General features: G+C 44.2%; 113 protein-coding genes and 4 tRNA genes (1 of these 117 running past the window's edge). 81 read left to right on the top strand and 36 right to left on the bottom strand.

The features are described 5' to 3' along the window. From ABHV44_RS10150 to ABHV44_RS10185, 8 genes are all read left to right on the top strand, one after another. A partial coding sequence (locus ABHV44_RS10150) for a T9SS type A sorting domain-containing protein (RefSeq protein WP_459074576.1) occupies positions 1-255 on the top strand: 255 nt, incomplete at its 5' end. 228 nt (positions 256-483) lie between these two features. Further along, positions 484-1,083, top strand: a complete 600-nt coding sequence (locus tag ABHV44_RS10155; RefSeq protein ID WP_459074577.1) for an SET domain-containing protein — start codon at positions 484-486, stop codon at positions 1,081-1,083. A 37-nt stretch (positions 1,084-1,120) separates the two neighbouring features. Beyond that, positions 1,121-1,930 carry a hypothetical protein gene (locus tag ABHV44_RS10160; RefSeq protein WP_459074578.1) on the top strand — a complete coding sequence of 270 codons (810 nt, stop codon included), beginning with the start codon at positions 1,121-1,123 and terminating at the stop codon, positions 1,928-1,930. 245 nt (positions 1,931-2,175) lie between these two features. Then, positions 2,176-2,448 carry an HU family DNA-binding protein gene (locus ABHV44_RS10165; protein WP_459074579.1) on the top strand — a complete coding sequence of 91 codons (273 nt, stop codon included), beginning with the start codon at positions 2,176-2,178 and terminating at the stop codon, positions 2,446-2,448. A gap of 74 nt (positions 2,449-2,522) precedes the next feature. After that, the gene (locus ABHV44_RS10170; protein WP_459074580.1) at positions 2,523-3,191 is read left to right on the top strand and encodes a TrmH family RNA methyltransferase; all 669 of its coding nucleotides are present in this window, start codon (positions 2,523-2,525) and stop codon (positions 3,189-3,191) included. Further along, positions 3,178-4,557, top strand: a complete 1,380-nt coding sequence (locus tag ABHV44_RS10175) for an MATE family efflux transporter (RefSeq protein ID WP_459074581.1) — start codon at positions 3,178-3,180, stop codon at positions 4,555-4,557. Before ABHV44_RS10170 ends, ABHV44_RS10175 begins: the two co-directional genes overlap by 14 nt. A gap of 173 nt (positions 4,558-4,730) precedes the next feature. Beyond that, on the top strand, positions 4,731-5,681 hold the full coding sequence (gene fmt, locus ABHV44_RS10180; RefSeq protein WP_459074582.1) for a methionyl-tRNA formyltransferase: 951 nt from the start codon (positions 4,731-4,733) through the stop codon (positions 5,679-5,681). Between the two features lie 624 nt (positions 5,682-6,305). Next, the gene (locus ABHV44_RS10185; protein ID WP_459074583.1) at positions 6,306-6,833 is read left to right on the top strand and encodes a helix-turn-helix domain-containing protein; all 528 of its coding nucleotides are present in this window, start codon (positions 6,306-6,308) and stop codon (positions 6,831-6,833) included. 12 nt (positions 6,834-6,845) lie between these two features. Here the strand turns inward: ABHV44_RS10185 and scpA are convergent, their stop codons facing one another. From scpA to ABHV44_RS10205, 4 genes are all read right to left on the bottom strand, one after another. After that, entirely contained in the window at positions 6,846-8,999 is a 2,154-nt protein-coding gene (scpA, locus tag ABHV44_RS10190; protein ID WP_459074584.1) for a methylmalonyl-CoA mutase, read from the bottom strand. Positions 9,000-9,009: 10 nt separating this feature from the next. After that, positions 9,010-10,449, bottom strand: coding sequence for a methylmalonyl-CoA mutase subunit beta (locus ABHV44_RS10195; RefSeq protein ID WP_459074585.1), 1,440 nt, complete (start codon positions 10,447-10,449; stop codon positions 9,010-9,012). Between the two features lie 194 nt (positions 10,450-10,643). Continuing rightward, on the bottom strand, positions 10,644-12,017 hold the full coding sequence (locus ABHV44_RS10200) for an NAD-dependent succinate-semialdehyde dehydrogenase (RefSeq protein WP_459074586.1): 1,374 nt from the start codon (positions 12,015-12,017) through the stop codon (positions 10,644-10,646). Positions 12,018-12,072: 55 nt separating this feature from the next. Further along, on the bottom strand, positions 12,073-12,849 hold the full coding sequence (locus ABHV44_RS10205) for a TIGR04283 family arsenosugar biosynthesis glycosyltransferase (RefSeq protein ID WP_459074587.1): 777 nt from the start codon (positions 12,847-12,849) through the stop codon (positions 12,073-12,075). A gap of 79 nt (positions 12,850-12,928) precedes the next feature. On the opposite strand from ABHV44_RS10205, the gene ABHV44_RS10210 reads away from it, so the two are divergent. Next, a complete protein-coding gene (locus tag ABHV44_RS10210) occupies positions 12,929-13,696 on the top strand; it encodes a DUF547 domain-containing protein (RefSeq protein WP_459074588.1) in 768 nt (255 codons plus the stop codon). A gap of 75 nt (positions 13,697-13,771) precedes the next feature. On the opposite strand, the gene ABHV44_RS10215 is transcribed toward ABHV44_RS10210, so the two are convergent. Continuing rightward, the gene (locus ABHV44_RS10215) at positions 13,772-14,833 is read right to left on the bottom strand and encodes a BamA/TamA family outer membrane protein (protein ID WP_459074589.1); all 1,062 of its coding nucleotides are present in this window, start codon (positions 14,831-14,833) and stop codon (positions 13,772-13,774) included. 80 nt (positions 14,834-14,913) lie between these two features. Between ABHV44_RS10215 and ABHV44_RS10220 the strand changes: the two genes are divergently transcribed. After that, positions 14,914-15,501 carry a pseudouridine synthase gene (locus ABHV44_RS10220; protein WP_459074590.1) on the top strand — a complete coding sequence of 196 codons (588 nt, stop codon included), beginning with the start codon at positions 14,914-14,916 and terminating at the stop codon, positions 15,499-15,501. Between the two features lie 15 nt (positions 15,502-15,516). Here the strand turns inward: ABHV44_RS10220 and ABHV44_RS10225 are convergent, their stop codons facing one another. Then, complete coding sequence (locus ABHV44_RS10225; RefSeq protein WP_459074591.1) at positions 15,517-15,870, bottom strand: DUF2442 domain-containing protein; 354 nt, start codon at positions 15,868-15,870, stop codon at positions 15,517-15,519. Beyond that, positions 15,854-16,090, bottom strand: a complete 237-nt coding sequence (locus ABHV44_RS10230) for a DUF4160 domain-containing protein (protein ID WP_459074592.1) — start codon at positions 16,088-16,090, stop codon at positions 15,854-15,856. The genes ABHV44_RS10225 and ABHV44_RS10230 overlap by 17 nt, the downstream gene beginning before the upstream one ends. A gap of 115 nt (positions 16,091-16,205) precedes the next feature. Here ABHV44_RS10230 and thpR point away from each other — a divergent pair, with 115 nt between their 5' ends. From thpR to ABHV44_RS10260, 6 genes are all read left to right on the top strand, one after another. Beyond that, a complete protein-coding gene (gene thpR, locus ABHV44_RS10235; protein WP_459074593.1) occupies positions 16,206-16,727 on the top strand; it encodes an RNA 2',3'-cyclic phosphodiesterase in 522 nt (173 codons plus the stop codon). 67 nt (positions 16,728-16,794) lie between these two features. Then, positions 16,795-17,517: a lysophospholipid acyltransferase family protein gene (locus tag ABHV44_RS10240; RefSeq protein ID WP_459074594.1), complete on the top strand. Its 723-nt coding sequence runs from the start codon at positions 16,795-16,797 to the stop codon at positions 17,515-17,517. Positions 17,518-17,587: 70 nt separating this feature from the next. Continuing rightward, complete coding sequence (locus ABHV44_RS10245) at positions 17,588-19,000, top strand: CCA tRNA nucleotidyltransferase (RefSeq protein WP_459074595.1); 1,413 nt, start codon at positions 17,588-17,590, stop codon at positions 18,998-19,000. Between the two features lie 28 nt (positions 19,001-19,028). Further along, on the top strand, positions 19,029-19,535 hold the full coding sequence (locus ABHV44_RS10250; RefSeq protein WP_459074596.1) for a PH domain-containing protein: 507 nt from the start codon (positions 19,029-19,031) through the stop codon (positions 19,533-19,535). Then, the gene (locus ABHV44_RS10255; RefSeq protein ID WP_459074597.1) at positions 19,528-21,042 is read left to right on the top strand and encodes a PH domain-containing protein; all 1,515 of its coding nucleotides are present in this window, start codon (positions 19,528-19,530) and stop codon (positions 21,040-21,042) included. The genes ABHV44_RS10250 and ABHV44_RS10255 overlap by 8 nt, the downstream gene beginning before the upstream one ends. A 207-nt stretch (positions 21,043-21,249) precedes the next feature. Next, positions 21,250-21,696 carry a response regulator gene (locus ABHV44_RS10260; RefSeq protein ID WP_459074598.1) on the top strand — a complete coding sequence of 149 codons (447 nt, stop codon included), beginning with the start codon at positions 21,250-21,252 and terminating at the stop codon, positions 21,694-21,696. Positions 21,697-21,704: 8 nt separating this feature from the next. Here ABHV44_RS10260 and ABHV44_RS10265 read toward each other — a convergent pair whose 3' ends face one another. Continuing rightward, positions 21,705-22,628, bottom strand: coding sequence for a TraB/GumN family protein (locus ABHV44_RS10265; protein WP_459074599.1), 924 nt, complete (start codon positions 22,626-22,628; stop codon positions 21,705-21,707). A gap of 6 nt (positions 22,629-22,634) precedes the next feature. Continuing rightward, positions 22,635-23,072 (bottom strand): peptidylprolyl isomerase, encoded by a 438-nt coding sequence (locus tag ABHV44_RS10270; RefSeq protein ID WP_459074600.1) that lies wholly within the window; start codon positions 23,070-23,072, stop codon positions 22,635-22,637. A 163-nt stretch (positions 23,073-23,235) separates the two neighbouring features. On the opposite strand from ABHV44_RS10270, the gene ABHV44_RS10275 reads away from it, so the two are divergent. The 7 genes from ABHV44_RS10275 to ABHV44_RS10305 all read left to right on the top strand — a co-directional run bounded on the left by ABHV44_RS10275 (position 23,236) and on the right by ABHV44_RS10305 (position 32,719). Beyond that, positions 23,236-25,113 carry an LTA synthase family protein gene (locus ABHV44_RS10275; RefSeq protein WP_459074601.1) on the top strand — a complete coding sequence of 626 codons (1,878 nt, stop codon included), beginning with the start codon at positions 23,236-23,238 and terminating at the stop codon, positions 25,111-25,113. After that, entirely contained in the window at positions 25,110-25,985 is an 876-nt protein-coding gene (locus tag ABHV44_RS10280; RefSeq protein ID WP_459074602.1) for a diacylglycerol/lipid kinase family protein, read from the top strand. Before ABHV44_RS10275 ends, ABHV44_RS10280 begins: the two co-directional genes overlap by 4 nt. 103 nt (positions 25,986-26,088) lie before the next feature. Beyond that, entirely contained in the window at positions 26,089-27,228 is a 1,140-nt protein-coding gene (locus tag ABHV44_RS10285) for a DUF4856 domain-containing protein (RefSeq protein ID WP_459074603.1), read from the top strand. A gap of 15 nt (positions 27,229-27,243) precedes the next feature. Beyond that, complete coding sequence (locus tag ABHV44_RS10290; RefSeq protein WP_459074604.1) at positions 27,244-28,332, top strand: imelysin family protein; 1,089 nt, start codon at positions 27,244-27,246, stop codon at positions 28,330-28,332. A 22-nt stretch (positions 28,333-28,354) separates the two neighbouring features. Continuing rightward, positions 28,355-29,692 (top strand): HTTM domain-containing protein, encoded by a 1,338-nt coding sequence (locus tag ABHV44_RS10295; protein ID WP_459074605.1) that lies wholly within the window; start codon positions 28,355-28,357, stop codon positions 29,690-29,692. After that, complete coding sequence (locus ABHV44_RS10300) at positions 29,685-32,114, top strand: TonB-dependent receptor domain-containing protein (protein WP_459074606.1); 2,430 nt, start codon at positions 29,685-29,687, stop codon at positions 32,112-32,114. The genes ABHV44_RS10295 and ABHV44_RS10300 overlap by 8 nt, the downstream gene beginning before the upstream one ends. A gap of 98 nt (positions 32,115-32,212) precedes the next feature. Beyond that, positions 32,213-32,719 carry a hypothetical protein gene (locus tag ABHV44_RS10305; protein ID WP_459074607.1) on the top strand — a complete coding sequence of 169 codons (507 nt, stop codon included), beginning with the start codon at positions 32,213-32,215 and terminating at the stop codon, positions 32,717-32,719. Between the two features lie 73 nt (positions 32,720-32,792). Here the strand turns inward: ABHV44_RS10305 and ABHV44_RS10310 are convergent, their stop codons facing one another. The 4 genes from ABHV44_RS10310 to ABHV44_RS10325 all read right to left on the bottom strand — a co-directional run bounded on the left by ABHV44_RS10310 (position 32,793) and on the right by ABHV44_RS10325 (position 35,416). Then, positions 32,793-33,146 (bottom strand): FlgD immunoglobulin-like domain containing protein, encoded by a 354-nt coding sequence (locus ABHV44_RS10310; RefSeq protein WP_459074608.1) that lies wholly within the window; start codon positions 33,144-33,146, stop codon positions 32,793-32,795. A 10-nt stretch (positions 33,147-33,156) separates the two neighbouring features. Then, entirely contained in the window at positions 33,157-33,429 is a 273-nt protein-coding gene (locus ABHV44_RS10315) for a DUF493 family protein (RefSeq protein ID WP_459074609.1), read from the bottom strand. Between the two features lie 66 nt (positions 33,430-33,495). After that, positions 33,496-33,834, bottom strand: a complete 339-nt coding sequence (locus tag ABHV44_RS10320) for an ArsR/SmtB family transcription factor (RefSeq protein ID WP_459074610.1) — start codon at positions 33,832-33,834, stop codon at positions 33,496-33,498. 115 nt (positions 33,835-33,949) lie between these two features. Then, the gene (locus ABHV44_RS10325; protein WP_459074611.1) at positions 33,950-35,416 is read right to left on the bottom strand and encodes an SDR family oxidoreductase; all 1,467 of its coding nucleotides are present in this window, start codon (positions 35,414-35,416) and stop codon (positions 33,950-33,952) included. 91 nt (positions 35,417-35,507) lie between these two features. Between ABHV44_RS10325 and ABHV44_RS10330 the strand changes: the two genes are divergently transcribed. Genes ABHV44_RS10330 through ABHV44_RS10340 form a run of 3 tightly spaced genes read left to right on the top strand, consistent with a single transcriptional unit; the run spans position 35,508 to position 38,215 of the window. After that, positions 35,508-36,599, top strand: coding sequence for a hypothetical protein (locus tag ABHV44_RS10330; protein WP_459074612.1), 1,092 nt, complete (start codon positions 35,508-35,510; stop codon positions 36,597-36,599). A 26-nt stretch (positions 36,600-36,625) separates the two neighbouring features. Continuing rightward, entirely contained in the window at positions 36,626-37,213 is a 588-nt protein-coding gene (locus ABHV44_RS10335) for an RNA polymerase sigma factor (RefSeq protein ID WP_459074613.1), read from the top strand. A 15-nt stretch (positions 37,214-37,228) separates the two neighbouring features. Continuing rightward, complete coding sequence (locus ABHV44_RS10340) at positions 37,229-38,215, top strand: hypothetical protein (RefSeq protein WP_459074614.1); 987 nt, start codon at positions 37,229-37,231, stop codon at positions 38,213-38,215. 11 nt (positions 38,216-38,226) lie between these two features. Here ABHV44_RS10340 and apaG read toward each other — a convergent pair whose 3' ends face one another. Together apaG and ABHV44_RS10350 are read right to left on the bottom strand one after the other, a co-directional pair. Then, positions 38,227-38,616, bottom strand: coding sequence for a Co2+/Mg2+ efflux protein ApaG (gene apaG / locus ABHV44_RS10345; protein WP_459074615.1), 390 nt, complete (start codon positions 38,614-38,616; stop codon positions 38,227-38,229). 82 nt (positions 38,617-38,698) lie between these two features. After that, the gene (locus ABHV44_RS10350; RefSeq protein ID WP_459074616.1) at positions 38,699-40,072 is read right to left on the bottom strand and encodes a type IX secretion system plug protein; all 1,374 of its coding nucleotides are present in this window, start codon (positions 40,070-40,072) and stop codon (positions 38,699-38,701) included. A gap of 89 nt (positions 40,073-40,161) precedes the next feature. On the opposite strand from ABHV44_RS10350, the gene ABHV44_RS10355 reads away from it, so the two are divergent. Genes ABHV44_RS10355 through nqrF form a run of 6 tightly spaced genes read left to right on the top strand, consistent with a single transcriptional unit; the run spans position 40,162 to position 46,239 of the window. After that, entirely contained in the window at positions 40,162-41,517 is a 1,356-nt protein-coding gene (locus tag ABHV44_RS10355) for a Na(+)-translocating NADH-quinone reductase subunit A (RefSeq protein WP_459074617.1), read from the top strand. Positions 41,518-41,527: 10 nt separating this feature from the next. Continuing rightward, positions 41,528-42,772 (top strand): NADH:ubiquinone reductase (Na(+)-transporting) subunit B, encoded by a 1,245-nt coding sequence (locus tag ABHV44_RS10360; protein WP_459074618.1) that lies wholly within the window; start codon positions 41,528-41,530, stop codon positions 42,770-42,772. A 15-nt stretch (positions 42,773-42,787) separates the two neighbouring features. Next, the gene (gene nqrC, locus ABHV44_RS10365; RefSeq protein WP_459074619.1) at positions 42,788-43,531 is read left to right on the top strand and encodes an NADH:ubiquinone reductase (Na(+)-transporting) subunit C; all 744 of its coding nucleotides are present in this window, start codon (positions 42,788-42,790) and stop codon (positions 43,529-43,531) included. 9 nt (positions 43,532-43,540) lie between these two features. After that, positions 43,541-44,251 carry an NADH:ubiquinone reductase (Na(+)-transporting) subunit D gene (locus ABHV44_RS10370; RefSeq protein ID WP_459074620.1) on the top strand — a complete coding sequence of 237 codons (711 nt, stop codon included), beginning with the start codon at positions 43,541-43,543 and terminating at the stop codon, positions 44,249-44,251. A gap of 33 nt (positions 44,252-44,284) precedes the next feature. Then, complete coding sequence (nqrE, locus tag ABHV44_RS10375; protein WP_459074621.1) at positions 44,285-44,899, top strand: NADH:ubiquinone reductase (Na(+)-transporting) subunit E; 615 nt, start codon at positions 44,285-44,287, stop codon at positions 44,897-44,899. A 44-nt stretch (positions 44,900-44,943) separates the two neighbouring features. Next, positions 44,944-46,239, top strand: coding sequence for an NADH:ubiquinone reductase (Na(+)-transporting) subunit F (gene nqrF / locus ABHV44_RS10380; protein WP_459074622.1), 1,296 nt, complete (start codon positions 44,944-44,946; stop codon positions 46,237-46,239). A 181-nt stretch (positions 46,240-46,420) separates the two neighbouring features. On the opposite strand, the gene ABHV44_RS10385 is transcribed toward nqrF, so the two are convergent. From ABHV44_RS10385 to ABHV44_RS10395, 3 genes are all read right to left on the bottom strand, one after another. Next, the gene (locus tag ABHV44_RS10385; RefSeq protein WP_459074623.1) at positions 46,421-48,292 is read right to left on the bottom strand and encodes an AAA domain-containing protein; all 1,872 of its coding nucleotides are present in this window, start codon (positions 48,290-48,292) and stop codon (positions 46,421-46,423) included. 95 nt (positions 48,293-48,387) lie between these two features. Continuing rightward, positions 48,388-50,880: a T9SS type B sorting domain-containing protein gene (locus ABHV44_RS10390; protein WP_459074624.1), complete on the bottom strand. Its 2,493-nt coding sequence runs from the start codon at positions 50,878-50,880 to the stop codon at positions 48,388-48,390. 63 nt (positions 50,881-50,943) lie between these two features. After that, the gene (locus tag ABHV44_RS10395; RefSeq protein ID WP_459074625.1) at positions 50,944-51,369 is read right to left on the bottom strand and encodes a hypothetical protein; all 426 of its coding nucleotides are present in this window, start codon (positions 51,367-51,369) and stop codon (positions 50,944-50,946) included. 123 nt (positions 51,370-51,492) lie between these two features. Here ABHV44_RS10395 and ABHV44_RS10400 point away from each other — a divergent pair, with 123 nt between their 5' ends. From ABHV44_RS10400 to ABHV44_RS10420, 5 genes are all read left to right on the top strand, one after another. Beyond that, a complete protein-coding gene (locus tag ABHV44_RS10400) occupies positions 51,493-52,656 on the top strand; it encodes a hypothetical protein (RefSeq protein ID WP_459074626.1) in 1,164 nt (387 codons plus the stop codon). 103 nt (positions 52,657-52,759) lie between these two features. After that, positions 52,760-52,832, top strand: a tRNA-Lys gene (locus tag ABHV44_RS10405). A gap of 132 nt (positions 52,833-52,964) precedes the next feature. Next, positions 52,965-53,047, top strand: a tRNA-Leu gene (locus ABHV44_RS10410). 172 nt (positions 53,048-53,219) lie between these two features. Next, positions 53,220-53,301: transfer RNA gene (locus ABHV44_RS10415), tRNA-Leu, on the top strand. Between the two features lie 176 nt (positions 53,302-53,477). Further along, positions 53,478-54,605, top strand: a complete 1,128-nt coding sequence (locus ABHV44_RS10420; RefSeq protein ID WP_459074627.1) for a M14 family metallopeptidase — start codon at positions 53,478-53,480, stop codon at positions 54,603-54,605. 335 nt (positions 54,606-54,940) lie between these two features. On the opposite strand, the gene ABHV44_RS10425 is transcribed toward ABHV44_RS10420, so the two are convergent. Next, positions 54,941-55,014 (bottom strand) — tRNA-Met (locus tag ABHV44_RS10425). A gap of 196 nt (positions 55,015-55,210) precedes the next feature. Between ABHV44_RS10425 and ABHV44_RS10430 the strand changes: the two genes are divergently transcribed. Continuing rightward, positions 55,211-55,600 (top strand): START-like domain-containing protein, encoded by a 390-nt coding sequence (locus ABHV44_RS10430; RefSeq protein ID WP_459074628.1) that lies wholly within the window; start codon positions 55,211-55,213, stop codon positions 55,598-55,600. On the opposite strand, the gene ABHV44_RS10435 is transcribed toward ABHV44_RS10430, so the two are convergent. The 5 genes from ABHV44_RS10435 to ABHV44_RS10455 all read right to left on the bottom strand — a co-directional run bounded on the left by ABHV44_RS10435 (position 55,601) and on the right by ABHV44_RS10455 (position 61,144). Further along, a complete protein-coding gene (locus tag ABHV44_RS10435; RefSeq protein ID WP_459074629.1) occupies positions 55,601-56,305 on the bottom strand; it encodes a tRNA1(Val) (adenine(37)-N6)-methyltransferase in 705 nt (234 codons plus the stop codon). Then, positions 56,302-56,922 (bottom strand): hypothetical protein, encoded by a 621-nt coding sequence (locus tag ABHV44_RS10440; protein WP_459074630.1) that lies wholly within the window; start codon positions 56,920-56,922, stop codon positions 56,302-56,304. The genes ABHV44_RS10435 and ABHV44_RS10440 overlap by 4 nt, the downstream gene beginning before the upstream one ends. Beyond that, complete coding sequence (locus tag ABHV44_RS10445) at positions 56,919-57,515, bottom strand: acyltransferase (protein WP_459074631.1); 597 nt, start codon at positions 57,513-57,515, stop codon at positions 56,919-56,921. The genes ABHV44_RS10440 and ABHV44_RS10445 overlap by 4 nt, the downstream gene beginning before the upstream one ends. A 30-nt stretch (positions 57,516-57,545) precedes the next feature. Next, a complete protein-coding gene (pcaF, locus tag ABHV44_RS10450; RefSeq protein ID WP_459074632.1) occupies positions 57,546-58,757 on the bottom strand; it encodes a 3-oxoadipyl-CoA thiolase in 1,212 nt (403 codons plus the stop codon). Positions 58,758-58,849: 92 nt separating this feature from the next. Continuing rightward, the gene (locus ABHV44_RS10455; RefSeq protein ID WP_459074633.1) at positions 58,850-61,144 is read right to left on the bottom strand and encodes a TonB-dependent receptor; all 2,295 of its coding nucleotides are present in this window, start codon (positions 61,142-61,144) and stop codon (positions 58,850-58,852) included. A 73-nt stretch (positions 61,145-61,217) separates the two neighbouring features. Between ABHV44_RS10455 and ABHV44_RS10460 the strand changes: the two genes are divergently transcribed. Beyond that, positions 61,218-61,886: a metal-dependent transcriptional regulator gene (locus ABHV44_RS10460; protein WP_459074634.1), complete on the top strand. Its 669-nt coding sequence runs from the start codon at positions 61,218-61,220 to the stop codon at positions 61,884-61,886. Between the two features lie 397 nt (positions 61,887-62,283). Here ABHV44_RS10460 and ABHV44_RS10465 read toward each other — a convergent pair whose 3' ends face one another. The 3 genes from ABHV44_RS10465 to ABHV44_RS10475 form a co-directional block, all read right to left on the bottom strand. Further along, positions 62,284-62,496, bottom strand: a complete 213-nt coding sequence (locus tag ABHV44_RS10465; RefSeq protein WP_459074635.1) for a hypothetical protein — start codon at positions 62,494-62,496, stop codon at positions 62,284-62,286. A 113-nt stretch (positions 62,497-62,609) separates the two neighbouring features. Next, positions 62,610-63,017, bottom strand: a complete 408-nt coding sequence (locus tag ABHV44_RS10470; protein WP_459074636.1) for a secondary thiamine-phosphate synthase enzyme YjbQ — start codon at positions 63,015-63,017, stop codon at positions 62,610-62,612. Further along, a complete protein-coding gene (locus ABHV44_RS10475; RefSeq protein ID WP_459074637.1) occupies positions 63,010-63,645 on the bottom strand; it encodes a T9SS type A sorting domain-containing protein in 636 nt (211 codons plus the stop codon). The genes ABHV44_RS10470 and ABHV44_RS10475 overlap by 8 nt, the downstream gene beginning before the upstream one ends. 128 nt (positions 63,646-63,773) lie before the next feature. Between ABHV44_RS10475 and surE the strand changes: the two genes are divergently transcribed. The 5 genes from surE to ABHV44_RS10500 all read left to right on the top strand — a co-directional run bounded on the left by surE (position 63,774) and on the right by ABHV44_RS10500 (position 68,890). Continuing rightward, positions 63,774-64,547 (top strand): 5'/3'-nucleotidase SurE, encoded by a 774-nt coding sequence (surE, locus tag ABHV44_RS10480; RefSeq protein WP_459074638.1) that lies wholly within the window; start codon positions 63,774-63,776, stop codon positions 64,545-64,547. A gap of 12 nt (positions 64,548-64,559) precedes the next feature. Next, a complete protein-coding gene (locus ABHV44_RS10485; RefSeq protein WP_459074639.1) occupies positions 64,560-64,859 on the top strand; it encodes a hypothetical protein in 300 nt (99 codons plus the stop codon). 1 nt (position 64,860) lies between these two features. After that, complete coding sequence (gene lpxB / locus ABHV44_RS10490) at positions 64,861-65,985, top strand: lipid-A-disaccharide synthase (protein ID WP_459074640.1); 1,125 nt, start codon at positions 64,861-64,863, stop codon at positions 65,983-65,985. A gap of 38 nt (positions 65,986-66,023) precedes the next feature. Then, positions 66,024-67,205 (top strand): SpoIID/LytB domain-containing protein, encoded by a 1,182-nt coding sequence (locus ABHV44_RS10495; protein ID WP_459074641.1) that lies wholly within the window; start codon positions 66,024-66,026, stop codon positions 67,203-67,205. Positions 67,206-67,282: 77 nt separating this feature from the next. Next, entirely contained in the window at positions 67,283-68,890 is a 1,608-nt protein-coding gene (locus ABHV44_RS10500) for a PDZ domain-containing protein (RefSeq protein WP_459074642.1), read from the top strand. Positions 68,891-68,965: 75 nt separating this feature from the next. Here the strand turns inward: ABHV44_RS10500 and ABHV44_RS10505 are convergent, their stop codons facing one another. Further along, on the bottom strand, positions 68,966-70,579 hold the full coding sequence (locus ABHV44_RS10505) for a DUF4139 domain-containing protein (protein ID WP_459074643.1): 1,614 nt from the start codon (positions 70,577-70,579) through the stop codon (positions 68,966-68,968). Positions 70,580-70,787: 208 nt separating this feature from the next. Beyond that, complete coding sequence (locus ABHV44_RS10510) at positions 70,788-71,798, bottom strand: DUF4249 family protein (protein WP_459074644.1); 1,011 nt, start codon at positions 71,796-71,798, stop codon at positions 70,788-70,790. 158 nt (positions 71,799-71,956) lie between these two features. Here ABHV44_RS10510 and ABHV44_RS10515 point away from each other — a divergent pair, with 158 nt between their 5' ends. The 29 genes from ABHV44_RS10515 (at position 71,957) to ABHV44_RS10655 (ending at position 101,951) form a co-directional block, all read left to right on the top strand. Then, positions 71,957-73,066, top strand: coding sequence for a Glu/Leu/Phe/Val dehydrogenase dimerization domain-containing protein (locus ABHV44_RS10515; protein WP_459074645.1), 1,110 nt, complete (start codon positions 71,957-71,959; stop codon positions 73,064-73,066). Positions 73,067-73,110: 44 nt separating this feature from the next. After that, the gene (gene nusB, locus ABHV44_RS10520) at positions 73,111-74,049 is read left to right on the top strand and encodes a transcription antitermination factor NusB (protein ID WP_459074646.1); all 939 of its coding nucleotides are present in this window, start codon (positions 73,111-73,113) and stop codon (positions 74,047-74,049) included. Beyond that, complete coding sequence (locus tag ABHV44_RS10525; RefSeq protein ID WP_459074647.1) at positions 74,046-74,531, top strand: DUF1573 domain-containing protein; 486 nt, start codon at positions 74,046-74,048, stop codon at positions 74,529-74,531. Before nusB ends, ABHV44_RS10525 begins: the two co-directional genes overlap by 4 nt. 15 nt (positions 74,532-74,546) lie before the next feature. Then, complete coding sequence (gene yajC, locus ABHV44_RS10530; protein ID WP_459074648.1) at positions 74,547-74,882, top strand: preprotein translocase subunit YajC; 336 nt, start codon at positions 74,547-74,549, stop codon at positions 74,880-74,882. Between the two features lie 127 nt (positions 74,883-75,009). Next, positions 75,010-75,897: a CdaR family protein gene (locus ABHV44_RS10535; protein ID WP_459074649.1), complete on the top strand. Its 888-nt coding sequence runs from the start codon at positions 75,010-75,012 to the stop codon at positions 75,895-75,897. A 58-nt stretch (positions 75,898-75,955) separates the two neighbouring features. Next, the gene (locus tag ABHV44_RS10540; RefSeq protein ID WP_459074650.1) at positions 75,956-76,771 is read left to right on the top strand and encodes a hypothetical protein; all 816 of its coding nucleotides are present in this window, start codon (positions 75,956-75,958) and stop codon (positions 76,769-76,771) included. 92 nt (positions 76,772-76,863) lie between these two features. After that, the gene (locus tag ABHV44_RS10545; protein ID WP_459074651.1) at positions 76,864-77,901 is read left to right on the top strand and encodes a patatin-like phospholipase family protein; all 1,038 of its coding nucleotides are present in this window, start codon (positions 76,864-76,866) and stop codon (positions 77,899-77,901) included. 58 nt (positions 77,902-77,959) lie between these two features. Then, positions 77,960-79,438: a Na+/H+ antiporter NhaC gene (gene nhaC, locus ABHV44_RS10550; RefSeq protein ID WP_459074652.1), complete on the top strand. Its 1,479-nt coding sequence runs from the start codon at positions 77,960-77,962 to the stop codon at positions 79,436-79,438. Between the two features lie 111 nt (positions 79,439-79,549). Then, positions 79,550-82,426, top strand: a complete 2,877-nt coding sequence (gene uvrA, locus ABHV44_RS10555) for an excinuclease ABC subunit UvrA (protein WP_459074653.1) — start codon at positions 79,550-79,552, stop codon at positions 82,424-82,426. A gap of 111 nt (positions 82,427-82,537) precedes the next feature. Beyond that, positions 82,538-84,889 carry a PAS domain S-box protein gene (locus tag ABHV44_RS10560; RefSeq protein ID WP_459074654.1) on the top strand — a complete coding sequence of 784 codons (2,352 nt, stop codon included), beginning with the start codon at positions 82,538-82,540 and terminating at the stop codon, positions 84,887-84,889. Between the two features lie 79 nt (positions 84,890-84,968). Continuing rightward, on the top strand, positions 84,969-85,412 hold the full coding sequence (locus ABHV44_RS10565; protein WP_459074655.1) for a GNAT family N-acetyltransferase: 444 nt from the start codon (positions 84,969-84,971) through the stop codon (positions 85,410-85,412). Between the two features lie 94 nt (positions 85,413-85,506). Further along, on the top strand, positions 85,507-86,307 hold the full coding sequence (locus tag ABHV44_RS10570; RefSeq protein WP_459074656.1) for a TIGR00266 family protein: 801 nt from the start codon (positions 85,507-85,509) through the stop codon (positions 86,305-86,307). A gap of 98 nt (positions 86,308-86,405) precedes the next feature. Beyond that, positions 86,406-87,497, top strand: a complete 1,092-nt coding sequence (locus ABHV44_RS10575; RefSeq protein ID WP_459074657.1) for a hypothetical protein — start codon at positions 86,406-86,408, stop codon at positions 87,495-87,497. 34 nt (positions 87,498-87,531) lie between these two features. Next, positions 87,532-89,541, top strand: a complete 2,010-nt coding sequence (locus tag ABHV44_RS10580; RefSeq protein WP_459074658.1) for an FG-GAP-like repeat-containing protein — start codon at positions 87,532-87,534, stop codon at positions 89,539-89,541. Between the two features lie 122 nt (positions 89,542-89,663). Further along, the gene (locus ABHV44_RS10585) at positions 89,664-90,233 is read left to right on the top strand and encodes a LemA family protein (RefSeq protein WP_459074659.1); all 570 of its coding nucleotides are present in this window, start codon (positions 89,664-89,666) and stop codon (positions 90,231-90,233) included. A gap of 38 nt (positions 90,234-90,271) precedes the next feature. Continuing rightward, complete coding sequence (locus ABHV44_RS10590) at positions 90,272-91,294, top strand: patatin-like phospholipase family protein (protein ID WP_459074660.1); 1,023 nt, start codon at positions 90,272-90,274, stop codon at positions 91,292-91,294. Then, complete coding sequence (locus ABHV44_RS10595) at positions 91,287-91,820, top strand: hypothetical protein (protein ID WP_459074661.1); 534 nt, start codon at positions 91,287-91,289, stop codon at positions 91,818-91,820. Before ABHV44_RS10590 ends, ABHV44_RS10595 begins: the two co-directional genes overlap by 8 nt. 198 nt (positions 91,821-92,018) lie before the next feature. Continuing rightward, on the top strand, positions 92,019-92,966 hold the full coding sequence (locus ABHV44_RS10600) for an FAD-binding domain-containing protein (RefSeq protein WP_459074662.1): 948 nt from the start codon (positions 92,019-92,021) through the stop codon (positions 92,964-92,966). Positions 92,967-92,970: 4 nt separating this feature from the next. Then, on the top strand, positions 92,971-93,600 hold the full coding sequence (locus ABHV44_RS10605) for a flavin reductase family protein (protein WP_459074663.1): 630 nt from the start codon (positions 92,971-92,973) through the stop codon (positions 93,598-93,600). Between the two features lie 32 nt (positions 93,601-93,632). Next, positions 93,633-93,767, top strand: a complete 135-nt coding sequence (locus tag ABHV44_RS10610) for a DUF2256 domain-containing protein (protein WP_459074664.1) — start codon at positions 93,633-93,635, stop codon at positions 93,765-93,767. Next, positions 93,764-94,588: an alpha/beta fold hydrolase gene (locus ABHV44_RS10615; RefSeq protein WP_459074665.1), complete on the top strand. Its 825-nt coding sequence runs from the start codon at positions 93,764-93,766 to the stop codon at positions 94,586-94,588. Before ABHV44_RS10610 ends, ABHV44_RS10615 begins: the two co-directional genes overlap by 4 nt. 64 nt (positions 94,589-94,652) lie before the next feature. Next, positions 94,653-95,534: a bile acid:sodium symporter family protein gene (locus ABHV44_RS10620; RefSeq protein WP_459074666.1), complete on the top strand. Its 882-nt coding sequence runs from the start codon at positions 94,653-94,655 to the stop codon at positions 95,532-95,534. A 53-nt stretch (positions 95,535-95,587) separates the two neighbouring features. Then, positions 95,588-96,112 (top strand): macro domain-containing protein, encoded by a 525-nt coding sequence (locus tag ABHV44_RS10625; RefSeq protein WP_459074667.1) that lies wholly within the window; start codon positions 95,588-95,590, stop codon positions 96,110-96,112. Positions 96,113-96,125: 13 nt separating this feature from the next. Further along, complete coding sequence (locus tag ABHV44_RS10630; protein WP_459074739.1) at positions 96,126-97,541, top strand: nicotinate phosphoribosyltransferase; 1,416 nt, start codon at positions 96,126-96,128, stop codon at positions 97,539-97,541. Continuing rightward, positions 97,538-98,128 carry a bifunctional nicotinamidase/pyrazinamidase gene (gene pncA, locus ABHV44_RS10635; protein WP_459074668.1) on the top strand — a complete coding sequence of 197 codons (591 nt, stop codon included), beginning with the start codon at positions 97,538-97,540 and terminating at the stop codon, positions 98,126-98,128. Before ABHV44_RS10630 ends, pncA begins: the two co-directional genes overlap by 4 nt. 121 nt (positions 98,129-98,249) lie before the next feature. Beyond that, positions 98,250-99,503, top strand: a complete 1,254-nt coding sequence (locus tag ABHV44_RS10640) for a cystathionine gamma-synthase family protein (protein ID WP_459074669.1) — start codon at positions 98,250-98,252, stop codon at positions 99,501-99,503. Positions 99,504-99,585: 82 nt separating this feature from the next. Then, positions 99,586-100,491 carry a 23S rRNA pseudouridine(2604) synthase RluF gene (gene rluF, locus ABHV44_RS10645; RefSeq protein ID WP_459074670.1) on the top strand — a complete coding sequence of 302 codons (906 nt, stop codon included), beginning with the start codon at positions 99,586-99,588 and terminating at the stop codon, positions 100,489-100,491. A 267-nt stretch (positions 100,492-100,758) separates the two neighbouring features. Next, entirely contained in the window at positions 100,759-101,325 is a 567-nt protein-coding gene (locus ABHV44_RS10650) for a hypothetical protein (protein WP_459074671.1), read from the top strand. Between the two features lie 65 nt (positions 101,326-101,390). Beyond that, on the top strand, positions 101,391-101,951 hold the full coding sequence (locus ABHV44_RS10655; protein WP_459074672.1) for a hypothetical protein: 561 nt from the start codon (positions 101,391-101,393) through the stop codon (positions 101,949-101,951). Between the two features lie 6 nt (positions 101,952-101,957). On the opposite strand, the gene ABHV44_RS10660 is transcribed toward ABHV44_RS10655, so the two are convergent. After that, on the bottom strand, positions 101,958-104,024 hold the full coding sequence (locus tag ABHV44_RS10660; protein WP_459074673.1) for a response regulator: 2,067 nt from the start codon (positions 104,022-104,024) through the stop codon (positions 101,958-101,960). Between the two features lie 239 nt (positions 104,025-104,263). Here ABHV44_RS10660 and ABHV44_RS10665 point away from each other — a divergent pair, with 239 nt between their 5' ends. The 3 genes from ABHV44_RS10665 to ABHV44_RS10675 are packed head-to-tail and all read left to right on the top strand — an operon-like array spanning position 104,264 to position 105,953. Next, complete coding sequence (locus tag ABHV44_RS10665; protein WP_459074674.1) at positions 104,264-104,476, top strand: YgaP family membrane protein; 213 nt, start codon at positions 104,264-104,266, stop codon at positions 104,474-104,476. Next, on the top strand, positions 104,477-104,869 hold the full coding sequence (locus ABHV44_RS10670) for a DUF302 domain-containing protein (RefSeq protein ID WP_459074675.1): 393 nt from the start codon (positions 104,477-104,479) through the stop codon (positions 104,867-104,869). A 13-nt stretch (positions 104,870-104,882) separates the two neighbouring features. Then, a complete protein-coding gene (locus ABHV44_RS10675) occupies positions 104,883-105,953 on the top strand; it encodes a DUF6544 family protein (protein ID WP_459074676.1) in 1,071 nt (356 codons plus the stop codon). Positions 105,954-105,962: 9 nt separating this feature from the next. Here ABHV44_RS10675 and cutA read toward each other — a convergent pair whose 3' ends face one another. From cutA to ABHV44_RS10705, 6 genes are all read right to left on the bottom strand, one after another. Next, positions 105,963-106,277 carry a divalent cation tolerance protein CutA gene (cutA, locus tag ABHV44_RS10680; protein WP_459074677.1) on the bottom strand — a complete coding sequence of 105 codons (315 nt, stop codon included), beginning with the start codon at positions 106,275-106,277 and terminating at the stop codon, positions 105,963-105,965. 11 nt (positions 106,278-106,288) lie between these two features. Continuing rightward, on the bottom strand, positions 106,289-107,695 hold the full coding sequence (locus ABHV44_RS10685; protein ID WP_459074678.1) for a TolC family protein: 1,407 nt from the start codon (positions 107,693-107,695) through the stop codon (positions 106,289-106,291). A 5-nt stretch (positions 107,696-107,700) separates the two neighbouring features. Beyond that, positions 107,701-109,068 carry an HlyD family secretion protein gene (locus ABHV44_RS10690; protein ID WP_459074679.1) on the bottom strand — a complete coding sequence of 456 codons (1,368 nt, stop codon included), beginning with the start codon at positions 109,066-109,068 and terminating at the stop codon, positions 107,701-107,703. Positions 109,069-109,082: 14 nt separating this feature from the next. Then, on the bottom strand, positions 109,083-110,783 hold the full coding sequence (locus ABHV44_RS10695) for a peptidase domain-containing ABC transporter (protein ID WP_459074680.1): 1,701 nt from the start codon (positions 110,781-110,783) through the stop codon (positions 109,083-109,085). A 100-nt stretch (positions 110,784-110,883) separates the two neighbouring features. Beyond that, positions 110,884-111,213, bottom strand: coding sequence for a hypothetical protein (locus ABHV44_RS10700; protein WP_459074681.1), 330 nt, complete (start codon positions 111,211-111,213; stop codon positions 110,884-110,886). Next, positions 111,210-111,893 carry a TetR/AcrR family transcriptional regulator gene (locus tag ABHV44_RS10705; protein WP_459074682.1) on the bottom strand — a complete coding sequence of 228 codons (684 nt, stop codon included), beginning with the start codon at positions 111,891-111,893 and terminating at the stop codon, positions 111,210-111,212. The genes ABHV44_RS10700 and ABHV44_RS10705 overlap by 4 nt, the downstream gene beginning before the upstream one ends. Before the next feature lie 159 nt (positions 111,894-112,052). Between ABHV44_RS10705 and ABHV44_RS10710 the strand changes: the two genes are divergently transcribed. The 5 genes from ABHV44_RS10710 to ABHV44_RS10730 all read left to right on the top strand — a co-directional run. Next, positions 112,053-112,589, top strand: a complete 537-nt coding sequence (locus ABHV44_RS10710; protein WP_459074683.1) for a Crp/Fnr family transcriptional regulator — start codon at positions 112,053-112,055, stop codon at positions 112,587-112,589. Between the two features lie 62 nt (positions 112,590-112,651). Further along, on the top strand, positions 112,652-113,191 hold the full coding sequence (locus ABHV44_RS10715; RefSeq protein ID WP_459074684.1) for a DinB family protein: 540 nt from the start codon (positions 112,652-112,654) through the stop codon (positions 113,189-113,191). Between the two features lie 89 nt (positions 113,192-113,280). Further along, complete coding sequence (locus ABHV44_RS10720; protein ID WP_459074685.1) at positions 113,281-113,790, top strand: hypothetical protein; 510 nt, start codon at positions 113,281-113,283, stop codon at positions 113,788-113,790. 40 nt (positions 113,791-113,830) lie between these two features. After that, positions 113,831-114,355 (top strand): hypothetical protein, encoded by a 525-nt coding sequence (locus ABHV44_RS10725; protein ID WP_459074686.1) that lies wholly within the window; start codon positions 113,831-113,833, stop codon positions 114,353-114,355. Positions 114,356-114,506: 151 nt separating this feature from the next. Further along, on the top strand, positions 114,507-115,343 hold the 5' portion of the coding sequence (locus ABHV44_RS10730; protein WP_459074687.1) for a lipoate--protein ligase. Its footprint extends 153 nt past the window's final position; only the first 837 of its 990 coding nucleotides appear in the window; it begins with the start codon at positions 114,507-114,509; its stop codon lies beyond the right edge, outside the window.

The raw sequence follows: 115,343 nt of genomic DNA on the forward strand, positions 1-115,343 counted from the left end.
CGAAACAAAGATTCTCAAATCTCTGTTTACCCCAACCCCGCCACTGATGAAATCACTATCGACTACCCAAAAAATCTGGCTGCTGAAACCATCGACCTCATTCGAATTCTCGATGGCAATGGTCGGGCTGTTTTGGAAATTAAAAACCATCCAAAAGATCAGCCTGTTTCGGTGGAAGGTATTTCAAGAGGTTCTTACATTTTGAAGGTGAATTCTGGTGGGATTGAGTTTTCTTCGAAACTCCTCATTCAGTAATCGGTTTCATCAGATTCTGGTGAGCTTCAGAGAGGACGCCTTTCAATCCTTTGAAGAACATACAAGTGATTTTCGATGCCTTTTTAGTAGCACAAGACTTAGAGTTGACGGGAGACTCATTCAATCAATTGAAAAACAGAAAAATAAAATTTTACGAAAAATTGCAAAACTGCTTTTTCGATTCGAATTCTATCTAACTTCGATAGGAAATACAAACTGAACACTTAAATGATTCATCCAGACACTGAACTGAAATTCATCAACGACACCATCGGTTATGGTGTTGTGGCTAAGAAGTTTATCCCTAAAGGCACCATCACCTGGGTGCTCGATTCTTTGGATAGAGAATTCGAACCCGCTGAGGCAGAAAAGATGCCAGAAGTGTACCGCGAAATTCTCGACACTTATTGCTTCAGAAACAACGAGGGCAAACTGATTCTCTGTTGGGACAATGGCAGATTCGTAAACCACAGCTTCAACTCCAACTGCCTTTCTACGGCCTACGATTTTGAAGTGGCCATTCGCGACATCCAGCCAGGAGAGCAACTGACTGACGACTACGGTTACCTTAACGTCTCGGAGCCATTTCGCGCAGCACCCGAAGGTACCCGCAGAAAAGTGGTTTACCCAGACGACCTCCCACGCCACTACAAAGCCTGGGACAAAAAACTCCTGCCTGCATTTTTAAAAATCAAAAAAGTAGACCAGCCACTGGAAAAACTGTTGACGGCAGATCAAAAGAGTGAAATTGATAAGGTGGTGTCCGGTAAAGCCGAAATGAAGTCGATTCTTCACAACTACTACAACGAGGAAAACAAACAAAATTGAACTTTAAAGGTATCTGGCTAATGCATAATTTAGCCGCATGATTTTTATCAAACGGCTTTTTATCACTGTCTTTTCAGTCTGGCTGATTGTCGTCCCGATAGTCAGCCTGATTGAATTTATTGGTTCCCAGGGCGATGTCTACTGGTTCGCACCTATGATTGGCCCGCTGGGCATTCTCACCTACTTCGCTTTTGTGAAATGGCGCAAGCCTTTCGACAGCAAAACCGCTTCACTGGTGATCACCGTGATGCTCGGTGTTTGTCTTTTGATCACTGTCGGCCAGCGTTTTTTCGACTCCGAAGAAATTGTGACTCCCATCTACCTGGCGCTCGGTTCTCTGCTCGGCTGGTTGCTCTACGACAGGTGGTTTACAAGTCTACCCCTTATTAATATTGTCGAAGAACATTTCGACCCATCTGGGTTGAAATCGGCTTCCGATGAAAACGGGTCTTCTGAGCAAGCAAAATTTCACGTCTACATTTTTCACATGGGGCAAAGTGACCCTTACTCAGAAGCGCAGGCCAGGTACTATAAAAAGTTTGAAGAAGATTTTAAAAAGACCAACGCCCAGATCGCTTTTGTTTCGGAAGAAAAATCGCTCACCAAAATCACAAAAGATTCGGAAGTATTTACCACTCTGGTTGATTCCGATTTGAAACTGGCAGAGAAACTCAAGATTGTTCAGGATCCTGTGACTCCTCGTGGCTTTTTGAAATGGGCAAAAAAAGTAGCCATTCCTACCTTATTAATAGAGCAAAATGGAAAAGTTATCTTTTCAAGAGCCGACAAAGACTACCGAAACCGCCCCGATGCGGAGTTTATCCTTCGGATTCTGGAAGCAAATTGATGGAAATTGGGGTTAATCCTGCTTTCAAACAACCTCAATTCGGCCTCGAAATTCCCAATAAATGTCAAAGAAACCCGCGTGGATATTGGCTTTCAGGGCGATAATCGGCCGCAATTATCAACAATTCCCCACATTTATCAACAAAACCGCAGCATTTTTCCCTGTATCTCTTGTCTGGCTTGCTTTTAAGCATATATTTGTTTGAAGTCAATTAATAAATTGTTTAACCAAAAAATTTTTGCAAAATGAATAAAGCAGAACTCATCGAAGGAATCGCTTCAGGTGCAGACCTTTCAAAAGCGGACGCTAAAAAAGCACTAGATGCATTCATCGACACAACTACCAAGTCTTTGAAAAAAGGTGACCGTGTTTCTCTAGTAGGATTCGGATCTTTCTCAGTATCTGAGAGATCAGCACGTAAAGGTCGCAACCCACAGACAGGAAAAGAAATTCAAATTCCAGCGAAGAAGGTTGTTAAGTTCAAGGCAGGAGCTGAGCTTTCTGACAAAGTGAAGTAATCCCTTTGATCAACAAAATTAAGTCTCTCTCGGCCTTTGCCGGGTGAGACTTTTTTTATGTCCACTACTCTGCTATGCACGCTCAACTCTATCAATATCTCAGCACCTTTTTGACCGAAGGCAAAAAACAGCATTTCGAAAATGCACTTCAATGGCGTACCCGCCACATTTCGCTGGTGCTTGATGATATCTACAACCCACAAAACATCAGTGCCATTTTGCGATCGGCCGATTGCTTTGGAGTTCAGGACGTGCACATTATTGAAAATGATCATAATTTTTCTGTGAGCAAACGTGTGGTAAAAGGAGCTAACAAATGGCTTTCTGTTTATCAATATCGCGATTACCACGACAACACGGCTCCCTGCCTCGATGGGTTAAAAGCCCGTGGCTATAAAATTGCCGCAACTTCGCTCCACACCGAAGCTATTTTCCCAAAAGATTTACCACTCAATGAACCAATAGCCGTAGTTTTGGGAGCAGAAAAAGACGGAGTTTCCCAATCGACACTCGACAAAGCAGACTATCACTTAAAAATCCCCATGTACGGATTTACAGAAAGTTATAATGTAAGCGTGGCAAGCGCACTCATCCTGCAAACGCTTCGGGAGCGACTCAACCAATCGAAGGAAATTGATTGGAAGTTGGGTGCTGAAGAAGCTGATGAACTGCGCATCGAATGGGCAAAGAAATGTCTCCGAAACCCTCAGGAAATTATCAGAAACTACCATGGAAATAGTTAGTGACAAAGAGGGTTATATTAAAACCGGCTACCTGGATTTGCTGAAAGTGGCTCTTCCAATTTCACTGGGGTCTTTCGTGCAGTTTATTGTCGTTTTTGTCGATAACCTTTTCCTCAGCAAAGTCGGAATCAACGAGCTAAACGGTGCCGGTCTCTCCGGAATGATTTACGTAACCATGCTGATGCTGGGAGTTGGACTGGCCTCTGGCGGACAAATCATTATGGCCCGCAGAAATGGCGAAAAGCACTTCAAGGAAGTTGGACAGGTTCTGGTCAACTCACTTTTTCTGGGGTTGCTGCTAGCCGGGGTTCTGTTTGTACTTTTAAAATACGTAAGTCCCTTTTTTCTTGACGATTGGCTCAGATCGCCAGTCATAGACGACAACGTGAATCGCTTTCTGGGCATCCGCTCCTGGGGCATGTTCGTGTCAATTATCGCGCTCGTGCTGATGTCGTTCTACATGGCAATAGCCAAGACGATCGTTTTGGTTTACGCCACGGTAGCCACCGCCCTGATCAACGTTGCACTCGATTACGTTTTGATCTTCGGTCACTTCGGCTTCCCTGAACTCGGACTCGAAGGAGCTGCCTACGCCACTGTTATCGCTGAAGTGATTGGTCTCTCTATCATAGTGGCGTACATGATTTTCAAGCGCACAGATCAAAAGTTCGATCTGAAAGGAGCGCTGAAGATTTTCAACCTGAGCAGAAGCTGGAAGATCCTGTATCTCAGTTTCCCGATCATGGTTCAGCAAGTACTGGCACTAGCCACATGGTCTGTCTTCTTTTTCTTTGTAGAAAAACTCGGAGACACTGAGTTGATGGTTTCGAACATCATTCGGAACCTTTACATGCTGGCCTTTGTGTCGGTGATGGGGCTCGCCCAAACCACCAAAACTTATGTCAGCACACTGATTGCTGAAGAAAGGCAATTCATGCTGAGGCCAGTGATTAAGCGACTGATCACATTAAATATTTGCGGAATTATTGTTCTCAGTCATGGACTCTGGCTGTACCCAGAATACCTCGCCAGCCTTTTTACGACCAATGTAGAATCTGTAGAAAAAGTGGCACTGATCATCGAGCAAGCAAAAAATACCATGTTCGTTATCGTTCCTGCGATGTTCATTTTTGCCTTCTCCAGCATTTTCCTCAATAGCGTAGAAGGAAGTGGCAGAACCTGGATCGCGATGTTCATCGAGCTGGTTTCGATAATGTTTTACCTCGGTATGACTTTCTACATGACCATGATTAGTCCTCAAGAAATTCACGTAGTTTGGATGAACGACTACGGATACTTCGGGATCATCGGTCTTTTGTCGTTTCTCTTTCTGCAGTTTAGCAACTGGAAATATCACAAGGTGTAAAGTGTTTGAGGTGATTATCTTTGCACTTCTTTTGAGATAATGATATTCTACAAATGTCTTTCACACTGTGTCTCGACTCCGCTCCTTCTTAGCATGTCTTCGAAGCACGCAGTCGGCAAGCGGCCGCCACACAAAGTTCTAAGACTATTTGTACATCTAAAATATGATCGACAATGAGTTCTCTTCGAATCGTCTTCATGGGCACACCTGATTTTGCGGTGCCATCCCTGGAAATTCTTAACAAGCACTTTGATGTTGTTGGAGTAATTACCGCTCCGGACAAACCAGCAGGGCGTGGCAAAAAGTTACGCAAGTCAGCAGTAAAGGAGTTTGCAGAAACGAATGACCTGAGAGTTCTCCAGCCTACCAATCTAAAGGATCTCGGCTTTGTAGAAGAGCTCAGGGCCATTAAAGCCGACCTTCAGGTAGTGGTAGCATTTAGGATGTTGCCAGAAGTCGTTTGGAACATGCCACCAAAAGGGACAATCAACTTACACGGATCACTCCTACCACAGTACCGTGGAGCCGCGCCTATCAACTGGGCCATCATCAACGGAGAGAAGAAAACGGGGGTGACCACCTTTTTCTTACAGCACCAGATCGACACTGGAGATTTGATCGATCAGACAGAAATTGAAATCTCGCCAAACATGACAGCTGGAGAGCTTCACGACAAAATGATGGAGGTTGGAGCGCAAACTTTGCTGGAAACGGTGAAGAAAATCGATGAAGGAAAAGCAAAAGGCACACCTCAGCACCAGGTGAAGGAGCAAGACCTTAAGTCTGCCCCCAAAATTTTCAAGGAAGATTGTAAAATCGACTGGTCGAAAGAAGCTGAGAAAGTGCACAACCACATCAGAGGTTTGAGTCCGTATCCTGCGGCCTGGACTGTCCTTCAAAGAGATGAGAAGAAAGTCAACTTCAAGATCTTAAAGTCCAAGCTAAGTAACGTTCAGAATTTATCTCCCGGAGAGATAAAGGTTGATGCCGATAACCGGCTTTTAGTAGGAACTGCCAATTCAGATGTTGAGATTCTCGAATTGCAGATGGAAGGGAAAAAGCGCATGGACGTAGAAGCCTTCCTCCGCGGATTCCAATTCGAAAGTGGAGACCGATTTGAGTAAAGCGGCTACTCAGGGCTTAGTTTTACGCCAAGACGCGAAAGATGCGAAGTCACACAGCTACGGTGAATTACCACAATAGACACAGTAGAAAGCCCTGGCACTTTTTCTATGTGCCTTTGTTGTGGTTGATTGGCTTGCAACAGTCCTTATTAGGAAGCAAAGGCACATAGACTTAGATTCTATTGATCGACTAGCTATGTGACTACTGTGGTTTCTGTTCCGTCATTCGTGAAAAGGTGCACAGCGACAAAAACATAGGAGGCATTAATAAATTCATTAAGTGAATTAAGATTTACTTAATGCCACTTTATTCCTTAATGAGCCAAACCTGTGCTGAACTGTTCAGTATGTTTCAGCTTCCACAGTTGTAAAGCCCCTAATCCTTTAATTTACGAGCTTTTGCAGGTGGTAATAATTTTAGCATATGCACCTTTAACCACCTTTATTCAAATGCTTTACATGTTTTAATTAAAGTTTTAGTTTTTATCTGTTTTGACCAATTCAACATCATTACCGGCCACAACAACAGGCTTGGTTAACATTTGTAACATTCACTTATAAAACTTGCTTTACAAATGTAAATTCACTTAATTTGGTGTTGTTCACAAATGTAACATTAGCAAAATGGGATCACTAGCAGATAGAATTCAGGAAGTTATGTCGGAGTTTAACCTCACCAGCAAAGAATTTGCAGAAAAGATAGGTGTGCAACGCTCCTCTATTTCGCACATCGTAAGCGGCAGAAACAAGCCCAGTCTCGACTTCATCATGAAGTTAACCACTACCTTCCCGGAGCTCAACAGTAAGTGGCTATTGCACGGTAAGGAAGAGATGATTAAAAGCAAAAAAGAAGTGGTTACAGATGTAAACAAAGGAGGTGGAACATCAATCGAAAAGGGTATTACATCTGTAACAGATCAGGAAGAACGTGGAGTTTACGAACGTAAACCCACTCCACCACCAACTGACCTTCCATTTCGCGCAACACAACCTACTTCGAGAACTCAATCCGAACCGATTGACGAACCAGAGGAAAAAGAAAAACCGGATCCTCGACAACCTGAAGTTGTAAAGTCCGGCTCTAAAAAATTATCGAAAGTGATCCTCGTCTATTCCGATGGCTCTTTTGAAGAGCTAAACCCGAGTGAATAGTCGAAATCTAACCTACTCAAAGCTCTCAATCAACAGATTCAAAATCTCACTGGCTGCTTTGGCAATTTTGGTACCCGGACCAAACACACCAACTACGCCTGCATCGTACAGGTAATCGTAGTCCTGCTGTGGGATCACACCACCGGCAATGACCAGGATGTCTTCTCTGCCTAATTTTTTCAATTCGGCCATGACTTCCGGAACCAACGTTTTGTGACCAGCTGCCAGAGACGACACACCGAGAATGTGCACATCATTTTCTACAGCTTGTTTAGCAGCTTCTTCTGGAGTTTGGAAAAGCGGACCGATATCTACATCAAAGCCGATATCTGCAAAGCTTGTTGCTATCACTTTTGCTCCACGGTCGTGACCGTCCTGCCCCATTTTGGCTACCATGATTCGCGGCCTTCTTCCTTCCAGCTCTGCGAACCTATCAGCCAACTGACGGGCGTTTTCAAAATCTTTATCATTCATAGCTTCAGCTGAATAAACTCCAGAAATGGAGCGGATTGTCGCCTGATATCGGCCAAATGATTTTTCCATGGCATCGGAGATTTCCCCGAGGCTAGCTCTGGCTCGTGCGCATTTTACCGCCTCTTCCAGCAAATTACCATCGCCTGTTTCCGCAACTTTAGTGAGGTTTTCAAGAGCTGTATTCACTTCCTCATCATTGCGTTCGTCTCTCAATTTCTTCAGTCGTTCAACTTGCCCCTGACGAACAGCTTTGTTGTCGACATCGAGGATATCGATCTCGCGATCGCTTTCTACCTGATATTTGTTAACCCCAACAATAGTGTCTTTCCCGCTATCGATCCGAGCCTGCTTGCGAGCTGCAGCCTCTTCTATGCGCATTTTAGGAAGCCCCGTTTCAATTGCCTTGGCCATTCCTCCTAGCTCTTCCACTTCTTCGATAAGTGCCCAGGCCTTATCGGCAATTTCTTTCGTGAGTTTTTCTACGTAGTAAGAGCCACCCCAGGGATCTATCGCTTTTGTGATATCTGTCTCCTCCTGCAGGTAGAGTTGCGTATTCCTGGCAATTCTTGCGGAGAAGTCAGTCGGCAATGCAATCGCCTCATCGAGGGCATTGGTGTGAAGAGACTGTGTTCCGCCAAGTGCTGCAGCCAACGCTTCAACTGTTGTACGCGCCACATTGTTGAACGGATCTTGCTCCGTGAGACTCCACCCGCTCGTCTGGCTGTGGGTTCTGAGTGCAAGTGATTTTGGGTTTTGCGGATCAAACTGTTTTACCAGTTTTGACCAAAGCATTCGCGCAGCGCGCATTTTGGCGATTTCCATGAAATGATTCATTCCAATCCCCCAGAAAAAGCTGATCCTTGGAGCGAAGTCATCAATCTTCAGTCCCGCTTCCAATCCGGCACGGATGTATTCCAGTCCGTCTGCCAGCGTGTATGCCAGCTCGATGTCAGCCGTAGCACCTGCTTCTTGCATGTGGTAGCCACTCACGGAAATTGAGTTGAATCTCGGCATCTCTTTGCTGGTGTATTCAAAAATATCTGAGATGATTCTCATTGATGGCAAAGGCGGATAGATGTAGGTATTTCTCACCATGAACTCCTTCAGGATATCGTTTTGAATGGTTCCTGAAAGCTTGTCGTGTGACACGCCCTGCTCTTCTGCTGCCACGATGTAGAAAGCCATCACCGGAATCACAGCTCCGTTCATAGTCATCGAAACCGACATTTTATCGAGCGGAATCTGATCGAACAGCACTTTCATGTCGAGCACAGAGTCAATCGCCACTCCAGCTTTCCCGACATCGCCAACCACCCTCGGGTGATCAGAATCGTAACCTCGGTGTGTGGCCAGATCAAACGCTACCGACAACCCTTTTTGTCCGGCAGCCAGGTTTCTCCGGTAAAATGCATTCGACTCTTCAGCCGTACTAAACCCAGCATACTGACGAATGGTCCACGGACGGGAAGTATACATGGTTGAATAAGGACCGCGAAGGTAAGGTACCACTCCAGCACCAAAGCCCGGATGATGATCATCAGCAATGTCATCCCGACCGTAAACATGTCTCAGAGCAATCTGCTCTGGAGTATTCCACCCACCCTTTGACTGACGCTCTTCGCGCCACGCTGAAATATTTTTAGAAGGATTGGCTTTCGCTATCTCAATATTCGAAAAATCTACTCTCTTCATGATTCAGTTTTTAGACTTTCTCACTTTGGGTTGAAACTTCAAGTCCGGGAAAAATTCTTTTCACCGGTTCAAAGTCGCCTACAGTGTCTTTTTCATCGATGGTTTTCGGGGTTCTGACCTCATCTTCCTGATTGAAGTATTTGTTTACTCCAATGAGTGTTTCTTTCTCTAGCTCAACTCTTTTTAGAAAAGAATCCCTGCTTGATTTTAAGAGGTTTTGAATCATGCCGCTTTGTAAAGCTTCAAGATAACCCCCTGCTTTTTCTATCTCCTGAAAAAGCTTCCAGGCTTTAACTTTTAATTGACCTGTCATCTCCTCGATGTAATAGGATCCACCAGCCGGATCGACCACCTGATTGAGAAAGGACTCTTCCGCCAACATGGTCTGTAAGTTTCTGGCAATGCGCATTGAAAAACCATTTTCTTCATCAAAAAGATGATCGAAGGGCAGAATCGAAACGGCATTGACTCCACCGAGAATGGCTGACATGCCTTCGGTTGTCGAGCGAACCATGTTGTTGTAAGCATCAGGCACTGTGAAATTTCTCTGAGATGTGCGAGCTGACACAAATGAGTAAGTGGAGCATTCATGTTTTGGCTCGTGAGCTTTTACCACTGTTGCCCAAAGTGGCCTGAATGCTCTGAATTTGGCCATCTCCGTAAAGTAACTCGAATCTATAGCCATAGTAAATTGCAACTGAGCTGCAGCTGAATCGATTTCTTGACCTGCTGCTTTCATCAATTCCAAATACTCATTCCCTTTTGCAAGTGCGAGACCGAGCTCTTCTGCCGCGGTTGCGCCTGCTTCCTGAAACAGTGTGGAGTCTACGTTTACCGTGTGAAATAGAGTAAACTTCTCCCTTGCAAAGGCACTGAGATCTAAAAGAGTGGACTTCCAATTCTTGTCTTTCTCTCCGCCCTGCTCCGAGATTTCTCCGAGCGGATCGTAGTTCAGTCCTCCGCTCAGGGCGTGTGACTTAACAGATTGATTGTCGCACAGAGACGAGATTTCTTTAACTATCTCAATTGGACTGGTCCCACCTTCTAAATAAATAGGTGCTACATCGAGCACGACATCTTTTAAAAGGGCGGCAACATCCTCAGCTTTTTGAACAGGAGCGCGAAACCAAAGTGCAGTTGCACCGCCCATCAAAGCCTGATGAGCTTTTTCATTGGCTTTCTTCGGGTTGTTGTCAAATATTTCCTGGCAGATTTGCCAGTGGCGATTGTTTGTATCACCTCCTCTTTCGTAAGGAAACTCACCCGGAACTCCCTGGGAAAGGTCTACTTCTTCAGCCGAAAAGTACGGCTCCAGAGAAAAGCCGTTTTCATTTTCCCAAATGATGCTCTCGTAAGCTTTACCTTTCAGATCCTTGAGCACTTTTTCTTTCCACTGTTCTTTAGACAAAGCGGAAAACTCATTAAAACTCAGATCGTTCTTCTTATCCATAGAAATCACTTTCTGTTACTGTGTTCGCAAATGTCGGGATTTTAACCTCAATTGCGAACTATCGTTAGCTAGCGTCACCTCCATCAGTATAAACTTTGGAATTTATGAACCCTGAAAAGAGCGTTGGCCAAGTTTGGGATTTGCAAGCCTGAAACAATTTCAAGGGCAAGTTTTGAGGTTCGGGATTTTCCCGTTTATGCGATGTAAGTCGTTTTCTTATTCACAAAAGCCAGAATCCCTTCGCGGGCCAACTCTCTGCCGTATCCCGATTTTTTGGTTCCTCCGAAAGGGAGTCTCGGATCGGATTTCACAAAGCTGTTGAAGAATACAGCTCCGTCTTCAATTCTCCTGGACTGCTTCAAGTTACCATCAACATTTGAAGTATAGATTGAAGCACCTAAACCGAATTTTGAATTGTTTACCAGGTCAATGGCCTCGTCAAAATCCTTGAACTTCAAACAAGCGGCCACCGGGCCAAAAGTCTCTTCGTCAAAAGCCGGCATGCCAGCTTTAACGTTTTCTAAAATTGTGGGTGAATAAAAGGCTCCATCACGTTTACCTCCCATCCGAAGTGCCGCTCCTTTGTCGATAGATTTTTGAACCTGCTCTTCCAGATCTTCAGCAAAACCTTTGTTAGCCAGAGGCCCAATGAAATTACCTTCATCCATTGGGTCACCTGACTTGAGATCCTTTACCTGAGTTTCAAACTTCTGCATGAATTCTTCATAAATCGAATCCGCAATCATCAGGCGTTTTGCGGCAATGCAACTCTGACCAGTATTTTGAAATCTCCCGAAAACAGCATCCTCCACGGCCTTGTCGATATCGGCATCTTCGAGAACTACAAAAGCATTGCTTCCACCGAGCTCCAGCAAACTGGTCTTGATGTGTTTGCCAGCTGTTGAGGCTACAGCAGATCCAGCACCTTCACTTCCGGTTAGTGTGACCGCCTTCACCCGATTGTCAGCCACGATTTTATCCATCCGGTCGGATGAAACTTTCAGCGTCCTGAAAACAGCTTTAGGGATTCCGCATTCGTGGAAAATCTTTTCAATGAGAAGTGCTGTGCCTGTTACATTGGAGGCGTGCTTCAACAGCCCTGTGTTTCCGGCCATTAGAGTAGGAACAGCAAACCTGAACACCTGCCACATTGGGTAATTCCAAGGCATCACAGCCAGTACGGTTCCCTGCGGCTCGTAGCTCACATAGCTCTTTTTCGCATCAGTATCTATAACTTTATCTTCCAGAAAAGCTTCAGCTTTTTCCGCATAAAACTCACTCACCCAGGCACATTTTTCAACTTCTGAGATGGCTTGCTTAATGGGTTTTCCCATCTCTTCCGTCATCAATTCTGCATATTGCTGTTTGTTGCTTTTGAGGTTTTCAGCAACTTTTATGAAGCAGCGAGACCGCTCCTCGAACGAGTTATTTCTCCATTCCCTGAAGCCCGACTCAGACGTATCTAAAATCTCCTCGATTTCCTGGTCGGAGTGTTGTGTGTAGATCCTGAGCTTCTCTTGATTAAATGGATTTGTCGTTTCAATTGGTTTCAATTCGGTCGATATCATGATTTAGATTTCGTTTTGATTGTCTAAGAACACAACAACTAAAAACATAGAAGTTTCATTTCTCCTTTTGGTCAAACTTGTTATTGTCCTTGGGATGGCGCAACATTTTGAAGTAAACACGCTTGATGGATGAGGCGCTGCAATTGAGTCGAAACATGGTGAAAGCCACAATATTCGCCACATTCACACGGAAGTAACTGTTGTATTCGTACTTGCGGGCGCTCACTTTCACATCCTTTGGAATGATCGAAAACTTGAACCGTTTGTTGGCCCGAATGAGAAAGTCGTACTCTTCCATTATTTCATAGCTTTCATCGTAGCCATTTAATTCCTCGAAAACTTCTCGCTTCACAAAAAGGGTTTGATCGCCCCCGCGAAAACTCAAGGCATTGAACCGGGTCATAAAGGAATTAAATCGAAGTGCCGGTCGCCTGGAGTTGAACAAAAATCGGTAGCAACCCAGATCAGATCCTTTTTTCAGCTCTTCCTCGATGTCGTCCAGGTAAGTTTTTGGCGGCAGCGAATCGGCATGAACGAAGTACAGCACATTTCCGCCTGCAACCTTCCAACCTGCATTCATTTGAACAGCCCTTGACTGCTCGAGATTTTCGACAACTTCGGCTCCAGCGTCCCGTGCAAGCTCTGCCGTTCCATCTACGCTGCCCCCGTCACATACAATCACCTTTTCCAATCGGCTGTCCGCATTGGTCGTCAAGAATTCCACGAGAGTGCCAATGAAATCAGCCTCGTTGAGTGTGGGAATAATTACGCTTACCTTGATTTTCGACTGCATTGCTGCGAATCTATAAACAACACTGATTGAAGTAATCACCACAACAATCTTTTTTCATTCTTGAAATCATTTTGTGATACATTGGAGTCATATTTGAAAACAAGAGAAATAAAAATCAATGAAGATTCTTTCGCTCGCATTCAACCTACTTTTGATTCTCGGCTTTGCACAGGGGTGCTCCAATGAAAAGAATATTTCATCGGGTGAGCCCATTAGTCACGAGCAGTGGGACAAGCTGGTTAAGAAGCATGTGACAGAAGAAGGATATGTAAACTACGAAGGCTTCATAGAAGACAGCGTTGCGCTCAATAGATACCTCAATCAATTGAGTAATCACCACCCAAACGACAGTTGGAGCAAGAATGAGCGATTGGCCTATTGGCTCAACGCCTACAATGCTTTTACTGTTAAATTGATTTTGGACAATTGGCCGGTTGAAAGCATCAAGGACATTGCCGGTGGCATACCTTTCGTGAATACGGCATGGGATGTTAAATTCATTGAAATTGAGGGCGAGAAGTACGATCTAAACAACATCGAGCACGGAATCATCAGGAAGGAGTTTGACGAGCCCCGCATCCATTTCGCTGTTAACTGCGCATCGGTAAGTTGCCCTAAATTGAGGAATGAAGCCTACACTTCTGAGGAGCTTGACAGCCAGCTGGATGACCAGGCCAGAGACTTTATCAATGGTCCGAAAAATGAAATCAAAGAAAACGAGGTCAGGCTCAGTAGGCTTTTCAAATGGTACGGTGGGGATTTCACTAAAAAGATGGGGCTGAAAGAATTTGTCAATCAGTATGCGGAGCAAAAAATTGGCAATGAAGTTGAAGTGGAGTTTAAAGAGTACGATTGGCGACTCAACATAAAAGAGAATTACAGATAATTCAGCGAGTGAAATTGAATATCGGTTAAGTTAAGTGAAATGCCGGTTCATCGAAAGGTGGCCGGCTTTTTTCGTTTAAAAAGCTTCTCCAAAAGTCAGGTAAAAAGCGCTTTCGCTATTTGAGCCGAATCCAGCGTCCAGTCTCACATTTATCTTCTTTTCCGGATCGAGCAGGAAACGAATTCCTCCGCCATAGGTGTAGCGTGAGTTCTCGATTTTAAAGGCACCGAACTCGTGCGCCACATTGCCAACAGAAAAGAAACCGACTGCTCCGAACCTCCAGTAAACATCAGCTCTCAGTTCAGTTTGAAAAATTGCGTTGTTGTTATCGCGAAAACGACCTTCGTAAAAGCCTCGCATTCTCTTGGTCCCTCCCAGCAGAGCCAACATATTGAAAGGTACCTCTCCATCTACTCTTTCGGCATAAAACTGATTGGCCCACACAAACCGATCTCCAATTGGAATGAAACAACGTAAATCTGCGGACATTTTGACAAACTGAAACTCCGACCCCAACCACGACTCAAATGGCTGAACAGCGATTTCTGCAAGTGCACCTTTTGAGGAAAAGTAGACGTTATCGCGAGAATCGTAGCTCACAACCATTCCTAGACCAGAGGTTACACCACCATCCACACCAGTCACGTTCCTCTGCTCCAGCCTGCCCTCGGGATCCGTATTTCTCATATCGAAATTCTCGAACCAGTAGCGAAACCCGGCAAAGAGGTTTGGAGTGAGTTTCCTTAAAAACACAGCCCTCAGTCGAGGGTAATTCACAAAGTAGAGTTCTTCAAAATCCGTGGGCACGCTATTGCCAATGCCATAATAAAAGTAAGAGTAGCGATAGTACCCCACCTCGCCTGTCAGACTGTACTTTCGCTCATTCCAGTAGAGCTGAAACGGCAGGTAAGTCAGCAATTGATCTTCTTGTGTGTAGGCAAAACCAGCTTGCAACTGACTCGGGGGCGAGATCGTGTCCTGATGGTCGAATCGGAAGTTGTAGATTCCGGCAGCTCCAAAGCCCCAGCGCGTTTCGGGTGTGTAAAAAACCACCGGCAGCCCCAATAGCGAATTCGAAGTAGAGTCTTCCTGCGCTTGTGAAACACCCACATCTATGACAAAAAAAAGCGGGAGCAAAAAGGCTATTTTGATTTTCGTGGACATGTCAGACAAACAAACGTAATTTTTCGGTCAAAAGGATTAAACTTGTCGAATCTATGGAGTACAAGTACTACAAGATTTACAAACCTTTCGGCATGCTGTCGCAATTTTCGAAAGATGGCGACAAGCCCGTGCTAGGCGAAGTACACAACTTTCCAAAAGATGTTTATCCCATCGGCCGACTCGATACCGATAGTGAGGGATTGCTTTTGCTAACAAACAACCGCTCGATCACACACCGCCTGCTAGATCCAAAGTTTGGACATGCAAGGACCTATCTGGCTCAGGTGGAGGGTGAAATCACAGACGAAGCTATCAAAAAGCTGAAAGGTCAACTAGAGTTAAAACACAAAGGAAAAACATTCACAACTAAACCTGCCAAAGCGAGAAAGCTGGAGAAAGCACCACCCCTGCCCGATCGAGATCCACCCATCCGCTATCGCAAAAGTGTACCCGACTCATGGATAGAACTCACACTTACCGAAGGAAAAAATCGCCAGGTTCGCAAAATGACTGCTGCGGTGGGTTATCCAACATTGAGATTGGTGAGGTGGTCAATTGAAGGGATAACCGTTGAAGGGATGGATGTTGGTGAGGTGAGGGAGCTCAGTGAGGGAGAAAGGCTTTCAATCCTGCGTAAATAGCTCGGCCTATGATGATTATCCCAGAACCTTTTCAGAATCATCTTTGCCCGTCAAATAATCGAGTGTGTTTTTACGAATAATACTCTCTACCATTCCCTTTAGTGATAAATGCTCATCAAGAGCTGGCCATTCTACACCAACCCCACCGGCAATCAAATTAAAATTGTCCAGATTTTTCTGATTAGCATTTTTCAAGCGTGGAAATTGAGAGCGGAGAATTTTTATTACGTTGCCGTTATTCAATACAATGAGCAAGAATCCATGGTCAAAGTGATTTTCAACACTTTCAATTCTTATTTTTTTCTCGAAAATCGTTCTCTCAATAATGTCACTAGAACGTTTGTCCTCTATATTACCCGAAATACTCATTCCACTTTTGTTTTATCAGTTGTGAATTCTCTCTGACAATTTCACCAATCCTTTTTCTCTCTTTTGGTGTAAATCCATAAGAATACTCTTCTCTTACACCAGGTTTCAACCACCATTTAGCAGCAGCTCCGCCCTTTGCAATATGAACGTGAATTGGCTCATTGTTTTCGTTGCTATAAAAGAAAACTCTATACCCGTTTACTTCTAAAATGGTAGGCATTAATAACAAATATAATCCATTTTAAGTTCCTGGAATTCTCTTAGAGTCCTTGACTTTCCCCGAAAAATTGTAATTTCCTCGATTCGCACTTTACAGAATATTTGAAATTGTCACAATGAGATTATTTACAGGAATCACAGTGCCGGACGAAGTAATTAAATCGGCCAAAAAATTCGAAGACATCAATAAAAACGTTCAGGGTGTGCGTTGGACGCGAGAGGAAAATCTGCACATCACTACCTGTTTTTACGGACAGGTGGAGCGCCATCATCTGGGCGATTTTAGCGATCAAATGGAAAAGATTGCCGAAGACCAAAGAGCCTTTACACTTAAAGCTGAAAAGGTGGTAACTTTCCCTGATGAGCGCCCATATATGGCGTGGATAAAGTTTAAGGATAGCAAACCATTTACAGATTTGTGCGATGCTCTCGCAGACATTTCTGGCCAACCTGAAGAGCGCGTGCAAATTCCGCATGTCACACTGGCCCGGTTCGACTCACATCTAACTGCTCGCCACTTCAAACTCGACCTCGATGTGGAAGACACTCAGATTCCGGTTCGTGAGTTTCATCTATTTGAATCTATTCTTCTCCCTAAAGGCCCTGAATACAGGAAAATCAGAACGTTTGAGATCTAAAGGACGAGAAGCCTAAACGTTGCCAAAAAGTTAATTTCACTAGTTTCGCCACCAAATTTTCAGCGTTATGTGGAAAGTGATCAACTTTTTTCAAATCTTGTTTCTCTTTCTCTGGATTTGCTTTTGCGCCATTCTTGGTGTTATTCTGCTAATTCCATTCTTCTGGAAACCATCCATCGGATTTAAATTTGTTTCCGATATGTGGAGCGCTGTGATAATGGCAGTGGTTGGGATTCGGCTGAAGGTTTTTGGAAAAGAAAATGTCCCAAAAACAGGCGGTAAAATATTTGTTGCTAATCACGAGTCTCATTTCGACATCCCGGTACTTTTTGCATCTATTCCTGAACCTGTTTACTTCATAGCCAAAAAGGAATTGAAAAAGGTTCCTTTCATGGGCTGGTACATGGCACTCTTGGGAATGATTTTTATCGATAGGTCCAACAGGGAGAAGGCGATGAAGAGTATGAAAAAGGCCGGTAAATTGATTAAGGACGGTCGCAGTGTGATTTCTTTTCCAGAAGGCACCAGAAGTAAAGATGGAGTGATAAAAATGTTTAAACGCGGTTCTTTTATCATCGCCAAGGAATCAAACGTGCCAATTGTTCCGATTGCTGTTTCGGGCACCTGGGAGGTACTCGCTCCAGGGAAATCTAAGATTCGACCTGGAAAAGTCAAAGTCAAAATTGGTCATCCAATTTTACCACAAGACCATCCGGAGATGTCACCTGAGCAACTGGCTGCGCATGTGAGACAGACCGTTATTAAATTAGAAGAGAGTATTCAGAAATAGGTCTCAAATCGTCTTTACCTTGCCGTTCGCCAACAGGCTAGATTATTTACTTTTGCACAAAATTTTTGCTGTGAATCTCGAGAAAGAACTGCGTTACCGCATTTTCCATACTGTTAAGAAACAAACCGCCAACACCGGAATAAAAGCTTTTGCGATTGGTGGCTTTGTGCGCGACATTCTGCTCAATCGCCCCAGCAAAGATATCGACATTGTTTCCGAAGGTAGCGGCATTGAGCTGGCAAAGGCCTGTGCTGATGAGATGGGCATAAAAAAAGTGACCGTTTATAAAAACTTCGGAACTGCAATGTTCAGGTTCAAGGATCAGGAAATTGAATTTGTTGGCGCCAGAAAAGAGTCTTATCGCAGCGACTCCCGGAAACCGATAGTTGAAGACGGCACTCTAGAAGACGATCAAAAACGCAGAGATTTCACCATTAACGCTTTGGCCATTAGCCTCAATCCGAACGACTTTGGGGAGTTGGTTGATCCTTTTGGTGGCGTTGGCGACCTGAAGAAAAAAATCATTCGCACCCCACTCGACCCGGATATCACTTTTAGCGATGACCCATTGCGGATGATGCGCGCCATCCGTTTTTCTACTCAGCTAAAGTTCGAAGTTGATGAAGAGTCACTCGAAGCGATAAAGAGAAATGCCGATCGCATTAAAATTGTTTCGATGGAGCGGATTTCAACGGAACTCAATAAAATCATTCTGGCCGAAAAGCCCAGCATTGGCTTCAAGCTACTCTACGACACGGGCTTACTCAAACAGTTCTTTCCAGAGATGGTAGCGCTTCAGGGGGTTGAGCGAAGAAACGGGATAGGCCACAAGGACAACTTTTATCACACGTTGCAGGTTCTTGACAATGTAGCAGAACAATCTGACAACCTCTGGTTGCGATGGGCAGCTATTTTGCACGATATCGCAAAGCCAGCAACAAAGCGTTTTTCCAACGATTCGGGTTGGACCTTTCACGGCCACGAGGATAAAGGAGCTCGAATGGTACCGGGAATTTTCAGGAGACTGAAGCTCCCGTTAGATTCGAAGATGCGCTATGTGAAAAAACTCGTTTTGCTCCACCTCCGCCCCATTCCTCTCACTCGTGAAGAAATTAGTGATTCTGCTATCCGAAGGCTTTTGTTCGAAGCTGGTGACGACATAGATGATCTCATGACCTTGTGCAAGGCAGACATTACTTCGAAGAATGAAGAAAAAGTGAGACGCTACCTCAAAAATTATGAGAAGGTAAAAGAGAAAATAGTAGAGGTTGAAGAAAAGGATCATATCCGCAATTTTCAGCCACCAATAAGTGGCCAGGAAATCATGGAAACCTTCGATATACCTCCATCGGCTGAAGTTGGGATTATAAAAAACAGCATCAAAGACGCTATCATTGAAGGTGAGATACACAACGACTACCAAGAAGCACACAAATTCATGATGGAAAAAGGTAAATCGCTTGGGCTTTCTCCGGTAAAATGAATATTATCGCTTTCATTTTGAAAAGCTTATGGAATTCGAAAATTTAGCGCAAAGCACAGCTCAACTCCCAGACGTTCAGGAAGTGGAATTTCACGCCCACCCCAAGCGTTATAAAAAGCTGCGAATTATTTCGATTTCGCTCTTCTTTTTTCTGCTACTAATTGGTATCGGAGTGCTGTTTTTCTTTCAGGGATTCTTGTTCACTCTTCCCTTTTTCTCAGGATGGATTTTGATTTACGCTTTTTCACTTTTTGCAGAGCACAAGAGTTTTAAGATCCGGGGGTACGCACTTCGCCAGCGAGATATTTCTTATCGCAAAGGTTGGATTTGGTACAACCTCACTACTGTTCCTTTTAACAGGATTCAGCACTGCGAGATCTCACAAGGTCCACTCGGCCGAATTTTTAACCTGAGCCAATTAAAAGTTTACACGGCTGGAGGCTCGTCCTCAGATCTTTTCATCGGAGGACTTGACCCTGAAGAAGCAAAGAAATTGCGGGAGTTCATCATCAACAAAGCCGGGCTCGATGAGTGAAGCTAGATTTTCAGAGCCAACCAGACAGCATTTTCTTGGCGTGGTCATCTATTTTTTGCGAGCGGCCCGCAGAGGGTTGAGTATCCTGATCAGTTTTGTGGTAATCTCCACTTTCAACACCAAGTTCATCATTCCGCTCATCATCTTATTCATAGTCGGTGGAATTTTGATGATTGTCTTCTCAATTCTTCAGTATCAGAAATTCACTTTTAAGGTTGATGAAAAATACCTGATTATTCACAAGGGAGTTCTGGTGAAGGATAAAACCAAAATTCCTCTGGAACGAATACAGTCGGTTCATATTGAGGAGCCACTACTCCAGCGGCTTTTGGGACTGGCTTCAGTGCAGGTCGATACTGCTGGTTCGCAAGGGAAAGAACTCGAGGTGCCCGCCCTGGAAACCGAGGACGCTGTGGCGCTTCAAAAAGTGCTTCGAGCTAAGAAAGAAGAAAAGTCTGAGGAGCTAGATAATCAGGACGAGGCTCGATTTGAAGCAGTAGATGAAAGCGGCTCAAAGCCGGTTGAGGAATCGCGAACACTGATTCATCTGAACATCCCGAGCTTGTTGAAAGTCGGGGTGACTGACAATCACCTCAAAAATGGATTTGTGGCGCTCGCCATCGTTTTTGGTTATGCCATGCAGCTCGAAGAATATTTTCAGGGCTATGTGAGCGGACTCATCGAAGAAAATTTTGACGAGATCAGACGTATGGCCTATGGCCTTTTGGTGGTGAGCATTATAGCATTTTTGATTGTCTCCATTCTGATTTCACTGGTCAAGGCCATTGTCAAGCATTACGATTTCACGGCCAGGCTAGAGTCGGATCAGTTTTATGTAAAGACCGGTTTGTTGAAACGAGAGGAGTACCGCATACCTTTGAATAAGATTCAGTTTATGGAGTGGCGAACAAATCCACTTCGCAAGCTAGCCAGGATGGAAACGGCCCACATTTATCAGAGTCAGTCGCAGGAAGCTCAGAGAAAACAATCCGTGCAGATTCCAGGCTGCTATCAGCGTCAGACCGATGAAATCATGAAGGAAGTTTTTGAGCTTGAAGAAGGGCGAAACAAAACGACCATAACCCCTCACCGCAGAGTCTACGGTCTTGTCCTAGGTACATTCATTTCTCTGCCATTTGTAATAGGAGCAATTGTGACGTACTTCATAACCGATATGGCCTTTTTCCTCGAACTCACTGGACTGATAGCCTTCATTGTGTTCTTCGTTTGGAAATACGTAAACAGCGTGGAGCTCACGGTAGATGGTGAATTGATCACCATTAAGAAGGGCTGGGTTTTCCCAAAACGCATTGTCATCCCTGCTTACAAGGTTCAGTCTGTGAGCGTAAGTCAAAATATTTTTCAAAAGAACAGAAACCTCTCCCACTTCATTATCTACACGGCTGCAGGTGATCGGAAGTTTCCATTTACATCTTTCCACAAATCAGCCCAACTTCACAATTGGCTTCTCTACAAGGCGGAGAGCTCTACAAGAAGTTGGATGTGATCTTCCTTTCCCAATCTGAGCTGACTCGTCTAACAGTCGAAAATACTTTCTAAATTTTGTTCAAGAGCTTGTGCGCTATTTCACTGCTCTTTACGACTCCTAAGTATTTATTCTGATTGCTTCATCTGAAACTCTTTGGCCAGTCACAAACATTTGTCAATTAGCGATGTTCTCACTTCTAGAGCCGCGACAGATTGTGATGAATTTATGAGCAACAAATCAGAGGTACTTATTTTTCTTGCTGATGACGATCAAGACGATTGTCTTTTGGTGGAAGATGCGCTAGAGGAATTAGACATTCCCTATCGACTGGTTTGTGTCGATAATGGAGTGAAATTAATTCAGGAACTTTCTGACGAGAACTCATCCGATCCGGATCTCGTTTTGCTCGATCTGGACATGCCAATGAAGCACGGTCTGGTTTGTCTCGATGAAATCAGAAATGACCTGGGTAAAAAGTCGCTCCCGATAGTAATCTACTCTACTCACTCTCAGCCTAAGACTGTGAAGGACGCCTATTTGAAAAAAGCTCAGTATTATCTGAGAAAGCCGAATTCCTTTTCATCTCTTGTAAACGCATTGAGAATAGTTCTGGAAACGGACTGGGCTGAAGTCACACAGCCGGACGAAGATCAATTTCTTATTTCTGCCTAGAAATTTCTTTAAAAGCCGATTGGTTCAACGGTGTACCCATCTTCCCGCAACTCCAGAATAAGTCCCGTCTCACCTATCAGGTGTAAAAGGCCAACAGCGCAAAATACAGCCTCACCCCTGTTCAGATACTTGAGAAGTCTTTGGTGCATATTTTTATTGCGCTCAATGATCAATGGCTCTTCGATCAGCTCGAAGTCCTTGTTGTCTTCATTCACAAATTCAAGAATTCTCTTGATATTTTGATTGGCATAGGCCTGATACATTTCGCTTGCATCGTCATCTCTCTCATCGTAGTTGTCGATGTAATACTTCAGCGACTCAGCTTGCTTTTGTAATGGAATTTGATCGATAGCTCCGAGTTGTTCATCAATAGTTTCCAGGCCGATCAACTCCAGTCCCAGGCTGTCGGCTATGTTGCTCAAGAGATTATCCAAAACTGGCTTTTCCCCGGCATTTGCCATTTCCACAGCCATGGCACTATCTCCCATCATTTGCAGTTGTTGGAGCGTAGCTAGCGTGTAAAATGGTTTCATCCTGGGAACCATCATCGCCCCAATGCCCAGGTTTTGGGCGAAAAAATCGTTCATCTTCTCGAACTCTTCCTCTGTGAAAAAATCTCTCAGAGATGTGTCCGGTGGCATCATCATGGCGTTGAGCATCTTGCTCTGATCCATATTTTGAACGTCTGCAAAAGAAAGCTCCGACAGGAAAACGTCAACCGAACCAATTACACGTTCGAGGCTATCGCTTACCAAAGAATGGATGAGACTATCTGAAACGTGCATCGTTCCAAATAAATAAGATGGTTGTTGGAGCTTTTTACCTTCTACCTTCCACAGCAAACTATTGCCCGACTGAGAAAAACTCAGACTGGCAGTAAAAAAGAGGACTCCGAAAAAAAGAGCTTTAAGAGCTGTGGAAAATAATTTCATAAAAAATTACTGTTCAGTGATTTCAATCTTTTCAATCACATCACCAGGATTGATCTGGTCGATTACATCGAGGCCTTCTACAACTTTACCAAAGCAAGTGTGGTTGCCATCGAGGTGAGCCGTGTTTTCCCGGTTGTGACAGATGAAAAACTGCGAGCCACCCGTGTTAGGTCCAGCGTGTGCCATGCTTAAAACACCTTTTTCGTGGTGCTGCTTATCGTTGTCGAGTTCGCAATCAATTGTGTATCCAGGACCTCCAGTGCCATCACCTTTTGGGCAACCGCCCTGAATTACAAAATCTGGAATTACGCGGTGAAATGTGAGGCCATCGTAGAACCCATCTTTTGAGAGCTTAACGAAATTCTCTACGGTTTTTGGTGTCGCTTTCTCGTATAGCTCCACGTTCATAATTCCTTTTTCCGTTTTAATTGTGGCTTTCTTCATTTCTTTAATTTTATTCTGTTCGCGCTTCTTTAATTCGAATATTTCGAAAAACTCTGGATTTTCATTTGGGTCTACAAAATTACAGATTTGTTCCTTTTTAGACAGCTTTGATCCACCAAGTGTTCAACATTGATAAAAAACCAATTTAACCTACTTTTGCGCGGTGATTCAAACTCTGTCGCATATTCGAGTTTTACTTCTTCGATTGGGAATTGTGATCCTCGCATTTACCCTGTGCAGATTGGTTTTCTGGGTTTTTAATGCATCTCATTTTCACGATGTCGATTTTTGGGTGTTCATCGGTGGACTTCACTTTGACGTTACTACTGTGTTTCTCCTCAACGGTCCTATCATTGTATTTCATCTCATTCCTTTCCCTTTTCGCACAAGGAATGGCTACCGCCTATTTTTAAAAACTCTATTCTTTGCGACCAACATTCCGCTACTGATCCTCAACCTGATAGATGTCGAGTATTTTAAGTTTACTTTCAAGAGAAGCACTGCCGACCTGCTCCACCTCATGACGCTCGGTGATGACATGGGTAACTTGCTCCCACAGTTTTTACTTGACTACTGGTACCTGCCGCTGATACTGGTATTACTAATCTGGGGGATGAACTTCCTCTATAAAAAGACTCAAAGAAAAATTGAAAGAGTCGCTCACGGCTGGCGTTATTATACGATTCACTCATTACTGTTTTTTCTCGGAATTGGACTTTGGGTTCTGGCCGGGCGTGGTGGCATCCAGCTAAAGCCGTTGAGTATCATCAGCGCTAGCGAATACGCAAAAACCGACAACATTCCGCTGGTTCTTAACACGCCATTTACCATCGCCAAGACTCTCGGAAAGTCGAAGCTAGAGGACGTTGAGTATTTCACCGAAGCTCAGGCTCGTCTGTTTTTCGATCCAGTAAAGTCCGTTGGAGCCGACAGCACCGGGGCCAAACCGAACGTGGTGGTTCTCATTTTGGAGAGCTTCTCGGAAGAATACATCGGAGCTATAAACGGCAATCGCAAAAGCTACACCCCGTTTCTGGATTCGCTTTTAAAAGAATCAATTCTGTTTGAGTCGGGCTACGCCAACGGTCGAAAGTCGATTGAAGCAATGCCTGCCATCACCTCTTCTCTACCCTCTCTAATGACCTCACCGTACATTCAATCAGGATACGGTGGAAATACGGTTACAGCTCTTCCGAAACTTCTTGAAGAACAGGGCTATTCTACTTCTTTCTTTCACGGTGGGAATAATGGCACAATGGGATTTGATGCTTTTTCTGATGCTGCGGGGTTCGACAGGTACGTAGGTCGAAATGAGTATCCCTACTCAGGACACTACGATGGCAACTGGGGAATTTTTGACGAACAGTTTCTCGATTTTTTTGCCAATGAATTGGACCAGGAGCCGCAGCCGTTTATGAGTGCGGTTTTTACTTTGAGTAGTCACCACCCTTTTACAATTCCCGACAAATACGAAGAAAAGTTTTCAAATGGCGACAGGCCGATCCACAACAGCATTCGCTACACAGACTTTGCACTGGAACAATTTTTTAGAAAAGCGCAAAAAATGGATTGGTTTCAAAACACCTGGTTTGTAGTCACTGCCGATCACACCACTATCACTGAAGATCCATACTATCATACTCGAATTGGTGGCTATCGCGTACCCATTGCTTTTTATCACCCCAATATCGAAGGTGAAGTTCTCCCTGGAGTTGCTCAGCACACCGATATTTTGCCTTCGATTCTGCACCTCACAGGCTACGAAAAGGAATTCTTGTCCTTCGGCTACAATCTTTTTGAAGATGACAAGCGATATGCCTTCGGGTTTCTCAACAACACATACCACATCGTCAACGAGCGGTTTTTGCTTGAGTTTGATGGTGAAAAAACCATCGCTATCTACGACATCACCTTAGACCCAATGCTGAAAAACAATCTCGTGGAAAATGATGTGGAGCTCCTCGAAATGGAAGCCACCCTGAAGTCGGTCATTCAGCAATTTAACAGCCGAATGAACAGCAACAAACTTACAGTTCAATGAAGCGACTGAAGACGGTTTTGATTGTCAACCCATTTTCGGGCACAACGGACTGTGAAAAGACAGTGCAACTAGTTGAGAAAACGCTCGATTCATCGAAGTTTGAACTGGCGATTGAGCGAACGGTAAAAGCTGGTCATGCTGCTGAAATTGCTGAACAGTCATCAAAGAAAGGAATGGATTTGGTGATTGTAGCAGGAGGAGACGGTACAGTAAATGAAGTGGGAACCGCCTTGCTTAACTCTGCTACTGCATTGGCGATCTTGCCTTGTGGTTCTGGCAATGGGGTTGCCCGTTCGCTGGGAATTCCTGTGAATTTAAGAAAGGCAATCACCCACCTTAACGAGAAAGCTAAGCTTCAAAAAATTGACACGGCCACTTTCAACGACCGTGTCTTTATCGGACTTTGCGGAATCGGCTTTGACGCCCTCGTTAGTCACGAGTTTCACAACTTTAAAAGTCGCGGACTAAAAGGCTATTTTAAAGCCTTCACAAACAAAATTCTCCAATTCAAACCAAGAGAATTCACCATAGAAACCAGGGATCAAAAATTTGTAGTAAATGGTTTTTTGGCTGTTGTGGCAAACAGCAATCAATTTGGCAACAACGCTAAAATCTCACCTGAATCAAAAATGGATGATGGGTTGCTCAATTTGACCCTTATTAAAAGCATGCCCAAGGTTTTGGTGCCAGCAGAAATTGTTAAGCTTTTTAGCGGAGTAATTCACAAAAGCCCTCATGCCTTCACTCTCACCTCCGACTGGTTTCGGATTTCATCCACTTTCGACAAGGCCCACATCGATGGGGAGCCAATTAATTGCTCCGCAGCCGTTGAAGTTGCTGTTCACCCGCGGTCACTCACGGTCATGGCCTAAGTTTTTAATATACCACATTCATGGTATTGCCGACTGTCCATTCGGCACCTACTTTTGCCCCGAAATTTAATTCTATTAAGAACTGATCTAAATAAATTTAAAGATGATCAACAAGTGGACAGTAGGGATTTTGAGCGCAGCTTTGATGCTGACCGCCTGCAGCAAGGATGATGAAAACACTCCTGAAGAAAATGTAGATACAGGGGTAAATTGTGAGGCCAACGAGTACTGCTTTACCGATGGAGAGGGTAATTTGACAGTTTCTTACAGTGGCCAAATTGCTCGTCTCAATCAAATGGAAGAGTTGACAAGCTACATGAAGGAAGCTAACACTCCGGGCATTTCGGTAGATGCAGCCACAATGAAAGAAATGTTTTCAAACAACAACGGAAACGGAAGCACGCATTTTTCAAGTGAAGCCGCGGTAGCTGGAAAACAACTAAAAAACAAGTGCTTTTTGGGAACAGTGAACCTCTATGAAGCTTACATGGATTCACTAGCTATGATTTCAGTGAATTCTTCAGAAGGGAGCAACGGAACTGCCGGTGTAGTTACCAGTACTGCAAACCCAGACAAGAAATACTTGCTCAACGCAAATGGTTTTGAATACACTCAGTTGATCGAAAAAGGATTGATGGGCGATGTGTTCTACTACCAGGCAATTGAAACTTACATTGTCGGTGTTGAAGACGGAGCTTACGACAACAGTTCTACTCTGGAAGGTGAGTTTTACACAGAAATGGAGCACAAGTTTGACGAGGCATTCGGTTACTTTGGTGCACCACAAGATTTTCTCGAAAACCCAGGGAACGCTCGTTTCCACGCTAAGTACTGCAACTCAAGAAACGATGCGCTCGAAACCAACGAAGCTATTTTCAATGCTTTCATTGGAGCTCGCACCAATATTTCTGCAGATGACCTTGGAGCAGCTCAAATTGAGATGGACGAAATCAGATTGCAGTGGCACCGAGTGGTTGCAGGAACGGCCATCAGCTACCTAAAAGGAGCTACGCAAAACATGATGGATCCAGCCATCAAATGCCACCAACTTTCTGAGGCTTATGCTTTCATCGGAAACTTGTTGCACAATGCGCCATACAACCTCTCGCCAGATCAGGTGCAAATTGCAAGAGACTACATGGGAGACAATTTCTACGAGACAACGATTGAGGACATTGAGAACACTATCGGATATCTAGTGAACAACACAGAAATCACGCTTGCAGAATTGGCAGACATCTAAAAAACCAATCGCTCTATGATGAAGACGACCAAGTTTATCGCAGCACTTTTTGCTATTTCCCTTTTGTTTATTGGTTGCGACCGTGAGGACGATGACACTGAGCAAATGGTGGAAACCAGCGAAACGATGCGTCACATGGGCGAAGCGATTATCGCTCCTGCCTATGCCGAGTGGAATTTGAGCAGTTCGGGTTTGCACAACGCTGCGCTGAGTTTCACCGATACTCCGGAACAGCAAACTTTGTCTGATTTGAGAGTCGCATTAAAAGAGAATTGGATCGACTGGCAGTATTGCTCTCCTTTTGAATTTGGCCCTGCTTATACTTTGGAGCTGCGAGCTAACACCAACACATTTCCAGCTGATGTGGAAGACATTCAGTTGCGAATTGAAGCAGATGACAATCCTCAAAGCGCAGATGAGCGTGGCTATCCGTCAATCGATTTTTTAATCAATGGAGTTGCTGAAAGCGATCAGGAGATCATTGATCTATTTACGAGCGATGGACTGGCAGGGAAGCGAAAAAGCTATCTGCTGAAACTCACCCAAAAGATTCGTGACAATGCGATTTCGGTGAGCAGCGAGTGGAACAACGGCTACATCGATGACTTTGCTCAGAACACCGGCACTCAAGCCGGTAGCGCGCTCAGTCTTTTGGTGAACGAACTGAACAAGGATTACGAGATGATAAAGCGCGAGCGGATTGCACTTCCGCTGGGGCTTTTGACTCTCGGAATGCCACTACCCGATCGCTGCGAAGCCTACTACGGAGGGTACTCAGCAGAGCTCGCTCACGAACACATGCTTGCGATAGTCGAGACTTACAAGGGAGGTGATGGCCGCGGACTGGATGATTTGCTCAACGATGCTGAAGCGTTTCACCAACCGAGCAATCAACTTCTGGATGAGGCCATTCAGGAGCAAATGAACAGTGGACTCGCTCAACTGGAAGGTTTGCCCGATCCGCTTTCGGCAACCATTGAGCAAGAACCAGCCACGGTTGAGGAGTGCTACGATGAGCTGCAAGCGCTGGTGGTTTTACTCAAAACAGACATGCCTTCAGCACTAGGAGTCTCGATCACCTTCACAGACAACGATGGCGATTAAAGCATCTTTGATAAAGTAGAATTTGAACGCACTGAAAAAATATCTAAACAATAAGGGGAGTATCGCTCCCCTTGTGTCGTTTAGGATGATATTCGGTGTCATCATGGCTTTTGGTGCTGTTCGCTTTGCCTACTACGGTTGGATTAAGAAGCTCTACATCGACCCCTCACACCACTTTAGCTACTACGGTTTCGACTGGATTGAGCCTCTACCGGGAATTGGAATGTATCTCGTTTTCGGGGTTATTTTCTTGTCGGCTCTTGGGGTCGCTCTCGGAGCTTTTTATCGTGTGTCGAGTGTTTTGTTCTTTCTTTCATTCACTTACGTAGAACTGATCGACAAAACAACCTATCTGAATCACTACTACTTTGTGAGCATCGTGGCATTTTTGCTCTGCCTCGTTCCTGCTCATCGCTTCCTCTCGGTGGATGTTTGGAGAAAGCCAGAGCTGCGACAAGTAAAAACGCGAAGCTGGCACATCGCAATTTTCAAACTGCAACTCGGAATGGTCTACTTTTTTGCAGGTATCGCAAAAATCAATGCAGACTGGCTGTTCAGAGCGATGCCACTAAAAATTTGGCTTCCGGGCAAATCTTCTCTTCCGATTTTTGGTAAGCTCTTGACTTATGAGTGGACGGCCTATTTTTTCAGCTGGTTTGGCATGCTCTACGACATTCTGATTCCGTTTTTTCTTCTTTGGAAAAAGTCGAGGCTACTTGCATACGCTGCTGTTATCGCATTTCACGTAATGACCTGGAGCTTGTTTCAGATCGGGATTTTCCCCTGGGTGATGATCGGTTCTACACTCATCTTTTTCTCTGCAAATTGGCACGAGAAGATCCACAAAAAACTTTTTGGCGCCAGCTACGAGGAAACTAAATCTGCTGAAGCCTTTTCAGAACTACAGTCCACTCCTCGCATGGTGACCGCGATTTTGGCTGTACATTTTGCTCTGCAAATTTTGCTGCCGTTTCGCTACGCGCTTTATCCTGGTGACCTGTTTTGGAACGAACAAGGCTACCGCTTCTCATGGCGCGTGATGCTCATGGAAAAAGCAGGGTACGTTACATTCCATGTTTCGGACCCAGAAACTGGAAAATCTGGCATTGTCGACAACAGCGAGTACCTTACTCCGCTTCAGGAAAAACAGATGTCGATGCAGCCAGACATGATTTTGGAAATGGCGCATTGGATTGCCGAAGACTATCGACAGCAAGGATTTGAAAACATTGAGGTAAAGGCTGAAAGTTACGCTACACTCAACGGCTCGGGAAGCCGACCATTTATCGACCCGGACGTGAACCTAGTTGAAAAGAAGCAGGGATTTGCTCACAAAAACTGGATTTTGTCATATGAGTAGAATCCTGTTTGCCATAGCGCTTTTGCTTTTTGTTTCGGTGAATGCCATCGGCCAAACTACCGTTTCGGGAACTGTGAAAGATCAAAACTCTCATGAGCCAATTATTGGAGCTGCAGTTTTGGCCTCTACTAGCAACGGGGCTTTTACCGATGAAGAAGGCACCTTTGAGATTGAGCTATCTCAGGGAGATTACACACTTACGATTCGTGCGTTGGGTTTTGAGAGAAAAGAATTAAAAATTTCGGTTACGGAAAAAGACCTTGAACTTGAAGTAAGTCTGAAACCTCTTGTACTCAACGAAGCTGTAGTTGTTGGAGACAACAAGAGCGGATTTGGTTTGACTAAGCTCAGCCCGGTGGAGGGTATGGCGATTTACGCAGGAAAAAAATCGGAGGTGATTGAACTGGAAGAAATCACAGCCAACGTTGCGACCAATAACAGCCGGCAGGTTTATGCCAAAGTTGCCGGTCTCAACATTTGGGAAAGTGACGGTGCCGGACTTCAGCTCGGGATAGGCGGTAGAGGCCTTAATCCAAACAGAACTTCCAATTTTAACACGCGTCAAAACGGCTACGACATAAGTGCTGATGCGCTTGGCTACCCGGAAGCTTACTACACGCCACCGGTGCAGGCATTAGATAGGATTGAGATTGTCCGCGGTGCTGCATCTCTCCAATACGGACCACAGTTTGGCGGAATGATCAACTTCAAAATGAAACGCGGCCCCGAAGACAAAAAAATCAGTGTCAACAGCCAGCAAACTCTCGGTTCGTTTGGTCTTTTCTCTTCATTCAACAGTGTTGGTGGTCAGGTTGGAAAATTGAACTACTACACCTACTACCACCACAAGAGTGGAGATGGTTGGCGCGAAAACTCACAATTTGAATCAAACAATCTCTTTGGAGGATTTCAGTATCAGGTGAATGAAAAGCTGAGCTTGAAACTCGACCTTACAAAACTCAATTACATTGCTCAGCAACCGGGAGGCCTCACCGACACCGAGTTTGATCGCGACCCCAGACAATCGAAACGCGAGCGAAACTGGTTCAAGGTAGACTGGAACCTCGCAGCTTTTTCTCTCGACTACAAGCTTTCGCCTTCGACCTCTATCAATTGGAGAAACTTTGGACTTATGGCGAGTCGTGATGCACTCGGTTTCCTTGGGTTGATCTCTCGCACCGATCCTCTGGAAGAGCGCGATTTGATTTCGGGAAAGTTTAAAAACTGGGGATCAGAACTTCGTGTAAAACACCGCTACGATTTTAGAGGTCTTCCCTCCACTCTTTTGGCTGGAGCCCGACTCTACAACGGAACAACCACAAACCGACAGGGACTTGCCAACGATGGCTACGGCCCCGATTTCTATTACATTTCTGAAGATTTTTTGGAAGGATCGGACTACACTTTCGAAAATCAAAACGTAGCCTTGTTTGCCGAAAACGTTTTCAACGTGACCAAGAGGTTGAGCATCACTCCAGGCTTAAGATTCGAGTACCTGAACACAGGATCTGATGGCTACTACACATTGACCGAAAGAGATGGTGCTGGCAATGTGCTTCCAGGTTATCCGAGACAAATTTTTGAGGAAAACAGCAAGGAACGAAGTTTTGCGCTTGCGGGAATTGGTGTGGCTTACGACCTCAAGCCAACTGTAGAGCTTTACGGCAACGTTTCGCAAAATTATCGGGCAATCAACTTCAGCGACATTCATATCCAGAATCCCAAACAGCGCGTGGATAAAAACATCAGCGATGAACGTGGAATGAACGCAGACCTTGGTATTCGTGCAAACGTGAAAGGAAAGTTCTACATCGATGCATCGCTTTTCTACCTGCAGTATCGTGACAGGATTGGTCTTTTGCTCACTTCCGAAGACGATCCGATTCTGGGCAGGCAGTCGATTCGATTAAGAACCAATATTTCCGATGCGCGCAATATTGGCGCAGAAATCTTCGCAGAAACAGACTTTATCAATTTGTTTTCCAAAACAGAAAGAGCTTTGCGTTGGACTGGTTTTGTGAACCTGGCATTGATTGATGCGCGATACATAAATTCGGATGACAGCTCTGTGAGAGGTAAAAAGGTAGAGTTTGTTCCGCAGGTGAATCTGAAAGCCGGAAGCGGCATTCATTACAAGTCTTTTGATCTGGTTTACCAGTTTAGCTACATCGCTTCACAGTTTACTGATGCCACAAATGCTAGCTTCAAAGCAGACCCTAACGCGATTGTAGGTGAAATCCCAGCATATTGGGTTTCGGACCTGAGCCTGAAGTACAACTACAAGTTCTTTACGCTCGGTGCTGGAGTCAATAATCTGTTCGATCAAATGTACTTCACCCGCAGAGCTACTGGCTACCCCGGCCCGGGAATCATCCCTTCAGACGGACGAAGTTTCTACATAACTCTTGGCCTAAAACTTTAACATTTGTATCTTTCTGTGAGGTTTCCCCCAACATCAATGGCATAAATTCGTTGATGTGGAATAGAAATTGATTCATACTTAATCAAAAATTCAGACTCATGAAAAAATCAGCAATAGCCATAGTTCTACTTTTCTTCGGATTATCAGCTTTCAGCCAAATCATGGTTGAGGATTACGAAAGGAAAGCAAAGGCAAATGTCAACAACCTCGATGAAATAAAACCTGTGAACGCTACTAGCGAATGCGGGGAAGTGAAAGTCGAAATTGAGGACAAGCAATTCTCGGGTGGCTGCATTGGCACACTCGTTAGAACTTACAAGTTTACCGATGACTGCGGCAACGAAGCCAAAGCCGAAAAATACATCAACTTATTAGACACGGAAGCTCCCGTTTTTGACGATGTGCCTTCCAATCTTGCCGTTTCATCAGCAGAGGAAATCCCTACTGCTCCTGAGCTTACTGCAACCGACAACAGCGGAAAGCCAGTAAAAATCACGATGGAAGAAATCGAACAAAAGAAAAAAATAATCAGGAAGTGGACAGCTACCGATCCATGTGGAAACAGCACCACTGAGCAGCAGGAGATCACCTGGAAAGGTGTTTAGTTCGAAGGTTTAAAAACACAAAAGCCGCTTTGTCTTTTCGACAAGCGGCTTTTTTTGTGATTGAATTTCGTAATTACGAAAAGTACCGGGTAGCTTGCTGATTTCTGGTTTTTAGCAGGCAGTAAAATTGACCACCTTCGTTTTCAGGCTTTGTCCACGAAAACTCGTGTTCGCCAGCTTCAACTTGTCCTTCATTCACAGTATCCAGCAACTTATCCGTTTTGTCGTAAACAGATAAAGTCACTTGTTCGGCTTCTGGAACCTCAATTTTGATGTTGACCTTTTCAGCACCGGAATCGATTGAGATGAAATTGGTGTATTTCAGTTTAGCCTTATTCGCTCCCATTTTCTTCAGCAATCGCTTATAAAGGATTACCGCCAGCAAAACGACTAACGACACGAGCAAAAAATTTCTTAGCGTATCCATTCTTTAATTGTTAGAGCGAAATAATTCCCTCGATTTTGCTTGCCTCTTCGTAGCGCTCAAAAATGATATCTACCTCCATAATCATTTCTCTAACCGTAATGCTGGTGTAGTTTCCTTTTCTAGATTTTTTCATTTTAAACTCAGCCGATTCGTCAAATATGCGCTTTAGGCGAGTGATGCGACCACTGTCGGATGGGAGTACGAACTTGAACATGTACATCGATGGCCACGAGTGCATTTCATTGAGTTGTGCTCTTATTTTTTTGAGTCTTTCGGGATCCATAGTCTGAAAATTTTCGCCTGCAAAAATAGCCAATACCGGCCACCTTCTGAAAACGATTGCGAAGGATTATTGTTTTGAGCCAGATGACGGCTTTTGCTCTAAGAGAGACGAAAACTCCACCCACGAGCTCACGGCTTTTGTGAGTTGATCTTCAACCAGCCAAAACTCGGCATTTGAACCAAAGATTTTTCCACGAATGAGACCGGCTTTTTTGAGGTCTCTGAGATGTTGGATGACAGTTGACGGAGCCATGGGCATCTCCTTGATTTGCTCACTGCCCATGGTCGATTTTTCTGAAGCCAGTTTTCTCAAAATCATGATCCTCACAGGATGGGCGATAGATCTGGCAAGCTTTGAGAGCTCAACGTCTAAAGGATCGAAGTTTTGTTTGGCTGATTCCGGCATGCAGTTGCAAAAACTTAATTGCAACGGCAATCAACCAAAAGAGGTTAAATGAAAAGTTAATTGAACGTTATTCAAAGTGAAGGCTTTCGTCAACGGAGTGTTTCGATGGGAAAGCTCAGGGATTTTTATGCCGAACGATTTTGTTGATCATGCCATTGAAAACAAAGATGTGAAAAGGGAAAACCAACCACCAGTAGACTCTGCCCAAAACTCCACTCGGCCTGAAAGTGGCAGTTTGCTTTAGATAGGACTTGCCATTTTTCTGAAACATGTTGAACTCGAGCCAGGCCTCTCCCGGGAGTTTCATTTCTGCAAGGAGCAAGAGCCTCCCTTCCTCTCTGTCTGCTACCAGCACTCTCCAAAAGTCGAGAGCATCACCAGAAACCAACTCACTCTGACTTCTTCGACCACGCCTCAGGCCGACTCCTCCGGCTAGTTTGTCAAGAAATCCCCGAATGCCCCACAACCATGACGCGTAGTACCAACCTCGATTTCCACCAATTGAGAAAATATTCTCCTTTACTCGCTCTTCGCTCCCTGGCTTCAGCTTGAGCTTTTTGATATCACGGAAAACTCCATGTTTCGGAATTTCCACAAATTCACTCAAGTTGGAAAGCCTCGTGCTGGTCACTAATGAATCTTTCCAGCTAGAGAGAATCATATTCTGTTCAATTTTGTTGAAGGCTAGCTTCACGGCTTCTTTGTAAGGAATCAATCGAATACCGAGCATTTCCTTGAGCTTGTAGTCTCTGGCAACAACACTCACTTTCATGCTATTCACCAGATTTACGGCCAGCGGATACGAAGTTGCTGTGACAAAATAGAGCCAGTAGCTCGATAGTCTTGGGGTCATCACCGGCAGTGTGACAATTACTCTCTTCAAATTTCTCACTTCGGCAAATTGAAGAAGCATTTGTTTGTAAGTAAGAACTTCAGGGCCGGCAATGTCGAAAGCCTCGTTGAGGCAGTCTTCTCTGCCCATCACCCCGACTAAAAAGTCGCAGACATTTCGAATTGCAATTGGATGCGACTTCGTGTTGAGCCATCGCGGTGTAATCATGAAAGGTAATTTCTCGATCAGATCCCTCATGATTTCGAAAGAGGCACTACCGGAGCCTACGATGATTCCAGCTCTTAGCACCGTGCAAGGAAGATCTGAGTTGAAAAGAATCTCCTCCACATTTTTTCGCGACTGCAAATGCTTGCTCAGATGCTCATCATTCACTATCCCCGTGAGATAGATTACTTGTTTTAAATCGACTTTCTCAGCCATTTTGACAAAATTTCGAGCAGCCTGGCTTTCGAGTTCATCAAAGTCGTTGGATCCCGCTGTCATCGAATGAATGAGATAATAGGCTATGTCAACGTCTTTTGGAAGTGGTTCAGATTCTTCAGGCTTAAGGAAATCGACAATGACAAGCTCAATGTTACCTTCGAAAGAAGGCTTAAAGTCAAATCGATCTTTCGAACGGACACAACAATAGACAAAGTAGCCGCGGTCTACAAGTAGCGGCAAGAGTCGCATCCCGATGTAACCATTGGCACCTGTGAGTAATATGTTGGGCTTGTCATTCTTCAACAAAGACAACAACAGTCACCGTCTGGCAAAGTTTTGTCCGATATTTGAACCAAACGGGAAGTCCGGTGTACTGCTGGTCAGAAATTTCGATCTCATGAAAAAAAACTTGTTTCAGTTGGCTTTGACTTTTGTTCTTTTATGGCTTTCTGTCAGTGGCTGGTCGCAGTCGCAAAGTCAAAAGTCGTTGATCGCGCCCGCGGATGTTCTTCAAAGTGAAAACCTGGATAGCCGTCAGTTTGAGTCATTGGCCGATCAGTGGGAAAACCAGGCAAGAGCCAACGCTTCGAATGCCAACGCCTGGCTAAACTGGTTTGATGCTGAACGTTTTTCGCACTACCAAAACAAGATGAAGGTCCGCACTGAAAGCCAAAAACAAGAGCTTCAGTCGATTATTTCTGAAATGTCTCAAAACGTTCCGAACAGTGCTCAACTCGACTATGCCCGGTTTTTACTGGATCCTTTTTCAGAACCGAGCTTCCAACACCTTGAAAATGCCTATCAAAAAAGCTCTTCGGAGGAGGTGGAACTCGATTACATCGCCTATCTAAAGCTGAAAAACAAAAGTGAAAGACTCAGGAATAAACTCCAGCAGTTGGCGACCAAAGAACTTTTTAGTGCAGTGGAGATGGAATACAATCGCAACGTGCTGGTTTCGGTGCCAAAAGACGGTGTGCTGCTGACTCACGGAAACTCCGACACATTTCCGCTTTTGATTTGGCAGGAACTGGAAGGCTTCCGCACCGATGTGGTCGTCATAAATATCGAATGGCTTAACAATTCAGAGCTGCGTAAAGAGCTTTTTGAAAGATTGGGACTCGCGTTGCCAAACCTTCCAAATGGTAACGAATATCATTACGCCAATAATATTTTAATGAACGAAGGAACGCATCCTGTTTCTATTGCGCTAACCTTCCCTCCTGCATTTTTACAACAGCATCAAAACCGGTTGAACTGTGCGGGACTCGTTTTTGTGAACCAAAAAGAATTCTCTCCCAGAGACCTGATGAAGAATTGGTTTGACTTTCAGCTCGAACATTTCACCAGTACCAAGGGGCTGAATGCGAACTATCAGTTTCCACTTTACCTCTTAGACCAGTATTTGGCGGAGAATGGCCCGGAGCGTAAACGGAAAGACCTGGCGCCTTACAAGGCTCTATTTCCTGAACTTTTCAAAAACGGCCAATGAGTTTGTTCAGCAAGAAATATCAAAGCATGACAGACGAAGAGCTGATGGAACTCGTGGCCGAAAAGGAAAAGCGAGCTTTCTCAGAACTCTATGATCGCTACTCTGCTCCGCTACTCAATTATTTTTTCCGGATGCTTTGGAAGGATCGCGAAAAGGCCGAAGATTTTATGCAAGATCTTTTTATGAAGTTGATCCACAAACCGCACCTCTATCAGCCAGGACGAAACTTTAAAACCTGGCTATACAGCATTGCTAACAACATGTGCAAAAATGAATACCGCAAACAGGAAGTTCGAAAGAACACCGTAAACATGGACACGCCAAACGCTATGGGAGAAGATGGATCTGAAGCCATTCGGAGCATGGACCGGCAGGACTTCGACAAGGAACTCGAACTGGCTCTGGACGAACTGGACGAAAAGAAAAGGACAGTTTTCGAAATGCGATTTCGCGAAGATCTGTCGATAAAAGAAATCAGCGAAGCACTGGAATGCAGCGAAGGCACTGTGAAGTCGCGGATTTTTTACACCATCAAGTATCTCAACGGTAAGCTCAAACACTTTGAGAAAGCGATCAATGCCGTTTTACTAATCATTTGCTGGATGCTTTATTAAAAACCTGAAAAGAAGATGAAACGAAAATTTAAATACGACCCTGAAGACCTCGAGTCACTTTTGCTCAACAAGAAGTTCGAGGAACTCTACCCGGAAGAAAGAGAGTTTGTACTCAAGCATATGGATTCGGCCAAAGAGTATGCCTCCATGCGAAAAACTCTTTTGTCGATTGTGGAGCAACCCGGTAACGATTCACCTCTGAAGCCAAAAAGCTCCACAAAACGCAAACTGATGCGTGAATTTGAAGAGGAGAAAACGGCTACCTGGAAAATTTGGCTGAACGGAATTTTTCTGCCGTTCAACAGAAAGCCGGTTCTCTCCTACTCGCTTGTTGCTGTTGTTCTGATTGCTGGTGGTTTGTTCTTTTTTAACCAACAGAATGCAGACAAAGTGTTGCTTGCCGACAACAAGGAACAATCGAAAGAAGAGAAACAAGAAGCCGGTGAAGCTCGGGATATAGAGAAAGACCTGGAGTCAAATGACAACTCTAGGGATGATTCAGAGAAGGAACTGCCTTCTACCGAGAAGGAAGAAGAACTGGAAGAACTACCACCACTGAGTGAACCAGAGCCGACAGCTACCGAAACAGCACAGAATCGAGAAATTGAGGTGAACGAGGATGTGGAAAAAGATGCAGTGAAGGACTTGCAACTTGCTGACGCAACGGAAAAAAACACGGAGAACATCCGGCCACAAGCGGATTCAGAAATTTCGAAAGAAGAAGAAATAACTCCCGCAAGATCTGAGAACGAAGAATCAACTGATGAGCTGGCGGAAATTGAGCAGCCTCAGGAAGAAGAAGAAGTAAAAGCCGAGAGAAGTGTGACCGCAACTCAAATCAACACGGACTCTTTCACAATGGACGACCAAATGGGAAATATTGCTGAGACAACCACCATTGAGAGTTACAGCAGGCAAAGGATAAAAGCCAATGTACAGGAGGAATCCACATCAATGGCAAAAGGGGCATTCCTACTTGGCAAGCTACAAACTTCGATGTAGTAAAACCAGAACTAATTTTTAGCGAAAGGTGCTTCCAGCAAGAATTCTGGGATGGTGACTTTAAAAAAGTTGTTTTCCCGCACATTCAACATTCGGTAACAACCTTTCATCCTGCCTCTATCTGTGGTGAGGTCGCTGGCTGAAGAGTAGCTATAGACTTCGCCACTTCTGATTATCGGCTGTTTTCCGATTACACCTTCCCCTTTCACGGTTCGGTGTTCCCAGTTCGAATCAAAAATATTCCACTCCCTGTCCATCAGCTTGATCGAAAAGTCGTTTTGGTTCTCGATAGTGATGAAGTAGAGAAAAATGTAACGGCCATCAAGTGGCACTGAAAACTCATTTTCGAAATGTGCCTTAACCGTAATTTTTACGCCCGCTGTTACCAGTTCTGAAGTCATTGTATGTCATAGCATTTCTTACAATTATAGAGAATAACCGCAAGAAAAGAAGACAAAACTCAAAAAAGTTGATCGTGAAGGTCTAATTTTCAAAGGCATCGATGAAAGCTGCGCCCACTACCCGATCGTAGTCAAGAGCCATTTCTTTATTGTAAAGAAAAATGGTGTATTCGTTTTGCGCCTGATAGTGTGAGCCTTCTGCAGGCCTCAGATCACCGTAGTTCTCGCCTTCTGAAAGCATGATGTACTGGTAGTTGTAGTAGCCTTGTTTGAGTAAAAGCGTTGCCTTGTATGCTTTCTCCTGATGATCGTATTTCATTCGGAATTCTTTCCGGTAATTAAAATTTGACAAACCACCGAAAATGTAGAAATCGGTTTTAGGCACGTTCGTTTCGTAGGGCAAAGTAAAGTGTACGTTTACGTAGTGAGCTTCTGCACGATCGCTGGTTCCCATGTCATTTTTCACCAGGAACCTCCCGTTGATATCCGCCTTGGAGCGGTAAGGAGACCAACGCCTCACAGGATCCGGCAGCAAATAAGCGTGGTATTCTCCGTCAATTATTCTGATGCTGTCTACCTGAATAGTAGAGTACCTTAAGTTCTTCAGATCAAATTCTCGAAACTCGTTTCCACCGTCAAAAGTGGTTTCCACATCATAGTCATAAACCAGCTCTTGTTGTTTCACAAATTTGGGCTGAAGATTCATCACGGCATTGTCCCAGCGGTTGTTTTGCAAAACGCAGGCGCTCAACTCTGTATAAGGATTGTTAATAGGATAATCCTTGTGGTAAACGGTAAAGTCGACCTCCTGTTGATACTTTCTTTCGGAAACAACTGTTGGCTGCTTCACATTTGCTCCAATGTCCACCAGGCGTTCGTAAACGACAAACCGCTTTGTCAACACTGGCTTCTCTCGTTGTCCCTGTGGATAAACTACAAGCAAATAATTTCCAGACACATTCACTCCCATTTCCTGGTTTGGAAAAACGAGTTTATAATTGGTGTACTCTTCATATGTATTAAAGGAATACTCAAAATCTTCTATAGGTGCTTCTCGAAATCCTCTCAAATAGCGAGAAGGAAGCATGTCTGTTTCATACCAATTGGCATCGCAGTGAATGACTGTGTAGTAGTAATTTTTAAAATCCGCATCCATGTCGTCAAAAGAAAGCTCCACACCACCGGGAGTGCCAAGTTCAAAATATGGAGACGAAAGTGGATTTCCTTTTCCGTAAAGTTGATCCGTTCGAATATTGTCTACATATACCCAATCCTGAAACCGGATAGACTGGCTTTCCGAGACATAATCAGTATCGTCATTTGAACTCGAATTTGCTTGAGTTGAAGGCTCTAATGAGCCGCAGGAAAACAATGTGAAAAACAGTGCAAAAAACAGTAGACTAGGTAGTTTGAAACACTCGGATTTAAAGGGCTTGAGATTGTTGTTTAAAGTCATTCTAAATTGTGGATAAAGATTATCTTTGTCCCGCCATATGGTTAACAAATATTTATTTTTGCACTCCAAAAGTAACGCATTATCACAAGATGTCTACAACAGTAAGGATTAAAAAAGGTGCGGATATCAAGCTGGTTGGAGAAGCTGAAAAATCGCTCGAAAAAGCAGCACAATCTGATGTCTTCGCCATCAAGCCCCCAGACTTTCACGGACTTACTCCAAAATTGGACGTAAAGGAGGGCGATGAAGTTCAAGCCGGCAGTCCATTATTTCACGATAAGAAACGAGACAACATCATCTTTTGCTCACCAGTGAGTGGTGAAGTTGCAGAAGTGGTGCGCGGTGCAAAGCGCAGAATCATGGAGATTCGAGTGATTCCGGACAAGGAGCTGAAGTTCAAGGAATTTGGGGCAATCGACCCTAAGTCTGTAGATCGTGAAAAGCTGATTAACTCGATGTTGGAAGCTGGTCTTTGGCCTATGCTTCGTCAGCGTCCGTTCTCTGTAGTTGCCGATCCTGAAGATAAGCCAAGAGCTATTTTCATTTCCGGTTTCGATAGCAGTCCGCTTGCGCCAGACCCAGACTTCGTTATCCAGGACAATCAGGAGCTTTTTCAGCTCGGTTTGGATGCCATTGTAAAGTTGGCTGATGGTGCCCCAGTTCACCTAAACATCAAAAAGGGAACTTCTGCACTAAAAGACATGAAAGGTGTCACTGTGAACAGTGTTTCCGGTCCTCATCCAGCAGGCAATGTGGGTGTTCAAATCCACCACATTATGCCAATCAACAAAGGCGATGTGATGTGGTATCTCGATCCACAGGATGTGATCAACATCGGACGTTTCATGAAAACCGGAAAAACAGACCTTCGCAAGGTTGTAGCACTCACAGGTTCGGAGGTGAAAAATCCGAAGTATTACGAAATGCGGATGGGAAGTAATCTCAAAAACATTTTGAATGGCGCCCTCACCGAAGGCAACAATCGCATTATCAGTGGAAATGTCCTGAGCGGTACAAAAATCGCTGAAGATGGATTCCTAGGATTTTACAGCAATCAAATCACTGTAATTCCAGAAGGTGATGAACCACAATTTTTCCTCACGGAAGGGTGGCTGGCCCCGGGATTCAACAAATTCTCTCTTTCTCGTGCATTCCCATCCTGGCTCATGCCCGGAAAAAAATACAAGCTCGACACAAACAAAAATGGTGAAGAGCGTGCATATGTAATGACGGGTGAATACGAAAAAGTATTCCCGTTCGATATCTACCCGGTTCAGTTGATTAAGTCAATCATTGTGAATGACATTGAGTCGATGGAGAATCTCGGTATTTACGAAGTAGCACCGGAGGATTTCGCGCTCTGCGAATATTCTTGTACATCAAAAATTCAGGTGCAGAAGCTCGTGAGAGAAGGTCTCGATACTATTATGGAGGAATTTAAATAGATCAGAAGTAATGAAAGGACTTCACAAATTTCTTGAGAAAAACGTAAAGCCTCAATTTGAGGAAGGTGGAAAACTTGAAAAGTTTTATCCTGCCTACGATGCCCTGGAAACATTCGCTTTTGTTCCAGGACACACCACATCGTCTGATGGCGTTCACGTGAGAGACGGAATTGATCTCAAGCGTACAATGTTTACCGTTGTAATTGCACTCATCCCATGTTTGCTATTTGGAATCTGGAACACAGGTCACCAATATGCAATCAACCTCTCTGACGCTGGAATGGCGGCCTGGATAGGTGAAGGTAACTCCCCTACATTTTGGGACAAGTTCCTCTTCGGACTTCCATTGGTTCTACCGATTGTGATTGTTGCCTATGCTGTAGGTCTTGGTGTTGAGTTTCTCTTCGCCATTATCAATAAGCACCAGGTAAACGAAGGTTTCCTTGTTTCGGGGATGCTTATTCCTCTAATCATGCCAGTTGATATTCCTCTCTGGATGGTAGCAGTGGGAACAATCTTCGCTGTAGTTATCGGTAAAGAAGTATTTGGTGGAACGGGAATGAATATTTTGAACGTTGCCCTTACAGCTCGTGCATTTCTATTCTTTGCCTACCCTACCAAAATGTCGGGTAACGATGTTTGGATTCACACTGGTTACAGCTCTTCAAAAGCGAGTACAGAAGCAGGGACGATGGTTGACGGATTCACCGGAGCTACTCCCCTTGCCAACGCCTTCGAAGGTGCCATGGACTTGATTCCCTCTTTCCAGGCTTCTTTCATGGGCTGGATCCCAGGATCGATTGGGTCTACATCAGTTTTGATGATTTTGATTGGAGCAGCCATCCTACTTATCACAGGAATTGGAAGCTGGAGAATCATGCTTAGCGCTACCATTGGCGGTGCAATTATGGGGATGATCTTCAACTGGATTGGACCGGCTTATTTCCCAGACAACCTTTACCTTCAGATCCCGTGGTACCATCAGTTGGTTCTCGGAGGATTTGCTTTCGGTGTGGTGTTTATGGCCACCGATCCGGTGACTGCCTCACAGACCAAAGCAGGTAAAATCTGGTATGGATTATTCATTGGTATTTTGGCTATTTTGATCAGAACGGTGAACCCGGCCTACCCTGAAGGCATCATGCTGGCAATCCTGTTTATGAACGTAATGGCTCCAATGATCGATCACTACGTGGTTCAGGGAAATATCAAGAAGAGACAAAAACGTGCGAAGCTCGCTACTGCAGCTGCATAAAAATAAAAGAACGTTATGGCTATAAATAAGAACAGTACAGGATTTACGATACTCTTTGCCGTACTAATGGTGATAATTGTCGGAGGAATTCTATCGTTCACTGCAATGAAGCTGAAGCCAATGCAGGAGAAAAACGATCGAGTTAAAAAGATGGCCGACATCCTAAATGCACTTAAGCTCGATGCCGACAGATCCAATGCGGAAGAACTCTTTGAAGAGTACATCTCCAACACAATGGTATTGAACCACAAGGGTGAGCCAGTAGAAGGAGAACTCGAAGCCTTCGACATCAATGTTAGACAGCAATTCAGAGACAAGGCCCTGAGCGATGAAGAGAAATTCTACCCGCTCTACATGGCCGAATTGGATGGTAAGAAATATTATGTTGTACCGATGGTTGGAAAAGGACTTTGGGGACCGATTTGGGGATTTGTTTCTCTCGAATCTAACCTCAATGAAATTTACGGAGCCAGTTTCGACCACGAGGGAGAAACTCCAGGACTTGGTGCTGAAATCAACACAGATGCTTTCGAGTCACAGTTTGACGGAAAGGAGATCCTGAACGAAGAAGGAGAAATGGTTTCAGTTCTTGTTCGTAAAGGAGGAGCTCTCGAAGGAAACGACCACCAGGTAGATGGAATTACTGGAGGTACAATCACCAGTAACGGTGTTACTGAAATGCTGGACCGAACTTTCGGCCTATACAACCAGTACTTTAAAAATTTGAGATCAAACGGTCAGATGACCTCAATTGAATAAGAGAAGACTATGAGTACAGAAGCAAAAGAAGTAAAAGAGGAGGTTAAAAAACCAAAAGAACCTCTCTTCTCTAAGAAAAACAGAAAATTACTCACCGATCCGTTGGACGATTCTAACCCGATTACTGTTCAGGTACTCGGAATTTGTTCAGCTCTTGCGATTACCGTGCAGGTTCAGCAAGCGGTGATCATGTCACTCTCGGTGATTTTTGTGATGATTGGCGGTAACCTGATTGTTTCATGGTGTCGCAACATCATTCCAAGTAGAATTCGAATTATTGTACAGCTCATCGTAGTTGCCAGTTTGGTGATTATCGTTGATGAAGTCCTCAGTGCATTCCTGCCCGACATCTCCGAGAAGCTCTCGGTTTTCATCGGGTTGATTATTACGAACTGCATCATTATGGGACGACTAGAGGCTTTTGCCCTCGGTAACAAGGCCTGGCCTTCATTCCTCGATGCGATTGGAAACGCGATGGGTTATGCCTGGATTCTTCTTGCAGTAGCTGTTGTTCGTGAGATCTTCGGATCTGGAGCAATCAGCTTTCCAGGAGTTGGGCAATACACTTTCATTCCAGACTCATGGATGATTTCTGAAGGTGGGTTCTACATGAACAACAACATGATGATCCTCCCTCCTATGGCTCTTGTGACGGTAGGAATAATCATCTGGATTCAAAGAAGCAGAAACAAAAAATTGATTGAAGAAGAAAACGAATAAGCCATACGGCCTATTTAATAAAGACAATACAACATGGAACAGTTGAGTATTTTCGTTAAAGGGATTTTTGTGGAGAACATGATCTTCGCATATTTCCTCGGGATGTGTTCTTACCTGGCAGTATCTAAAACTGTAAAAACAGGTGTCGGATTGGGATTTGCTGTGGTTTTCGTTCTCGGAATCACAGTTCCAATCAACTACCTTCTTGAAAACTACGTTCTCAAGGAAGGAGCACTGACCTGGGTAGACCCTTCATTCGCCTCAGTTGATCTGAGCTTTTTGAGCTTTATCATGTTCATTGCTGTTATCGCGTCAATGGTGCAGCTGGTGGAGATGATTGTAGAAAAATTCGCACCTGCACTCTACGGTGCACTGGGAATCTTCCTCCCGCTTATCGCGGTAAACTGCTCTATTCTTGGTGGAGCACTTTTCATGCAGGAAAGACAGTACACTACTATTGGTGACGCTACAGTTTTCGGACTGGGTTCTGGAGTTGGTTGGCTTTTGGCAATTGTTGCCATTGCAGCAATTCGTGAAAAGATTCGCTATTCGAACGTTCCAGCTCCTTTGAGAGGACTAGGCATAACCTTCATTATCACAGGATTAATGGGGATCGCTTTCATGAGTTTCATGGGCTTTGAACTATAGTTGATAAGAGGCATTTTAAATAGAGAAAAGAATTTCAAAAAGATATGACTACTACAATTCTGGCTACAATCGCGGTTTTTATGGTAGTAACGCTACTCCTGGTTGCCGTTCTACTATTTGCCAAAGCCAAGCTCACTCCTAGCGGTGATGTGAAGTTGGTTATCAATGATGAAAAAACACTTGAGGTACCGGCTGGTAACACAGTTCTTTCTACTCTGGGTAACGAGCAGATATTTCTGCCTTCTGCCTGCGGTGGTGGTGGTACTTGCGCGATGTGTAAGTGTCAGGTGCTAGAAGGCGGAGGCGAAATCCTCCCGACCGAGGCTCCTTACTTTTCACGTAAAGAGATTGCCGACAATTGGAGATTAGGTTGTCAGGTGAAGATCAAAGATGACATGAAAATCCGCATTCCAGAGGAGATCTTTGGAATTAAGAAATGGGAATGCGAAGTGGTTTCTAACTACAACGTGGCTTCATTCATTAAAGAGTTTGTAGTGAAATTGCCGGAAGGCGAAAATCTCGACTTCGAAGCGGGTGGATACATTCAGATTGACGTTCCTCCTATTGAAGTAGACTTCAAAGACTTTGATATTACCTCTCACCCTGATCTAAAAAGAGATCCAATGGACTTTAAATCTGAGTGGGACAAGTTCGGATTGTGGGATTTGAAAATGAAGAACGATGAAGAAATCTTCAGAGCTTATTCCATGGCGAACCACCCAGCAGAGGGTAACATCATCATGCTGAATATTCGTATTGCGACTCCTCCGTGGGATCGCAACAAGGACAAGTGGATGGACGTGAACCCCGGAATTTGTTCTTCTTACGTATTCAGTCGCAAACCTGGTGACAAGGTGACTATTTCAGGACCTTATGGTGAGTTCTTCATCAAAGAAACTGACGCTGAGATGGTTTACATTGGTGGTGGTGCAGGAATGGCACCTATGCGTTCTCACCTCTTCCACCTCTTTCACACCTTGAAAACCGACAGAAAGGTTTCTTTCTGGTACGGTGGTCGTTCGAAGCGAGAGCTTTTCTACCTCGATCACTTCAGAGAAATTGAAAAGGAGTTTCCAAACTTCTCATTCCACGTGGTGCTCAGTGAGCCGCTGCCGGAAGATAATTGGAATGAGAAGAAAGATCTGGATGACGATGGAGATGGGTTTACCGGCTTCGTTCACCAGGCAGTGATCGACCACTACCTCAAGAAGCACGAAGCTCCAGAAGATATTGAGTTTTACTTCTGCGGACCTCCGCTGATGAACCAGGCCGTGCTTAAAATGTGCGATGAATGGGGAGTTCCGCCAGAGAATGTTTCCTTTGACGACTTCGGAGGATAGAACTTTCTCTGTAGCTTGCTATCAGCGTTCTGCTTGTTTTTGAAGCCAGTCATTTACTTTAGTAAACTCCTCGCTTCAAAAGCCTCGCAAGCCTTGATAACAAACTTCAGAGTTCAGTTCTCGCAGAATATCAGAATATATTTAAGCCGCATCGGAATTTTCCTTTGCGGCTTTTTTTGATTCAATACATAAACTCCCAGGCGCTGGTGTAAGCATCGTTCTTTTCACAGAACTCGATGAAATCTGCGTAGAATTTGTCCTGGCCTAGCGTGGCACTATCACCGATCAGCACAAGTTTCTTTTTCGCTCTGGTCATTGCTACGTTCATCCTTCGATAGTCTCTTAGAAAACCGATCTCACCATTGTGGTTGTTCCGAACCAGTGAAATGATAACCGTGTCCCTCTCCTGCCCTTGAAAGCTGTCGATTGTATTGATGGTTGTGTCTTCAGACTCAGATAACCGTTCCCTCAACAGCTTAACTTGCCCGCGATAAGGAGAAATAATGGCAAGGTTGAAGTCCTCACTAGTCTCGTATTTAAGTTGCTCAAGATATTTTTCCAGAATTTCGGCCTCTCCGAGATTGAACTTGCTTGCTCCTTCGCTACCGGATTTCTCCTCGAAACCACATCCGGCCGTATCGATAAATGTCAAAGGCTTCTCTGATCCATTCAAGACTCTATTTTTCACAGATTCGTGAGCGCTTAATTCATTGTTGTAGAATTTCTCATTGGAAAAAGCCATGATCTGATCATTCATTCGGTATTGAATTTTCAACAACTGAACTCGTTCCTGTCGGTTTACAGCCTTCTCGAGAAGCGTCTCGTTAAGACCATCTCTTCCAGCTTCGTGGTTCTTCACCGTTGGAGGCAGTTGGAGAGGATCACCAGCCAGCACAACCTTCTTGCTTTTTAAAATCGGTACCCAGGTAGCAGGTTCTAGCCCCTGCCCTGCTTCATCGATCACAACCACATCAAACTTCCTATCTCGAATCGACCAGTGCGTTGCTCCGATCAAGGTTGTAGTGATAACATTGGCTTCGTTCAGTGTCTTTTCCACCAGGTAATCTTCGATGTCTGCCGCTTGTTTAAGCAGGTCTTTGGCTTCCTTGTAAAGCGCATTTCGTTGATCTCGTTCTGACTTTCCAAAGTTTCGCTTGTACTTACCAGCCATTCTGCGAAATTCAATCGCCTTTTTCTTGAACTCTCTCACAGATTTGTACTCCTTGTCATCTCGAATGATCATCTCCAGGGTTCTATCTGCAACATCATCATCAATCCTTGAAAGGTTGCCAACGCGCACAACGGACAATTCATTTCCATCAGATAAAAGCCTGGTAAGGTGGTCAACGGAGGCATTGCTCGGAGCACAAACCAAGACGGATAAATCGCGTCTTGCCAGTTCTCTAACAAGAGCGTTCAGAGTTGTAGATTTTCCGGTTCCAGGCGGTCCATGGATTACTGCAATATCTTCTGCTTCGAGAGCTGTTTTCACGGCTTCGTTTTGCGACTGGTTGAGCGATTCTTGAAAAACATAGCTTACATTTTGCCATTTGGCTGGAGACTCTCCCAGAATAATGTCGCGCAAATCAGCTTCCCTTCCACGTTCCGCGCTAATCAAAATGCCGAGAGCACGCTCCATTTCTTCGTAGGTCTTAGTGTCGAAAAGAGCATTGAGACCAATTTTTTCTTCGCGAATCCAGCTGGGAAGATCGTCTTTGTAAAATGTGACCTTTATTCGCTGTTCGTCTACAAAATTGATTACTCCCTGCGCTTCATTATCTTCTTCGTCAGTGCTAAAAATAGAAACAGGACTACCTGTTTGAAAATGATGAGGCTGCCTGTCATTCACATTTCTTTCGACAACTATGAAGGGATAGCTGCCCAGTCCAAAACCAGTATTTACAACCTTCACGGGATACCAACTCAGCCCACTTTCCTTTCGCTCCTGAATTGGCGACTCTTTCACAATTTTGATGTATTGCTCTAGATCAGTTTGCTTTTCTTTTCGCAGGAGCTCTCCAACTCGCATCAACTCATCGACAGACTTTTTCATACACTCACTTGAATTTTAGAATTGATGATAATACCAAAAAAAACACCGCTCTCTATCAGAAAGCGGTGTTTTCTATTCGATCTAAATATTATCTCTTATCGCACAAGTGTAATGTAACCGGCAATATCTTCATCGAGCGTAGTTTGCAAGATGTAATAGTAGGTACCTTCGGGAAGATCACTAGGTGACCAGTCGTTTTGGTAACTCGTAGAAGAATAAACTTCTCTTCCCCATCTATTTTTCACAATCAAGGTAGATCCATTCGGATAATCCAACAAACCTTCAAAAACCAGTGCATCGTTGATGTTATCACCGTTTGGCGAGAAAATGTTTGGCACATTAATGCTACAGCCATTGATTTCGATAAGCGCAGTTACCGGTTGGATTGCTGAGCACTGATCAGCTATCAGGATTTGGAAAACTCCAGCATTATTAGTTGGGAAGTTTGGTTGTGTAGGGTCTTCGAACTCCAACAAGTCTGAAGTAAGGAAGAAATTCCCTGAACCTCCTGAAATATTCAATTGTCCACCCGAACCAACGCATAGCACTTCATTATCAACAGAAAGTGGCTCTGGCAGGTTGACCGGAACTTCAATTTCCTGAGTGATCGTTTCACACTGATCACTAACTGCGATCTCGTAAACCGTAGAAGTTTGAGGGTTTACATTGGCAACAGAGTCCACACTAAAGACAGTAGTGAGATTCAGGTCGGTCCACTCGTATGTGTAACCTGGGAATCCGCCTTCAGCCACAACACTGAGTTGTATTGGATCTCCAGGGCAGTCACTTTCACCTATCACTTCTACATCCATCACAAGAGGGTCTTCATCATTGACCTCCACAGTAATCGTATCCTGCGTTATGCACTCAGGAATACCGTTTGGGTGAGTCAAAAAGATGAAATCAGTGGTAGCGTCAAAACCTGTAGCTACCGTAGTTTGAGCATTTACAGGGTTCACCAAGTCAGTTGGTGACCACTCAAAAAAGTATCCGTCAAATGCATCGTTCTCATTGAGAAGGTCAGCAGTGAGAGTAACTTCATCCCCGCAAAGGGCAGTTTCGCCATTTAACTCAACTTCTGGACGATCTTCAATTTGAACAGTTACAGTGTCAGAATAAGTACAACCAAAGTTGTCAACTCCATTAAACATGTAGTTGTAAGTTCCCGGTTGATCGTGGTTGACGGTAACATCGTTGCAATTTCCAGTTCCTGGTACTGGCTCCCCATCAAGTGTCCAAAATGTAGAATCACAATCCTCTCCAAAAGTTGGAGTGAATGTGATCAATTCTGCGAACATCGAAGGGTCGAAGTTCATGGTCCAGTCGAAAATGAAACCGTTATCGGCCGCCCAAGAGTCACAAATTTCGATTTCCCAGGTACCGTTGAGTGGGCAACCTTCAAGCAAGCTCCAATCCTGGGTTGACGAATATGTACCCGAAGGCAGTGTAGTCACCCCTGTCGATTCATCAGCCCAACTTCCATTAGTCGCATCAGGTGCCCAGTAATAATCGTAGCCCACACCGGGAGTGTCGCTTCCATCATCAATTGGCTCACCGAGAAAAGTCCCTCCACCACCTTGCTGGTGCAATGCCATTGATTGGCCATTTGGACAGATCAATGTAATGGTGAGGTCTCCCATGAATGAGTGCTCAAAGTTGATGAAGATATTTTCAATGTCATTAGGTGAACTAATAGTTCCACCGGCAATAAGACTATTAAAAGTGATATCATTTTGAAAGCATTGCGTTTGATCATCAGGAATGAACAGTGCTCCTCCAAAGTCGATATCCGGAGTACCGTCCCAGGTCACTCCAGTAACTACTCCGTTCAGGTCTATCTCTTGAGCAGTACACCCCAAAACACCTGGAGTTGTTCCCTCGAATGAAGGAGGCGTACTCACCAAAATAATTCTCTCTGTGAGATTGTTATTCGAACATTCGTTGTCATCCGTGATGAACAAGTTCACTTTGTAATCTCCCGGAGAATCATAAGAGTGGTCCTGAACGATACCTCCTGTTGAAGTCTCAGTTCCATCTCCCCAGTTCCAGGTGTATGATTCTAACTGTTGCCCTTCAGCATATTCTGAATTCGAGCCATCAAAAGTAATAGGTTCATCAACGCAAACTCTAATCGTATCTGTAGGATCCTCGCTGGTCTCTACAATTGCAAAAGGTCGTTCACATGGTGGGCCACAACTGATTTCAGCAACAAAATTCCCCACGTCAGAGGCGTCTGAAGTGAAGTGAACTGTAAGACAACCCGATGTCGAAGTAATGTTGTCGGCTTGCGCATCAGTGTCAGAAAAACTTCCAAGCAATGGAGCCGAAGTATCATCTCCATCATAAATAGAGAGTACGTCTCCTTCGCCTAAATCAAAAAGGTTGAAGTATAGGTTGATGATGGTGTCTGGCGCTACTGGACAAATAGTCATCGTGAAATCCTCGTTATTACTGTAGTCCGAGGCACTCAATCCAGAGTCCACTAAAAATCCACCACACTGTTCGATGGTTCCGTTTGTGATACCAGTTTCTTGTCCGTAACCACTCAGACAAAGCAGCATCGCAAACGCAAATAAAATTCGTTTCATTCTTATTTTTCTTCTATTCCTAATTCCTATTCGTGCAATTAACCTAAAGTAAGAGAGTCGACCTTATTGCTTATTCGTCATGTATCGTTCGAAAAGCACATCAAAACGTAGATTTGAGTAAATCATGACTACCTTTCCTGTGTCTCCTAACTTAAAGTATTGAATTTCTTTGTCTTTCAACTCAATATCGTAAAGAAGAGGATTGAAGGTTTCTGGATCAAAGTTGTCAGATGTTAGCACTGGCACGTTTTCAAACTTAGGTTCGATTGTAGAGATGTCGTCAAAAGATTGCCAGTTTTTGGCATCCGCGTTGTAAACGAAAACTTCATCAGCATAAAAGTTCCAGTACTCGAGTTGATTGGGATCGTTTTCTTTGAGTTCCGTTATTTTTTCAGCTGAAAAAGCAGCCTGAACTTTTTCTGATGCCGTTTGAGACATTGCTACTGAACTGATTAGCAAAAAGCTCGCAATAATGATAAAATTCTTCATGAGTGATCTTTTAATTTGAACTTCGATTTCTTGATGTATTGACACAACTCCGGTTCTGATAGTTGTATTGGATGCAAAGGTAATGGTCTAAAAATTTATTTTCGCATCAAATTGGAGTAAGGCATGGACATTATACAAGTCGCAAATCGAAAATCAGAAAAAGAATTTTTTGAACTACCCTGGTTCATTTATGCCAATGATCCTAATTGGATCCCTCATTTGGTGCAAGATGAGAAGAAGGTTTTCGATCCCAGTAAAAACAAAATGTTTAGACATGGGACTGCCAACCGTTGGATTCTCAAAAGTGAAGAAGGTAAAGTAGTAGGTCGCATTGCCGCTTTCGTGAACAAGAAATACTCGAAATCGATGAAGCAGCCTACTGGCGGTATTGGTTTTTTTGAATGTATTGATGATCAGGAAGCCGCTAATCATCTCTTCGACACCGCCAAAAGTTGGTTAGAAGGTCAGGGAATGGAAGCAGTGGATGGTCCGATCAACTTCGGGGAGAAAAACATGTTCTGGGGACTGCTTATCGAAAATTTCACCTCTCCCAATAGCTATGGGATGAATTACCATCCACCCTATTATAAAAGGCTCTTTGAAAATTACGGTTTTAAAGTTTACTACAACCAATTAGTTTACAAGCGCGATCTGCTTATCCCTGCGCAGGAAATATTTGTGAGAAAGTACAAAGCTTTAATGGCCGATCCGGAGTTTAGCGTAGGCGATATTAGAGGTAAAGACCTTGAAACTGTAGCTGAGGATTTTAGAACAGTCTATAATAATGCCTGGGCCGGAGCTCATGGATTCAAAGAGATGAGCGCATTACAGGCCAAAAAAGTCATGCAGAGCTTAAAGCCGATAATCGATAAAAAGATCATCGTATTTGCCTACCACAATCAAAAGCCCATCGCATTCTATGTCAACATACCTGAGTTGAATGAAATCTTTAAACACGTAAACGGCAATCTTAACTTGTGGGGAAAACTCATTTTTCTTTATCACAAATTGAAGAAAACACCGACCACCATGGTCGGAATTGTTTTCGGTGTAGATCGCGATTACCATGGGAAAGGTGTTGAAGGCGCCTTAATAGCCTGGGCCGGAGATAATCTTGTACCCAACTCCAACTACACTGAAACCATTTTAACCTGGATCGGAGATTTTAATCCAAAAATGATGCACGTAGCCGAAAATCTCGGTGCTGAAGTTTTTCGAAAACTTGCAACGTATCGCTACCTCTTCGACCGAGAAAAACCATTTGAGAGAATCCCGTTGAACAAATAATGGCAAGGCTTTTAGAGGTTTATAAATTCATTGATTTTTATTTCCCTTTTCCTTTGGATAATTCTAAAAGACTCCATTATATTTGCACCCGCAAAAACGAAACGATTCCGTAGCTCAGTTGGTAGAGCATCTCCCTTTTAAGGAGAGGGTCCTGGGTTCGAGCCCCAGCGGGATCACAGCTAAAGAGGCAGTTGAGATGAACAGTTTTGGCTGCCTCTTTTTTACTTTAAAGTTCTTTTTTTTATTGATTGACTTTGACAAAAAATGAGCATCTGCCAATTGATGTTCATTACTCAATTCTATAATATGCCCAGGTGGTGAAATTGGTAAACACGCCATCTTGAGGGGGTGGTGCACTCTGTGCTTGCTGGTTCGAGTCCAGTCCTGGGCACTTTTTATTCATAAGGATTAACTTTAATCTCTAACTTGGTTAAGAGAAGAAGTGATAAAACGAGGACGAGATGCCTGTCCTGATGTCACCCTGAACTTGATTCAGGGTTGATTCAGGAAGTCCAGTCCTGGGCACTTTTTTCTTCATTTCAAAAGTCAATCAGATATTCAATGCCCAGGTGGTGAAATTGGTAGACACGCTGTCTTCAGGCGGCAGTGGCGCAAGCCATGCTGGTTCGAGTCCAGTCCTGGGCACTTTCAAATAATTTCATTCGAGCACTGTTTAGCAGTGCTTTTTTGTTTGGTCAAATCTGCTTCTCTTCTCTCCTACTTTTTTCCCCAGCTTCTGAATTTGATCGTCTAATCCTTCTCGACCAACAATGAGGAACTTATATTTGCACGATCGAACACCAACAACAAACATTTTTCCGATGACTATAAATTCAAAATTTGACAGTGGTAACATCATCGTTGTAGATGACTCCAATCCTCAAAATATCCAACTCGAAATCCGCAAAGACACTAATTCGGATTTCATGCAATGGTTTCATTTCAATGTGGCAGATGCAAAGGGAAAGGATCTCAAGCTGAAAATTGTAAATGCCAACGAGGCCAGCTACAAGAAAGGTTTTGAAGACTACAACGCTTGCGCCAGCTATGATCAAAAATATTGGTTTAGAGTTCCTACCACTTACAATGATGGAGTACTAACCATTGAACACACGCCCGAAACGGAATCAGTGAGCTACGCTTACTTTGCCCCCTACAGCTACGAGATGCACCAAAATCTAATTTCTGCGGCTCGTCAGGCACCCAACTGCAGAAGCGAAGTGATCGGGCAAACTGTGGAAGGCAGAAATATCGATATGCTTATTGCCGGAAAGCCCGGAGAAGACAAAAAGACTATTTGGGTGATTGCCAGACAACACCCTGGAGAAAGTATGGCATCCTGGTTTATGCAAGGCTTCATCTTAAAGCTGCTCGATCCATTTGATCCTGTTGGAAGAAAAATTCTGGAGAATGCAGTGGTTTACATGGTTCCACACATGAACCCAGACGGAGCAATTGCTGGCAACCTCAGGTCGAACCTCGCAGGAGCAAATCTAAATCGTGAGTGGGAAAGCCCGACTTTAGAACGCAGTCCGGAAGTTTACCACGTGCGCAACAAGATGGATGAAACGGGAATCGATTTATTCCTCGATATTCACGGTGATGAAGAGCTGCCGTACAACTTTGTGGCTGGAAACGAAGGAAATCCAAACTACTCCGACCGATTAAGAGGGCTTGAAGATGAATTCAAAAAACTATGGATGGCTGCAAGTCCTGATTTTCAGGACACTCACGGTTACCCAAAGGACGAGCCCAAGCAAGGTAATATGACTGTGGCTACAAATCAAGTTGGCCATCGATTCGATTGCCTCGCCTACACCATCGAGATGCCTTTTAAAGACAATGCCGATATGCCTGATGAGGAAGTTGGCTGGTCTGCAGAAAGGTCCGAAATCCTCGGGGAAGGAATTCTACTACCTGTGATGCAGATTTTGGATAAGGTGAGGTAGGAAGTAGGTTTCTCTTGTAGAGATTCTGGTCTGGGCTTTATGGTGTGAATCTTTGCTGTTTTGTGAGATGGACTGAGTTAAGATTGAAATAATGTGGAGATAAAGCTGTGGCCGCTACTAATTTGCTCTCTCAAACATGTAAAACCCCAAGGCAGCAGATAGCTTTTTAGTATAAAAAGGTATTCCAGAACAAGCCCCACAACTTTATCTCACCTTCGCGCAGCGATGGCATGCAACCGCATTATTTCAATAACCGAAGGCAGATGTAAAAACCAAAATGCCACCAACTAAAAAACCCTCACCGTCTTCGTTGACAGTAAGGGTTTCCTTTTTTGTAGCGGGACCGAGACTTGAACTCGGGACCTCATGATTATGAATCATGCGCTCTAACCAGCTGAGCTATCCCGCCATATTGCAATCGCTTTTCTGAATTGCGGGCGCAAATATAGAAGTTTTTTTTATCCAACGAAACAACATTGGTTTAGCCTTTTTCCTTCTTCAGTTTTTTCTTTATTTGCCGCTGATTTGCAGCTTTTTAAAAATCGAAATCAAGTAGCAAATATTTTCTATATTGTGACAGCACTATAACGCTAACAAATCAAGCGATGGACAAAGAAAAATACACTCTCGAATTCCTCATAAATGCTTCCAGTAAAATCATTTACAACTGCCTCACCTCACCTAGTGGATTGTCGGAATGGTTTGCAGATGACGTAAATATTCGCAACGACATTTACACTTTTAAATGGGACGGTAGTGAAGAAGATGCCAGACTGCTCAACAAAAAAAGAGACGAATTTGCTCGCTATATCTGGCTGGCTGATGAGGAAGAAGGAAACGATGTGTTTTTCGAAATGAGAATCAAAATCGATGACCTCACTGGTGAACTTGCCTTAATCATTACTGATTTTGCCGAAGAGGATGAACTCGAAGAAGCTAAAATGCTTTGGGAAAGTCAAATAGACAGTCTGAAGCAAGCTCTCGGATCTAGCTAATTAAAGGTAAAAAGCCTCGGTCTGTTTTAGAAATTGCTCAGTGTAAGCACTGTTTTCATTGTAGACGGTTAGCGAATTTCTTCGTTCAGACCTTACTGAATCACTTCTGGTAAAAGTCATCATAACACGACTCGAGGGTTTTCCGTGAATTGGAATCAATTCAGTGGTTTCAATAACTTCTCCATAACCGTTTTCGCTGCAAAGACCTTTCAACTCATTTTCGAAACGTGCAGGAATGATTACCGAGAACATCCCTTCAGGAGAGACCTTTTTTGCGCCTTCGACCAAATTTTTGAGAGATAATGCATGGGTGTTGCGAGCGAGTTTCCGTCTACTGCTGGAATACTGATGTGTAGTTGAATAATAAGGTGGATTGCTCACCACCAGGTCGTACTTTCCAGATGGTTCGAAGTCTTTAAAATCACCTTCGATTAATTTAAGCCTTTCACTCCAGAGTGAATTCGAAAAGTTTTCTCGAGCTCGCTCGGCAGCCGTTGGTTCAATTTCGATCGCATCGATGTGAGCCTCTGGAAATCGCTGTGCAAGCATCAAGCTTAGCAGACCACTACCCGCTCCCACATCCAGAATTTTGGCACATCCGGTGGCATTTACCCATGAGCCGAAGACAATGCCATCGGTGCTAATCTTCATTCCGCAATCAGACTGATCGAGGTCAAATTGCTTAAACCTAAAAATGTTGTTCATGAAGTTTGTCGATAGATCCTGACGATGCGATAAGGCGACTTTTCACCGACATTCCTGAAATGAATTTCTTCGAGCTTTCCAGATTCATCAAAGTAATAGTCGCGAACTTCAACAGGCGCATTTTGATCGTTGAAGAGTGTTTCTCTCCGAAATGAATTTCCATTTTTGAAATGATCGACCCTTGAAATGGGAGAGAAATTATCTCCGCTGAGAGTTGATCTCGTTTCTTTCACTAGCACACCATCTTCGTAATCGAAAACAAACCGGCCGGGCCATTGAGGAACTGTGTCCATGGCTACCCACTGGTAGATTCCAAACTTTCTGTAGACTGGCCTAAAAAGCACATCAGCAGTGTCGTTGCCAAACTGTTGCGAAACCATTTTTCCGGAACGGTATTTCCATCTTTTCCAGTGTTTTTCTTCACCGCAGTAGCCGAGCCATTCTTGCTTGTATTTGCGGCCTTCCGAATCTAGGTAGCGTTTGCTCCACAAACAGCTGTCGCTCATCGTTGAGTCCGCTTCGAGATCGAAAGAATAAAAAAGCTCGGTGGTTTGTGCGTGAGTTGAAAAGGTCAGATGACCTAAGCCAAGTAAAATTGTCGCTGTTAAATGCTTCATCCTTTTTTGATGTTATTCCATGTTTCGTACAACGACTCCTGCTTTGGTCGATCTGCAGGCATTTCGCGAAGCGGCTCGCATTCTTTGAGCGAAGCGTAAAGATCACCCGGAAGTGCCTGGTAGAGAGCTGTACCTTTCGTTTTCCAGTCGATCATTTCATCGCTCACTTTCTTGATCACTTTTCCGGGATTACCCACCACCAAACTCCTTTTCTCAATTCTTGTGTTGGCAGCGATGAAAGCCAGGGCTCCAACGATGCATTCATCTTCAATCACCACATCGTCCATCACCACAGCGTTCATTCCGATCAGGCAGTTTTTGCCAATTTCGGCTCCATGGATTATGGCTCCATGACCGATATGTGCACTTTCATGCAATCGAACTGTCACCCCGGGAAACATGTGGATCGTGCAGTTTTCCTGAACGTTGCAGCCGTCCTCGATGATGATTTCACCCCAGTCGCCACGAATTGCCGCTCCGGGTCCAACGTACACGTCTTTGCCGATTACAACATTTCCCGTAACAGCAGCCTGTGGATGCACAAAGGCCGATGGGTGAACGACTGGTTTAAAACCTTTGAATTCGTAAATCATTACTTCAATGTTTGAATTGCCATAGACGAATTACACGTTAGGATTTTCTAAAATCGTAGCATAGCCCTGTCCAACTCCGATGCAAAGTGTGCACAGTGCATATTTCTTTCCTGTTTCCTGGAGCTGAATGGCAGCGGTGTGCAGCAATCGCGCTCCGGTCATTCCGAGTGGATGTCCTAGAGCAATCGCACCACCATTTGGGTTCAAACGAGGATCGTCATCTTTAAGTCCCCATTCGCGAATGCATGCCAGCGACTGAGCAGCAAAGGCTTCATTGAGCTCAATGATGTCCATGTCTTCCATGGTGAGACCTGCCAGTTTGAGAGCTTTTTCACTCGCTTTCACCGGGCCAATACCCATAATGCGAGGCTCCACTCCAACCACTGCGGAAGTTACGATTTTGGCCATTGGTTTAAAACCATTCTTCTCAACAGCTCTGTCTGAAGCGATGAGCAACGCTCCAGCTCCATCATTCAACCCACTGGCATTTCCCGGAGTAACGCTTCCTCCTTCTTTCTTGAAAGCCGGTCTCAACTTCGCTAAAACTTCAGGAGTTGTGGTTGGTCTGACAAATTCATCCGTATCAAAAATCAGAGGATCTTGTTTCCTTCTTGGAATCTCCACCGGAATAATTTCTTTACCAAGGCGACCGTTTTTCTGAGCTTCGGTAGCTTTCATTTGCGAGCGGTAAGCAAAAGCATCCTGATCCTCGCGGCTGATGTTATACATCTCCACCAGATTTTCGGCTGTTTCACCCATTGAGTGAACTCCATATTGCTCCTTCATTTTTGGGTTGACAAACCTCCACCCGAAACTCGAGTCGAACATTTGGGCATCGCGGCCATAAGGCTTAGAAACCTTAGAAATCACCCAAGGTCCGCGAGTCATGTGTTCCATTCCACCAGAGATAAATAAGTCACCTTCTTCAAGACGAATTGCTCTGGCCGCATTTATGGTCGCAGCCATGCCCGAAGAGCACAGTCTGTTCACCGTTTCTCCGGGAACTGTGTGTGGAAGCCCCGCCAAGAGCAGCGACATGCGAGCTACGTTTCTGTTGTCTTCACCAGCCTGGTTGGCACAACCTAGCATTACATCGTCAATAGTTGAAAGGTCGAGATCAGGATGGCGATCTACTAACGCTTTGATGGCATGTGCTGCCAAATCATCTGCTCTCACAGGTGCCAGCGTTCCACCAAAGTTACCGATTGGCGTTCTAATTCCGTCTATTATGTATGCATTCATGTTGTTTCGATTTTAGGCAAAAATGCCGCTTTCGAGGCTCTTTTCAAAACCCACTAAAGAACTAAAAAACCAAAGTGCATTTTGTTCTTCTCCTAATCGAGACTGTAGCTGAACCCAATAAAAAAACGGATGCCCTGGTTAGGCGCGTAAACGTAAGTGGGATCGAATGTGAGCGCATTTGGATTCTGTGGTGTGGACAGAACATTTCCACTTTCATCGAATTCCACATTTCTATCGAAAGGATCGTGAGATCTTGCAATACTGTTTGCCGGAGGTGTGAAGTTTAGCAGGTTTTTAACTCCTCCATAAAACTTCCAGTTACCATTTGGAGCGTGCCAGGTTAGTTTCACATTCTGTATGCTCCACCAGGGCGAAAACTCATCTCGTGGGTCGAGATCTCCAAGAAGCGGAAGTCTCATGGGGCCGTAGAGATTTCCAGTGTAATCAATGTCAAGATTCCATTTTACAATCGGATAACTCACTGACCACACAGCGGTCCAGTTTTCTGTGAGGATGGGACGAACTCGCTTCAGGTTTCCTTCCTGATCTTCCTGAGTGAAGAAAACATCCATTGCTGTAGCTCCAACTCTGGCAGTTAATCCATTTCCCATCACTGCCTGAAGATTGACCGAAACACCCCGAGAAACCGAGTATTCATCCAGGTTGGAGTAAATAATTTTCTGCGGATCGGTATCGTAATCAGGAATAATCTGATTAGTAAAATGAGTATACCATGCTGAGGCATCAAGTTCAAAGTAGTTGTTTCCGGAATCATAAATACGCTTAACGTAGTTGAGATTTACATTGTAGCTCTGCTCGGGATCGAGTTGCTCAGTGATCTCTACATCCCTGGCTCCAGTGAGTGCCGCGTGATCTTCGGTAAATAAATTCACAACTCTAAATCCAGTTCCTGCATTTATACGAATGGAGTTTTTTCGGTTGATCGTCCATTTGTAAGCAAACCTGGGCGTGAAAATCTCCTTGTGCTCTGAGTGATAATCGGTGCGCAATCCAAGAAGCAACTTGTTTTTTTCGTTGAGCTCAATTTCATCCTGTACAAAAATACCTGGCAACCATGTTCGCGAGGGCTGATTTCTGGAGCCATTATCCGTGGTCAACTGCGTTGCAGGAGTGTTGTCATCGTAAAAAGTGTATCGCACAGCACTACCAAAAAGCAGTTTGTGAGAATTAACTCTTTTGTTCCACACCAGCTGTCCGAAGGCAATCCTTTGATCAGCCAGATAGGTGCTATTTCCGTAGTAGGCGTCTTGCTCGTGGCTATTGGCCGAAATAGAAAGCTGAAGACCGTCAACAGGCAGGTCGTACTTTCCGATAACTTCCCATCGATTGGTTAGAATATTTTCTCCGTAAACCTGGTCACCTCCGCGAAACTCGGGTCTCCAGTTCAGCTCACCTCCCCACCTATCTTCATTCAGGTAGCGAAAAGCAAGTGAAAACTCTTTGTTCTCCGGTCTGTGAAACTTCCACTTTTGAAAAACCGAGATGCGATCCTGAAGCGCCATGTCTGTGAAGTTGTCCTTGTTGTTGTCAATTGGGTTGCCGTAATGGAAAGCACTAAGCCCGGTCAGAACATTGACCCTTTCACCAATCTTGTTTGACAATCCTACGTTGGCGGTGAGCTCCTGCCAGCTGGTAATATTTGCATCTGCAGAAATGCGCGGTGCGTGACCAGGCTCTTTTGTAATCACATTTACCAATCCGCCAACTGCTTCAGAGCCAAACAGAGAAGAAGCTGGGCCTTTCACTACTTCAATTCGCTCGATCATGTCGGTGGGTATTCCCGACAAGCCGTAAACTGTGGAAAGTCCGCTAACGATGGGCATTCCGTCAATCAAAATCATGGTGTAAGCTCCTTCGAGTCCATTGATGTGAATGTCACCGGTGTTGCAAACACTGCAATTGAGTTGTGGACGTACGCCATTGACACTTTGAAGCGCGTCAAATAATGAAGGAGTTGGATTGTTTTTCAAAAATTCTGCTGAATAAACTTCTACCGGAACTGGACTTTCGAGCCTGCTCACCTCAGACATGGTGCCGCTCACAACGACTTCACTAATATTTACCGATGGCTTAAGATCGACAGAGATTGATGTTGTTTCGCCCGCGCTCACTAAAATCTTTTCGAATGCTCCCTTGTAACCCACGTATGAAAACTTCAATTCGTACTCACCGGCAGGAACTTGCTCGAAAAGAAAAGTGCCTTCTTCATCAGTAGTAGTACCTTTTTGAAGTGATGTGATGATGACATTAGCCAGAGGCAGGTTATCACCACCACCCGTCACTTTTCCCTGAATAGTGCCTGTCTGACTTTGAGCAAGACTAAAACCACAAAGCAAAACTGAAATGAGGACACTTAAACTTTTCATTCGTACCTTCGTTTAGCGATTAATTAGGAATGCAAATGTATATCAATTAGGTTAGCCTAACAATATATTTTACATGAAACTAACCAAGAACGAAGAGGATTACCTTAAAGCTCTGTTTCACTTGATAGTAGAACAGGAAGAAGACAAGACCGGAACCAACATGTTGGCTGACTACATGGGCATTTCTCCGGCATCGGTAAACGGAATGCTCAAGAAATTGAAGTCGAAAGATCTCGTACACTACGAGAAATACGGCAAGTTGGAACTGACTAAGGAAGGACACGACATTGCTTTGAGACTGATTCGTAAGCACCGATTGTGGGAGACCTTTTTACATGACCACATGAATTTCACCTGGGACGAAGTGCACGATGTGGCAGAGCAAATGGAGCACATTAAATCCGAGAAACTGATTGAAGAGCTGGAGAAGTTTTTGGGCTTCCCAAAAGTCGATCCTCACGGAGCCGTAATACCCACATCAAAAGGTGAATACAAGCTACCACCTAAAGTGACACTTTCAGAAATGGAGCCTGGTCAGGAGTGCCGACTAAAGTCGGTCAAAGACGGTTCTGTGGCCTTTTTGCAATACGTCACTAAGCTTGGATTGGAGCTCAGTAGCAAGATGAAAATCGTAGAGCGTCAGGATTTCGATGGTTCACTAATTATCGAGTTTGACGATAAAAAAGTGGCCGTGTCAAAAAAGTTTGCGGATAATGTCTTTGTGGAGGAGGTTGGTCAATGAATATGCATAAAATCAAAGGAGCCTGGAAGGTTGCTGCTGATGACTTAGGAATAGAACTTGTGTGTCCTTTCAACTTAACTTTCTCCAACGCACAGATAGAATTCCCTTTGCTAATCAGGGATTTTGGCAGTAAGAAAGGGACAATCATTGCAAGTGACTTTGAGCCTCAAGTTCAAAATGAACTTACTCGTAATGGTTTCTACTTTTCAGTGCTAAGTGAATCTTACGAAGACTACAGCAGAAATCTGTTTATAGATACTCTAAACGACTGGCAATTTTATGGAGAGGGTTCTGATAGGCCTAATTGGTATACTGGTACTCCATGGACAAAGTAGCTAAGCATGAGGGCGGAACTGTCAAATAAAATAAATGACGTTGATTTTGTCCTAAAGAAATTTCAATCCCATTCGTTGCGAAGATCTTCCATCTGTTTATCAATTTCAACCTGGGACTGCTTAGTCATCGCCCCTTTGAACTTTTTCCAATCTATGCCCATCGATTCATCCTTTCCCTTCTTGCTTCCACGAACACGAATAAGGCTTAATTGCTCAAGCTCTTTGAGCAGCTTTATTGCTTTTTCATTCAATATGTCAATCGTGATTGTACGCATAATTGGAAGTTACATTCTTCAGTGGTTTAAAATCCAAACCTTCTTTATCCAACTTTATCAAAGATAATGAATTCCAAAAACTGAAGTTCTGAAATGGCAGTGATTACGGTAATTCACGACAAAACTGTCACCACAACTTTCCTGCTCCCTCCTCTGTTTCTAAATTCACAGAGATAAATTCCTTGCCAGGTGCCGAGGTTTAGTCGGTGATTCGTAATCGGCACAGACACCGAGCTTCCAACCAAACTAGATTTAATGTGAGCCGGCATGTCGTCCGGTCCTTCCATGGTGTGCTCAAATTTTGGGTAGTCTTCGGGAACAAAATCATTAAAGAAAGTATTGAAGTCTCCTCTCACCGAAGGATCTGCATTTTCGTTGATCGTGAGTCCTGCCGAGGTGTGTTTTATAAAAACCTGCAGAATGCCTTTCTCGGGAAGCTCAAGTTGGCTTTCAATTTCGTCCGTGATTAGGTGGAAACCTCTTTCCCTGGGACTAAGTGAAATTTCAATCTGGTCAATCATGCTGCGAAGTTACAATGAACTTCCCTTTCACTCCATTTCCATTTTGCGCAGCCAGCGTGAAAAAATATTTTCCGGGAGAATAGTTCTGCAAATTGAGGTAAACTTCACTTGAGGTGATATTTGAGGCTTTTTCGACAATTAGACCTCGTGCATCAAAAATGTAAAGTTCGTGCTGCAGCTCTTGTGGATTATTGAACCGAATCAAAGTAAATTGAGAAGCCGGATTGGGAAAAACGCGATAACCGTCTTCCAGCGGCACAAACCGAATCGTGAGCACAAATGTGCGCTCCTGTTGCCCAAGCTGTAGTCGATAATGATTTTCCTGATTCGCTAAAGGCTGATTGTCCGAAAGCGTGTAATATTCGGTTTTGTCTGTACCGCCACAAATGCCCGGGATAAAGTTGATCACTTCAAAGTCAAGCCCATTTTTGCTCCTTTCCAACTCTACGCCATTGCATGACGAACCACCCTTAATAGCAAAATTGATTTGAATGTGATTATCAACCTGACGCAGTGAAAATCCGGCAAGGATCGAAGTCGTATCCTCTTTTTGTGCGAAACCGGAGAAACTCAAAACGATTGTAAAAAAGAGTGTGAAAAAAGAAAATGTCGACTGATGAAATTTCATTTCCTCTTGGGTAGGTTTGTTGATAAACGTAGAGAGCACATTTTTATGCTGTTTTGTTCTATTAAAATTAAAAACTTCGGGCTTCTGTTCATCGCGGCATTCCTGTATGTTTGCACAAAATTATTTTAATGGCAGCAAAGAAACCACTGATTTTAGTCACAAACGATGATGGCGTTTACGCTGGTGGAATTCGAGCACTGGTAAGTGCCGTGAGCGACCTTGGAGAGGTGCTGGTGGTGGCGCCAGACAAACCACAATCTGGAATGGGTCACGCTGTCACCTTGCATCACCCGCTCCGACTGGAAGCAGTGAAATACGAAGGCGCCAGCAAGGCTTACGCTTGCAGCGGAACGCCCGTGGACTGCGTGAAGCTGGCTATCTACAGTGTTTTGAAAGACAGAACTCCGGACCTGGTAGTTTCTGGAATCAACCACGGAGCCAACAGCTCAATCAATGTGATTTATTCGGGAACGATGTCAGCTGCCCTGGAGGGTGCTGTCGAAGACATTCCAAGTATTGGTTTTTCTCTGCTCGACCACAGCCCCGATGCCGACTTCGAGGCAGCGGCCCACTACGCTAGAAAAATAGTTCAGCAAAGTCTGGAAAACGAATTTCCCGAAGGTGCCTGCCTCAACGTAAATATCCCGAACGTTAAGAAGGAAAAGATTAAAGGTGTGAAAGTCTGCCGCCAGGCTAAGGCATTTTGGAAAGATGCTTTTGACGAACGCCTCGACCCAGGTGGAAAGCCCTACTATTGGCTCAAAGGTGTTTTTGAAAACAGAGACAAGGGTGAAGACACCGATGAATGGGCGCTACAACACAATTACGTTTCGATCGTTCCTGTTCACTACGACCTTACGGCACATCACGCCATGGCAAACCTCAATACCTGGAACCTGTAAAATCAAACTGGAATGAACAACATCAAAGATCACATGCTCGTGGGAGTGGTCCTCAATATTTTGGGAACGGTAGTAGGCCTGCTCATCGTTGCGCTTATTTTCACTTCCTACAAGTACCTCAGCTTCTCCTACTTTTTCACAGATGTGTTTCCTCGACAAGACTACACCACAAAGATCCTGGCGCTGTGTCAAGTAGTCAATATTCCGCTCTTCTTCTACCTGCTCAAAAAAGAAATGTACAAGGCAGGAAGAGGAATGATTTTAATGTTCTTTGTGCTCGTGATTGTCACCCTCATTTACCTTTTCCTTTAGTATGAAATTTTACGTGATCGCAGGCGAGGCATCTGGAGACCTCCACGGTGCAAATCTCATCAGGGAGCTGAAAAAGCAACAGCCCGACAGTGAGTTTCGTGCGTGGGGTGGCGACATGATGGAAGAGCAGGGAGCGCAACTCGTGAAGCACTACCGCGACCTGGCTTTCATGGGTTTTTCAGAGGTTCTTCTGAATCTAAAGACCATCCTAGGTAACATAAAATTTTGCAAAGCTGATATTGAAGAGTGGAATCCCGATGCGGTGATCATGATCGACTATCCGGGATTTAATCTTCGAATTGCCGAACACGTGAAATCTCTCGAGATTCCGGTTCTCTACTACATCTCTCCACAAGTGTGGGCGTGGAAAAAATCCAGAGTTCACAAGATCAAAAAGGTGGTGGACAAGATGTACGTCATCCTTCCTTTCGAGCAAGCTTTTTATGAAGAGTATGACTACAAGGTGGAGTTTGTCGGGCACCCCTTACTCGATGTGATTGAATGGAAAGAACCATCGGAAGAGGCCAGCTTGAATTTCTGCAGAGAAAACAGCCTGAACGAGAAGCCGATCATTGCTCTGCTACCGGGGAGCAGGAAACAAGAAATAAAGCGGATGCTGCCGATCATGCTCAACGTGAATAAGCATTTTCCTGAATATCAGTTTGTAATTGCCGGAGCTCCTTCTCAGGATGCAGAGTTTTATCACACCTGGTCGGCAAAGCACAGCGATGTTCATCTGCTTTTCGGCAAAACTTACGATCTGTTTAAGTACGCAAAGGCGGGCCTTGTGACTTCGGGAACGGCCACTCTGGAAGCTGCCCTTTTCGGTCTGCCGGAAGTTGTTTGCTACAAAGGAAGTCCTGTCTCCTACGCCATCGCCCGGATGCTTGTGAAAATCAAGTTTATCTCTCTGGTAAACCTGATCATGGACCGCGAGGTGGTGAAAGAGCTGATTCAGTCGGATCTTACCGTGAAAAAGATTAGAAAGGAATTGAATCTACTGCTTAACGATGAAAGCAGGAAGTCGCAAATCGAAGCAGATTACGCAGCTCTGAGAGAAAAACTGGGAGGATCAGGAGCATCTGAAAAAACTGCCAGCCTGATGTTGAAAACTCTAAAAGGCTGATCACTAAGCGCTTTTTCATTGCGTTATTTTAGCACACCGTGAAGTTCAAATTCCCCCATATCATTCTGGTTTTAGCAATCGTTCTCCCAGCTGTTTTGCAGTCACAAACACTTGATGTGGGAATCTACTATGGCCATGAACCCAAAGCCGCGTGGATAAAAATTGAAAACGGAACCTACACCCTTTTTGGTGATCAGCGTCAGCTTACGATGATCGACACTTCGAGCAGCCTGTTTATTCAGTGGAAAACCAGTGGTGCTTCTGTCAAGGTCGATGAGCAAGTTTTCAAAAACCTGAATGCGATTCACCTGATTGCGCGGAGTTACAAAAGCGAACTCCGTATCAAGCCAGATGATAATTCTCTAAAAGAGCATATCTATGAGGGAAGTCTTAAGTGGACCAAGAAAAACGGTTACACGCAGATGATCAACATGATTGATATCGAAAAATACACTGCAGGTGTTGTCGAGTCTGAGTCTGGAAGAGAACAAAATCTGGAGTACTACAAGGTGCAGTCGATTATTTGCCGAACCTACGCTCTGTCGAATATTCGTAAGCATGAAGACGAGGGCTTCGAACTCTGCGACCAGGTTCACTGCCAGGTTTACCACGGAAAAGCGCGCTTCAATCCCGACATTCAAAAAGCTGCAGATGCCACTCACGGCTACGTTTTGGTGGACAGCGACATCAATCTTGTCACTGCTGCTTTTCACTCCAATTGTGGAGGCCACACTATTAACTCAGAGCACGTTTGGAGCAAGCCACTTCCCTATCTCACCGGCCGGCAAGACACATTTTGCCTGACCATGCCGCATGCGATTTGGGAAAAACAAATCGAAATTTCGGAGTGGGAAAGTTACATGAAGAAACATGCCCGTGAAGAAAGTGCGGCACCTCTCCTCTCTCGCCAGCCGCTGCCGGGTTCTCGCGAAAACTATCTCGAGTACGAGAGCTATGAAATCCCGATGAAGCGCGTTAGAAGCGACTGGAATTTACCCTCGGCCTTTTTCACCCTGGAGACCAAAAAAGACTCAATCGAACTTACCGGCAAAGGGTTTGGCCACGGAGTTGGACTTTGCCAGGAAGGCGCCATGCGCATGTCTCAGCTCGACTACACCTATCGCGAAATCTTGCACTTTTACTACGATTCTGTTCACCTCATTAAGCTCTCAACACTTGATTTCTTTAGGGACAAAGAGCCGGAAACACTTGAGGATTAACATTCTTTCGTGATAATTAACACCAGTTACCACAGGTCCGTTAGTACTTTTACCGTAGCCAATTAAAATCAACAACAATGATAACCAGGTCATTTTTCCCAGCCGTGGGATTAATCATCGGCATGCTACTTTGTTCTGCCAGTGTATTTTCCCAGTCAAAAGCCAAAATCTCAATCATCAAAAATCGCAACGGTGAGGTAGAAACCATCACGCGCGAAATTGAAATCAAAGAAGGTCAGGACCTCGAGTCCGTTTTAGCCGAAACAGATATCTGGCAGGAGTTTTCGAATGTCGAGGACGGTGAAACTTACGAGATCAACATCGTGAAAATCAAAGGCGGTGAGGAAATCCAGCAGATGAATCTATTCCTTGGAGACGATTTTGAAATGCCTCAGAAAAAGCCCTTCCTCGGAGTGATGCTCAAGGAAGTGAAAAGCGAACCCGGAAAAGGCGTGATGATTTCTAAGATCATTGAAAACACAGCTGCAGAAAAATCTGACCTGAGAGCTGGTGACATCATCCTGGAAATTGACGGTGAGGAAGTGAACACGATTGAAGATGTAACCGAAGCTATTGGCAGCAAGGAACCAGGCGACAAAATCAGGATCAAATACGAGCGTGACGGAAAGACTTCAAAAGAAAAAATTGACCTTGGTGAAAAGCCGATGGAGTTTTTCTCAAAGAGATTTCACAGCGGTGAGCCTGGCAAACCACCTCACCCACCACGAGCTTTCCATTTCGAGATGCCCGAAATTCCCGAAGCTCCCGAGATTCCGGAAATCCACATTTTCACTCCCGACAGTGCCGAAGCACCAGAGTTTTGGAAAGAAAAAGATCTGCCTTTCCTCGGAATTACTCCGGGCCAGAAACGAGAAAAAGGTGTAACCGTTGGAACCGTGATTTCTGAAAGTGCTGCCGAAGCAATGGGACTTCAGTCGGGCGATGTGATTCTTTCCTTCAATGACAACGAAGTGAATGACTTTGATCTACTGGCAGACTTGATTGGTGAGACAAAACCGCAAGAAAATGTGACCCTGGAAATAGAACGAGAAGGACAAACAATGAACCTCGAAGGAGCCATGGGAAAGAGAGCTTTTGCAAAAGCTAAGAACTACCGCATGCACCGCGATTTTTTGGGGCGCGATGAAGACGGAGCCTACAGCTACGAGTTTCAGTTTGACTCCGATACGATGAATATGGAAGAGCTGCGATTCGAAATTCAGAAGCAAATGGAAGAGTACAATCGGGAGATGCAGAATTTCGAAAGAGAGATGGAGCAGCTCGACAGAGAAATGGAAGAGCTCGACCGCGAAATGGAACGCGTAGAGGTTGAAATGACTATCGAGGTGATGAAAATCACTGACGAAGACGTTGAAAAAGTGAACGCCAACTCTGGAGACAAAAAACTTTTCAAGGAAAGCACGCTCGAACTTGAATCTATCGAACTCTTCCCCAACCCTACTGACGGCCGACTTCGTCTCGCTTTCCAAACTTCAAAAAGTGGAGAGAACCTGGAAGTCTTGGTTTTCAGTCAAAATGGTAAAATCGTTTTCAGAGAGCTCGTACCTGAGTTTGATGGTAGCTACGAAAACGTAATCGACATCTCAGAACAAGCCAACGGGAACTACTTCCTTCAGGTGATGATGGGCGATGAAGTGTACAGCAGGAAGCTGATGAAGCAGTAAAAGATTTAAAAACAATAGTTCATAAAAAACCCCGGATCGCCAGCGATCCGGGGTTTTTCGCTTTGTGCGGAATTACTACAAATTCCCAATACTTTTCTTCTTCGGATACTTAACGGTGAAGCGAAGTGTCCGTTTGGCTTTTTCTCCAGGCTCCAGATTTATCTTCCAGGTAACTTCGCCAGTTTCTGCATCTACTTTTCCTCCACTGAGCTCTTCAGTTGTGATTTCCACTTCAGCTGTTCTCGTCAGTGGAATTTGGTCTACGAGTTGAATTTCAATTGCTTTGCTCTTGTTGTTCACGATAGTGATCTCGTATGAACGAGTTGTCTCTTTCTTTCCACCCAAAAATTGAGTTTTGCTAAAGTCCTTGATGGACTTGCGCTCCACGACAACAGACTCATCGCGACCCATGCTCAGCGCCAGCGTGTCCGAAGTCACAGCTGGGTCGATGAAAGCATTGCCAACGTAAGTTCCCTGGTAGTAGATGTTCGACTGACCCGGGAGCAAACTGTACTGCTGCCAATCGGTGATTTCCGCTACGAGAAACGCATCGTCATCCAATTTCGGTACCGTGAAGTACTTGTAGTTGGCGTCCATCGATATTTCCTTCATGGCCACATCGTAAAACTGATTGTCGGAAGGAATGGTGTAAGGAACCGAGATTTTGAATTCTGTAGCAACCAGAGATTCGGTTTGGGATACCTCCATGGGTTGCCCATTACCTGTCTGCAAATCCGGAACTGCTGGTACATCCTCTAGTGCTTCCTGATCTGTTTCGGCTTTAGCCCTAGAATACATTATCTCGGAGCGAGTATTCGTACCATATTTTTCCGGATCAAAAACATAAAGATACCACGGGTTCAACTCCGGTTTTTGTCCTCCGATGGTTGGGTTTCCTGTAGAAAGTGTGAGGTCCACATTTTCCCAGTCCACTCCGGTGCTCTGTTGCACACGAGCTTTGTAAGACAGCTTCACCGGGCTGTTCACATCTTCGGAGCGAATATCATAGCTCGGAATCCATCTTGCACCACTTACCACGTAAGTCAAATCGATTCGTGTGTTCACCGATGATTTCGCATCGAGCTTTACAGTTACTTCTTTGGTGTTTCTGTTGAATCGGCCCATCAAGTTGTTCAGCTCGCGCTGCAGGTTTTGAACTTCTTTGTTGATCTCCTTCTGATCTTCGTTTAGCTCGAGCAGCTTATACTCGATTTCCGTAAGTCGCTCTCTAAAATAATCTGCAGCTTCTTCCAGGTCTTCAACTAGGAGCGATTGGTCGCCCTTCACGTTTTTGTTGGCCATGATCATCTCGCGTTCAGAGCGATAAACCTGCTCCAGGCTTTGACGCATCGACAATTTAAACTGTAGGTCTTTCAGGCTGTCCTGCTTGTTTTTGATGTGGGTCGGAAACTCTTGCTCACTGAGGTAATTCACTTTCGTCTTCACTGATAAAATGGTGAAGTCGCTGTTGCCTTTTACCTGTACCGACTGATCCATTAGCTGTGCTGGAAGTCCCTTGAAAACGATTTCATTTTCTCCGGGCTTCAGACTTGTCCCTGCCTGGCGGTGAACTTGTGCACTATTCAGAAAAACAGTGACGTCTTCAATTGTAGAAGTCACCGCTTTTTGCGCCTGAGCCGCAAAAGTGAAAACCGTTATAAAGGCGATGGTTGAAAGTGTTCTTTTCATCTTGATGATTGTGATTTTAGACTATTGAGTAGTTCCTGATTCAAATTGCCCTCCACTTGTATCGACTCCGCTCGACAACCGGCATTTGCGCGTTGGCCGATTCTCGAGCGGAGTCGAGAGATGCGTGAAAAGTAATGTTTGAAATAAACAATTGGAACTAATTCAATAATCCATCTGTGTTTAGAGGCGAATTTAATTATTTCCACTTTCACTGCGGAAAGCATGCCAGAGTATCATAGTAAGCCGCATAACCTGCCCACACTCCAAGACCTCCTTCGATGTTGGAATCCACGTTAGCCGGAGAAGCAAATGGGCTGCCTGCTTGAGAAACATTGGTTTCAAATGATTGCACAAACCTAAACACACCGCGATCGATGTGACATCCGCGAACAGCCACCGTGTCGCCTAATTTGTAGTAGCCGCGCTCTTCATTTTGATCGTCCTCCTTGTTGGAGTTTGGAGCAACACCACGATAGTAGGCAAACTCGAAACTAAGACCATTGTAAAACTGATCATCGTAAGCCGAGCCAATCGGTGCGATAAACGACTGGTCTTTTTGTTCTCCCGCATTTTCGCTCCAGGAAGGATAGTCGTTGATTCGCTTCGCAAACCAGCGGTAGGCATTTCCTAAAGTATCGGGGTCCGTAATTTTAGCCCAAAGAAATCCAAGTGAATCTGCCTCTCCAGCGATCTCAAACCACAAGCTATCGAGCTCAACAATTTTGTTGATTTTGGTGGAAGATGTCAACACCTCGTCCTCTACTTCCACTTTGAGATCGTAAACCGTGTTGGTCTCGCCAATGAGCGTAAATGAAGTGTACCCACAGATATCGATTTGCTGAAGAGCTTCGGGTGAAAAACCCGTCTGCTCCGACAGTTGCTCCAGCAACTCTGGTGGCAAACTGCTACTGCAAACTTCAACCAGCGTGTCAGTTTGCCCATTGTGCGAAACACTAACCTTCGCTCCCTGAATAAAGATTTCCTGCAACGCCTGCAGATCAGTAGGTTCAAAGTAGCCCTGACTTCTTGTCAAAAGTACAATGGGAGCCTTGCCGTTTTCTATCTGACCATCCACTACAATGCGGCTTTCCACATCTGGAAGATCCACATCTATTTCTTTTTCGCAGCCAAAAAGCAAGAAAGAAAAGAGACATGCAATAGCCAAAATGGACGGCAACCGGTTGTTTGATTTATTGCGATTTTGGAGGTTTTCTGTCATAAGCTGAAAATTCAAAGCATTTAAAGCCTTAAATTGTTCGACAAATCTAGTGAAAGACTGTTGTCAATTCCCTTGACTAGAGTAACTCTCGGGACAGAAAAAAATTATACTTTTGCACCGCAATAAAAAGTTCTATCTCATACAAATTTTGCTAGGAAATGATTGACGTTAAAGATATCAGTGAAGTGGAAAACTCAAGCGCTTCAGTCATCGGTCAAATGCTCGCCCAGAATCACGAGCAAGTTCTCTTCTGCCAGGATCAGGCAACAGGATTAAAAGCAATTATCGCAGTTCACAACACCGTTTTAGGCCCAAGTTTGGGAGGCACCCGCATGTGGAATTACGCCTCTGAAGCTGAAGCTCTAACTGATGTACTTCGTCTTTCACGAGGAATGACCTACAAGTCTTCGCTCGCAGGACTCAACCTCGGAGGTGGAAAAGCCGTGATCATCGGTAACTCCAGAACAGACAAAAGTGAAGCACTTTTCAGAAGGTTTGGAAAGTTTGTCGATAGCCTTGGAGGAAAATACATCACCGCTGAAGATGTGGGCATATCTACAAAAGACATGGAATACGTAGCCATGGAAACTGAGAGTGTAGCCGGACTTCCCGAGTACATGGGCGGAAGTGGTGACCCATCGCCTGTGACAGCTTATGGAGTTTACATGGGAATGAAAGCCGCTGCGAAACAGCAGTTCGGCAACGACAGCCTGCAGGGAAAAACTGTAGTGGTTCAGGGAGTTGGACACGTTGGTGAATACCTCGTGGAGCACCTTGCCAACGAAGGAGCCGTGATCAAAATCACAGACATTTTTGAAGATCGCCTCAAGGCAGTCGCCAAAAAATACAAAGGAGTTGAAGTAATTGGTGTCGATGAAGTTTTCGAACAGGAAATGGACATCTACAGCCCTTGTGCACTTGGAGCTACAGTGAATGACGAAACACTCGCTAAAATGAAGTGTAGCATCATTGCCGGTGCGGCAAACAACCAATTGGCCAACGAAGAAAAGCACGGTAAGGCCGTAATGGACAAAGGCATCATCTACGCTCCTGATTACCTTGTAAACGCTGGTGGAATCATCAACTGTTTCTGGGAAGTGATAGGCTACAACAGAGAAGCTGCAATGAGCCAAACTGAAAATATTTACAACACAACGCTCGACATTTTTAACAAATCGAAGGAAGAAAACATTCCAACTTATCTCGCAGCCAACAAATTTGCTGAGGAGAGAATCGCAAAAATGTCCAACGTAAAGTTGTCCTACTAAAAATCATTTTTTAAGTACACACCAACAGAGTCATTAATTAAGAAATGCTGAATAGACGTCATTTAAGAATAAAAGTTCTCCAATCGCTCTACGCCTACTACCAGTCGGTAGACAAGGACATGAAAAAGACCGAGAACGAGATGTTTCACGGCATCGAGAAGATGTACCATATGTATCTCTATCTTTTGCTTCTCATTGTAGAAATGCAGGGAGCGGCAATTGAAAAAATCGAAGCCGGAAAAAACAAGCGTCTCCCTTCTGAGGAAGACCTTCATCCAAACACTCGTTTTGTCACCAATGCTCCGTTGCGTGTTTTGGCCAACAGCAAAACGCTTAAGAAAGCTGCAGAGAGTGAAAAAATCAACTGGAGCGAAAACCCTGACCTGATCAAGAAGGAGTTCAGAACGCTTATTGAAACTGACGAGTACAAAGAGTACATGGAAAGCTCTGAGCGCGGTTTTCACCACGACAGAATTTACCTGATTCGCTTTTTCAAGAAGCACCTGGTGAATTTCGAAATGCTTCAGGACTGGTTCGAAGAAAAGAGCATTTTCTGGAATGACGACCTCGACTTGGTAGCGTCCATGGTGATCAAAACCATCAAGTCTATCGATGAGAAGTCAGACGACCTGGAGTTGCTTCCACTTTGGAAAGAGGACGAAAAAGAGTTTGTAACCAAGCTCTTTAGAAACTCGATCGTTCACGGTGAGGAGTATTCGAAAATGATTGACGAATTCACCAAAAACTGGGAGCTCGACCGCATTGCCATCATGGATATCATCCTGATGAAGATGGCCATTGCAGAGGCGATCACTTTCAAGAACATTCCTTTGAAAGTAACACTCAACGAATACATCGAGCTGTCGAAATACTACAGCACGCCAAAGAGCCACGGATTCTTAAACGGAGTTTTGGATAAGCTTTTTGCGAAGCTGAAAGACGAAGGAGCCATTAAGAAAACCGGAAGAGGACTAGTAGAATGAGAAAGCATCTTTTAACCATTTCGCTTGCTTTTATGGCCTCTGCAGCACTTTTTTCTTGCAAAGAAGAAAAGAAGGATGAAGTCACTACTGACATGATTTTCTTCGAAAAATCTGCATCGGATAGCGTGGATGTTTCTGGCGCACCTGCCATCCAGTTCGAAAACAAAGAATTTGATTTTGGAACTGTGATAGAAGGAGAAAAAGTAAAGCACACGTTTAAGTTTATAAACGAAGGCAAGTCGCCTCTGCTGATCACAGAAGTGAACCCTTCGTGCGGATGCACAACTACCAAAGGCTGGCCTAAAAAGCCAATTTCTCCCGGTGAAAGTGGTGAGATAGAAATCGAATTTGATTCGAATCGCAGACCAGGAGAAACAAGCAAAACAATTTCGGTGATTACCAATAGCGTTCCTTCAACAACAATTCTAAAATTGAAAGGACTCGTGGTAGGACCAGACGAACAAAAGAAATTACAGCAATAAGATATTTTAAAACAAATGATGAATCAAGTGAACACAATTTTACTTCAGGCAGGCGGAGATCAGGGATCGGGTTGGATGAGCCAGCTTTTCCTTTTCGGAGGAATTATCCTGATCATGTACTTTTTCATGATCCGTCCACAGATGAAAAAAGCGAAAGAAGCGAAGAAATTCAGAGAAGCTCTTTCCAAAGGAGACCACATCGTAACCATCGGTGGAATTCACGGAAAAGTGCTTGAGATCAACGAAACAAATCTTTTGATCGCTACCGAAGGCGGAAAACTGCGTGTGGAAAAATCTGCAGTTTCTCCAGACAGCCGCGTAGACGAGCAAAACATGCAAACCAAAAAGTAATAACTTGGTGCCTATGACCGGAAGGCACAAATTTCAGAGAAAAGCTAAAGTTTTTCTACAGAGGAAAGTAGACAGGAGATATTATGTCTTTGGGACATGTCTCCTGTTTTCTGCTATCATGTGGTTGATGATGGAACTTTCCGAAAATTCGGTCACCTCCCTCTCCTTCCCTGTCGAGTACAGCGAAATTCCGGAAGGCTATGTGCTCACAGACACGACCGTTGAGCAAATCAACATCCAGTTCAGGGCAGTCGGTTTTTCAATTCTGGCAGAAAAATATCTGAAGTCGAGAAGCACGCTTCGAATAGAACTCCACGAGACTTACCCTTCGGAAGATGGCAACACGCGATATCTTCTTTCGAGAACTCTTCGCCAGCAACTCAACGAAGAGCTCGGTCCAAACAGAGAAATTCTCAACATTTCTCCAGACACGATTCGGATGAATGTGAGCGAACGCGTTGAAAAAAAGGTGCCTATTTCAATAGCAGTTGACATAGCTCCCAAGGAGAGGTTTTTTGTTTCCAGAGGTCCATTTGTTTCTCCCGATAGCGCCACAGTGATGGGTCCAGCTTCAATTCTAGATACTCTGTCAACGGTCACAACTGCCACCGAGCAAATTGCCGGGATCGTCAAATCCGACACAGTAAATGTCCCGCTTTCACCTCAGCACCCACTGGTTACCAGCAAGATGAAGTCTGTAAAGGTGAGCTTCCAAATTGACGAACTGACGGAGCGCAAAATTCGCATTCCAATTCAGGTGAAAAATTCGATAGCCAAAGGCGACCGGGTTCGAACTTTTCCAGACTCTGTAGAAGTTGCTTTTACTGTGGGGCTGCGTGATTACGACAAGATTTCTCAAAATGATTTCGTAGCTCAGTTGCAATCGATGGATGAAGTTGATCTCGAGTCTGTTCGTAAACTTCAGGTAGAGCTCGTCAGAATCCCAGAAGAAATTAGCAACGTAAGCTTCACTCCGGAGCGCGTAGCTTTTGTCATTGAGCAAAAAGAAGATTAGGGAATCGCACTCATCGGCTGTATTTCCAATTAACGCCTCCGAACCAATTACCTTCAACATGCTCAGAACTCTCATTCTAGGATTTTCTTTAACCCTTTCCACTTCGATTTTTTCACAGGGAATAATCGATGGATTTATGAAGGGAAAAGGTCACACCGACATTTCCCTTTCTTACAGTTACGAGAATTTCAACAAGTATTGGGGAGCGGAGGAAATCAGCATCACGCGCGACATTCAAAGTGCGAGTTTGTACGTGGCACATGGAATAACTGATTGGGCAGACGTGATCCTCAGCGCTCCTTATATCAACAATACAGGCGTGTCTGGATTTCAGGACGGAGTAGCAATGATCCGGCTGAAGGTGGCTGAAATTCAGACTGAAAAGATAAATTTCGGAATACTGGCAGGTACCGGCTATAGCCTACCACTTACTGATTACGAAACCGAAAGTGCATTTGCCATTGGTCAGCACGCTGAAGCCATTCCTGCCAGGCTGATCTTTTCAGCGCAGCACCAAAATGGTTGGTTTCTGCAGTTGCAATCCGGCTACACCTGGCGAATTGATCCCACTCCTCCCTCCTTTCCGATGATCGCTAAAATCGGATACGCCTCAGCAAAAAATTATTTCGATATCTGGTTTCACAGGCAGCAAGCTGAAGGTGGCTTCGATTACCGAGACGGCTTCGATCAACCATTTAGAAGTTTTGGAGTTTCCTTTTCCAAAATAGGCGCAACCTACTACCGTCCCATTAATCCATGGATCGGAGGCTTCTTTCAGGCGGCTTACACTTTAGATGGTCGAAATGTAGGTCAGGCCATCAGAGCATCTATCGGTTTCACCTTACGACTTGATGGTTTCAAACTGGCGGAATAATTAGATCCAAAATCTTCTAGCCAGATTTTTCCAGTTGATTTTTTAGCCTATATTCGGCTGAAGTACAAATATTTAACAACACCTTTACTTCTATGAAAAAGAAAGTGACCATCCTTTCCATTGATGGTGGCGGAATTCGTGGCATCCTCCCGGGAATGCTTGTAAAAGCCATCGAAGAAAAAATCCAATCCATCACGGGCGACAAGTCAAAGAGAATTTCAGAGTACGTTGACCTCTTCGCTGGAACCAGCACCGGAGGCATTTTGAGTTGTCTCTACCTGACTCCGGGTGAGGATGGCAAACCAAAATTTTCTGCAGGTGAAGCCGTGCAGCTCTATCTCGATTATGGCGATGAAATTTTTCACACTTCCGTTTGGCAGAAAATCAAAACTGCCGGTGGTGTTCGCGATGAAAAATACCCAGCGACTGAACTGGAAGAGCGTTTGGAAGAGTACTTTGGAGAAACCAACCTGAGCGAATTACTCAAACCGTGCGTGATCACAGCTTACAACATCCGTGATCGCTATGCGCATTTCTTCCGTCAGCAAAGAGCAAAAATGAATACCGATCATGATTTCCCAGTTAGAGAAGTAACTCGAGCAACCAGCGCTGCTCCCACCTATTTTGAATGTGCACGTGTGAAATCGCTTGCCGGGAAATACTATCCGCTAATAGACGGGGGTGTGTTTGCAAACAACCCATCTCTCTGCGCCTATGCCGAAGCAAGAACAATGGATTTTAGAAAATCCGATGGCACCACTATTAGCCATCCCGGAGCCAAGGACATGTTCATGATTTCGCTTTCAACAGGATCCACAAAACAGAAATACCTCTACAGCGAAGCCAAAGACTACGGCATGGTGCAGTGGATAAAGCCGCTCATAGACATCATGATGTCTGGAAATGCTGAAACCGTAAACTATCAGCTTGAGCAAATATGGGATACCCTAAAAGCGGAAGATCAACCAGATTTTGTAAGAATGAACCCCGACCGGGGAGAAGCCAGCGAAGACATGGATGACGGAAGTCGTGAAAACCTCAGGAAGCTCGCTGAGGCCGGTGAAGATTTTGCAAGGTCGCACGATTCAGAAATTCAATCGATTGCAGAGAGACTGGTGGCCTACAGTTGATGAATCAAAAAAGTGTACTGAATTCCTATCTTTAGCGGCTGTTAAACCGGCTAATTGAATGGAAGATAAACCAAAAGTTTCTGGAGGCGTCCACCTTCTACTGGCGCTGTTGCCTATCGCGCTGTTGACGGCCATGTTGGCTTACAATGTTGTTTTTTACGGTGAAGATTCGAGCTATGGGCCAAATCAAATTGCTCTGCTTTTAGCAGGTTTAGCTGGTGGCATTATCGGTTTACGTCTGGGCTACAACTGGAAGGCGATTTACGATGGAATTGTAGATAGCATCACCTCTGCCATGGGAGCAATCATTATTCTGCTACTGATTGGTGCACTTGCCGGAACCTGGCTCATCAGTGGGATTATTCCTGCTATGGTTTTCTACGGGTTGAAGATTCTCACTCCCGCCATCTTCCTTTTCGCTGCGTGCATTGTTTCAGCATTGGTTTCTGTGGCGACAGGTAGCTCCTGGAGTACGATAGCGACAGTTGGGTTAGCACTACTAGGCATTGGCACTGCTCTCGATATTTACGAAGGCTGGATTGCGGGAGCCATTATTTCCGGAGCCTACTTCGGTGATAAAATGTCACCGCTCTCCGACACCACCAACCTCGCTCCCGCTGTAGCCGGCACAGATCTCTTCACACACATCCGCTACATGGTGTGGACTACGGGTCCTTCTATTGCAATTGCTTTGATAGTCTTTCTCATCGTTGGCCTCAATCTCGATAGCAAAGCACAGGACGGACAAGTGGAAGTCCTGATGGCAGCCATCGAAGGTAAGTTCACCATAAACTTGTGGCTATTTTTGGTTCCTGCAATCGTGATCGTTATGATCATCAAGAAAGTTCCTGCCATCCCGGCACTTTTTGCTGGTGTTTTACTCGGTGCAATTTGCGCGTTTATTTTTCAGCCAGATATAATCCGGGAAGTCGCGGGAATCGATGGGAGCTATTTTGAAAGCGCTTACGTAGCTACGATTAATTCGATGGCGATGGAGACCAACATTCCAACAGAGAATGAAAATGTAAATGATTTGCTTTCGGCCGGAGGAATGATGGGAATGATGAACACCATTTGGCTCATTATCTGTGCGCTCACTTTTGGTGGTGTAATGCAAGCTGCCGGACTACTTAGAAGAATCACAAAAGCAATTCTGGCATTGGTAAACTCCACAGGGTCATTGATTGGATCAACAGCTTTCACCTGCGTATTCTTCAACGTAACGGCTTCAGATCAGTACCTGGCGATTGTTGTTCCAGGAAAAATGTTTGCCGAAGCCTACAGGGAGCGCGGACTCGCGCCCGAGAACCTAAGCCGAACTCTCGAGGATTCGGGTACAGTAACCAGTGTAATCATTCCGTGGAACACCTGTGGTGTGGCACAAGCTGGAGTGCTGGGCGTTGCAACCCTCGTCTACGCTCCTTACTGCATTTTTAATATCGCAAGTCCTGTGATAACTGTGCTCTACGGAATCTTCGACTACAAAATAAAGCGTCTGGTTCCGGGCTACAACAAGGCTGAAAAAGCCAGTGCATAACCTGAATTAAAGCTCTTCTTCAACTTTCATGATTTGCGCCCAACAGTTTGCGTTTTCATTTGTTGGAACACCACTATCGGTGTAAATTGCACCGGCAATTAAAGTGTCCGAATGACGAAGCAAAAAGATTCTCCAACTCTAGATAATCCACAAGCTACAGAGGAAGTAGCCGAACTTTACACTGATGAAAAAATCGAAGTAATCGGTGCGAGAGTTCACAACCTAAAAAATATTGATGTCACCATTCCACGAAATCAACTGGTAGTTTTTACCGGGCTGAGCGGAAGCGGAAAATCGTCACTTGCTTTCGACACGATTTACGCGGAGGGACAGCGCAGATACATCGAAACTTTTTCTGCCTATGCACGGCAGTTTTTGGGAGGTCTTGAACGGCCCGATGTAGATCAAATTAATGGGTTGAGCCCTGTGATTTCGATCGAGCAAAAAACCATTTCAAAAAATCCAAGATCTACTGTCGGCACCATCACCGAGATCTACGATTTTATGCGACTGATCTTCGCCAGAGCTAGCGATGCATACAGCTACAAAACTGGTGAGCGGATGGTTCGCTACGACCAGGATCAAATTACAGATTTAATCATCGAGCATCACGAAGGTGATAAACTCATTTTGCTTGCTCCAGTGGTTCGCGGCCGCAAAGGTCACTACCGAGAGCTCTTCGAGCAAATTCAGAAAAAAGGATTTTTGAGAGCCCGTGTAGATGGAGAAATCGTAGAACTTACAAAAGGCTTTAAGGTCGACCGCTATAAAATTCACGATATCGAAATCGTAATTGATCGCGTGAAGGTGAAAAAGGACCAAAAAGATAGGTTGGCTAAATCAGTCCGCACTGCTCTCGACCACGGAAAGGGAATTATGATGACTCAAGAAATGGACAACGATGACGTCCGTTTTTACTCACTCCACCTGATGTGCCCTACTACGGGAATTTCTTATGCCGAGCCAGAGCCAAACTTATTTTCTTTCAACTCGCCTTACGGAGCCTGCCCAAGTTGCAACGGGCTTGGTGAAGTCGCTGAAATCGATCCAAAGAAAATTATTCCAGATAAGAGCAAGTCGATTAAAAAAGGCGGAATTAAACCGCTCGGTGAATATAAAAACAACTGGATCTTCACCCGGGTTGAAGCGCTGTTGAACCAACACGATTACAAACTCACTACTCCCCTCAAAGACATTGATGAACAAGTGATTAACTCACTTCTTTACGGAACCGATGAACCGGTGACTATCAAATCAAGCATTGGGGTGAATAGCCATTCGGTGAAGTTTGAAGGAATTATTGCATTCATAGAAAGACAGGCTGAGGAATCGAATTCAAAACCCATCAAACGCTGGGCAGAGAGTTTTATGAATAAAACAACCTGTCCTGAATGCGAAGGCAGCCGCTTGAAAAAAGAGGCACTCTATTTCAGACTCGGTGAAAAAAATATTTCGGAGTTAGCTCAGCTCGACATTCGCGATTTGGCCGAGTGGTTCGAGAGTGTGGAAAAACACCTGAGCGAGCGACAAAAGAAGATCGCGACAGAAGCTATCAAAGAAATCCGCAGCCGGATTGGTTTCTTGCTCGATGTCGGTCTCGATTATCTCACCCTCGACAGATCTGCCAGAACACTGAGCGGTGGAGAAGCACAACGCATTCGACTCGCCACGCAGATTGGAAGTCAGCTTGTAGGAGTCTTGTACATTTTAGATGAACCGAGTATCGGACTTCACCAACGCGACAACCACAGGCTCATCAATTCCCTAAAGACACTGCGCGATGCCGGCAACAGCATTATCGTTGTAGAGCACGACAAAGACATCATGCTCGAAGCCGACCACCTCGTGGATATTGGCCCTGGAGCAGGTGTTCATGGCGGAAGAATTGTTGCAGAGGGAACAGCTGAAGAACACTCTGCACAAGGTTCGCAGACATCTCTCTACCTTTCTGGAAAGAAAAATATTGAGGTTCCAAATAAGCGCAGAAAAGGAACAGGGAAAAAGCTTACCCTGGAAAAAGCAAGCGGACACAACCTTAAGGAGGTTACGCTAAAAATTCCATTGGGCACTTTCACGTGCATTACAGGAGTTTCAGGAAGTGGCAAGTCGAGTTTAATCAACCAAACCCTCTATCCTATCCTCAACGGGCATTTTTACAAGGGTGTCAAAAAACCACTTGCCTATAAGGGCATAAAAGGTCTCGACCATCTCGACAAGGTGATAGAAATTGACCAAAGCCCAATTGGCCGAACTCCGCGGTCGAATCCGGCAACCTACACCGGTGTTTTCACGGAGATCCGTAAACTGTTTTCTGAGCTACCCGAAGCGAAAATCAGAGGCTACAAACCGGGAAGGTTCTCCTTTAATGTTGCAGGCGGTCGTTGCGAAACGTGCAAGGGAGCAGGATTGAGAACCATCGAAATGAATTTCTTGCCGGATGTTTATGTACAGTGCGAAACCTGCATGGGAAAGCGCTACAACCGCGAAACACTGGAGGTGCGCTACAAGGGTAAATCCATTTCGGATGTCCTCAACATGACGATTGAAGAGGCACTCGACTTTTTCGAGAGTATTCCTAAAATCCGTAGAACTGTTGAAACGCTCAATGAAGTCGGGCTGGGCTACATCACCCTTGGGCAGCAAAGCACAACAATTTCCGGTGGAGAGGCGCAGCGTGTCAAGCTCTCCACGGAACTCAGCAAACGCGACACTGGTAACACCATTTACATTCTGGATGAGCCCACAACTGGCCTGCACTTCGAAGATATTCAGCTGCTCATAAATGTGCTCAACAAGCTGGTGGAAAATGGCAATACTGTGCTGGTCATTGAACACAATATGGACATCATCAAAGTTGCCGATCACGTGGTTGATATTGGTCCGGAAGGTGGAAAAGGTGGAGGAAAAATTATCGCAGAAGGCACGCCTGAAAAAGTCGCCAACGCAAGAGGAAGTTTTACTGGTAAATTCCTGAAAGAGGAATTATAGAATGGATGTTTCTCCGATTTTGGATTGCATCTAACCCCAGGTCATTTTTTGCCAAATAACGGATTTGGTTTACCTTTAATGCTTAACACTGGTAAACTAACTCATTAACAAATGACTAAAAACATCTGGCGCATACCACTAATTTACATTGTACTTGGCATTCTATGGATTTTACTCAGTGATAGTTTTACAGATTGGCTTTTCGGGGACGCAGATTTCAAATCATATAGTTATTTCCAAACTTTCAAGGGTCTGTTTTATGTTCTTCTCACTGGAATTGTACTTTATTTTTTAATCCGAAATTTTTACGATCGGCTTCTCAGTTCCGAAACGGTTTACAGAACCATGTTCGAGCGCAATCCAAACCCAATGTGGATTTATGACCCTCGAACCCTCAATATTTTAGAAGTAAATCAGGCTGCTGTTGAGGTATATGGTTACACCCAAAAGGAATTTCAGGATTTGACCATCGCAGATATAAGGCCTAAGGAAGATGTCAGCAAGCTCTTGACAAACGTAAAGCACGAGAATAAAGCTTATCAGAACAGTGGTCCGTGGCAGCATAAAACCAAAGATGGCAGAGTTTTTTTTGTGCGCATTTATTCCAATTCGCTTTATAAAGATTCGGAGCAAGTGCGGCTGGTCACAGCTATCGACATCGATGAGATGGAAAAAGCCAAGCGCCACAGCCAGGTTATTAACAGTCAGCTCATCGATACGAGTAATTACCTCCGTTCGCTGATTGATTCCGAATCGTCCTTTCTTATTAGAATGGACCTGAAAGGAAACCTGATCTTCGGTAACCAAAAATTCCTGAAGACCTTTAATTACAACAATCTTAGCGTTCAGGGAAAAGGCTACTCTGAAATATTCCACAATGAAGACTGGAGAGTGTTTCAACGCGTTCTGGTAAACTGCAAAAACATTCCAGGCGATGTAAACTTTCTTACACTTCGTTCGCTTACCAACGACCAAAAAGTAATTTTTACAGAATGGGAATTTATAGGCATTGCTGATGAAAACGGTGAGGTAAATGAGATACAGGGAGTTGGAAGAAACGTAACTTCCGAAGTAAAAAACAATCAGGAGCTCGACCGATACAAAAAGTATTTTGGTCAAATTCTATCCTCCTTGAATGACGTTGTGTTTTCTGTTGATGCCAGCGACATGTCGCTCCTATTCATCAATGAGAGCTGCGATCAGGTAACCCAGTATACAGCTGAAGAATTTTTGCAAAAGCAAAACCTTTGGCGAGAAATAGTGCTTCCTGAAGACCGGGAGAAGTTTGATGATCAAATTCATGAAATTATCGACACAGGTGAAGAAAGAAGATTTGAGTGTCGGGTTGTTTCCAGAAATGGCATTAAAAAGTCACTGCTGTTTAGGATAAGGCCTTTCTTCAATGAGCAACAGAGCCGGAAAGAGCTTCACGGAATCTTTACAGACATCACTGATGTGAGGAGCGCACAAGAGACTATCAAAGACTACGCTAGAGATATTGAGGAAATCTTAAAAAGTATCACCGAAGGTTTTTTCTCCGTGGATAGCGAGGGAAGATTTCAATTCATCAATCAGGGATTCGAAGATCACACTGGATTGAATGGCGAAAAGTTAATGGGCAAAAGCTTGTGGGAAGTGTTTCCCCGGGAAAACTCCGATTTCAAAGAACACTTCAACAAAGGTCTCGAAGAAAAAAAGAAGCAATCTTTTGAAGCTTATCACGAGCAATTCGAGAAGTGGTTTTACTTTTCTGTGTATCCAAAGAACGAAGGGCTTTCGGTTTATTTCGAAGACACTACCGAATCCAGAAGGGCCAGAGAAGAAATTCAGAGATCACAAGAACTTCTCGGCAGTGTGATCAACAGTACATCAGATCTAATTTGGGCTGTGGATAAAGACCTGAAACTGATAGCCGGCAACGAAGTTTTTCAAGATTCGCTGAGCACTCCATTGCAAGAAGGAGAAACTGTTCTCAAAGAATTCGCAGAAGGTCCTGGTTCTGATATTCTGGCACATTGGAAGAGTTTGTATCAGAAGGGGTTAAATGGTGAATCATTTATCCGAGAAGAAGAAATGTCTCAGAGCACCGAAGAGTTTCGCTATTTAGAGGTTAGGTTTAACCCTCTTAGAAATGACCGGGGCGAAGTTTTTGGAGTGAGTTGTTTTGGACGAAATGTAACACACCACAAACTACTTGAAGAACAACTGAAGAACCAGAACATGAAGCTGAGGGAAATAGCTCATATACAGTCACATATCGTCAGAAATCCTGTTGTTAATATTCAGGGCCTTCTAAAGCTGCTCGACAAGCAGCAGATCAAATCGGCAAATAATGCAGAAATCCTGAAACACATGGAAAATGCTGTTCGCGAGTTGGACGACATTATTCACGACATAGTAGACAGAGCAAATACCGTGGAACGAAAAGTAAAAGAAAGCAGAGAGAATAATTTGCTCAAATAATTCTTTCCCGTTCGTTTCGGATATCAATCTTTTATGTATCTTAACATCTTGCATATCAACACCATAATCCGCCCTGACCATGGTAATACGCAACTACACGCCAAGCTATAAAAGCGACTGTCTGACAATTTTCGACAGTAATGTTCCACAGCTTTTCACCTCTAATGAACGATCTGAATTTGAGCACTGGCTCGATTATCATGCAAAGCATCAATTCTATCTGATTACTGAAAAAGAAGAAACTGTGGCTTGTGGTGGAATTTATACGAATTACAACTCGGGTACTGCCGGGCTCGTTTGGGGAATGGTGAGCTCTAAACACTATGGCAAAAGCTATGGTCAGGCACTGACCACTTATCGACTTCAAAAGCTGCTCGAGCATGCTGCAGGATATCACTCCATGAAAATTAGCGCCTCGCTGTACACTTCTGAGTACTACAAAAAATGCGGACTACGCCAGGTAGGAATAAAAAAAGACGGTCTTGCTCCCGGTCTCGATCGTTACGATTTTCTCATTCCCTAAGTCGGGAGCAACGATTACCAAATCTTTCTAAATCCGTTATCCCTTTTTCACTTTTCCTTAATTTGGCTGTCATACCAAAAACATTGAAATTCTAATGGCAGCACATGAAATTGATTTTGAACTCGTAGGCGAAGAAATGCAAGCCGTAGGCATTGAGCTCGATCCACAAGAAACTGTAATTGCTGAGCCTGGCAGTTTGATGATGATGGACAGCGACCTGGAAATGAATACTATTTTCGGAGACGGCTCCAATCAGGATAAAGGGATTTTCAACAAATTTCTCTCGGCTGGTAAGAGGCTTCTAACCGGAGAGGGGCTTTTCATGACGGCCTATACAAACATGGGTTCTGGAAAGAAGAAAGCCTGGTTTGCTTCTCCGTACCCCGGAAAAGTTATCGCGTTCGACCTGGCAAAAAACGGAGGTAAAATCGTTTGCCAAAAAGATGCATTCCTCTGCGCTGCCAAGGGCGTGGCGGTTGGCATCGAATTTCAAAAACGCCTGGGGACTGGCCTTTTCGGTGGAGAAGGTTTCATCATGCAAAAGTTGGAAGGCGATGGCATGGCATTTCTTCACGTGGGAGGCACCGTTATCGAAAAACAGCTTCAGCCCGGTGAAGTGCTCAAGGTGGACACTGGATGTATTGCTGGTTTCACTTCGCAAATCGATTATGACATTGAATATGTTGGCGGACTCAGAAACACGTTCTTTGGTGGTGAAGGAATCTTTTTAGCAAAACTTACCGGACCCGGGACAGTTTACATTCAGTCACTTCCTTTCAGCAGGCTGGCTGACAGGGTGATAGCAAGCGCTCCAAAAATGGGTGGCAAAAAACGTGGAGAAGGTAGTATCCTGGGCGGTCTCGGAAATCTTATGGACGGAGACAACCGTTTTTGAATTTTTTAAGTCATAAGTTATAGAATGCCAGTCACTGACGTGAAACTGCAGTTTCACACTGGAAAATCAGCGAAATTCATTCACCTGCAAAGTTAATCATGAAGAGAAATTTAATTGTAATAGCTTCTATTTTGGCGATCGCTGTAGCATGTTCCAAGCCGGAGCCAGAACCACCGAAGCAAGACCCTGATGGCACAGACAGCGGAGTGTCTTTCAACACCGCAGAATTACCTTATTCAAAACTTTCCGATTATCGTTTTTTTGAAGGAGACCTTGCCGATCTTTCGCCAACCGAAGGAGTTCTACCTTACGAGCTCATCACTCCACTTTTCACAGATTACGCCAAGAAAAAACGATTTGTGTGGATGGCGGAAGGTGCAAGTGCCCAGCACGATGGAGATACAGAAATTTTTTCGTTCGATGACGGTACAGTCTTAATTAAAAACTTCTACTACAACAACGTTCAACCGTCCAATGAAAAGAGAATCATTGAAACGAGGCTTCTGTACAAAGTAAATGGCGAATGGTTTTTTGCCGACTACGTGTGGAATGATGAACAAACTGAAGCGTATTTCGACCTCAATGGAAGCTACACTGACATTGAATTTTATGATGAAGAGAATGATGTGCTGAGATCAATTGAGTATCGCATTCCATCTGAAGGCGAATGCCTCACTTGCCATAAGTCAAACAGCTTGCCTATTCCCATTGGTCCAAAGCCGCAGAACATGAATAAAATGGTTGACTATGACGGACAGTCTATCAACCAACTCGAAAAGTGGCAACAAGAAGGCTACCTAAGCGCAACTCTACCTGCCAACATTGAAACCGTGGCTGACTGGACCGATGAAACTGCTTTATTGTCCGAACGAGTTCGTGCCTACATCGATATCAACTGCGGACATTGCCACAGAGAAGGAAGTCACTGCGACTATCGCCCCGTGCGTTTTGCCTGGAGCGAATCGGATCAATCCGAAAACCTGGGAGTTTGTGTTGAACCTGATGAGTTCATAAATGAAACGCTAACTCACATTATTTCTCCAGGAAACCACGAGCGCTCGATGATGTACTATAGGCTGAACACAACCTATGAAGCTGAAAGGATGCCGCTTTTAGGACGCTCTGTGATTCACGAAGAAGCAACCGAAATGATTAAAGAATACATCAATTCTCTAACCGAGGATTGTTAAACCTGAATTTTGATAACCAAAAAAACAACCCAAAATGAGAAAACTTTACTTATTAGCTCTCTCAGCCTGTATCTTCAGTCTGGGAATAAATGCTCAGGACACCTGCGAAGATGCTCTTCCGATAGAGTTAGGTATTTATGAAGTTGAAGCTATTGACGGAACCGAGATTCCACTTCCTATTTGCACAACCAATGGCGAAGGTGCCGAAGGAGGTGAATGGTACTCGTTCACTCATGAAGAGGATGTGCAGATCACAGTATCAACTGATCTTGCAATAAATAATGGTGGAGACACACGTTTTCATGTTTACTCCGGAGAATGTGGAAATCTAACATGCGTTGGTGGAGATGACGACAGCGGAAATGGCTACCTATCAGTAGGTTCTTTCAATGCCGAAGCTGGTGAAACTTACTACATAGCTTTTGACGACCGCTGGTCTTCTGAAGGTTTTATTTTCGAAGTAGAAGCAACAGAGCTTGTGGAAGGTGCCATCACTTTCTCCAATCAATCTGTGAATACTTCAGGTACCATGCGCGGAGCTTTCGACATGAATAATGACCAACTTGATGATGTTGTTTCGGTAAGCTCAAACAATGTCAATTTGAACCTGCAGCAGGAAGATGGTTCTTTCGAAACGATAAATATTTCTACTCCTGATGCCAACCATACTCCATCTTGGAGCTTGTGTGCTGGCGATATTGACAATAATGGCTACAATGACCTTCTCTACGCAGGAGGTTCTGGAGTTACGTTTATGTTCTACAACGGTGAAGAAGAAGGATTCGAAGAAGTATCTTTTGACGAGTACGTTTTCTGCCAGCGATCAAATATGACAGATATGGACAATGATGGTCACATTGACCCTTTTGTTTGCCACGATGTACAACCAAACGTCTACTTCACAAATGACGGTGAAGGAAACCTCACCTTCAACCAGGGAGGTTTGGGTGACACTCCAGACGGTGGAAACTATGGCTCAATCTGGGTTGACTATGACAATGATGGTGACTCAGACCTCTTCATTGCTAAATGCCGTGGTGGAGATTCTGATGCAAACATCAATCAGATGCACCGCAACAATGGAGACGGAACTTTTTCAGAAGTTTCTGCTGCAATTGGCCTGGAAGACAACATTCAAACCTGGTCGTCTGCCTGGGGAGATTTCGACAATGATGGCGACATGGACGCAATGGTCGGAGCCAGCACATTTAGCAACGGTCATCACAGACTGATGGAAAACAACGATGGTATTTTCACTGATGTTGTCGAAGGATCTGGAATTGACAACTTCATGGCTACATCCATCGAGCACGTGACGCACGACTTCAACAACGATGGTTATCTTGATATTCTTGGGGGCGGAAACATCATTTTGCTAGGAAATGGCGACATGACGTTCTCACAAATCGATGCTGGTGTTGGCAGCGGTCCAGTTGGCGACCTTAACAACGATGGATTTCTCGATGTGGTAAATGGCAGTACTATCAAAATGAATAATGGTAACGATAACAACTACATCAAAATCTTTACCGTAGGTACAGCCAGTAACTTGAACGGCATTGGTGCTCGTGTAGAAGTGTATACAGAAAACTTAGGAAAGCAAATTCGCGATGTGCGAAGCGGAGACGGATTCCGCTACATGAGTTCGCTAACTACTCACTTCGGAATTGGCACAGCAGAAACTGTAGACAGTGTGAAAGTTATTTGGCCTTCGGGAATCGTAGATCACCTTTATGAAGAAGATCTTGAGATCAACTCAACCAACACTGTAGTAGAAGGTGACTTCACAATTGGTGTTGACGAATTTGGCCAGCAACCACAGTTTACCCTCTACCCTAACCCAGTTGCTGAAGAAATCTTTATTGAGTCAGAGCTTTTCGGTGCCAACTCAATCGTTATGATTTACGACATCACAGGTAAGAAAGTCATGTCTGAAAAAGCCGATGGAAACAAGCTCAACCTGTCCTCACTTGAAACTGGAACCTACATTCTGGAAGTGGAATTAGATGGACAGAGCGTGAGAAAGAAATTTGTGAAGAAATAGAATTAATTTTTTAGACAGTGAAGGCGCCTTTTTGGCGCCTTTTCTGTTTTCAAGCAAGGACTTTTCGAAAGGAGTACAACATAGATTTCCTATCTTTCACCAGTAAACAAAACTTACAATTCATGCTACCGATAATAATTACGGTCGTTCTTCTCCTCATCATTGTTGGATGGATCGTCCGGCTCCACAACCGACTGATCCAGCTCAAAAACAAACGAGACAATGCTTTTGCTGAAATTGATGTGAATTTGCACAGACGTCACGACCTTATTCCACAGCTCGTAAGTACTGTAAAAGGTTACATGGACCACGAAAGGGCTACTTTGGAAAATGTAACCGCGGCCAGAAACAGTGCGGTAAATGCCCAATCTGTAGAAGAAAAGATTACAACCGAACAGGATCTCAATGCTGCCCTTCGCGGCTTCCAAATAGCGGTAGAAGCATATCCGGATCTAAAAGCCGACACCAACTTCCGTCAGCTTCAGGGAGAGATTTCAAATGTAGAAAACCAACTGGCTTCATCGCGGAGTCAGTTCAACACAGCCACTCGAGAGTTCAACGATGCCATTGGCACTTTTCCATCAAATATTGTGGCAAGCAGTATGGGCTACAATGAGGAAATGATGTTTGATCTTTCTGAAAAAGAAAGAGACATGATGAGACAGGCACCCGAAATCAGCTTTGGTGGGTAACATTTTGGAAGAAACCTTCAAGGTGAAAAGACTGCTTTATGGAAAGGAGAGTTATATCTCTAATAGCTATTCTACTCGTGAATATCAGCCTTACCTATGGCCAGAAAAATATAGAAAATCTGGTTTTCGAGGGAGCCGGAATTCGCGGAATTGCTTATGCGGGTGCTTTTGAGTCTCTCGAAAGACACGGTGTTTTAGATAGTCTCAAAAGAGTAGCCGGCACCTCAGCAGGAGCGCTTACATCACTTTTAATTTCCCTGGGCTACAGCGCATCTGAGATTGTAGAGATAACTTCCGAGATGCGTTTCGAAGAACTGAATGACGGCCAGTACCTTTTTATCGGTGGTTTAATCAGAACCAAAAATAATTTTGGCTGGTATCGAGATGAGGAGCTTACCAACTGGATCGGATCTCTCATCCAGGCTAAAACCGGAGACAGTGAAATAACATTCAGAGAACTGCACGAAAAAGGTTTTTTAGAACTCTTTGTGACAGCTACTTCTCTTTCAAAACAAAAGCTTGTAATCCTTTCTCACGAGACGTATCCCGACATGAAAGTGAAAAATGCGGTACGAATTTCCATGTCCATTCCACTTTATTTCGAAGCTGTTTTCGTTGATGAAGACGGTGCCATTTACGAAAGTCAAAACGATAGCGTATCCCTTGAGGTCATGGTTGATGGAGGGATCACAGGAAACTTTCCGATCCACATTTTCGATTCTACGATAGTAGATCAAAACGATAAAGTAAAGAGAGTCTACAACCCCAAAACCATTGGGATCAGAATGGAGACAGAAGACCAGTTGAAAGAAGACAAGTCCGATAGAGAACTGGCCGAAGTCAAAATTGAAAACTTCGAAGATTACGCTACAGCATTCTACACCTACGTTCTCGAAAGCTTGAACAGGAAGGATCTCACTGAAGAAGATTGGCAAAGAACAATATCGGTTTCTTGCAAAGGCATTGGCCCTAAAGTCAAAAAGCTATCGCCTAAACAAGTAAAAACTTTGATTGCCAGTGGGAGGTCAGCTGTTAATCAGTATTTTAGTGAACATGACTAATCAAAACCAATACTCTTTTGCCTTGTGGTCTTTATTGATCATGATTATTCTTTATTCCTCCCAAGCCCTCGCCCAAAACCCTGAATGTAAGTGTTGCACTCCTCAGCACGGACAATTCGACTTTTGGATTGGCGAATGGATAGTGCACGACACGCTCGGAAATGAGGTAGGAGAAAACTCCATTCAGAAAGTTGAAGGCAATTGCCTTATCAGTGAAAACTGGAAAGGTTCCTCTGGAAGCACCGGAAGAAGCTTCAACTATTACGACCCGGCCGATAGCACCTGGAACCAACTTTGGGTGAGCAGCTCAGGAAATATCTTGAAACTCAAAGGCAATCTGGAAAACGGGAAGATGATTCTAGAAAGCGATTTCACCACTGATGCTAAAGGACGAACTTTCAAAAATCGAATCACCTGGTATCCTATGGAAGAAGCAAGAAAAGTGACTCAGATCTGGGAAATTGTAAACGAAGAGGATGAAACTGTTGCCGTTTCGTTCCACGGAATTTACAGTCGCAAAAAGTAATCTCCAAAACCATTTGCTTCGCGATTTGTAAGATGATTGAATCTTTAAAAAATTACAGTCATCGAAACTCGCTACAACCACATTCTTGAGAAGGTCAACTCCTACGACCCATCATCCTATGGGCGTTCCAGAAATTTTATTGACGGCAATGTTTCCAGACTTTCCCCCTACATCTCTCGCGGTGTAATTTCAACCAAAATGGTTTATCAAAACCTGCTCGACCGAGGTTTTGAAGTATCCAAAATAGAGAAGTTCATTCAGGAACTTGCCTGGCGAGACTACTGGCAGCAAATCTGGGTTGCTGAAAAAGAAGAGATCAACAAAGACCTGAAAAGAGAGCAACCTGATGTGAGAAATCACCAAATGCCAAAAGCAGTTGCAGAAGCCAACACTGGCGTGGAAGCAATCGATGATGCCATTCGTGAATTTTATGATTCAGGCTATTTGCACAATCACCTGCGCATGTACATAGCTTCGATTTGTTGCAACTTCGGAAAGTCACACTGGTGGCTTCCTGCTCAGTGGATGTACTATCATTTGCTGGACGGAGATTGGGCGAGCAACGGACTGAGTTGGCAATGGGTGGCCGGATCCAACAGCAACAAACAGTATGTGGCCAATCAGAAAAATGTCAACAAATACTGCAAAACGGATCAGCAAGGAACTTTTATGGATGTGGACTACAGCGAGCTACCACCTCAGGAAATTCCTGAGAGACTTCAGGAGACAGTCGATCTTAAACTCTCGACCGAGCTTCCTCCACAACAGAAAATTACTCACGATAGCAGCTTGCCAACGCTCATTTACAATTACTACAACCTCGACCCTGATTGGCACAAAAATGAAAAAGCGAATAGAATTTTGTTGCTCGAGCCTTCAGTTTTTGAGAAATACCCCATTTCAAAAAATGCTCTGCAGTTTGCACTGGAGCTAAGTAAGAACATACCAGAAATTCAAATCTTCGTTGGTGAATTTAAAGAGCTTCAAAGAGAACATTCTCCGTCAGAAATAATTTACAAAGAGCATCCGCTCAATTATAATTATATGGGTAAAGAAGAAAGTCGGGACTGGATGTTCAGCGTAACTGGCTACTACTCTTCCTTCTTCAAGTTTTGGAAAAAGTGCAAGAAAGAAATCAAATCCTGAAAACATGTATTTGAACAAAGAAGACATAGAAAAAACTGAGCGGATAAAGCGCCTGAACATTATCAATTCCATCACTGGAATAAAACCCGCCAACCTGATCGGATCCATTTCCAAATCAGGAGTACACAATCTGGCAATATTTAGCTCAGTTGTGCATCTGGGTAGCAATCCAGCATTGATGGGAATGTTCATCAGACCCGGAGAAAAAGTGAGAAGAGACACTTACGAAAACATACACGAAACGGGCTACTACACGATCAATCACATTCACAGTGATTACGCAAAACAGGCCCATTACACTTCAGCCAAATTCGACAGCTCCGAATCTGAATTTGAAAGATGTGGCTTTACTCCAGAAATGCTATTTGGATTTGAAGCACCCTTTGTCAAAGAGAGTCCCGTAAAAATCGGATTGAAGTTTCACGAAGAAATACCAATTAAGACAAATGGTACCAGAATGATTATTGGCGAAGTTGAGCACCTGAGCATCCCTGATAGCGCAGTTTCGGAGGATGGACAGATAAATCTTGAAGACCTTCAAAACGTTGGAATTTCAGGGCTAAATAATTATTATAATTTGAAAAAAATTGACAGCTACCCTTATGCAAGGCCTCATGAAACGCCTGATTTCTAAAAAAGTCACCTGAGTAGCTAACTAAAATCAATTTGAAAAAGGAGCATTTACCGACAAAAAATTGCGTTGTTTGCAAACGGCCATTCACCTGGCGCAAAAAATGGCGGCTCGTTTGGGACGATGTTAAGTATTGCAGTGAACGCTGCCGCAGACAGAGAAAACAGTGAATAAGGACAAAACAAAACCAGGTTCCGGTGGACTAAGTCAGCCGGCTTTAAGCTACACTACCTTCGTGAAAGACAGCAGTGCCCAGTGGGTAACGTTTGTTCACGGTGCAGGTGGAAGTAGTTCTATTTGGTACAAGCAAATTCGCGATTTCAAAAAGGAGTTCAATGTCCTGCTTATCGACCTCCGAGGTCACGGAAAGTCGAAACGAGAGATTTACGAAAACCTCAAAAAATACACTTTTGACGTAATCGGTGACGAAGTCATTGAGGTGATGAATTACGAGAAAATTAAGACTTCTCATTTCGTGGGAATCTCTCTGGGAACGATTATTATCAGAGAAATTTCAGAGCGCTATCCAGATCGTGTGAGCAGTATGATTTTGGGTGGAGCAGTGATGAAGCTCAACTTGCGCGGTCAAATTTTGATGCGAATGGGAGCGCTACTCAAATCTGTCCTTCCCTACCTCCTGCTCTATCGCTTTTTCGCCTTCATCATTATGCCACGTAAAAAGCACCGCGACTCGCGAAATCTTTTCATCCGAGAGGCAAAAAAACTGTATCAAAAAGAATTCAAACGCTGGTTTACTCTAATCTCGCAGGTGAATCCACTTTTGGCCATGTTCAGGATAAAAGAATCGCTTGTGCCAACGCTCTACATTATGGGCTCGGAGGATCACATGTTTTTACCATCCATAACCAAATTGGTGAAGAATCACTCCACAGCTCAACTCACTGTTGTTGAGGACTCGGGACATGTTGTGAATGTAGAAAAACCCGAGATTTTTAATTCCCGATCAATCTCATTTATCAGATCGCTCTAATCGTCATAAGTACTTTTATTTTTGCCCGGCTGGCTTAGCGCAGCATAAAATATTTCGACTCTGAATGGACGCCAACTGGACAGATACATACCTCGCTATTGCAATAGGCATTATCAGCTTTGGGATCGGTTTGAATCTCAAATTCAATGACTTCAAGAGAATTGTTGTCCGCCCCAAAGCCATGATAGTGGGTCTTGTTTCTCAGATCATAATTCTGCCGCTTGTTGCTTTTGCCATCATTTATTTCTGGCCGATAGACCCCGTTTACAAGGTCGGCTTTATTCTTATTGCAGCCTGTCCCGGAGGCACCACATCCAACCTGGTCACCTTTTTGCTCAAGGGCCGCGTGTCGCTCTCTGTATCGCTTACAGCTTTCAACAGCCTCGTCATTTTGTTCACCACCCCGCTCTTTCTTCAAGTCGCCTACAACTTGTTTTTGGGAGAAAGTTCAACAGTAAGTCTGAGTTTCATGGACACCTTCTCAGAAATTCTTTACAGCGTGATACTTCCTGTGGCCGTGGGCATCGTTGTTAATGAAATCTCGCGTGGTGACTTAAGCAAGAAGCTCGAGAAGCCCATGCGGGTGGTCATTGCTCTTCTTTTAATCAGCGCTGTTGTAATTCTCATCTTTTTCGATGAAAGCGGGCAAAGTGGTCAGGTGCTTCAAAACTGGCATCTACTCATTCCGCTCCTCATTCTCAATATTTCCACTATGTTGATCGGCTTCTGGATTCCAGGCAAGTTTAATCTCGATCATGAGACGCGCTACACCATTGCCATCGAACTTGGTTTACAAAACAGCGCCCTCGCAATATTTATAGCCAACAATGTCCTCGACCAACCGCAAATGTCGCTCATAGCTATTATTTACGGCTCCTTCTCTCTTGTGACCTCAGCATCAATTGCTTACGCACTTAAAACCTGGGGGAAACGGATTTCGGCTTAAACAACATCGCCCTGAGTTTGTGAAAACTATTGAACTTAAAATCGTCAATAGAAATGCAGATACAGAACACCACAATAGAAGTTCGGCAAGGTGATATTGCCAGTCAAAAAGATTTAGAAGCTATAGTAAATGCTGCTAACGCTGAACTCCAGACTGGCGGTGGCGTTGCCGGTGCTATTCACAATGCTGCAGGACCAGGTTTGGCAAAAGAGTGCGAGCCAAAAGCACCGATTTCTCCCGGAGAAGCAGTGATATCAGGAGCTCATAATCTGCCAAATAAGCATGTGATTCACTGCCTTGGCCCCGTTTACGGCAAGGACAAACCAGCCGATGAGCTGCTGGCCAACTGCTACCGAAACTCAATAAAACTGGCCGAGGAAAACGGAATTGAATCTATTGGGTTTCCAGCGATTTCGACCGGAGCATTTGGTTATCCTTTTGATGAAGCAGTAAAAATTGCCATTGAGACATCGATTGAGGAATGTAAATCTGCAAATTCGCTGAAGCTTTTGCGCTTTGTACTTTTCAGTGAATCTCAACTGAAGAAATTCAAGGAAATACTGGAGAGCCAGGGATAATCAAACCAAACAGATTGTGAGAATTACAGGAACATACACGGATCAATACCAGCTGACGATGAGTCAGGCGTATTTTTTGGAAGGTACTGCTGAACAGACAGGTGTTTTCGATTATTTCTTCAGAAAACTGCCACTAGACAGCGGCTACGCAGTTTTTGCAGGGCTGGACAACCTGCTCGAAATTCTCGAAGATTTGAGATTCGAAAAAGCAGAACTCAATTTTCTTAAAGAGCAAGGGTTTGACAAGCGCTTTGTCGATTACCTCAAGGACTTTCGATTCTGTGGGAACGTCTACAGTTCTGCAGAAGGCGATGCGGTCTTTCCTACAAGGCCTGTGCTTACCATTGAGGCCAGCATGATTGAAGCTCAGCTGATTGAGAGCATGCTGCTCAATATTCTCAATTTTCAGACTCTGGTAGCAACCAAAGCCAGTAGAATGAGGCGCGCGGCCGGAGAAGGAGTTCTCATTGATTTTGGAATGCGAAGAGCTCACAGTACTGCCGCCTATCACGCGAGCCGGGCTGCAGTGGTCGGTGGTTTTGATGCCACTAGCAATGTGAAATCAGCTATGGATTTTGACATCTCTCCTTCGGGAACTATGGCTCACTCTTTCGTACAGAGTTTCGATAAAGAAATAGACGCGTTTAGAGCTTTTGCCAAAGCCCGTCCCAAAGACTGCGTGCTTCTTGTAGATACTTACGACACCTTGAAAAGCGGTGTCCCAAATGCTATTAAAGTTGGTAAGGAAATGGCCGATCGCGGTGAAAAACTAAAAGGCATTCGGCTGGATAGTGGCGACCTGGCCTATCTTTCGAAGGAGACCCGAAAAATGCTGGATAACGCTGGTTTGACAGATGCAAAAATTGCGGCTTCCAATCAGCTCGATGAGTTTGTGATCAAAAGCCTGAAAGACCAGGGTGCAAAAATCGATGTCTTTGGCGTGGGAACCAGCCTTGTAACCGGTCAACCTGATGCAGCGCTCGATGGTGTTTACAAACTGGCGTTCGCCAACGGTAAGCCACGGATCAAGCTATCGGAAAACACTGAAAAAATTACACTTCCTCACAGAAAACAAGTCTATCGAGTTTCTAATGACCAGGGTGTTCCGATCGGAGCGGACGTGATTGCACTAGAAAGTGAAACCGACCTTCACAAAATGATTCATCCACTCTACCCCGACAAGCAAGTGAGCTTTAAGAATTGTCATCTGGAAGCACTGCTGAAGCCAGTGATGCAAGACGGAAAGCGAGTGGGAAAGAAAAAGTCTGTACAGGAAATAGCTGAGTTTTCCAAAGAAAGAATTTCAGCGCTTCCAGATGAATACAAGCGATTTGACAATCCGCACATCTACAAAATTGGTCTCAGCGAAAAGCTAAAGTCAGAGCGCGATAAACTCATTGAATTTCACAAAAAACAAAATCAGTCATGAAAACACTTTTGATTGTCGATGTTCAGAACGATTTTACACCTGGAGGTTCGCTCGAAGTTCCAAATGGAGATAAAGTGGTGCCAGTGATCAATGAGATTCAATCAGAATACGATCTGGTGATAGCCACACAGGATTGGCACCCTGAAGACCATAAAAGCTTTGCTTCAAATCACAAGGGAAAAAAGCAATTTGAGAAGATAGAATGGAAAGGTTTGGAACAGATTCTTTGGCCAGATCACTGTGTGCAAGGCAGCAGAGGCTCAGAGTTTCACCCTGATTTGCACACCAATCGGATAGAGGCAATCTTCAGAAAAGGGATGGATCCCGACATTGACAGCTACAGCGGCTTTTACGACAATGGCCACAAGAAATCAACAGGGCTAACAGGTTATTTGAAAGAACGGGAAGTGGATGAATTGCACATTTGTGGACTTGCTGGAGACGTTTGCGTTTACTTCACATTGAGCGATGCCATTTCCGAAGGCTTCAAAACAACTCTGATCGAAAACGGCACCAGAGCTCTGGATGACAAAAAATTCAATGAGCAAATCAATGAGTTAAAAGGAAAAGGACTCAAAGTGAAATGAGTCTTCCGGCAGATTGAAAGGACATTCTACGCACTGGATTCTTGTGGCACCCTCTGGGTTTCGTTAGCTTGCAGCAGATTTTCAAAATCGAAAAAATTAACCTGCAAAAGAGATAGAAATCATGGAGAAAAAATTCAAGCCCGAAAGTCTGATGATGACTTATGGCTACAAGCCTCAGCTTTCAGAAGGAGCCATCAAATGCCCCATTTTTCAGACCTCAACTTTTGTCTTCAACACTGCCGAAGAGGGAAAGAAATTTTTCGAAGTCGCCTACGGCAAAAGGGAAAAAGATCCGGGTGAAGAGCTTGGATTGATTTACAGCCGAATCAACAATCCCGACTTAGAAATTCTCGAGAATCGTCTTTGCCTTTGGGACAAAGCAGACGATTGTGCAGTTTTCGAAAGTGGAATGTCTGCAATCAGCACGGTACTCATGGAGTTTCTTGAGCCAGGGGATGTACTCCTTTACAGCAACCCCCTTTATGGAGGTACAGATCACTTCATCCACCACTTCTTACCGAAAATGGGAATCGAGACAATTGGCTTTATGCCTCATGAGGAGAAAGAAACGGTAATTGAAAAACTCGAGAAATCGGGGAAAGCCGACAAGCTAAAAATGATCTATGTAGAAACTCCAGCAAACCCAACTAACGATTTGACTGACCTCGGCAGTTGTCAGGAAATTGTGGAGAAATACAGTACCGAAGACAAGAAAGTCTTGATGGCTGTTGACAACACCTACATGGGGCCGCTATGGCAGAACCCCCTTGAGCACGGTGCCGATTTGGTGATTTACTCAGCCACAAAATACATCGGAGGCCACAGTGATGTAATTGCCGGAGCAGTGCTGGGACACGCGGATTTGATGACACGTGTAAAAACATTGCGAACATTTCTCGGAAACATGGCCGGTCCCTGGACTGGTTGGCTACTGATGCGTAGTCTCGAAACGCTAAAGGTTCGAATGGAAGAACAGCAGAAAAATGCCAAACAGGTAGCTGCATTCCTCAATGAGCACGAAATGGTAGAAAAAGTGAACTACCTCGGGCTGATCCCGGAAGGTCACCACGACTATGAAACTTACAAACGCCAGTACAAAGGCTCTGGAGCGATGCTCTCTTTCGTAATAAAAGGCGGAGAAAAAGAAGCCTTCAAATTTTTGAACGCTCTCAGGTTAATCAAACTGGCAGTGAGCCTTGGAAGTACCGAGAGCCTTGCTGAGCACCCCAAAACTATGACTCATGCAGGAGTTGAAGAGGAGCACCTGAAAGCCCTCGAAATTAGCGACTCCCTCGTGAGGCTGTCTGTCGGTGTGGAAAACATTGATGACCTGCTCTCAGACCTGGATCAGGCGCTAAAAGCTAGCGCAAAGTAGCAACAGAATTTACAGAATTGGCCCGGCTTTTATCAGAACAAGCCGGGCTTTTTTTTTTGAGAAAAACCTAGCTTTGCCAATCATGTCAGAGGGAACGAGAATCAACAAATACCTAAGTGAAATCGGCTATTGCTCCAGACGAGAGGGCGACAAGCTCATTGAGCAGGGAAGAGTAACCATCAACGGTAAGGTTCCTGAGATGGGTACTAAAGTGATGCCCAACGACACGGTAGCAGTTGACGGTCGTCAGGTTTCCACTCCCACGGAGGACTTTGTTTATCTCGCCTATCACAAACCCGTTGGTGTGGTCTGCACGACTGACAGTCGGGAGAAGGACAACATCATTCGCCATGTCAACTACCCAAAACGGATTTTCCCGATTGGGCGGCTCGACAAACCCAGCGAAGGCCTCATATTCCTGACTAACGATGGAGACATCGTCAACAAAATCTTAAGATCGCGCAACAACCACGAAAAGGAGTACGAAGTAGCCGTGGATAAGCCGATCAAAAAGAGCTTCATCGAGCAGATGGCTAACGGATTGCCTATCCTCGACACCATGACTAAAAAGTGCTTCGTGGAAAAAACCGGAGAACACCAATTCCGCATCATCCTTACCCAGGGCCTCAATCGTCAAATTCGAAGAATGTGCGAATACCTCGGCTATAACGTCACCCGATTGAAGCGTGTCCGGATTATGAATATCCCGCTCGATATTCCACTCGGTGAATGGCGCTATCTTACTGATGATGAGCTCAAGGAGCTGAAAGCGACCGTCAGTAAATCGACTAAAGAAGCACCCACTACAGACAAAGATGAGACGCAAACCCTAAAAAAGCCTGGAAAAAGTTTCAAGCAGAAGAAACCTGGAAAAGAAACCAAAACTCCATTCGCAGGAAAAAACAAAAACTCTAAAAACGCTTCCTGGAATAAACCGGGAAATAGGAAAACAGGGAAAGGCTTCAAACCGAAAAAGAAATTCAGGTAAAGTACTGAATCACAAAAATATAATCATCCCTCTCCGGCCATCTGGAATCTTCCCTAAAAGTTGATCATTATTCAACTAATCTCATTAACTTTCTACTTTATACCTCAATCTAAATATTAGCAGAAACTCTACTTTTCAATTAATTTAAACTTCGTTGTAACAAAATAAAGAGCCCAAGCGTCCCACGATTAATTTGATTTTTGCGGGAAAACGCCCGCTTATTTTGAACCACTAAATCTTTCATAAAACCAAAACCATATCATCATTATGAAAAGAAAAATGATAATTGCGCTACTTCTAGTGGCCTTTCCTATTGTTTTGATAGCTCAGAAAACAGAGGAAGCTTCCATTCAGGAAAAAAAAGATGAAGAACGAACACTACTTAAAAACGACATCGGGGTAATTTTGAATGATTACAACCGCATCGGACTATCCTACCGCCACTGGTTTGGCGACAAGGAGCTAAAGAATTTCGGATTTCAAACGACTATAACTTCAAGTTCTAATAATCAATATGACTTTGATTTTAATGGCGAAATCGGCTTCCTTTACTCTTTACATCGCTCTAAATACATGAGTTTGTTTCTCTATCAGGCCAACAGTTTTATGTATAACGAATTCAGCGGCACAAGGAACTCTGGAGAACCCTTCCTGAATATCTACAGAGGGTTCAGCAACAGTATTGGGATAGGGATAGAAGTTATTGCACTACAACGACTTAGCATCAATTTAAGTGGCGGCTACAGGTTCAACACTTTTAAAAGCAGTCGTGATTCTGGCTACGGCAATAGCTTTGGCCTGGAAGCAGAGCTCGGACTCTTCTACAAGTTTTAATTAGCATTAACGAAATCAACCTTGGTTGATCTTGCATCAACTTTATTTTTCTAAAACAATTCAACATGAGTTTCAAAACAATTACAATAGCCCTTATCGTACTCATCACTCCTATATTCACCTTTGCTCAAGAGGAGGTTACCATCAAAGAGAAAAAAGACGAAGTTTCCTCATTTATGAAATACAACCACGACTTGGGCTTTGCAATAGGCACAGTCACAGGTGTTGGCCTGTCTTATCGCCATTGGTTCAACAATACTAAGCTGCAGAAATTCGGTATACAAGCGACATTTGCTCCGTACCTCATCAACAAGAACTACCAGGAATATCACGGAGGTATCTCCTTTCTTTATCGAATCGCGGATTCGGAACATGTTAGTTTGTTTATGTATCAGGCCAATTCAATTGAGTATGCCGACTCACGACCTTCTTCGAGTGATAACGATCGAGATGTTTATAGTATGATCAGTAATGGCTTGGGAGTTGGTGTAGAAATACTAGCGCTTAAACACCTCAGCATCAACGTAATGACAGGATACCACCTGATAAATACTCGGGGAAGCGATGGTTCAACGGATACATCATTCGGGTTAAAAGGGGAACTTGGACTGTTCTACAAGTTCTAGAAAAGACTACAAGTATTTATTAAAAACTTCAAGCAATCGTTCGCGGTTGAAGGGTTTGGTAATGTAGTCGACCATCCCAGCCGCCCTGGCCTTGTCGATGGCTTCACGAGTTACATTTGCAGATAGCGCTACGATCGGGGTTTTGACTCCTCTCTTTCGCAATTCCTCTGTTGCCGTGAATCCATCGACATCCGGCATGTGAACATCCATTAGAATCAAATCGAAATCCTCTTTTTCAACGGCTTCAATGGCTTCCCTTCCATTGGTGACCGTGGCAATTTCAATTTTCATCATTTCCAGAGTTTGCTTCAAGATGAAGATGTTCATCTGATTGTCCTCAGCAATCAGCATTTTGGTTCCCGGAAATTCATTTTTCTGAGAATTCATTGATGCCCTGGACTCAGTGACCTCATCTTCTGCGAGATCATAACTCACTTTGACCTTGAATTCAGCTCCCTCACCCACTTGACTTTCGACAGTGATACTTCCTCCGAGCAAATCTAAAAGCTGACGTGTAATTGACAGACCTAAGCCAGTTCCCTCGTATTTTCTTCCCACACCAGAATCTACCTGAGTGAAGCGTTCGAAAATACTTCGTTGCTCTTCATTTGGAATTCCAATTCCAGTATCGCTGACCTCGAGTTCAAGGTCTAGATTGTCGGCTTTCTTAGTTGCATTGAGACTCACCGACACACTTCCTGTAGATGTAAACTTGTACGCATTGCGCATTAAATTGGTAGCAATCTGTCGAAATTTACCGCTATCGCCAATCACTTTGGAATTAGCGGCTTTCTCAATTTTCATACTGAAATCCAGCCCTTTGGCTTCAAACTCACTTTTATAAAGCTTACAAATGTCTGTGAGTTCTTCACCCGGAGAGAACAACTCTCTTTTAAAAACCGTCTTCCCAGACTCAATTTTATCCATCTCCAGAATGTCATTCACCAGAGCTAGCAAACTCTTAGAAGACATTTCCATTTTATCGAGGTAATCCCTTTCCTTCTCTTCCAGAGGGCTGTCTTTCATTATTTCGATAAGACCAATAATCGCATTGAGTGGCGTCCTGATCTCGTGGCTCATCGTTGAGATAAAATCTGTTTTAAAGCGCGATGCTCTCTGCTCTTTTTCCCGTTCGATATCGAGAGCCAAATTCGTGGCTGAAAGTTCCTCATTAACCAGCTGAACGCGATTTTTTTCAGCAATTGAGCGCAAGAAAAAATAAGTGAGTACACTCATCAAAAAGCTGATGAGAACTCCCAGAAAAAGCCAAACTATTCCTTCGAGGTTAAGTTTTGGATCCTTGGCCGATTTTGAAGGCATGACTTTGATGGTCCATACCTGATTGTCTATGGGATCCACAACATATGATGAGGAGTGGTAAACATTCTGAAATACCTCATCCTTAGCTGGCGTATTGAAAGAGTAAAACTCTGTACCTTCTTCATCAACCAGGGAAATGGCGTAATCATCCATCCCCGTCAGCAAGTTGTCAAAACGATCGGTGAAGTCCATTCCGGCTGTTATGGTTCCCTGAAACTTTCCATCGTAATAAATAGGAGCGTCCACGAGAAATGCATACCCTCCTTGTTTCATTTCAGACCAGGGAGTAATATTAATGGACGAATCTTCCTTGTGCTTGAGCCACTCTTGTACTCGGTAATCGACCTTTGAAATATCCAGATTTAACGCTGGTTCATTTCCTTCTAAAGGTTCAATCTTGCGAATAACCATCGAGCTATCGATCCATTCCAGAAACAGAAAAGCCGGATTTTGATCGAGAATATTCTGCGCATCGTGAGACCAAAATTCAAAATATTCTCCGTTGGTGAATTCAATTCGATCTCTGAGATTTGAAAGCGATAGAATATTTTTGCTAATACTTCGCTCCAACTTTTGAGTTGTGTACTCTCCACGAATTTTCAATTCATTACGAAATGAACTCTTTAAGGTGGTAACATATTCATTCCAAATTAGGAAAACAATGAGCACTGAGAGCAAAAAGACTCCGAATGAAATGAGAACTTGCCGTTTCTCCTGCTTTGCTTGATGATCGTTTGAGAGGTTATCTTTCATTGAAACAATAATCAATGCAAAATAGAACTATTTCGATAGATATTTCTATTGCATATGTTTATGAGATTAATCTGACAGCACTGTCAATATGTTCTTACATCTTGTAATCTCTCAATCGAAATTTCTAATGAAATGACGATCATAAACATGACTGCAATTTCATGGGCGTGTGACATTGATCACGTTTCTTCTCAAGTTCATGCGATAAATTTGTTTTAAATCCTAAAACCAATAACATTATGAAAATCAATATGGGTAAAGCCGATCGTGTAATCCGATTCTTGATCGCTGTAGTAGCCTCAGTGCTCTATTTTACAGGCACTGTGAGCGGCCTTTGGGGAGTTCTGCTATTAATTGTAGGAGCTGTGATGCTTTTGACAAGTTTAGTTGGGCTGTGCCCGCTCTACTCCATCCTGGGCGTAAAAACATGTTCAACGCAAAAACCGAAATAAATGAAGTACTTCATGAACACCACTATCGAGGAAAAATCTTTTGACGAGGCCATAGAATTGGTCACCGAAAAGTTAAAAGCAGAAGGCTTTGGTGTCCTTTCCGATATCGATGTTACATCTACTCTCAAAAAAAAGATAGACGTTGACTTTAAGCCATACAGAATCTTGGGTGCCTGCAACCCTACTTTTGCTCACAAGGCCCTGAAAGCAGAGGACAAAATCGGAGTGATGCTGCCGTGCAATGTAGTTGTAGAGCAAAATGAGGATGGCTCGGTAGAAGTTTCTGCTGTAGACCCAATGGCTTCAATGTCCGCTGTGGATAATGATCAGCTGGGAGAACTGGCAAGTGAAGTAAAGAACAAATTGGCAAGAGTTATTCAGAGCTTGAATTAAATTTCTCATTGCCATGCTCAAATTCGCCTTCCTATTTCTATTGCTTATCCATGGAGGAATCCATCTCCTCGGATTTTTTAAAGCTCAGGGCCTGGCCCGGATTTCAGAGATTTCATTGGAAATCCCAAGGTCAATCGGTTGGCTTTGGTTGATAGCTAGTCTGTTGTTTTTTCTTACAGCGTTGGTTTATCTCTTGAAGTGGCCGATGTGGTGGACCGTTGCCATAGCTGCTGTGATCTTGTCTCAGGTGCTGATCATCTTCTCCTGGCAGGACGCGAAATTTGGTACTGTGCTGAATCTCATTTTTGCATTGATTATCGCTGTGGGCATCGGTCAGTGGAACTTTCACAAAAGAGCCCAATCTGAGGTAAATGCATTTCTGGCTGAAGAAGCAAACAGTAAAGTTCAATCTCAAAAAAATGCGCTGCCAGAACTCGTTGAAAAATGGATAGAAACTTGCTCCAGCAAAAAAAACAGTGGGGTGGCAAAGTTTGATCAACGTGGGAAAATGAAGACTTCAGTTGACGGCTCCTGGAAAGAATTCACTGCGAAGCAATGGTCATCATTGGTGAGTCCTGAGTTTTTTTGGACAGTAGATGTCGGTTCTAATTCTTTCATGCAGTTTAACGGTCTGGATAAACTTATAGAAAATCGCGGAAGCATGAAAATTCACGCTTACGGTCTTTTGCCAGTTGTAAATTCAAGCGGAGAAAAAACCGATGAAGCTTCTGCCATTCGATATCTGGCAGAAACAGTATGGTACCCAGAGTCCGTTAAATGCCTTCCCTTAGAATGGGATGTTTTGAGTGATGACAAAGTTGAGGCGGCCCTTACAAATGAGGAGTTCTCAGTTTCAGGAGTTTTTACTTTTAACAAGCAAAATTTGCCGATCGCTTTTGAAGCAATGCGGTTTAATGATCAAACTGGCCAACCTGAAAAGTGGCATGTTGAGATAGATCCCGAGAGCTATTTTGAAGTTGACGGGGCAATGATTCCGGCTCGTGCTCAAATTTCATGGCAACTCGATAAAGGGAAGTTCACCTGGTATCAGGTAGAGGTCTTGAACAGGATAACTCTCCAGTAACAATTTACCTCAAATCCGCTCAACAGAGTCTTTGAGAACTTTGGCTTGTTCCCAGTCCATGTCAACAATTGGCAAGGAATAAATCTCGGGAACGTTATCACCAAACTTCTCCAGGATTAATTGGTCGATTTTCGGGAAGAGCAATGCCTTGGTTTTCGCTTCCAACAGGAAGACTGACAACTTTTGGATTTGTTCTTTGTGCCAATTCCATCGCTCAATATTTCTCTTTAGGTTTACATCAATTGCAAGCTTATCCTGCAAGAGCCAACCAGCTATTTTTTCCATCTGCGACTCATTGTCGCTCACAATTCTCAGTAATACCATAACTCAAGTTTTTAGTTGTTTTCAGAAAGTGAACCCATCGCGTAATCTACTTTGAGGGCTGCCTTAAATTGCTTTGCAAAAATCTCGATGTACTTCACCTCAGCGCTGATCAGACCGAGCTCTCTCGAGTTAACAAGAAACAAAGAACTTTCACCGATGGCGAAAAGCTCTCGCTCCCCTTCTACCAGTTGGCGATAATCCGAAACTGTTTGCCCATAGGTCGAAGCCTGGCCGGAAAGTGTTTGCAGCTCGTTCAGTGCAGCTCTCAGTTTGTAAGTCAGGTTGGCTTGCTTGTCTCTCAATTTCATGTCCGATTGTCTTAGTTTGATCTCAGCCAATTGCAGAGCACCGCGCTCTTTTCTAAGCAAAATGGGCATTTCAAACTCCAGTCCCCAGGTGTAATTATTCACACTCACCTGGTCGATGGCGTCTCCACCAATAGCCTCAGTTAGAGGGTTGTACTTCAGATTAAGTGTAGGTTTGAGTTGTTCGGCTTTCCATCGTCTTTCTACTTCCAGCTGGTCAATGGTGAGCCTTGCTGCTGTCAATTCGGGGTGATCTACAATAGCAGATTGAGCATCGTCTGGCAGGTTTTCGAGAAGTTCTGCGACATCCAGCGTTTCCATCTCTGGAGGTGCGGTATTTTCAGACAACTCCAGTGGAATGGTTCCTTCAGCCCACAAAAAGGCCTCAATCTGCGCTCTGGAATTGGCCAGCTGTAACTCAGCTTCTCGAAGAGCGAGCAAACGATTCTGCACCTGAATAGAAGCTTCCAGCGTGTCGATTAATGGGCGGTCTCCAAGCTCAGCCCCACCCTGCACAGCATCTCTTCTTTCCCGTGCCTTGCTGTAAGCTTCTCTGTAAACATCCACCTGGTGCCACGCGATAAACCAGTCCCAGTAAGCGCTTCCAGCCTTATAGAAAAGATCGTTCAGCATAAACGCTCTTTCCGCCCGGCTCGCCTCCTGATAAATCTTTGCTTGATTTAATTGAGCCCTTCTTTCATCGATAAAAAGTCCCTGGCCCACAGGAACTGAAATGCCTGCATAGTAAAGCCCAGCGGCAGGCGTGTTATCTTCCGGATTCAGATACTGACCTTCGTTTTCCTCGTAACCACCAACCAGTTCTACTCCAAACCAGGTGGGAATTTTCAGTCCACCATTAATGAGGCTGTAATACTCCTGCTGGCGAAAATACTTCTGACTAATGTCTGCGAAAGCCTTTGGATCGAAAGCCCCACGACTCATAAGCAAATTAGCTTCGCCTCGAGCTGTTTGGAGTTCAGCTCTTTCGGCCATGGGATGGTGTTTTTCAACGATTTCGAAAAACTCTTCCATTGTGAATGTGCTGTCCTGCTCCTGGCTAAAGGCTGACTTGCTCAAAAAGAGAATAAACAATATGCCAAATGCGTATCTCATTTTTCTCACTTCTTTTTCTGATCATTAGCATTTTGCCCATCCGATCCCAGACCGGTTTTGTAATAGTCTGGTGGAAAGCCATTAACCTGACGCCACAGCTCATACCAAATTGGAACATCCTTGAGAAGCACGATATTGTTGGTTCCCGAGCCTACACGGAGAGCATCCGGCCACGGATGTTCCTCAGGATCGGGAGCCACCAAAATTCGATACATGCCATTGTCACTTATGAACTTATCGATCGCATAAACGTCACCCGCGTAAGTTCCATAACTTGTGTTTGGCCATCCCGAAAACACAATTGCCGGCCAACCGTCAAATTGAATTCTCACGGTTTGACCTTTTTCTAAAAGCGGCAAGTCCAGTGGTCTCACATACATTTCCACAGCCAACTGATAATCTGAAGGCATTATCGTTACGATTTGCTCTCCTTCTTTTACCATTTCACCTATTCCCGATTGAATCGTCTGTGTGATGTATCCGCTTTGAGGTGCAGTGATGTAGTACATTCCGCGTCTCACAGAGTAATTGGTGTATTCTGACTCGAGTTTTGCCACTCCCAGTTCGGCATCGTAGAAATTGGAAAGTGCCGTGAACTTCTCAGACTTTGCTTTGGCGATGTCGTCTTTGTACTGAGCATCGAGCGAGGTCAATTCGACTTTTGCATTCAACACTTCATTCTGACTCGAAAGCAATTTGTTCTCTGCTGAGATTTTTTCGGCCTGTGCTTTCTGCATGGCCATTCTTCTGGTCTCCAAATCTGTGAGGGAGCGAAGTCCTTTTTCTTCCAATTGTTCCATCCGCTCATATTGCCTAACAGCAATTTCGTAATTGGTATTAGCAGCTTCAAGGTCGATGCTATCGCTCTTTACTTTTAGTTGAGCCTGCGTGAGTTTGTTTTGAGCTTGCTCCAGTTTCAACTCCCGGGTCTGCTCAAGTGCAGCAATTTGATCTTCCAGAGCCTGCACCTTTTCGTTGTAAGATTCGGCAGAAAGACCTTTTGCGCGCAATTGACGCTCTGCCCTGTCGAGGAGTAGCGGATCGAAATACTGATCCTTTACCTCAGAGATGAAAAGAATAGTGTCTCCTTTTTCTACTTCATCACCTTCTTTCACATACCACTCCTCTATTCTACCACCGATCACTGAGTTGATCGCCTGAGGCCGTTGACCAGGCTTTAGCGTAGTCACAACTCCACCAGACCGGATATTCTGAGTCCACGGTAAGAACAACACGATTCCAAGTATTGCGAAAAAGACCAGAACCATGCGCAAGAACCAGCGGCCCCCGCTGCGGGAATAGACCTTTCTGAAAGAGGAATGTTCATCCCGATTTACTCGGTGGGTAATGCTATTTTGAGATATATTCAACATTTTTCAATCTTGTTTTAGTTGTTGTCAGTTTGATTTCCTCCAACTTTCTTCAACTGGCCATTTATCATGGTATAGAGAACTGATGCCTTTTCGATTAAGTAAGGGTCGCCTGAAACAGCAACAACTGTCCAGGGCCTTTCTGGTGAAAAGAGGTAGTCAATTATTTCCTGTCTTTGTTTCATGTCGATGTATTCAAAAGAATCCTCGAGCAGCAAGAGTCTCGGCTTGTCGGCAATGCTACGAGCGATTAATAATTTTTGAACAAGACTGCGAGGCAGCTTTCTTCCCTGAGGGTCGATTCGGGTGTTGTAACCTTCTGGTAAAAGACTGATGAACTTCTTGAGTTTGGCAGCTTCCACCGCTTCTTTTACGTTTTCAAAAGTCGCCCCCTGACGACCCATAGCCAGGTTTTCCATAACGGTTCCTTCAAACAGCTGCTGGTGGCTCAACAAGTCACCAATCATAGCCCTGAGGTTTTCCTGATGCAGGTTCCCTTTTGATAGATCATCGAAGGAAATAGCTCCTGAAGTGAGATCATAAATCCCCGAGAGCAACTGAAGTAATGTGGTTTTTCCAGAGCCATTTTCTCCCGTTATCACTACTCTGGAGTTGGGCTCAATTCGAAGCGTGGTTTTTTCGAGAGAGTTGGAGTTGGCGCCTGGATAACTAAAAACTGCCTGGTCGAGCTCAATACTCATTCCGTTTCCGTTGTCTTTTAAAGATTGGCGATTGGTGTCTTCTGGCTCGAGCTCAAGGTCGGTAACTTCTCCAATTTTTTCGAGGGCTGTGAGAATATCGTAAATCGTTTCAAGACTATTCACGAGCTTTTCCACAGAGTTGATAATCATAAGAATGATGATCTCAGCAGCAACGAACTGACCGATGTTCATCAATTGTTCCATTACAAGTACACCACCAATAGCGAGTAGTCCTGTAGCGATGATCACTTTAAAGCCAACCAGAAAGCTAAACTGCTTGAGGAGCTCCTTGAAGTGCTTCTCACGGTAGTCGAGGTAATTGTCAACGTGTTCGTTGGTTTTAGACATGGGAAGCGTGGAGTCACCAGCGAGTTTGAACGTGGCTGCAGTTCTGGCTACCTCTTCGAGCCAGTGAGCAAGATTGTACTTGTATTTCGACTCCTTGAGGCTGGCATTGAGTCCCGGCTTTGCAGTAAATCTAAAAATGACGTAGATCAGAAGTACCAGTAGCAAACTGAACAGGATGAAAAACGGGTGGTAAAGCGAGAGCAGAATCAGACCAAACACTACCTGCAGAGTGGCTGCTGAAAAGTCCATCAATACCTTCGACAGCCCTTTTTGGACCGACATCGTATCAAAAAACCGGTTCATCAGCTCTGGTGCATAGTGGCGATAGAGCTCTTCCATCCTGATTCGTGGAATGCGATAGGCAAATTCAAAAGCCGCCCGGGTAAAAATTCTCTGCTGAATGTTTTCTACCACTCGCAATTGAAAGATCTGAAGCAATCCTCCGAAGAGTACGCCTAACACTACAAAAGTGACCAGCACCACCCAGGATGAGCTCACCCGCCCTCCCTGAATAAGGTTTACGATCGCCTGAATGCCCAGTGGTATGGAGAGCATGATCAACCCATGGAGTATTGCGTACAGATAAACGTTTCGGATTTCCTTCTGATCTGGCTTCAACAGCCGCCAAAAGCGATCTGTCGGTGACAGTGTTTCTTTTTTGGTTTCCATATCAGGATTTAGATTCTACTCAGAAAAGACTGAGTGCAAACACGTAAATGATTAAAAATGAAATGATAAAATTGGAGCGTTAAAAGCTACTTAATTTTATTCAGAATCTGGGAGGTGGTGGATCCTCGGATAAGGCCCCACTGCGAACTGTGAGGTGAAGAAAAATTGGAGAAAGCCCTCGTTCAGCTTCTACAAAGTCGAGGATTTCGGTTAGTATTGGGTTGGCCAGGTCGTCTCCTGCATCAACCAGGAAATGATTGGCGTCTTCTTCGTGCTCCTCTAAAATCTCTGCCATAACAACCGAGTTCACAGGCTGACTGGTAATGTAAACATGGGCAGCCATGAACATGAAAATCAAGCTGAACAGCAGGAGCACACGAAGTGGTATGCGATTGACTTTTGACGATATGGGCACAAGCGTCAATCTCATTTCTCTGATTCTATAGATTTCATTACCATCTGTTTGTAAAAACTGGTGATACTGTCTTCACCAACTACCACATCTGTAAGGCTGCGCAAGTGACTTGCGAAAAAACGCTGGTGATGAGCACCCTCTATCACTGTTGAAATCACCATGCGCGGGTATTTGTATTCGGGACTAATCTCAGTCACGATTTCACTCACCCGTCCTACAAGCCTCTTATAAGCAGAAAAAGCACCCATTTTGTTTTCTTCATCGACTTCTCTTGTCAGATAAGCTTTGGAAGATTCTGCTATAATAATCTGATTTAACTGGCGCTCGTTGATGTGTCCGTAAACATTGTCTTCTTCAGGCTCTCTGGTAAGCACCTCAATGGCTCGTCCCAGACGCTCTTTTGGAGATTCGATATTGGCAAGTGCAAAAACCAACTTGTACTCCATCCATGACCAATACCAGGAAAAGAGATAGAGCAGTAATTTGTGTTTGTTTTCGAAATAGCGATAAACAGAAGCCTCTGTTGACTGAATTTCCTTTGCCAGTTTATGAAAAGTGAAAGCATCAAAACCCACTTCGATGAGCAATGAGATGCTTCCGCGAATGATTCGCTTTCCAAGCTCACTCGACTCAGGGTCTTTGATGTAAACATTTTCGTTTACCTGAATATGTAGGTTGGACAGTAAGTCTTTCACAATTCAAACTATTTACATGCAAATATAATAGTAATACTTTCAGCTTTGCACTTAATACCTCTAACACTGGATTTCCAGAAAGGTTCACACAGTCTGAAAAAAAATTTTGAAGCCCGCTTTTCGTAAGTTAGAGCCGGTTTTAAACGAAAAAGCTTAACCGTGAATCCATTCGAAGAACTGAGAATTATGATGGACGAGGCTGACCTTTGGCAGCAAAAATTCACAGCGTCCAGAGGTGAACTGCTAGTATCCAAAGGGGATCGTTCTACAGATTTGTTCTGGATAAAAAGCGGAAGTGTAAGAGTCTACCTCCTGGACGATGAACGGGAGCACACTATCCGATTTGGCTACAATGGTTCATTTATCACAGCCCTCGACTCTTTCATCACGGGAAATCCGACAAGTCTTTGGATCGAAATTTTGAGAAAAGCCGAAATCTGGAAGGTGGACAAATCGACCTTCGATAAGTTTATCCAGGCAAAGCCAGAAAGGTTAACCCGGTGGCTCACACTAGTTGAACACCTCACTTTTCAGCAGTTTGAGCGCGAGTTGGATTTGCTCACCTCCTCACCGGCTAAGCGATTTCAAAGAGTTTTGAATCGAAGCCCAAGAGTCTTTCAGGAAATTCCGCACAAGTACATTGCCTCTTATCTTCGAATGACTCCAGAAACACTTTCACGACTTCAGAAATCTTGAGTTGAATCAATTTTAATAAGTCGACATTTATTGAGATTTGCTTCGATTAAAAAACATAATTCATGAGGATCAATCAAAACGAATTAATTGCCGATCTGGAGCAAAGAACTCACGACAATCTTCGCAAGGCCAAAAAACTGGCAGAACTCAACGAAAGTAAACTCAACAAGAAACCGGACTCAGAAAGCTGGAGCGCCCTTGAAGCCATCGAACACCTAAATCGGTACGGAGAATTTTATATCCCCGAAATCGGTAAGAGATTGAAAGACGCAAAACGGATCTCATCTTGTGTCACTTTCAAAAGCGGGTGGCTCGGAAACAAATTTGCTAAAATGATGCTCCCAGATGCTAAAAGCATGAAGACTTTCAGTTCGATGAACCCAGCCGGAAGCAACCTGGACAAATCAGTTCTTACCACTTTCATCACGCAGCAGCAAGAGATTTTGGATTTACTCGACAAGGCAAAGTCTGTAAATCTAAAGAAGGTCAAAACCTCCATCTCGATCAGCAAGTGGATCAAGCTGAGACTAGGCGATACCTTAAGGGTTGTTACCTACCATAACCAGCGTCATATTCAACAAGCGGAGAGAGCGGTTGGCTGATTTTGATTTTACTTAAGAAAATGAAAATACTGACGTAGAATTTTTGATAATCTTTGTCGTTGTTCTCAAGGTACCAACGCTTTGACCTTATGAAAAAACTTGTCCTACTTCTGACGATGCTGGCTGCCCTAAGCTCCATCAGTCAGGCACAAACTATCAATCAAAAAGAAACGACCGAACCAATTCTGAAGTATCAGGCCGGAGCCTTTGCCGGCATTTCGCAGGGCTTTGGTATGAGTTTTCGCTTCTGGCCAGAAAAATTTGGAACTCAATTCACTTTTACCCCTGTCGTTGATGAATATTTTGAACTTTACAGTTTAGGATTTTCACTACTGCATTGGGTTTCGAAGGGAGAGAAAATTGGACTTTATGCCTATCAGGGAAATCACCTTCTTGTGGATATTGACCGGGATATACGCGAACCCGATGGTTCCAAAAGAACGAGGTGGGACAACCAGTATTATTGCGGGCTAGGATTTGGAGCACAGATTAATCTGGTCACAAGGTTTAAGCTCGACATCACAACAGGATTTGTTGCCATGAACAACTTTCAGAGACTCCGAACCGACCTTGGAATTGGCCTCTTCTATGAATTTTAAGAAATACTGAAAACCTAATTGAAATCGAAAATCGCTTACCATGAAATACTTCACAACGCTATTTTTTTTCATCGCTCTCACAATGATGTCAGTTCAGGGGCAGTCAGAAAATGACACCATCCCAAATTCAAACTCTCTCATGAAACATTCGCTTGGAGCCACTGCCGCCAGAGCAAATGGCGTTGGCCTAACCTATCGCTATTGGCCCGGAAACTTTGGAGTTCAGGCTACCTTCGGCCCCTACCTTGAGGATGACCTTGCCAATATCAGTGCGGGAATTACATTTCTGTACAGGATTGCTGGAACCGAGCACGTTGAGCTCTTTGCCTACCAGGGAAATCATTACCGCTTTGAAGAATATTATGAAGGATTCTATTCACCAGGACCGCCATATCACGATGATAAATTAGTAACCGAAGAAAACTTCAATACCGGCATTGGCCTTGGAGTAGAGTTCATCATCCTGAAGCAAATCAACCTCGATCTTATGTTGGGATACACCGCTATCGACAACTTCACAGGATTAACCATTACTGGTGGAGCAGGTCTTTATTACAATTTCTGACAACCGATTTATTCGGTTACAGGTTACAATCCAAAATACAGGACAGAACCTGAGTACAAGTCTTTTGTTTGGCTGCTAAACCAATGTGAAAGGAAATTGATTTTCGCGAAAAGCGATATTTTCTACTTTCGCCAAAAGAAGTTTACAGCCTATGCTTTGTATCGATAGTCCCAGTTTGGAGCCCTATTTCAACCAGGCAGTTGAAGAGTATTTCCTCAAGAATTTTGATGAGAACATTTTCATGCTCTGGCGAAATAACAACGCCATCATTGTTGGAAAGCACCAAAACACACTGGCCGAAATCAATGTGGATCGCGTGAAAGAACGTGACATCAAGGTGGTACGGAGACTAACAGGTGGTGGAGCAGTATTTCACGATCTCGGTAACATCAACTACACCTTCATCATGGGCTATGGCGATGAAGGAGCCAAGGTTGATTTCAAAAAATACAATCAGCCAATTATCGATGTCCTGGCTGGACTTGGAGTGAAGGCAGAATTTTCTGGAAGGAACGACATTCTGATAGACGGCCAAAAATTTTCTGGAAATGCCGAACACATTTACCATCAGAAACAGCGCGTACTCCATCATGGAACACTGCTTTATGCATCTGAGATTCAAGACATCTCAGACGCTCTAAATGTGAATCCACTTAAGTTTGAAGGCAAGGCCAGAAAGTCGGTGCGCAGCCGCGTAACCAACATTTCAACGCATTTGAAAGAAGACATTGGAGTGGATCAGTTTAGACAAAAAGTGATGAATCACATCACAGACATGTATGACGATGCAGTGCCTTACGAATTCACCGAAGAAGACAAGGCAGCCATTCAAAAACTGGCCGATGAAAAGTACAGCCAGTGGAGCTGGAACTTCGGCTACTCACCGCGCTATGGCTTGAAAAATGGATTTAAAGCAGAAGGTGGCCACGTGGAAGTGCACCTCGATGTTGACAAGGGAATTATTACGGATTTAGACATTTTCGGAGAC

This window comes from Halocola ammonii, assembly GCF_049334165.1.
Lineage (GTDB): Bacteria > Bacteroidota > Bacteroidia > Flavobacteriales_D > Sanyastnellaceae > JBEGHD01.

Excerpts from the sequence above, each read along its gene's own strand:
- ABHV44_RS10155 (WP_459074577.1), top strand. The coding sequence starts at position 484 with ATGATTCATCCAGACACTGAACTGAAATTCATCAACGACACCATCGGT.
- ABHV44_RS10160 (WP_459074578.1), top strand. The coding sequence starts at position 1,121 with ATGATTTTTATCAAACGGCTTTTTATCACTGTCTTTTCAGTCTGGCTG.
- ABHV44_RS10165 (WP_459074579.1), top strand. The coding sequence starts at position 2,176 with ATGAATAAAGCAGAACTCATCGAAGGAATCGCTTCAGGTGCAGACCTT.
- ABHV44_RS10170 (WP_459074580.1), top strand. The coding sequence starts at position 2,523 with ATGCACGCTCAACTCTATCAATATCTCAGCACCTTTTTGACCGAAGGC.
- ABHV44_RS10175 (WP_459074581.1), top strand. The coding sequence starts at position 3,178 with ATGGAAATAGTTAGTGACAAAGAGGGTTATATTAAAACCGGCTACCTG.
- fmt (WP_459074582.1), top strand. The coding sequence starts at position 4,731 with ATGAGTTCTCTTCGAATCGTCTTCATGGGCACACCTGATTTTGCGGTG.
- ABHV44_RS10185 (WP_459074583.1), top strand. The coding sequence starts at position 6,306 with ATGGGATCACTAGCAGATAGAATTCAGGAAGTTATGTCGGAGTTTAAC.
- scpA (WP_459074584.1), bottom strand. The coding sequence starts at position 8,999 with ATGAAGAGAGTAGATTTTTCGAATATTGAGATAGCGAAAGCCAATCCT.
- ABHV44_RS10195 (WP_459074585.1), bottom strand. The coding sequence starts at position 10,449 with ATGGATAAGAAGAACGATCTGAGTTTTAATGAGTTTTCCGCTTTGTCT.
- ABHV44_RS10200 (WP_459074586.1), bottom strand. The coding sequence starts at position 12,017 with ATGATATCGACCGAATTGAAACCAATTGAAACGACAAATCCATTTAAT.
- ABHV44_RS10210 (WP_459074588.1), top strand. The coding sequence starts at position 12,929 with ATGAAGATTCTTTCGCTCGCATTCAACCTACTTTTGATTCTCGGCTTT.
- ABHV44_RS10220 (WP_459074590.1), top strand. The coding sequence starts at position 14,914 with ATGGAGTACAAGTACTACAAGATTTACAAACCTTTCGGCATGCTGTCG.
- ABHV44_RS10225 (WP_459074591.1), bottom strand. The coding sequence starts at position 15,870 with ATGAGTATTTCGGGTAATATAGAGGACAAACGTTCTAGTGACATTATT.
- ABHV44_RS10230 (WP_459074592.1), bottom strand. The coding sequence starts at position 16,090 with ATGCCTACCATTTTAGAAGTAAACGGGTATAGAGTTTTCTTTTATAGC.
- thpR (WP_459074593.1), top strand. The coding sequence starts at position 16,206 with ATGAGATTATTTACAGGAATCACAGTGCCGGACGAAGTAATTAAATCG.
- ABHV44_RS10240 (WP_459074594.1), top strand. The coding sequence starts at position 16,795 with ATGTGGAAAGTGATCAACTTTTTTCAAATCTTGTTTCTCTTTCTCTGG.
- ABHV44_RS10250 (WP_459074596.1), top strand. The coding sequence starts at position 19,029 with ATGGAATTCGAAAATTTAGCGCAAAGCACAGCTCAACTCCCAGACGTT.
- ABHV44_RS10255 (WP_459074597.1), top strand. The coding sequence starts at position 19,528 with ATGAGTGAAGCTAGATTTTCAGAGCCAACCAGACAGCATTTTCTTGGC.
- ABHV44_RS10260 (WP_459074598.1), top strand. The coding sequence starts at position 21,250 with ATGAGCAACAAATCAGAGGTACTTATTTTTCTTGCTGATGACGATCAA.
- ABHV44_RS10265 (WP_459074599.1), bottom strand. The coding sequence starts at position 22,628 with ATGAAATTATTTTCCACAGCTCTTAAAGCTCTTTTTTTCGGAGTCCTC.
- ABHV44_RS10270 (WP_459074600.1), bottom strand. The coding sequence starts at position 23,072 with ATGAAGAAAGCCACAATTAAAACGGAAAAAGGAATTATGAACGTGGAG.
- ABHV44_RS10280 (WP_459074602.1), top strand. The coding sequence starts at position 25,110 with ATGAAGCGACTGAAGACGGTTTTGATTGTCAACCCATTTTCGGGCACA.
- ABHV44_RS10285 (WP_459074603.1), top strand. The coding sequence starts at position 26,089 with ATGATCAACAAGTGGACAGTAGGGATTTTGAGCGCAGCTTTGATGCTG.
- ABHV44_RS10290 (WP_459074604.1), top strand. The coding sequence starts at position 27,244 with ATGATGAAGACGACCAAGTTTATCGCAGCACTTTTTGCTATTTCCCTT.
- ABHV44_RS10300 (WP_459074606.1), top strand. The coding sequence starts at position 29,685 with ATGAGTAGAATCCTGTTTGCCATAGCGCTTTTGCTTTTTGTTTCGGTG.
- ABHV44_RS10305 (WP_459074607.1), top strand. The coding sequence starts at position 32,213 with ATGAAAAAATCAGCAATAGCCATAGTTCTACTTTTCTTCGGATTATCA.
- ABHV44_RS10310 (WP_459074608.1), bottom strand. The coding sequence starts at position 33,146 with ATGGATACGCTAAGAAATTTTTTGCTCGTGTCGTTAGTCGTTTTGCTG.
- ABHV44_RS10315 (WP_459074609.1), bottom strand. The coding sequence starts at position 33,429 with ATGGATCCCGAAAGACTCAAAAAAATAAGAGCACAACTCAATGAAATG.
- ABHV44_RS10320 (WP_459074610.1), bottom strand. The coding sequence starts at position 33,834 with ATGCCGGAATCAGCCAAACAAAACTTCGATCCTTTAGACGTTGAGCTC.
- ABHV44_RS10330 (WP_459074612.1), top strand. The coding sequence starts at position 35,508 with ATGAAAAAAAACTTGTTTCAGTTGGCTTTGACTTTTGTTCTTTTATGG.
- ABHV44_RS10335 (WP_459074613.1), top strand. The coding sequence starts at position 36,626 with ATGACAGACGAAGAGCTGATGGAACTCGTGGCCGAAAAGGAAAAGCGA.
- ABHV44_RS10340 (WP_459074614.1), top strand. The coding sequence starts at position 37,229 with ATGAAACGAAAATTTAAATACGACCCTGAAGACCTCGAGTCACTTTTG.
- apaG (WP_459074615.1), bottom strand. The coding sequence starts at position 38,616 with ATGACTTCAGAACTGGTAACAGCGGGCGTAAAAATTACGGTTAAGGCA.
- ABHV44_RS10350 (WP_459074616.1), bottom strand. The coding sequence starts at position 40,072 with ATGACTTTAAACAACAATCTCAAGCCCTTTAAATCCGAGTGTTTCAAA.
- ABHV44_RS10355 (WP_459074617.1), top strand. The coding sequence starts at position 40,162 with ATGTCTACAACAGTAAGGATTAAAAAAGGTGCGGATATCAAGCTGGTT.
- ABHV44_RS10360 (WP_459074618.1), top strand. The coding sequence starts at position 41,528 with ATGAAAGGACTTCACAAATTTCTTGAGAAAAACGTAAAGCCTCAATTT.
- nqrC (WP_459074619.1), top strand. The coding sequence starts at position 42,788 with ATGGCTATAAATAAGAACAGTACAGGATTTACGATACTCTTTGCCGTA.
- ABHV44_RS10370 (WP_459074620.1), top strand. The coding sequence starts at position 43,541 with ATGAGTACAGAAGCAAAAGAAGTAAAAGAGGAGGTTAAAAAACCAAAA.
- nqrE (WP_459074621.1), top strand. The coding sequence starts at position 44,285 with ATGGAACAGTTGAGTATTTTCGTTAAAGGGATTTTTGTGGAGAACATG.
- nqrF (WP_459074622.1), top strand. The coding sequence starts at position 44,944 with ATGACTACTACAATTCTGGCTACAATCGCGGTTTTTATGGTAGTAACG.
- ABHV44_RS10385 (WP_459074623.1), bottom strand. The coding sequence starts at position 48,292 with ATGAAAAAGTCTGTCGATGAGTTGATGCGAGTTGGAGAGCTCCTGCGA.
- ABHV44_RS10390 (WP_459074624.1), bottom strand. The coding sequence starts at position 50,880 with ATGAAACGAATTTTATTTGCGTTTGCGATGCTGCTTTGTCTGAGTGGT.
- ABHV44_RS10395 (WP_459074625.1), bottom strand. The coding sequence starts at position 51,369 with ATGAAGAATTTTATCATTATTGCGAGCTTTTTGCTAATCAGTTCAGTA.
- ABHV44_RS10400 (WP_459074626.1), top strand. The coding sequence starts at position 51,493 with ATGGACATTATACAAGTCGCAAATCGAAAATCAGAAAAAGAATTTTTT.
- ABHV44_RS10420 (WP_459074627.1), top strand. The coding sequence starts at position 53,478 with ATGACTATAAATTCAAAATTTGACAGTGGTAACATCATCGTTGTAGAT.
- ABHV44_RS10430 (WP_459074628.1), top strand. The coding sequence starts at position 55,211 with ATGGACAAAGAAAAATACACTCTCGAATTCCTCATAAATGCTTCCAGT.
- ABHV44_RS10435 (WP_459074629.1), bottom strand. The coding sequence starts at position 56,305 with ATGAACAACATTTTTAGGTTTAAGCAATTTGACCTCGATCAGTCTGAT.
- ABHV44_RS10440 (WP_459074630.1), bottom strand. The coding sequence starts at position 56,922 with ATGAAGCATTTAACAGCGACAATTTTACTTGGCTTAGGTCATCTGACC.
- ABHV44_RS10445 (WP_459074631.1), bottom strand. The coding sequence starts at position 57,515 with ATGATTTACGAATTCAAAGGTTTTAAACCAGTCGTTCACCCATCGGCC.
- pcaF (WP_459074632.1), bottom strand. The coding sequence starts at position 58,757 with ATGAATGCATACATAATAGACGGAATTAGAACGCCAATCGGTAACTTT.
- ABHV44_RS10455 (WP_459074633.1), bottom strand. The coding sequence starts at position 61,144 with ATGAAAAGTTTAAGTGTCCTCATTTCAGTTTTGCTTTGTGGTTTTAGT.
- ABHV44_RS10460 (WP_459074634.1), top strand. The coding sequence starts at position 61,218 with ATGAAACTAACCAAGAACGAAGAGGATTACCTTAAAGCTCTGTTTCAC.
- ABHV44_RS10465 (WP_459074635.1), bottom strand. The coding sequence starts at position 62,496 with ATGCGTACAATCACGATTGACATATTGAATGAAAAAGCAATAAAGCTG.
- ABHV44_RS10470 (WP_459074636.1), bottom strand. The coding sequence starts at position 63,017 with ATGATTGACCAGATTGAAATTTCACTTAGTCCCAGGGAAAGAGGTTTC.
- ABHV44_RS10475 (WP_459074637.1), bottom strand. The coding sequence starts at position 63,645 with ATGAAATTTCATCAGTCGACATTTTCTTTTTTCACACTCTTTTTTACA.
- surE (WP_459074638.1), top strand. The coding sequence starts at position 63,774 with ATGGCAGCAAAGAAACCACTGATTTTAGTCACAAACGATGATGGCGTT.
- ABHV44_RS10485 (WP_459074639.1), top strand. The coding sequence starts at position 64,560 with ATGAACAACATCAAAGATCACATGCTCGTGGGAGTGGTCCTCAATATT.
- lpxB (WP_459074640.1), top strand. The coding sequence starts at position 64,861 with ATGAAATTTTACGTGATCGCAGGCGAGGCATCTGGAGACCTCCACGGT.
- ABHV44_RS10500 (WP_459074642.1), top strand. The coding sequence starts at position 67,283 with ATGATAACCAGGTCATTTTTCCCAGCCGTGGGATTAATCATCGGCATG.
- ABHV44_RS10505 (WP_459074643.1), bottom strand. The coding sequence starts at position 70,579 with ATGAAAAGAACACTTTCAACCATCGCCTTTATAACGGTTTTCACTTTT.
- ABHV44_RS10510 (WP_459074644.1), bottom strand. The coding sequence starts at position 71,798 with ATGACAGAAAACCTCCAAAATCGCAATAAATCAAACAACCGGTTGCCG.
- ABHV44_RS10515 (WP_459074645.1), top strand. The coding sequence starts at position 71,957 with ATGATTGACGTTAAAGATATCAGTGAAGTGGAAAACTCAAGCGCTTCA.
- nusB (WP_459074646.1), top strand. The coding sequence starts at position 73,111 with ATGCTGAATAGACGTCATTTAAGAATAAAAGTTCTCCAATCGCTCTAC.
- ABHV44_RS10525 (WP_459074647.1), top strand. The coding sequence starts at position 74,046 with ATGAGAAAGCATCTTTTAACCATTTCGCTTGCTTTTATGGCCTCTGCA.
- yajC (WP_459074648.1), top strand. The coding sequence starts at position 74,547 with ATGATGAATCAAGTGAACACAATTTTACTTCAGGCAGGCGGAGATCAG.
- ABHV44_RS10535 (WP_459074649.1), top strand. The coding sequence starts at position 75,010 with ATGATGGAACTTTCCGAAAATTCGGTCACCTCCCTCTCCTTCCCTGTC.
- ABHV44_RS10540 (WP_459074650.1), top strand. The coding sequence starts at position 75,956 with ATGCTCAGAACTCTCATTCTAGGATTTTCTTTAACCCTTTCCACTTCG.
- ABHV44_RS10545 (WP_459074651.1), top strand. The coding sequence starts at position 76,864 with ATGAAAAAGAAAGTGACCATCCTTTCCATTGATGGTGGCGGAATTCGT.
- nhaC (WP_459074652.1), top strand. The coding sequence starts at position 77,960 with ATGGAAGATAAACCAAAAGTTTCTGGAGGCGTCCACCTTCTACTGGCG.
- uvrA (WP_459074653.1), top strand. The coding sequence starts at position 79,550 with ATGACGAAGCAAAAAGATTCTCCAACTCTAGATAATCCACAAGCTACA.
- ABHV44_RS10560 (WP_459074654.1), top strand. The coding sequence starts at position 82,538 with ATGACTAAAAACATCTGGCGCATACCACTAATTTACATTGTACTTGGC.
- ABHV44_RS10565 (WP_459074655.1), top strand. The coding sequence starts at position 84,969 with ATGGTAATACGCAACTACACGCCAAGCTATAAAAGCGACTGTCTGACA.
- ABHV44_RS10570 (WP_459074656.1), top strand. The coding sequence starts at position 85,507 with ATGGCAGCACATGAAATTGATTTTGAACTCGTAGGCGAAGAAATGCAA.
- ABHV44_RS10575 (WP_459074657.1), top strand. The coding sequence starts at position 86,406 with ATGAAGAGAAATTTAATTGTAATAGCTTCTATTTTGGCGATCGCTGTA.
- ABHV44_RS10580 (WP_459074658.1), top strand. The coding sequence starts at position 87,532 with ATGAGAAAACTTTACTTATTAGCTCTCTCAGCCTGTATCTTCAGTCTG.
- ABHV44_RS10585 (WP_459074659.1), top strand. The coding sequence starts at position 89,664 with ATGCTACCGATAATAATTACGGTCGTTCTTCTCCTCATCATTGTTGGA.
- ABHV44_RS10590 (WP_459074660.1), top strand. The coding sequence starts at position 90,272 with ATGGAAAGGAGAGTTATATCTCTAATAGCTATTCTACTCGTGAATATC.
- ABHV44_RS10595 (WP_459074661.1), top strand. The coding sequence starts at position 91,287 with ATGACTAATCAAAACCAATACTCTTTTGCCTTGTGGTCTTTATTGATC.
- ABHV44_RS10600 (WP_459074662.1), top strand. The coding sequence starts at position 92,019 with ATGGTTTATCAAAACCTGCTCGACCGAGGTTTTGAAGTATCCAAAATA.
- ABHV44_RS10605 (WP_459074663.1), top strand. The coding sequence starts at position 92,971 with ATGTATTTGAACAAAGAAGACATAGAAAAAACTGAGCGGATAAAGCGC.
- ABHV44_RS10620 (WP_459074666.1), top strand. The coding sequence starts at position 94,653 with ATGGACGCCAACTGGACAGATACATACCTCGCTATTGCAATAGGCATT.
- ABHV44_RS10625 (WP_459074667.1), top strand. The coding sequence starts at position 95,588 with ATGCAGATACAGAACACCACAATAGAAGTTCGGCAAGGTGATATTGCC.
- pncA (WP_459074668.1), top strand. The coding sequence starts at position 97,538 with ATGAAAACACTTTTGATTGTCGATGTTCAGAACGATTTTACACCTGGA.
- ABHV44_RS10640 (WP_459074669.1), top strand. The coding sequence starts at position 98,250 with ATGGAGAAAAAATTCAAGCCCGAAAGTCTGATGATGACTTATGGCTAC.
- rluF (WP_459074670.1), top strand. The coding sequence starts at position 99,586 with ATGTCAGAGGGAACGAGAATCAACAAATACCTAAGTGAAATCGGCTAT.
- ABHV44_RS10650 (WP_459074671.1), top strand. The coding sequence starts at position 100,759 with ATGAAAAGAAAAATGATAATTGCGCTACTTCTAGTGGCCTTTCCTATT.
- ABHV44_RS10655 (WP_459074672.1), top strand. The coding sequence starts at position 101,391 with ATGAGTTTCAAAACAATTACAATAGCCCTTATCGTACTCATCACTCCT.
- ABHV44_RS10660 (WP_459074673.1), bottom strand. The coding sequence starts at position 104,024 with ATGAAAGATAACCTCTCAAACGATCATCAAGCAAAGCAGGAGAAACGG.
- ABHV44_RS10665 (WP_459074674.1), top strand. The coding sequence starts at position 104,264 with ATGAAAATCAATATGGGTAAAGCCGATCGTGTAATCCGATTCTTGATC.
- ABHV44_RS10670 (WP_459074675.1), top strand. The coding sequence starts at position 104,477 with ATGAAGTACTTCATGAACACCACTATCGAGGAAAAATCTTTTGACGAG.
- ABHV44_RS10675 (WP_459074676.1), top strand. The coding sequence starts at position 104,883 with ATGCTCAAATTCGCCTTCCTATTTCTATTGCTTATCCATGGAGGAATC.
- cutA (WP_459074677.1), bottom strand. The coding sequence starts at position 106,277 with ATGGTATTACTGAGAATTGTGAGCGACAATGAGTCGCAGATGGAAAAA.
- ABHV44_RS10685 (WP_459074678.1), bottom strand. The coding sequence starts at position 107,695 with ATGAGATACGCATTTGGCATATTGTTTATTCTCTTTTTGAGCAAGTCA.
- ABHV44_RS10690 (WP_459074679.1), bottom strand. The coding sequence starts at position 109,068 with ATGTTGAATATATCTCAAAATAGCATTACCCACCGAGTAAATCGGGAT.
- ABHV44_RS10695 (WP_459074680.1), bottom strand. The coding sequence starts at position 110,783 with ATGGAAACCAAAAAAGAAACACTGTCACCGACAGATCGCTTTTGGCGG.
- ABHV44_RS10700 (WP_459074681.1), bottom strand. The coding sequence starts at position 111,213 with ATGAGATTGACGCTTGTGCCCATATCGTCAAAAGTCAATCGCATACCA.
- ABHV44_RS10715 (WP_459074684.1), top strand. The coding sequence starts at position 112,652 with ATGAGGATCAATCAAAACGAATTAATTGCCGATCTGGAGCAAAGAACT.
- ABHV44_RS10720 (WP_459074685.1), top strand. The coding sequence starts at position 113,281 with ATGAAAAAACTTGTCCTACTTCTGACGATGCTGGCTGCCCTAAGCTCC.
- ABHV44_RS10725 (WP_459074686.1), top strand. The coding sequence starts at position 113,831 with ATGAAATACTTCACAACGCTATTTTTTTTCATCGCTCTCACAATGATG.